Raw genomic sequence first — 115,343 nt, forward strand, 5'->3', positions numbered from 1 at the left:
GCGCGCCGCACCCTGGTCGCCACCTCGGCGTCGTCCCGGGTGGACACGACGGCGTCGAGCGCGTCCAGCTGCAGCACCAGGCCACCGAGTGTGTGCGCCAGCACGTCGTGCAGGTCGCGGGCGATGCGGGCGCGTTCACCCAGCACCGCCGCGTCGGCCCGGCGCCTCGCCAGCGCCTGCTCGGTGCGGCGCTCCAGCGTGCCGTTCCGGCTCAGGAACCCGATCACGGCCGCGATCGCCACGGTGAACAGCACCGCGAACGGGTCGCCGGTCCCGTGGAACGCGGGGATCGCCAGGCTGACGAAGTACGCCACGACGGCGACCGGCAGCACACCCGCGGTCAACGGCACCGCGACATCCACAGCGGACACGACAGCGAGCACTCCCGCCGACACCAGGATCGGACTCGACGTCACACCCGCGCCGACACACATCGCACCGATCGTCAGCACCAGCGCCCAGCCGAGCATCCGCCACGGCTGCGCCAGCCCGCGACCCAGGACGGCGAGCACGACCCAGACCGCCAGCGCGGCCACCACCAGAACGGACCCGGCCGCGGGCGTCCGGTGGTGCGGCAGCACGAACTCCAGCGACACGACCATCCCGATGCCGACAGCGTGCAGGCACAACCGCAACACCCGCTCACGCACTCCCATACCGTCCATCATCACCGCCCGCAGGCGCCGCGCCCAGCATCTCCACCCGAATCTCCACCCATCGGGCTGATCCACACGACGGCCGAGTCCCGCATCGTCGAAACCATGAACAACCCGGCTCCGCTCAACATCGCGATCACCGTGGTGGTCCTGGCCTTGCTGCTGGCCCGCCAGCTCACCGCCCGCCCGTTACGGGACAAACCGACGATCGGCGTCATCCTGGTCGTCTTCGGACTGGTGGAGTCCGCGCGGTTCTTCACGGACCACCACCCGAACGTGGGCGACGTCGCACTGATGGTGCTGAGCCTCGCCATCGGCTCCGCACTGGCCGCGGTGCGCGCCCTCTTCACGATCCGCATCTGGTCACAGAACGGCCGGCCCATGCGTCAGGGCAACGCACTGACGGCAGTGCTGTGGCTGGTGAGCCTCGGCCAGCACCTCCTGACCGACCAGTTCGTCATGGCGGGTGCGGGCACGGCGACGATCCTGTGCTACTTCGGCGTGGTGCTCATCGTGCAGCGCGCGGTCCTGCTCACCCGCGCCCGCAGGACCGGGTTGCGCCACGCTGACGTCACCACGTGACTGGCAGGGCGGCGAGTGCGCGAGCCGGGGTGCCTTCCCGCTAGCGCACGCCGGTGAGGAACGTCTCGAGGTGCGCCAGTGTGACGTTCATGGCCGCCTCGAGTGGTTCGACGTCGAGCACGGTCTGTGCGAGCAGCACGCCGCCCTGCAGTGCGGACAGCAGCGCGAACGCGAGTTGCTCGAGGTCGGCGTCGGTCCGGAGGTCGCCCCGGTCGCGCATGGCTCGCAGGCCGTTGAGGATCAGGTCCTTCCACTGCAGGAAGCCGGTGGCCAGGTCGCCTCGGGTCTCCTCGTCGCTGACGGCCAGCTCGCCTGCCAGTGAGCCGAGGCTGCATCCCCGGCAGCCGGTCTGTCGTTGCTGGTCGATCGCCGCGTCGGCCCAGGCACGCAGTGCGTCGAAGCTGTCCAGCGCGGAGATCCGCGGCCTGCCCGAATCGAGGAACGACTCGGCCTGACGGGTGATGACCGCCCTGATCAGGGCCTGCTTGCTGTCGAAGTAGTGGTAGAGCTGCGAACCGCTCACGTCCGCGGCCGCCCGCACGTCCTCGATGCTCGTCCCCGCGACGCCCTGTCTCGCGATGAGCGCGATCGCGGCTTCGAGGATGCGTTCCCTGGTGGCCCGCCCCTTCGGAGTCAGGCGACGCGGCTGTGTTGCTTCCACCACGACCCGAGCCTACCAAAAGTGGGTTGCACAATCCAGTTTGTGGTGTAGTTTTGGATTGATCAACCCAGAAAGTGAGGCTCGATGTCCACCCGAACTGCTCTGGTGACCGGCGCGACCGCCGGCATCGGCCGCGCGGTCGCGCTGCGGCTGGCGGCCGACGGTCTCCACGTGGTCGCGCACGGCCGCGACCCCGAACGCGGCGCCAAGCTGACGAAGGAGATCACCGCGAGTGGCGGCACCGCCCGCTTCCTGACCGCGGACCTCGCGAACGCCGACGAGGTCACCGCACTCGCGAGGGCGGCTGGCGAGGTGGACGTCCTGGTGAACAACGCCGGGATCTACGCGTTGACCAGCACGCCCGACACCACGGTCGAGAGCTTCGACCGGCACTTCGCCGTCAACACGCGGGCTCCGTTCCTGCTCGTCGGCGCGCTCGCCCCGGCCATGGCCGAACGCGGACACGGCGCCATCGTCAACATCACGGCCTCCTCGGCGACGTCACCGGCACCGGTCGGCGCCGCCTACGGCGCGTCGAAGGCCGCGATGGAACTGCTGACCCGCTCGTGGGCCGCCGAGTTCGGCGCGCGCGGGGTCCGCGTCAACGGGGTCTCCCCCGGCCCGGTCCGGACCGCGGGCACCAGCGCGTTGTTCGGCGAGGCCATCGAGGCGGTCGGCCAGGCCAACCTGCGCTCGCGGATCGGCGAACCCGAGGAGATCGCCGGGATCGTGCGGTTCCTGGTCGACGACGACAGCAGCTACGTCAACGGCACCGTCGTGCTCGCCAACGGCGGCGTACGCAGCGCCATGCCCGCCGCCTGACCCACGTTCACCGGAGGTAACCACCATGCCCGACACACTGCGCGAACACGACACCGCCTACGCCTGGCTCCCCGCGGGCTTCGAGGTCCACACCGCCACCACCAACGGAACCCGGCTCTCGGCGGCGGTGGGCGGCCACGGACCGACGATGGTGCTCCTGCACGGCTGGCCCCAGACCGGCCGCGCCTGGGCCAGGGTCATGCCCGCCCTCGCCGAGCACCACACGCTCGTCGTCCCCGACCTGCGTGGCACCGGCGCCAGCGACCGCCCGGCCGACGGCTACGCCAAACGCGACCAGGTCGAGGACGTGCGCGGCCTCCTCGCCGCCCTCGGCCGCACCGGTCCGGTCGTCGTGGTCGGCCACGACATCGGCAGCATGATCGCCTTCGCCTGGGCGGTGCACCGGCCCGAGGACCTCGCGGCCGTCGTGCTGCTCGACGCCTACCAGCCGGGTGTCGACCTGGAACAGTCGATGAACGTCGTCACCGGCGGCTCGTGGCACTTCGGGTTCTTCATGGCACCGGGCATCCCCGAGATGCTCTTCGCGGGCCACGAACAGGAGTTCGTCGAGACGACCTTCACCGCCCTGAGCGCGTCACCGACCTTCACCGAGGAGGAGCTGGCCTACTACGCCCACGCCTACTCGGGGCCCGATCGTCTGCGCGGCGGTTTCGGGCACTACCGCACGCTTCTCGACGACGGCCGCGAGAACCGGGCGGCACTGGAGTCCCACCGGATCACCGTGCCGATCCTGTCCGTCGGCGGCAGGAACTCCGTCGGGGACCAGACGACCGAGGCGCTCCGACCCCACGCCGACAACCTGACCGGACTGGTCGCGCCCACCGGGCACTTCGTCGCGGAGGAGGCCCCGGACTGGCTGGTGCGGACCGTGCGGACCTACCTCCACGACCTCGGCACCGTGGGGACCGCGTGAAGGTCCTGATCCTCGGCGCGACCGGCTTCGTGGGCAACGGCCTCGCCCGTCACCTCACCGCGCAAGGCCACCACGTCACCGGCCTGGCCCGCACCGCGGAGGCGGCAGAAGCCCTGGCGGCACAAGGCATCACGCCGCTGCTGGGCGACCTGACGACGAGCCGGGCCGCCGCCGCGGCGGCCGACACCGTCATCTACGCGGCCCAACCGGACCCGCGGACCGAGGAGGAGGTCGTGGCAGGCATCCTCGATGCGCTCGCGGGCAGTGGGAAGACCTTCGTGTTCACCTCCGGCACCGGCGTGCTCATGCAGCGCACGGCCGGCGCGTGGAGCGAGGACTGTTTCGCCGAGGACGACCCGTTCACCGTCGAACCACTGGCGGCAGGCCGGCTGGCCGTCGAGAACCTCGTCCGGGCCGCGAACACCGCCGGCCTGCGCACGATCGTCGTCCGGCCGGGCCTGATCTGGGGTCCCGGCGACCACGGGCACGTGTCGATGATCTACCGCGCCGCGGCGCGGACCGGCGCGGCCTGTTACGTCGGCGAGGGGTTGAACACCTACTCCCATGTCCACCTCGACGACGTCACCCGGCTGTTCACCCTCGCGATGGCGAACGGTACCGGCGGCGCGCTCTACCACGCGGTCGCGGGCGAGGTCCCGAACCGGTGGATAGCCGAAGCGGTCGCGCGGGACCTGGGCTGTCCCACCAGAAGCCTGACCCCGGACGAGGCGGCGACCGTCTGGGGCGAGTTCGACGCGCTCCTGCTCGGCGCGTCGAGCCGCAGCCGCGCACCACGTTCGCGTCAGGAACTCGGCTGGACGCCCCGCCACACCGACATGCTCACCATGATCGGCGAACCCCGGCTGCGACAAGGGGTTTAGGCGCGTCGTCGCTCACCCGGTTCGCAGCGCCACCGTCGCGTTCTGGGCGTACTGCACGCAGTCCGCGTTGACCCAGACCTGGCGGCCGCCGTCGCCGTCGAACCTCGACTGGTGGGAGCGGCCCGTGGTCGAGTCGATGAGGAACATCGTCGCGGCGGCGCCGATGCCCTGGATGCGGTCGGCCGGGTCCCTGGTCGTGTTGACCACGGTCACGTGGGCGAAGTCCTCGGCGAACCGGACCGCGACGAACTCGTCGACGTCGGCCTTCACCCTGGTCCAGTACCTGCGCGCGGCCGGCCTGCAGTAGAACCTGGTGAGCCGCAGGAACGCCTGGGGCCTGCCGTTGTCCGGCAGCGGCGCGTCGTTGAGGCCGCCGCCGTCTACCGGCATCCGCACGCCGCCGATGAAGGCCGTGATCCGGGCGGTCGGGCGGCCCTGGGTGATCGTGGCGGTGATGTGGTCGGCGTCGCGGCCCGACACGAAACGGATCACCGCCGGGCCCTGGCCCCCGGGGGTGCCCGGCACGGTCACGGTCACCGGCTCGTTGCCGGGGGTGCGCGACCAGGTGATGGTGACCTCGGTAGACGTGCCGTCGACGGCCGTGTTGTAGAGGAAGACGCCGTAGAGCTGCGCGTGGTCCAGTTCGCCCAGCTCCGCGGTGTCACCCGGGAGGAGCGTGACGACCTGTCCGTCGCACCAGTCGATAGCCATGTCTCTGCCTCTCCGGTTCGGGAAGAGGGAACACAGCCGAGGTTAGGAAGGCGCGGCGGGACCATCATCGGGGAAACCCCTACAAGGAACCCGCGTCTTTGAGGGTGCCGTCCGAGGCGGTCAGCTGAGTGGCCAGCTCGGTCCTCGACCGGACGCCGAGCTTGCGGAACACGCGACTCAGGTGGGCCTCGACGGTCTTCTCGCTGACGAACAGCCGCTCGGCGATCTCGCGGTTCGTCAGCGCCTCCCTGGCCAGCCGCGCCACCCGCCGCTCGGACGGCGTCAGCGCGGGCAGGCCCGCGACCCGCGGCCTCCTCGGCCGGCCACCGCCGCGGGCCTGCCCGGTCCGCAACCGCTCGGCCAGCCGCGGCGCGTGGCACTCGGCCGCGAGTTCCGCCGCCCGACCCGCGGTGGCCCGCGCCGTGCCCCGGTCGCCGTCCCGCAGCTGCAGCTCGCTCAGCTCCGCCAGCGTGTGGGCCAGGTCCAACCGACCCTGTCCGCGCTGCAACAGGTCGACCGCCTCGGTCAGCCACCGGTGCCGGTCCGTGCCGTCGGCCAGTCCCGCCAGTGCCCGCAGCGCGGTCGCGACGTGGCGGGGGACGGCGAGCTGTCGTGCCAGCCGCAGCTGTTGCTCGGCCAGGGCCACGGCCTCGGTGTGCCGGCCTGCCTCCCGGTGTGCTTCCGCGGCCAGCAGGCGCCACGGCACGTCCCAGACGCCCGAGACGCCCCACCGCTCGTGCGACTGTCCACCCAGGACGGCGTCGGCCAGTGCGTCGGCGTGCTCGCCGCGGGCGAGGCGCAGTCTCGTGCGTGCCTCCAGCAGCCACATGTGGACGGACGCCGTCGGTGCCCGGTCACCGGACAGCACGCCCTTGTCCAGCACGGCCTGGGCTTCCCGCAGCCGTCCCTGTTCGAGGTGGAGGTGCACGGCCGTGGACTCCAGCAGCGGCAGCCCGATGTTCGGCGCCGGCGCCGCGGCGGTGCCCAGCTCGACGTGCTCCTCGGCCTGCGCGAGGTCACCGCGCTGCAGTGCGATCCTGGCCAGGAAGCCGCGGACGATGCCGACGGGGAACAGCAGGCCGCGGTCCACCACGGTGTCGAGCGCCCGCAGCATCCGCCGCTCGGCCTCGTCGAGGTGGTCGAGCACCATCAGCGTGTTGACCGCCGCCCACAGACCGCACCGCTCCGGCGGGAGCGCGTCGCCCGCGAGGGCGGAACGCGCCATCGCCAGTGCCTCGTCGGCCGGGCGGCCCGCGAGCAACGCCTCCGCCGACCACTGCGACTCCAGGACCGCGTCCGGGCGCCCTTCCCTCGCCGCGAAGGAGTCCAGGTGCCGCAGCAGCACGTCCCTGCCCGCGAGGTCGGCCCTGGCCATGCCGATCAGCTCGCCCTCCACCTCCAGCAGCAGCGCGGGTTCGCCTGCCTCGGCAAGGTCGTCGAGGGCCGCCACGAGCAGCGGGATGGCTTCTCTCGGCGCACCGCAGGCGTTGCGGAACCGGGCGAGGCTGTAGGCGCACAACCCGCGCTGTCTGCTGTCCTGCGCCAGGGCGAGTGCCTCCCGCAGGTGGTTCTCGGCGTCGGCGGTGGCGAGGTGATGTGCCCGGCAGTTGCCGAGCTGCCTGCTGATCTCCGCACGCAGCGCGGAGTCGGGTGGTTCGACCCTGGCCCGGTCGAGGAACACGGCGGCGTTCTCCGGTGACCCGTGCTGGAAGGCCCGCAACGCGGCGGCGGTCAGCGACCCGACCCGGTCGGGGATGCCGGCCGGGGTCGTCCGCAGCAGGTGCGAGGCGACCTGGGTGACCGACGCGCCCGCCCGACGCAGCACCGCGGCGGCACGTTCGTGGTCGACCCCGCGCTCCCCCGCCGGGATCAGCGACCGCGCGACGTCGCCGACGACCGCGTGGACGAACGCGGGCGGGTCGGCGCTCTCGAAGATGCCCTGGCCGGTCAGGGTCTGTGCGGCCGACGCGGCCTCCGGCACGGTGAGGTCGGCCTGTTCCGCCACGACCGGGAGCGCCACCTCGTCCCCCAGCACGGCGACCGCCCGCACGACGGCCCGGACCGCGGGCGGCTGGCGGCGCACGCGGGCGGCGACGTGCCAGCGGATCGCGTCCGGCCCCGCCGCGACCACGGCCTCCGCGCGCTCGGCGTCCGGGCGCACGTCGTCCGCGGCCAGCTCCCGCAACAGTTCCCGGACGAACAGCGGGTTCCCGCCGGTGACGGCGTAGCAGGCGGCGCAGAAGTCGTCGTGTGCTTCGGATCCCAGCTCCCGCCGCACCAGCTCGGTGACCGCCGCCGCACTGAGGTTGCGCAGCCGCAGCAGGGTGGGGTCCGCGGCGAGGAGGTCGTCCACCAGCCCATGGTCGCCGTGTTCCGCGTGCCTGACCGTGGCCGCGACGAGCACCCTGAGGGACTCGAGCCTGCGCACCAGGAAACCCAGGAACTGCAACGACGGCAGGTCGGCCCACTGCGCGTCGTCGACCAGGACGACCACCGGGGTCCGCTCGGACAGGTTGACCAGCAGCCAGTAGAGCCCGTTCAGCAGCGGGTAGAGCGAGCCGGGGGTGCCGGGGTCCTCGGCGCCGAACAGGCTCCTCGTCGCGCCGGCCGCGCCTCGGAACAACTCGCCGTGGTCGAGGTCCTCCCGTGCCAGCACCGGTTCGAAGAGCTGCCGCACCACGCCGAACGCGAACTCCCGTTCCAGCTCGGCCCCGCGCGCGGACAGCACCACGAAGCCCCGGTCGGCCGCCGACTGCCGGAGGTTGCGCAGCAGAGCCGTCTTGCCAAGGCCAGGCCCGGCGTCCAGGACGGCGAGGCCGCCCTCCCCGCCCTGCGCCGAGACCAACAGCCGGGTGAGCGCACGCATCTCGGCGTCCCGCTCCACGAGCTCCGCCACCGACGTCCACTCCCGATCGTGCAGCACCCGACGTCACGAACACGGTCAAGCCGAACTACGTCTCCGATCGTAGTCGGCTGTGTGCTCGCCGTGCGGATGACCTACGCGACGCGGAGCAGTGCGGCCGACATCGGCGGCACCAGACCCCCTTCGTCGACGCGGCCGTGCAGGACCTTCGCGGTGGCCGGGACCACCAGAGCCGCCGGTGCGTCGGTCCAGTTCAACGCGAACACCAGGCCCGCGCCGTCGGCCGCCGTCGCCCGCCTCGTCAGCAGGCCGGGGCGCTGCTCCGCCCAGCGCACCTCGTGGACCGGTGGCGCCACCAGGGACGCCACGATCCGGCGGCTCGACGCGTCCGGTTCGCGCTGGTAGGCGATCGACGGGTAGGTGGCGACGAGGACCGCCGTGCCGGTGCCGACCCGGTTCTCGGTGATCGCCGGGTCACCCGCGGCGAACGTGCCGAGCACGTCGGCACCCGCGGGCGCCAGCAGTTCCTGCTGCCAGGCAGCACGCAGGTCCCCGGACGCGGTCGCGATCGTGGCGCCGGGCTCGGCCACCGTGGTCTCCCGTTCGCGCACGCCGAAGATCCCGTCGAACGCCTCGTCGGGGACGCGTGGCCTGCGGTGTCCGGTCGGCGCGTACTCCCCCGGCCCGGCCTCCGCCACCAGCCTGCCGCCCGCGCGGACGAACGAGGCCAGGGTGCGCATCACCGCCTCGTCGGCCACCGCGGGCATCGGCCAGTACAGCGTCTCGATCCCCGTGGGCACGCCAGTGGCCAGGTCGTCCTCGTGCACGACCCTGACCTCGACATCGGCGTCGAGCAGCAACCGGTAGGCCCCCAGCACCGCGTCCCGGTACAGGGCCATCGTGCGGTCGGTGGCGAACGTGTGCAGCGCGGACCGCCGGGAGACCACCAGGGCGACCGTGGGCTCGACCACGGACCGGCCAGCCAGTACCGGGTCGTCGGCAACCACCGCGAACTCGCGCACCGCCTCCGCGCGCTCGGTCAGGTCGCCGGACGGCGTGCACAGGCCGTACCCGGGGCTCTCCGGGCCGAGCAGCTCCGGGCGCCACTGCCAGAACACGATCCCGGTCGCGCCCGCGGCCAGCGCGTTCCACATCCACAGCGACACGACCTCGGGGCGTGGCTGCGCGGTGCTGCGGTCGCCGTCGCGCCTGCCCCTCCCGCCCTGCAGTTCCGCCTGCCAGTACGGGATCCCGCGTGCCGCCGCCCGCGCGGCGTCCAGGTTGAACAGGTGCTCGACGTGGTCGTCGGCCATCAGCCAGGTCGGGAAGCTCGACGTGCCGAACGCGTCCACGTGGTCGGTCAGGCGGAACTCGTCCAGCGTGTGCGTGGCGAGCTGGCCGGTGAACCCGCTCAGCGCGACGTGGGTCATGACCGTGGCGTCCGTCGCCTCGCGCACCACCTCGACCCTGCGCCGCAACCACTCCGCGAGGTTGTCGAACCAGAACTCGCGCCAGTCCAGCAGGTCCGGCACCGCCTCGAACACGCGTGGCGGCGCCACCTGCGCCCAGTCCGAGTAACGCCGCGACCATGCCTCGTTCAGTGCGTCCACAGTGGAGTACTTCCGGCGCAGCCACGACGTGAACCTGGCCAGTGAGGCCGGGCAGTAGCAGTACATGCGCTCCGGGAAGTAGGACGCCGGCTCCAGGTGGGGCTCGTTCCACACGTCCCACACCACGTCGTCGTAGCGCGACGCCACCGCCCGCAGGAACGCCGAGGCCGCCGACCACACCTCGTCGTTGTCGAAGCACAGCCCCGGCCAGCCGCCGCCCGGGGTGTTCATCGCCGCGGTCAGCCGGATCGCCCTGCCGCCCTCGTCGACGTAACGGGCGTGCGGGGCCCGGTGTTCCAGCCAGTAGGGCGCGTTCTCGATGATCGTGTTGACCACGACCCGCAGGCCGTTGCCGGACGCCAGTGAGACCAGCTCGTCGAGGTCGGCGAAGTCGTACTCGCCCTCGCGCCCGTCGATCCAGCTCCAGCACGCCCACAGCTTCACCGTGTTCATGCCCGCCGCCTTCATCCGCGCCAGGTCGCGGGCCCAGTCGCCGCGTGGCGGGTTCGGCGGGCGGTAGTACTGCGCACCGAGCACTGTCATCCCTTGACTCCTCCGAAGGTGAGGCCGCGAACCAGGAACCGTTGTGCGACGAGGCCGAGCACGAGGATCGGGAGGATGGCGACGATCGCGGCCGCCGAGCTGCCACCCCAGTCGATCGACACCGACCCGATGAACGACGACACCCCGACCGGCACCGTCTGGGTGTCCTTTCCGGACAGCACCAGCGCGAACAGGAACTCGTTCCAGGAGAAGATCACGCAGAGCACGGCCGTCGCGGCCATCCCGGGACTGCACAGCGGAAGGGCGACCCGCCAGAACGCGCCGAACCGGCTCGCGCCGTCGACCATCGCGGCCTCCTCCAGCTCCGGGGGCAGCTCCTCGAAGAAGGACCGCATCATCCAGATCACGATCGGCAGGTTGAACGAGGTGTGCGCGAGGATCAGCGCCCAGTAGCTGCCGACCAGGTCGAGCTGCCGGAAGATCACGAACATCGGCACGACCAGCGCCACCGCGGGCACCATCCGGCTGAACAGCACGAACCGCGCCCACCACTCCCGGCCGCGGATCGGCAGCCTGGCGAGCGCGTAGGCGAACGGCACGCCGAGCACCAGTGACAGTGCGGTGCTCCCGGCGCCGACCAGCAGGCTGTTGCCGAGGAACCGCGCGAAGTCCAGCTCCCCGAACACCTTGCCGTAGTTGTCCAGGGTGGGGCTGAACGCGAGCTTCGGCGTGGACGTGAAGATGTCGCCGGGCTTCTTGAACGAGTTGAGGGCGACCGTGAGGACCGGGACCAGCACCCACAGCAGGAAGACCGTGACCACGACGTAGCAGCCGATCACCCACCGGTCGCGGCGCGGGCGGCGTGCGTGCGGGCGGGGCCGGGTGGTCACGGGCGCGGCTTCGGTGCGGAACGTGGCGGTCATGCGAACACCGACCTCCTGCGCAGCAGCCGGATGTAGAAGCCGGAGATGATGGCGACGGTGACGAGGATGAACACGGACAGCGTCATCGCGTAACCCATGTCGAAGAAGGAGAAGCCGGTCCGGTAGGTGTAGAGGCCGATGGTCTCGGTCGCGCCGCCGGGGCCGCCCCTGGTGAGCACGAACACCGTGTCGAACACCCGGTAGGTGTCCATCGTGCGGAACAGCAGGATGAGCAGGATCTGCGGCACCAGCGCGGGCAGCACGATCGAACGCACGATCCGCAGCCGTCCGGCGCCGTCCACGTGCGCTGCCTCGAACTGCTCCTCGGCGATGCCGAGCATGCCCGCGTGCAGCACGAGGATCACGAACGGCGTCCACTGCCAGATGTCGACGACCATCAACGACGGCAGGGCGAGCGACGAGCTGCCGAGGAAGTCCACGCCGCCGTGGTGCCCGAACAGCGCCAGCACCTGGCTCACCAGACCGAACTGCGGGTCGAGCAGGTAGCGCCAGATCAACGCGGTGATCACCGGCGCGATGATCATCGGCAGGAGGATCAGGGTGTTGGCGAGCTTGCGGCCCTTGGTGATGTCGAACAGGGCCGTCGCGATCACGAACCCGAGCACCAGCTCGACCCCGACGCTGCCGACGACGTACAGCAGCGTGTTGCCGACCGCCTCGAGGACCTTCGGGTCGGTGAACAGCGTGGTGTAGTTGTCCAGGCCGACGAACGGCTTGGGCCGGTTCACCTGGGTGAGGCGCCACTTGTCCAGCGACAGCACCACCGAGTAGACGAGCGGCCCGAAGATCACCAGCGCCAGCACGGCCGCGGGCAGCACCATCAACAAGTTGCCGAGCCTACGGCCCTCCCGGTCGCGGGCTTTGCCGCGTTGCGAGGTGAACATCGGCGTTCTCCCGGTGTAGTCCTGCCCGGGAGAGAGCGGGTAGCTCTCCCGGGCAGGGGTCTCGTTCAGCTGGAGCCGAGCGCTTCGAGGGCTTCCTGGATGTCCTTGACCGCCTGGTCGTCGGACGTCTGCCCCTGCACGGCCTTCTGGATCGTCGTCTCGATCGTGTTCTGGATCGACGGCCAGCTGGCCACGCTCGGCTGCGGGTTGGAGTTCTCGAGTGCGCTGTTCACCGCGGGCAGGAACGGCAGCTTCGAGGTGACGTTCTCGTCCTGGTAGAAGTCCTTCGTGGCACCGAGGGTGCCTGCCGCGATCGCGACCTTCGCCTGCTGGGCGGTGTCGGTGTAGTACTGCAGGAACGAGTAGGCCGCCGACTTGTTCGACGAGTTCGCCGCGATGCACCAGTTCCAGTAGATCAGCTCACCGCCCGGCTTGCCGCTCCCGACGGTCAGCGGCACGTACGCCCACTTGCCCGCCGTGGTCGACTTCGCGCTGTCCTCCAGCGCCGACAGGGCCGGGGTCGTGTCCACCACGATCGCCGCCTTTCCCTGTGCCGCCACGGTCGCCGCGTCGTCCACCGCCATGTTCAGCAGTCCGGTCGGTGCCGACTTCGCGGCCTCGGTGTAGAAGTCCATCGCCTTGGTCGCGGCCTTGACGTCCATAGTGGACTTCTTGCCGTCCGGTCCGTACCACCAGTTGCCCTGCGCGGTGAGCAGCGACCCGAACACGTCCGCCACCGCGCCGGTCGCCTTGCCCGGCATCACGATCCCGGCCACACCGTCCTTGCCGTTGAGCTTCGCCGCGGCGGCCAGCACGTCGTCGGTGTTCTTCGGTGCCGGGATGCCCGCCTGGCTGAACAGGTCGGTGCGGTAGCCGACGACGACCGTGGAGACGAAGTCGGGTAAGCAGTACTGCTTGCCGTCGTACTTGCCCTGCGCGAGCACGTTCGACAGGTAGGAGTCGGCCGAGAAGCCGGGCGGGTTGCGCTTGGCGTCGGACAGGTAGTCGTCGATCGGTGCGAGATAGCCGGCCTCGGCGAACTCGCCGAACCAGCTCGGGTGCACGTAGACGATGTCGTAGTCGGCGGCGCCGCCGAGGGTGAGCGCCTGCTTGTCGTGCAGGTTCTCGTAGGGCACGGCGTCGAGGGACAGTGTGCCGCCGGTCTGTTTCGACCACTCGTCGGCCGCGGCCTTCTGCCCGGCCGTCCACGGGTCGCCCGCCCAGCGGGACAGGGTGAGGTCCTGGCCGGTGAACTTGCCGTAGGGGCCACCCTCGGCGGCGGGCTTCGCGTCGGGGGTGCCGTCGTTCGAGTCGCCGCCCTCGTCCGATGACGAGCACGCCGACAGGACCAGGACGCTCGCACTGAGCGCCGCGACAACCGCGTACCAGCCACGCTGGCGCTGTGTTGCGAACATTCTCTCTCCTTTGAGGCTGAATGCGGGTTGTGCTGCTCCCCCGGCGTTCGTGCCTAGCCGGCGACCTGGATCGCCGTTCCTCCCTTGGCGGCCGACTCGTAGCCGGCCGCGATCACTTCCAGGCAGGCCAGCCCGTCGTCGAGCGTCGGCCCGTACGGCCGCTCGTCACGGGCGACCCGGTCCAGGTAGGACGCGACCTCACGCTTGTAGTGGTGCACGTGCGGCGCCCACGACGAGTAGTCGTGCGGCTCGGCCTGTCCCGGTTCGATGACCGGCACCGTCCACCCGCGATAGAGCTCCTGCTCACCGCCGCGGTAGACCTCGACCCTCGGCACCGGGTCGGTGGCGTGCATGACCAGCGTCCCGTCCGTGCCGTAGATCTCCAGGATGTTGCGCATCCTGATGTCGATGTTCATGCTCCACGCCGTGGCGATCTCACCCAGGGCGCCGTTCTCGTAGCGGACCATGGCGAGGGCCACGTCCTCGGCCTCGATGCCGGGCTTGTCCCGGTTCGCGGTGAACGCGGAGATCTCGGTGATGTCGCCGACGAGCCAGCGCAGCAGGTCGATGCCGTGGCTGCCCTCGTCGATCCAGGCGCCGCCGCCGTTCTTCGTGCGGTCGGACATCCACTCCACCATGTCCGGCGGGCACCCGATCTCGGCGATGCCTGCCAGCCCGATCACGCTCCGGGTGAAAATCACCCGACCGAGTACACCACTGTCCACGATGGCCTTGGCACGGTCGGCCTCCTTGGCGAACCGGCTGACGAACGCGGCGGTGCCCTCGACACCCGCCTCACGCACCGCGTCCGCCATGGCGCGGGCGTCGTCCACCGTGGTCGCGATCGGCTTCTCACAGAAGACGTGCTTGCCCGCCCGAGCGGCGGCGACCACCGCGTCGACGTGGTCGGCGTTCTCCGAGTGCACCATCACGACGTCGATGTCATCGCGGTTGACCAGCTCGCGCCAGTCGGTGGTGACGTCGTCGACACCCCACCGCCGGGCGGCCGCCCGCCCTCGGGCCTCGTCGTCGTCCGCGATGGCGACGATCTCGGCACCGGGGACCTCGCTGATCGCGCGGGCACGGAACTCCGCGTGCACATGCGCCCAGCTGATCATGGCAATACGTACCGCCTCCCCGGAATTCACCGTGTCGGTCGCGTTGGCGAGGAGAGGTTCTGTTGGGTGACGTACTTGTGGCTGGTTTGCCTCACGTTCCCCTGAGGCGCGGTCGGGGAGCGCTCGGCCTGCTTTCGAACCCGTCATGCGGGTACTCCTTCCTGGTCGGCGGCGACCGTCTGGCGCTGCCCGGTTTCCGCCGCGGTGAGTGCGGCCTCGACGACCCGCAGCACGCCGAGGCCGAGTGACCCCTCCGAGCGCGACGGCGTGCCGGTGCGCCGGGCGTCGAGGAAGTGGGTGAGCATGTCGAGGTGGCCGTCGGCGACCAGGCCGGGGATGGGCAGCGGGAAGGTCCAGTCACCCGCGCCGCTGACCACCTGGAGTGGCTGGCGGTGCAGGTTGTCGATCATGATGCGGCCCTCGGTGCCGACGACCTCGAAGCGTGAGTCCATGGCGCCGGTGAGGCTCCAGCTGTCCTCGCACTGTCCGATGGCGCCGTTCGCGAACCGCAGCGTGAGCACGGCGGTGTCCTCCGCGGTGGTGCGGTCGCCCCAGACGAACGTGCCAAGCTCGGCGGTGACCGTCTCGACGGGACTGTCCGCGAAGAACCGGCAGAACTCGATGCTGTGCACGGCCATGTCGAGCACGGCGCCGCCGCCGCTGCGGGCGGGGTCGAAGAACCAGTCCGAGTGGGGCTCGCCGATCCCCTCGCAGGCCTTGACGCGGAACACGCGCCCGATGCGGCCGTCGTCGACCAGCTCCTTGGCCTCCCGGACGGCCGGGATGAACGGGACGTTCTCGGCGTAGAACAGCCGGGTGCCCGCCCGTTCGACCGCGTCGAGCATGCGCCGGGCCTCGGCGACGGTCCGACCGAGCGGCTTGATGCAGATCGCGTCCTTCCCGGCGGCCGCGGCCAGCTCGACGGCCTCGGCGTGCAGGAAGGGTGGGGCGACCACGTCCACCACGTCGATGTCCGCCTCGGCGACCGACGAGGCGAGGTCGGTGGACCACCGCGGCACACCGAACCGCTCGGCCGCCTGCCGGGCCGAGGCCTCGGTCGCGGCGACCACACACCGCACCTCGGCGTCCTCGATCATCGCGAACGCGGGCAGGTGCATGGACGTGGCCCAGAACCCCGCCCCGACCACGCAGATCCCGGCGGTCACAGCTCGACCGTCGCGTTCTCGTCGAGGGAGCGTTGTGCGGCCAGCATCAGCGCCAGTGCGTCGCGGGCCTCGGCGGCCGAGGCGGCGAGCGAGCCGTCCTCGCGGCCGAGGACTCGGTCCACGAAGTACTGCTGCTCCCCCGCGTAGCCGTAGTCCCACACCAGGTCCGGGTACTGCCAACCACCGTCGACCAGGTGCAGGTTCATCGCCTGCGCGTGGACCAGGTCGACGCTCGCGCTGCCCTCGTTGCCGTACACGTCCAGGGTGAAGTTGCCGCGCCCCGCCGTCCACGACACGTACATGCTGGACACCACGCCACTGGCGTGCCGGACGGTCACCACCGCGTTGTCCGGGCTGCCGAACTTCTTCGCGCCGTCGAGCTTGTACGCGCCGCCCTCGGTGGTGACCCGCTCCGCGGGTCCGAACAACCACAGCACCAGGTCGCCGAAGTGGACCAGTGTGTCCAGGATGACCCCGCCGCCGTTGCGCGGGTCGTAGAACCAGTCGTTGGACGGCTCCCACCCGAACACCGCCGCCTGCGCGGCGATCAGCGAACCGAGTTCACCACCACCGACCCGCGCCTTGAGCTGCGGCAGCGGCGGGGTGAACCGCAGCATGAAGCCGAACTGCACCACCCGGTCGCTCGCGGCCGCCGCCGCGACCACGCGGTCGGCGTCGGCGAGCGTCAATGCGATCGGCTTCTGGCAGAACACGTGCTTGCCCGCCTCCACCGCGCTGACCAGCTGGTCTGCGTGCAGGAAGTTCGGCGTGGCCAGGAGAACGGCGTCGACGGTGTCGTCGGCGAGCACGCTCGCGAGGTCCGGCGCGACGGTGTAACCGTGCTCCGCGGCCAGTTTCTCGGCGGCCTCGGCGAGTGGGTCGGTGACCGTGACGATCGAGCCTCTGGCGATCCGCTCGTACGCCGCCGCGTGCACCCTCGCGATCCGGCCCGCCCCGACCAGCCCGACCCGGATGGTGTCCGACATGCTCAGTGCTCCTTGGGGTCGAAGGGGAAGTCGATCCGCCTGCCGGTCCGGTGCGACTCGTACGCGGCCAGGATCATCTCCAGCGCCGCGCGTCCGTCGGCCGCGTCCGGCACCGGCCGGGTGTCCGTGCGGACGGCCCGCTCGAACTCGACCAGCAGGTCGCGGTAGCAGGCGTCGTAGCGCTCCTCGCCGACGAGGTCGACGTACCTGCGGCCGACCCACTCGCCCTCGGTGCCCTGGATCTCGTACTGGGGGCTCTTCTGGTAGTGCAGCTCGATCTCGCCCTTCGTGCCCGACAGCGACGCGTGGTCCGGACTGGACAGTGGGCCGAAGTAGTCCGGCGCGTGCCAGGTGCTCTCGACCGTCACGATCGCGCCGTTGTCCAGTGTGTACGTGGCGATGCCGTAGTCCTCGACGCCGAGGTCCTTGTACGTCAGCGAACCCATGTGCGCGGTGACCGTGCGCGGCTCGCTGCCGAAGAACCAGCGGAAGAAGTCGGTGAAGTGCACGCCGTGGTCGAGGAAGCCGCCGCCCCCGCCGCGCACCGGGTCGGCGTACCAGCCCTGGTCGGCGGCCCCCGGGGAGTCGAGGATGGCGCCGACCGGGAAGCGGATCGAGTAGAAACCGGACACGAGGTCCCCCACCGCGCCCGCGTCGACCGCCTCCTTCACCTGCCGGTAGGCCGGGAGGTAACGCAGCAGGTAGGCCAGCATGACCTTGACCCTGGTGCCTGCCTCGACGATGCGGTCCGCGTCGGCGAGCGTGGTCGCGATCGGCTTGTCGAGCAGCACGTCCTTGCCCGCCGCCGCGGCGTGCTCGACGTGGTCGGCGTGTGCCGAGGTGTAGGAGGTGACGATCACCGCGTCGACGTCCGGGCTGTCGATCAGCTCGTGGTAGTCGGTGGTCCAGCTGCCGCCGTAGGTCTCCGCGAAGGACTTCGCCAGCTCCGCGCGTTCGTCCGCGACACCGACCAGCTCCAGGCCCTCGATGCCCCGAATGAGCTCGGTGGCGAAGGGATAGGCGTGGTAGTGGTTGTGCAGACCGACGATGCCGATTCGTACGTTCGCCATCGATGCTCCGTTCCAGGCTCCGCTTTGCGCCCCCAGATTCACGCAACCGGTTTAGTAAACCGGTTGCGCTATCGTGACACGCACCGGCGGACTTACGCAACCGGTTTAGTAGAGTGACCTGTCAGCGGGGAGGAAGGCATGACGAGCCGAAAACCGGTGACGATCCGGGACATCGCGAGCCTGGCGGGCGTGTCGCCGGGCACGGTGTCGCGGGTGATGAACGGGAAGCCGGGAGTCGGCGCGGACACCCGCGCACGCATCGCCGAGCTGATCGCCGAGCACGGCTTCCGCGGTGACTCCAACGCCAGGCAGCTGTCGAAGGGCCGCAGCGACAGCATGGGGATCGTGTTCCCGCTGCAGGTGTCCGAGGTCGTGATCCACCCGGTCTACCCCGAACTGCTCGGCGCGATCAGCGACCCGGCCCAGCGCGCGGGCTACGACGTCAGCCTGTTCACCACCACCGCGGCGGAGCAGGTGGAGCACATCGCCGACGCGTTCAAGCGGCGCAGGGTCGACGGCCTGATCCTCCCGGCGGCCGGCGGCGACGACCCGCTGATCCAACGCGTCGTCGCGGAGGGCGTCCCGACCGTCCTGATCGGGCACCGGCAGCAGGGGCCGAGGATGTCCTGGGTGGACTGCTCCCACGACGACGCGATCTTCGAGGTGACGACCAGGCACCTGGCGCGGGGGGCGCGGCGGCTGGTGTTGCTGAACGGCCCGAAGCGGATCTCGGCCTACCAGCTCCGCTCGGACGGCTTCTGGCGGGCGGCGGGCAGCGCGTCGGCGGCGTTCGAGGAGCGCGAGCTGGAGATGAGCTACTCGTCGGGGCTGAAGGTGGGTGCGGAGCTGGTCGAGGAGGGCCTCCCGGACGCGGTGATCTGCTGCGCGGACAGCACCGCCGCCGGTGTGCTGGAGCAGCTGACGAAGGCGGGCGTGACGGTCCCCGACCGGGTCGAGGTCTCCGGTTTCGACGACACGGACTACGCGAGCCACTCGAGCCCGGCGCTGACCAGCGTGCGGATGCCGCTGCGGGAGACCGGCGAGGCGGCGGTGCGACTGCTGCTCGACATGATCGACGACCCGGCACTCGAGCCGGAGCCGAGGCTCTTCCCGACGACGGTGATGAGGCGGGCGTCGACCACCTGAGCCGTCAGCGCCCCTGGTGTGCGCCCAGGCCGTCGAGGATCAGGCCGAGCATGGGCTGTGAGCGGTCCCGCGGGCCGGACGCCGCTCGCCAGAGGGCGCCGGTGAGCTGGAGGTAGTCACCGGGATCCGCGTCGGCGCGGATCGTGCCGTCGCGTTGGCCCGCCTCGAGCAGCCGCGTGATGGCGCCGATCACCGGCCCGTAGCTCTGTTCGGTGATCGACTGGCGGACGCCGGGGCTGAGCGCGTCGCCGAGACCGTGCTTCTTGCGCATGGCACCCACCAGCTCCGTGGTCCAGACCCGCAGCGCCTCCAACGGCGGCAGCGTGGCCAGCAGCTCCGGCACCGAGTCGACCAGCTTCTCGACCTCGTGCTGGTAGACGGCCAGGACGAGCGCCTCACGTGTCGGGAAGTTGCGGTACAGGGTGCCGGGCCCGACGCCAGCGCGTTGCGCGATCTGGTTCATCGAGGTGGTGTCGTCCTCGAGGAAGGCCGCCCTGGCGACCTCCAGGATGCGCGCCCGGTTCTCACGGGCGTCCGAGCGGACCACGTAGGCCTCCTTGCTAACCGGAGAACTCTCCACTACCGTAGGTGGAGACCTCTCCGGAACAATAGAGGAGCACCATGCACTACCTCAAGCTCGGCAACACCGGCCTCGATGTCTCCCCGATCGCCGTCGGCGCGATGACCTACGGCGACCCCGACCGCGGCCACCCGGTCTGGTCGCTGGACGAGGAGGCCAGCCGCCCGCTCATCAGGCACGCGCTCGACCTGGGCGTCAACTTCTTCGACACCGCCAACATGTACTCCCACGGCTCCAGCGAGGAGATCCTCGGACGGGCGCTCAGGGACTTCGCGGACCGCGACGACGTCGTGATCGCGACCAAGCTGCGCCACCCGATGCGGCCGGGGCCCAACGGCAGGGGCCTGTCCCGCAAGGCGATCATGACCGAGGTCGACCACAGCCTGCGGCGGCTCGGCACCGACTACATCGACCTCTACCAGATCCACCGCAACGACCACTCGACCCCGCTGGAGGAGACCCTCGAAGCCCTGCACGACCTGGTCAAGGCGGGCAAGGTCCGCTACCTCGGCGCGTCGTCCACGCACGCCTGGGAGTTCGCCAAGGCCCTGCACCTGCAGAAGCAGCACGGCTGGGCGCGGTTCGTGTCGATGCAGAACCACTACAACCTGCTCGCCCGCGAGGAGGAGCGCGAGATGATCCCGCTGTGCCTCGACGAGGGCGTCGGCACGATCATCTGGAGCCCGCTCGCCCGAGGCAGGCTCGCCCGCGCCTGGGACGACGCGAAGTCGACCGCCCGCGCCGAGACCGACGGCGCCTACGCCGACCTGCTCTACACGCCCGCTGAGGAGGCCGCGAACCACGCGATCGTCGACGCGGTCGGCAGGATCGCCGACGACCGCGGCGTCACCAGGGCCCAGGTCGCCCTGGCCTGGCTGCGTGCCAAGCCGGTCGTCACCGCGCCGCTCGTCGGCGCCAACACCACCGCCCAGCTCGACGACGCGGTCGCCTCGCTCGAGATCGACCTCACCGGCGGGGAACTCGCGGCCCTCGAACGGCCGTACACGCCCCGGTACGACTTCCAGGGCATCTCCGACGAGGCCGAGGCGCAGAAGATCCGCGACATGATCCCGGGCTACGCCAACGTCTGACGCCTCATCCGCAGGCGCCCACGCGGGGACGCAACGACGTCGGCCCGTCGGCGGGGTCGTCGTCGGTCAGGGGCGGCGCCGACGCGTGGAACCCGGCGAGGGACTCCCCGTACAGGCAGGTCGCGGCCGGCAGGGTGAGCCCGGCGAGGCGGGCGATCGCCTCGGTCGGCAGCGTGCGTGCGCCGACGAGGACGACGTTGGCGTTCGAGTCGCCGGCCAGCAGGCCGGGCAGCACGAGCAGCACCACCGTGTCGAACACCGAGGTCATGGTGGCCGCCACGCGACGGGCGAACGACAGCCCCGGCACGTCGATCACGTTGACCAACGCGACACCGCGCGGGCGCAGCAGGCGGGCGACCTGGCGGGTGGCCTCGACGGTCACCGTGCCGCCGACACAGGAACTGCGCTCGTAGGCGTCCAGGACCACGAGGTCGGCCGATGCCGTCGCCCGCGTGTGGAGGTACTCCCGGCCGTCGCCGACCCGCAGTGCCAGACCGGGTACCTCGTCGACGGCGAACTCGGCACGCACCAGGTCCACCAGCTCGCCGTCCGCGTCGACCACCACCTGCGCCGACCCCGGCCTGGTCGCCGCGAGGTAGCGCGGGAACGTGCACGCGCCCCCGCCGATGTGCACCGCGGTCAACGGCACCCTCGGCCCTGCCACGCAGTGCAGGGCGACCGCCGTGTGCCGCTGGTAGGGAAACTCCAGGTGGAGGGGATCCTCGGTGTCCACATAGGACTGGGCGACGCCGCCGACGGTCAGCAGCCACCCGTTGCGCCGCCGGGGGTCCCGCGTCAGCTCGGCCATGCCGAACCGGACCTGACGGACACCCTCGGACGGTCGTTCGTCGGTAGCCACACGGTCAGCACAGCACACCCGCGACCGCCCGGCAGCCCAGGGCCCTTGCGGCGCGGACTCGGGCGCGGGCGAGGTTCGTCAGTCGTCCGCCTCGTCGGGTGGGGGCGCCAGCAGCAGCGGCAGGGCGTCCTCCTCCGGTTCGTCGATCGGGGTCGGGAACACCAGCGTCACGTCGGGCAGTTCGTCGAAGGTGGTCGTGCCCGTGACGTGCAGGACGACCACCGCGTCCCGGTCCATCGGGGAGCGGTCCGGGAACGCGCCCAGGTCGTAGCCCCAGTGTTCGAGGATCGCGTCGTAGATCAGCACGTCCACGGTCAGCGTGCCGTCCTCCAGGCTGGCGTCGGCCCACGCGTCGGTCTGGAGGACGTAGCACACGCCCGCGTCCTCGTCGACGACGCTGCGGTCACCCAGGTCCGCTACGGCCCGCTCACCGGGTGAGCCGTCCTCCCCGTCGATCACCACGGCGAGGACGACCTCGTCCGCGTCGTCCGGGTTGATCCCGTCCCGCAGCACAACCTCCGGCATGGGCGAAGACCCTGGCGCCGACGACTCGCTACGCGGGCACCCACAGCGTGACCCGTGTGCCGCGGCCAGGGCGTGACTCGATCGTCGCCGTGCCGCCGACCTCCGCCATCCGGCCCACGATCGACTCCCCGATGCCGAAGCCCGCGCGGCCGTCGTCCAGGTCGAACCCGGCGCCCGAGTCCCGTGCGGTCACCGCGACGCCGCCGTCCCTGGTCTCGACCGTCACCCGCGCGTCGCGCACGCCGCTGTGGCGGGCCGTGTTGTGCAGTGCCGCGCCGATCGCCTCGCGCAGGGCGCTGCGGCGCTCGGCGGGCAGGTCCGCGTCCACGCGTTCGTCCAGGCCGTCCAGCTCGAGGCGGGTGCGGATGCCGTGCCAGGACAGTTCGGCGACCACGCCCGCGAGGTCCTCGCTCAGCCTGCCCCTGCGCTTGCGGCCGAGGTTCCTGCGGAGCACCGCCGCGTACTCCCTGGCCACCTGCTTGGTCTGCGGGGTGCCCGCGAGCACGGCGATCGCGTCGAGGGCGGGCAGTGCGGTGTCCTGGATCCGCTGGTCGGCCCTGCTCTGCTCCATCGCCCGGCCGCGGCGCACCCCCTCGGTGAACGCGGCCCACACCCCGATCCCGAACAGCACCGTGACCATGCCGGCGAACAGGTACCCGGTCATGACCACCCCTGCGGGTCATGACTCGTCTGCACAAGGCTCACCGCGACCATGTGGAAACCCTACGAACTCCGGCGGGGTCGTGGTGACGGTCAATCACCCCTCAAAGTTCGTCGACCTGGACCAGACCGTCCTGGATCGCGCGGGCCACGAGTGCCGCCTTCGTCGGGGCCTCCCGGCCCACGCTCGCGTACTTGATCCGCACCCGGTCGAGGTAGGAGTTCACCGTGCGCGCCGACAGGTTCAGCTTCTGCGCGACCATTTCCTTCGACTCGCAGTGGAACCACTGCAGCAGCACGTCGACCTCGCGCGGCGCGAGCCTCGGCCGGTTCGAGCGGGTGTCGGTGCCGAGCGCGCCGGACAGCGCGGGTGGCGTGTACGGCGTGTGGCTTGCCGCGGCCTGGATCGCGCCGACGAGGTGGTGTTCGCCCTCCGCCTTCGTGAGGTAGGTGAAGGCGCCGATGTCCAGGCACGTCAACGCGGTCTCGCGGTCGTCGCGCATGGTGTAGACGACCACCTGGCGACCCGCGTCGACCAGCCGCTTCAGCTCCCCGTACGCCGGACCGGCGACGCCGAGCTGCAGGTCGAGCACCACCACGTCGGCGGAGTCACCGGGCGCGAGCCAGGCCGCGCCCGCATCCGTGCCGGAGGCCACGACGGAGATCGGGGGCGTCGCGGCGACACACCACGCCCGCACCCCGGCGGTGACCGCCGGATGATCGTCCACGACGACCACCGTGATCGGTGATCCGCTCCCCCTCACGCCTGCCTCCACGTTGCCTCCACCCAGATTCGGTCCTCGGTCACCACGGTCGACGTGGTGACCCCACCGCTGTCCACCTCGGGCACCGCGTCGGCCGGGGCGTCGGCGACGACGCTCACCGTCACGGTCCCGTCCAGCCCCACGACCGTCAGCCGTGCCGTGCTCTTCGCGGTCGCCAGCACCGCGACCGCCGGCTCGGTCAGCAGCCTGCGGGCCTCCTTCGGCATCGGCGGCCGGTCGCCGCGTTCGGCGAACTGCACGGCGACCCCGTTGCGCTCGGCCAGTTCGATGCAGGCGCGGAGTTCGTGCACGAGTGGGTCCGGCGCCGTCGGGTCCTCGGCGAACAGGCGCCGCATGCGGGCCGCCTCCACCGCGCACGCACGGCGCACCGCCTCGTCCGCCGGGTCGAGCACGCCGGACGCCAGCCCGCCGAGCAGCGGGGTGACGCTCTGCGCCAGCGACGCGTAGCGGTCCCTGCGGTCCGCGTGCAGTTGCGCGGCGACCGCTTCGGCCGTACGAAGCCGTTCTCGTTCCTTGGCCATCGCGACCGCGGTCGCGGCGACCCTGCGCAGCAACGCCGCGAACACCCCGACGGCCAGCTGGAAGCTCGCGGTCACCGCGGTGACGCTGACCGCGCCCGCGAACGTCGCGGCGGTGGCGCCGCCGAGCACGACCTGGACGACCGTGGCGCAGTAGTACACGCCGAGAAGGCTTGCCAGGACACCGATCCCGCCGCCGAGGGTCAGCAGCGCGAGGGGCCAGCCGACCGTGCCGTAGGACCAGTGCGCGACCCCGAACCGCTGCCTCGGCGCCAGGGCGGCGGTCGAGGCGACCGACGCGGCGAGCACGAGCGCGACGAGCGGCCACCGCCACCGGCCGAGGTCGCCGTGCCACGCGGTCTCCGCGGCGACGACCAGCGCCACCCCGGCGTACACCGCGATCACCAGCCACTGCACGGCGTAGGAGGTGTAGGCCTCCCGGTTGGCGAGCACGACGGGCACCTGCAGCCCGAAGACCACGGCCAGCGTGACGGCGACGGTCGCCCATCGCAGCCCGCGCAGGACGTTCGCGACGATGAGCTCGGCGTCGTCCTCAGGCACCGGACCACTCCATCCGCACCGCGGTGCCGCGCCCGGGCCGGCTGGTGATCCGTGTGCGGCCACCGGTTCTGGCCATCCGCGCGACGAGCGAGCGGGTCACGCCGTAGCGGTGATCGGACACCCGGTCGGGGTCGAAGCCCGCGCCCTTGTCGCAGACCTCGACGACGACGCCGCCCTCGTCGTCGCGGCGCACGGTCACGGTGGCCTCGTCGACCCCGGCGTGGCGCACGACGTTGGTCAGCGCCTCCCGCACGCCGTGGCACAGGGCGGCGGCGACCACCGCGGGCACGCGCGGCTCGTCCTCGGTCCGCCAGGTGACCCGCAGCGGCACGTGCGCGGCGGTGTCCCTGAGCAGGTTCACGAGGTCGACCGGTTGCTCGGACCGTTCCGGTGCGCTGCCGACGGCGTCGAGGTCGCGTGCGGCCTGGGCCCGCAGCCAGGGTTCGCCGCTGGTGACCACACCCGTGCCGACCATGAGGAGGGTCGCGGAGGCGGTGTCGTGCAGTGCCGCGAGGTACTCCTGCTCGTCGGCCCGCCGGGCGGCGACGACGGCCGCGTCACGGCGCGCCTGCTCCTCACGCGCGACCAGCTGGTCGGCGCGGCGCCCACTGCGCCTGACGAGGACGGAAACCCCGCGTGAGAGCACGGCTTCCGCCACCAGCCACAGGCCGAGCGGCAGGGCGTTGGTCCAGGTGTCGGGCGCGGTGATGGCGGCCCCGGCAAGGTAGGCGACGACCACGACGACCGACGCGACCGCCCCGACCACCGGGCCGACGTGCCACTGGTAGGCCACGACGATGATCGACACGGTGGCCAGCAGCCACGTCGTGCCGTCGAAAGCGGGCTCCGGCACGGAAGTCCACACCTGCGCGAGGCAGATACCGGAGAGCAGCACGACATCCACCGGCACGAGCCAGCGCGGCGCCCCCCGGCGGACGGCGGCGGCGTACCAGACCGACCAGCCGCAGAACGCGACCACCGCCAACCAGGTGACCAGGGGTTCACGCGCAGGCTCGGACACGACCGAGGTCAGACTGGTCAGACAGACGACGAGGGTGCGGACGAGCACGGAGAACCGAAGCACCAACCGGACGAGCTCACGCTCGGCGGAGCCGGGGGTGTTGGCGTGGTCTGCCACCTCAGCCCCCGACCGCGGGTCTTGCTGGGCTCATACCCGTCAACCCCCAGGAGCTTCGCGTGGTTCAGGCAGGGGAATCCTAGCGTCAGCCGGGGGAAGTGATGAGAGTGCTCTGACAGGAACGGGCCAACACGGCGGATGCGAACCGTCGTTCACTGTCCACAGTGGATTGTCATTGGTCGGCTCCCGGCCGTTCCAGTGGGTTCGCCGCCATCCTGGTCGCCAGGTCCCTGCGCATGGCGGCTCCCGCCGCGCTGTCCGGCTTGCGCTCGGCCTGGTCGGCGAAACAGCGGAGGAACTCCTCGACCAGCGTCGACCGCGGGTACCGCGCGAGCACCTCCGCCCGGAACTCGCCGGGGAGGTCGTCGACGCCGTGCCCCGTGATGTCGATCGCCGTGGCCCGCGACAGCAGGTGGCCCTCAGGGTCCTCGACCGGGTCCACCTCGGCCCACATGTGCCGCACGATCACCTCGGACAACCGCGCCCGCCGGTCCACCGGCCACCCGGCACCCGCCGCGAACACCCACGCGACGCTGCCGCCCGCGTTCTCGAACGGCACGGTGTGGCTGTCGAACACGTCGACGAGCCCGACGTCGTGCAACAGTGCCGCGACGAACAGCAGCTCGCGATCGAACTCGAAGCCGACTCCGAGCGCCGCGGCCCACACGTAGGCGCGAATCGAGTGGTTCACCAACGCGGGCGAGCTGAAGGCCGTCGCCACCTCGACCGCGTTCGCACACGCCGGGCTGTCGGGGAACGTCAGGTCGTCGAGGCGCATGCCGCTCATCGTAGGAGGCGCGGACCCGCGCCGGGGCTCAGTCGAGGAGCGCCTGGTAGACCAGCTGACGCAGCTGCTGGCGGATCGGGTGGGTGCTCGAGGGCAGCAGCTGGGTGTAGAACGCCGCCGTGAGGCCCTTGGCGGGGTCCACCCAGAACGCGGTGGAGGCGGCGCCGCCCCAGGCGTACTCGCCGGGCGTGGCCAGGGTCTTGGCCTTGACCTGGTCCTCCAGCACAGAGAACCCGAGCCCGAAACCGTAGCCGTCGAACGGCATCTCGGCGAACAGCGGCCTGCCGTAGGCCTCGAGGTCCACACGCCCGGGCAGGTGGTTGCTCGCCATCAGCGCGACCGTGCGCGGGCCGAGGATCCGCACCCCGTCCAGCTCGCCGCCACGCAACAGCATCTGGGTGAAGCGGTGGTAGTCGGCCGCGGTGGAGACCAGGCCGCCGCCGCCGGAGAAGCAGTCGGGCGCGGCGGTGCCCAGCGCGCCGAACGCCTCGTTGCGCACGATCTTCCTCGTGCCGGGGGTCGGCAGGTACAGGGCGGCGAGCCGGTCGGTGTCGTCGGTCCAGAACCCGGTGTCGACCATGCCGAGCGGCCCGAGGATCCGCTCGGCGAACACCTCGTCGAGCGGCTTGCCCGCGAGCACCTCGACGAGCCTGCCCAGGACGTCGGTGGCGACCGAGTAGTTCCATTCGCTGCCGGGCTGGAAGACCAGCGGCAGCTCCGCCCACGCGCGGGTGCACGCGGCGAGGTCGAGGCCGGGCGGCGTGCCCCACTCGTGGCCCGCCGCGCGGTAGGCCGCGTCGACCGGGTGCGTGTGGTGGAAGCCGTAGGTGAGCCCCGAGGTGTGCGACAGCAGGTGCCACAGCCGGATCGGCTCGGTCGCGGGCACGGTGACCGGCGCCTGCGCCGAGCCCTTGGTGTAGACCCTCGGCGCCGCGAACTCCGGCAGCCACCGCGAGATCGGGTCGGTGAGGTCGATCAGGCCCTCTTCGACGAACGTCATCGCGGCAACCGAGGTGATCGGCTTGGTCATCGAGAAGATGCGCCAGATCGTGTCGGGCTCGACCGGGGCGCCCGCCTCGACGTCACGGTTGCCGTGGGACGCGACGTGCGCGATCCGGCCGTGCCTGCTGACCACCGCGAGGTAGCCGGGCAGCAGTCCGTCCTCGACATACCGGGCGAAACGACGGTCGATGCGCCGCAGCCGCTCCTCGTCGAACCCGACCTCGGCCGGGTCGACGTCCACTTTCACCTCAGTCGCCACGCGTCGAGACTACGTCAAACCCGCTCCCCCGGCCGTGCCGTCGAGAGCGCGCCCCGGCCGTCAGTCGTGGCGGCGGTTCCAGGGGCCGGTGACGGCGAAGGTGATGCCGGGGTCGTAGACGTTGAAGAACATCGTCCTCCCGTCGGTGGAGAAGCCCACGCCGGCCAGCTCGCCGTACGAGGGCTCCTCCGGGGTGCCGTTGTTCACGCGGTTGCGGGCGAAGTGGAAGACCTCGCCGTCGCGGGTGGTGCCGAGCATGTACGCGTCGCCGACGCCGTCCTCGCACATCATCAGGCCGCCGTAGGGTGACATGCAGATGTTGTCCGGCGCGTCGAACTCGGGGTTCTCCGGCGCGGGCGTCGGACGGGTGAAGATCACCTCGAGCCGCAGGGTTCGGCGGCGCGGGTCGTACTTCCAGACCTGGCCGTCGTGGTTCATCGCGGGCCCCAGCTCGGTGCGGGCGAACGACGACACGAAGTACACGCACCGGTCCCGCTCACCCCACCAGATGCCCTCGATCTTGTAGCCGCCCGTGATCGGCTTGCGGTAGTCCTGCGCCCGGACCGACTCGGTCGTGGCCAGCGGGTCGGGCACGGTCATCCACTCGGCGCCGCCGAACACCTCGCCTGCCTCCTGCACCACGGACAGGTCGGGCAGGCCCGGCACGTGCAACGCCTGCAGCTCGCCCCCCGCCCGCAGGCTCCCCCATCCGCCGCGGGGGCGTTCGGGCAGGAAGCGGTAGAGACTGCCCAGTGGCGCGACGAACGCGTCCTCGGTCTCGTAGACGATGCCGGTGTGCGGGTCGACCGCCACGGCCTCGTGCTGGAACCGCCCCATCGCCGTCAGCGGTGTGGGGTCGACGTTGCGCCGGTCGTCGTAGGGGTCGACCTCGAAGATGAAGCCGTGGTCCCTGGTGTAGCCGTTGGTGCCCGCCTTGTCCTCGGTCTCCTCGCAGGTCATCCAGGTGTGCCACGGCGTGCGTCCGCCGGAGCAGTTGATGGCGGTGCCGCCGAGGCTGACGTGCTCGGACGCGGGGTCGCCGTGCCGGTCGATCACCAGCGTGCTCGTGCCACCGGCGCCCGCCGGGTCGTAGGTCCGCTCCGGTGGTGCCGCCACCCTGATCCGCGAGGTCGGTGAGCACTCGTGGTTGCGGACGAGCCGGGCACCCTCACGACGGCCGGGGAACGCGCCCATTCCGTCGAACCGGCTCGGCACCCGCAGCCCGTCGGGCCGGACGGTCCCCTCGCGCGAGAGGATCGTGTACCGGAAACCCCGTGGCAGGTCCAGGATCCCGGCGGGGTCCGGGAGCAGTGGACCATACCCGGCAGGCGGCCCGGAGGTCCCCGCCGCGGGCTGCGCCGCGAACAGCGCCTCGACGGATCCGGCGACGACAACAGCGGCTCCGGCACGGCTCAGGAACTGGCGGCGCGACGATGTCAAGACGTCTCCTCAGGCGGTCGACGGAACATGAACGCACAGTGAACAGAAGTTAACAGCATGACGCCATGCGGCCACCACCACAACCGGCCTCCCGCACTGAAGGACGCCTTCAGTGCGCCCAGCGTTACCAAGGCGTCCTTCAGTGCGCTGGCGTGACCAGCCGTGCCCCAACCCCTTGACGGCGTAACATCCTGTCTGTTTTCCCCGAGAACGTCGGTGAAGCGGCGAACGAGCGATGGTGCGAGTGGATGCAGAGGGAGGCGACCGTCCGGGTGCCCGAACGGTCGCGATCGGACCCGTCGGGGTGGGGCCGGTCGGCAGCAGGAACCGTGAGACCGGGTCGTTGCTCGCGCGGGGTGCCGAGGCGTTGTTCGGCGACGGCGACCTCGCCACCAGCCGCGAGCTGTTCGAGGCAGCCTACGCGGAGGCGGAGCGGACGGGTGACATCAACGGGATCGCCGTCGCCACCCTCGGCCTCGGTGGCCTGTGGGTCCACGAGCACCGCACCCTCGCGGGCGGCGGACAGCTGCGGGCGAGGCTGCGCCACGCCCTGTCGCTCGTCGAGCCGGCCAGCTCACTCGCCCTGCAGCTGCGTGTCCGGCTCGCCGCGGAGACCGACTACCGGGCCGGGGACCACCAGGCGATCTTCGCGAGCCTCGAGGAGGCACGCCGTTCGGTCGACCCGGTCGTGCGGGCCGAGGCGCTGAGCGTCGCCCACCACTGTGTGCTCGGTCCCGACCACGGCGCGCGACGCGCGGCCCTCGCGGCCGAGCTGACCGAGGAGAGCTTCCGCACCGGCCGCCGCAGCGACCTGCTGATGGGCCAGCTGTGGCAGACCGTCGACCTCTTCCTCGGGGCCGACCCGCAGGCCAGGCGCAGGCTGGCGGAACTGCGGGACATGCTGGCGCAGCGGGACAACCTCGCGGTCGCCTTCGTGGTCGGCGCGATCGAGGTGATGCTCGCGATCCGCGCGGGCCGCTTCGCCGAGGCCGAGGAGATGGCGGGCCGGTGCGCCGAGCGGGGCGCCGCGGCGGGCGACGTCGACTGGACCGGCTGGTACGGCGGGCAACTGTTCGCGATCCGCTGGTACCAGGGCAGGCTTGGCGAGCTCGTGCCGATGCTGTCGGAGCTGGTGCACTCTCCGACGCTCAGCGTGGTCGACAACTCCTACTTCGCCGCGTTCGCCGTGGCCGCGGCGCAGGCGGGCGACCGGCTGACCGCGAGCGCCACCCTCGCCACGCTGTGCCAGGGCGGCCTCGACGCACTGCCCAGGTCGAGCACCTGGCTGGTGACGATGAGCGGCATCGCCGAGGCCGCGTTCCTGCTGGGCGACGCGGACGTGGCCGCCGACGTGTACGACCTGCTGCTGCCCTTCGCGCACCTGCCCGCGATGGCGAGCCTGGGCATCGCGTGCTTCGGCTCGGTCCACAACTCGCTCGGCATCTCCGCGATGATCACCGGCGACCTGGACAGGGCCGTCGACCACCTGCGGGCCGCGGTGCGGGCCAACCTGGCGCTGGCGCACTGGCCCGCCGTGGCGATGTCCCGCCGACGGTACGCGCGGGCACTGGCCCTGGCGGGACGGTCCTCGGAGGCCGCCCGGGAGCGGGCGGGCGCCGAGGAGGAGGCGCGGGCACTGGGCGTGACCGTGCACGAACCAGCCGCCACACCGTCGGGTAGGCCGCTGGTATGCGTGCGCACCGGGGACAGCTGGCGGCTCGAGTGGGACGAGCGGGTGGCGCTCGTCCCCAGCAGCGTCGGCATGCGCCACCTGGCCGTGCTGCTCGCCAACCCCGGCACCGAGGTGGCCGCCGTCGACCTCGTCAGCGGCACCGACGCCGCCTCGGCACGCATGTCGGGGCAGCCGGTGCTGGACGAGACCGCGATGGCCGAGTACCGGGAACGTCTGGGCAGGCTCAACGCCGACATCGCCGAGCACGAGGCCCGCGACGACGAGGAGGGCGCGAAGCGGTGCCGCGTGGAACGGGAATGGGTGCTGACGGAACTGACCGGGGCCACCGGGCTCGCGGGCCGCGCCCGGCGCTTCCCCGACGAGGCCGAACGCGCGCGGATCTCGGTGGGCAAGGCGATCCGCCGCGTGCTGGTCAGGGTGGCGCAGGCCGACCCCGCGCTGGGCGGCCACCTGCGGGACACCGTGCGCATGGGGATGTTCTGTTCCTACGAGCCCTGACGGCCCGTTCCATCCGATGGAACGGGGACGGAACGCCCACTGGGTGACACCGGCGTATCGCCGTGTTGTGATCATCAGAGGGGTAGACCGGCAATGAGCCACAGGAAGATCGTCATCGTCGCGTGCGCGGCAGTGCTCGCCCTGGCGGGGTGCGGGAGCGAGCAGGAGGAGACGGCGGCGCCGGGCACGTCGGTGCCACAGACGCCCGTCGCGGCGAGCAGTTCCCCGTCGAAGGAGGCCCCGCCCTCGGGCGACGGCGAGCTCACGCCGACCGGCACCAAGCTAGCGGTCGGCGAGACCGCGACGGTGATGTACGAGACGAAGAGCCTCAGCAAGGACGGCACGAAGCTCGCCGTGACGACGGAGTCGGTGAAGGCGGGCTCGATCGGGGACCTCGCGGACTTCGACCTGGACGCCCAGGCCAAGGTGAGCGACCCGTTCTACGTGACGGTGAGCTTCACGAACGTCGGCCCGCTGCCGATGGAACCGGGTGGGATCTTCGGCGTCATCGCCGCCCACAACACCTCCGGTGACGAACTGAACCGCCTGAGCCTGATCGGCGACTTCGCGCCGTGCCAGGGTGACGTGCCGGACAACCTGGCGGTCGGCGAGTCCTACACCGACTGCGGCGTGTACCTCGCACCGACGGGACAGAAGATCAAGGACGTGACACTGGCCTTCTACTTCGGCGACGCGGACCGCACCGAGATCACCTGGACCGCCTGACGCCACAGCCCGTCCGGCGGCGATCCCGAACAGCGTGCGACGGTTTCGCCCGCACACCCCGGGATCGCCGCCTTCTCGCCGATGCTCGCGTTGTCACCGTCATTCCCCCGGACCACGAAAGCTCGACCTCCCGCATCCGCGCCACGCACGCGCCGGACGGCACCGATTCCCCCGCCCGCCGGACGCCGGGTCAGCCGCGGAGGTCCTGGTAGGCCGTCGCGGCGCCGGGATGCAATGGCACGTCCCCGGTGACGACCAGGGAGCGTTGGTCCAGGTACTGGGTGCCCAGTGCCTGGCCGGGCACCAGGTGCGGAGCGCCGCGGACGAGCACGGTCGCCACCGCGGCGGCGATGTCGGCCGGTAGGTCGGGAGTCGTGACGAGCAGGTTGGGTACGCCGATCGTGGCGATGGCGCCGGGGTGGCCGTAGCCGCCGTCCGGGACGGTCACCTCCTCGTACACCGGGCCGTGTGCGGCCTGTAGTAACGGTAGTTCGGCGGCGAGGTCGAGCAGGCGCACCGGGCGGATCGCGTCCAGGTCGCGTAGTGCCGGGGTGGGTACGCCGCCCGACCACAGCAGCGCGTCGATCGCGCCCGTGGCCAGTTCGGCGGTCGCCACGGTCAGGGGGTGGTGGTCCGCCCTCACCGCAACGCCCGTGGCCGCCAGCAGCCGGTCACCGAACACCGCTGCGCCGGAACCGTTGGCGCCCAGGGAGACATGGGCGTCGGCCAGGTCTCGCACTGTCCTCACCGGACCGTCCACCGGCACCACCAGCTGCGCGTAGTTCTCGTACACCCGGCCGATCGCCCGCAGCGGTACCGCACGGTGGAACGGCGCCGAGCCCGCGTTCGCCGACGTGGCGACGTCTGCGAGGGTGAGGCCGAGGTCGGCCCGGCCCGTCTCGACCAGGTCGAGGTTGGCCACGCTGCCGCCCGTGGCCACCACTTCCACGCCCAGGGCGGGTTCCGCCGCCGTCAGCTGCCTCGCCAGCAGCCGGGCGAACTCGATGTAGAAGCCGCCCGGCTCGCCCGCCGCGATCCGCACACCGCGTGGCGGGCCGCCGTACTCCCCCGTCGCGCACCCCGTCACCGCGGCCGCCGTCAGGCCGAGGCCCAGTCGCAGCGTGGCGCGTCTCGTGATCATCATTCCTCCGTCGTCGGCAGCATGACGCTGACCGCCAAGCCACCCCGGTCGCCGTTGTCCACGCCGAACGTGCCGCCCCTGGCCGTCACCAGGCGTTCCGCTATCGCGAGGCCCAGGCCCGAACCCGGTTCGTCGCGGTGTCGGCCGGAGCGCCAGAACCGCTCGGTCAGGCGGTCCAGCTCGCCCGCCGGTACCCCTGGTCCGTCGTCCGCTATCGTCAGGAGGACTCGACCTGCTTCGTCCACACAGGACCAGCGGGCCGTCGCACCGTTGCCCGCGTACTTGATGGCGTTGTCCAGCAACACATCCACGACCTGGGCCAGCTCCGACTCCGCGCACGCGACCACGATTCCGTGCGGTACCCGCGTCGGTCCCGCCAGCCGCACCCCCTTGGCGACCGCCGCCTCGTGCCACGCCTCCGCGCGCTCGGCCAGCACGGCCACCGCGTCGCAGTGGTCTTCCTCGGCCAGGTCCGCGGCCAGGTCGGTGGCCTTGGAGTCCGCCGCCGCGAGCGTGAGCATGCCGTCCAACAGTGCTTCCAGACGCTCGATCTCGGTCACCATCGGGCCGTGCGTCGCGTCGCGTGCCGCCAGCGTGTCGATCCGCAACCGCAGTGCCGCCATCGGGTTGCGCAGCTGGTGTGAGGCGTCCGCCACCAGTCTGCGTTGCCGTTGTGCCGACTCGGCCAGGGCGTCGGACATCTCGTTGAACTCCTCGGCCAGTCCTCGCAGCTCCGGCGGCCCGGCCACGATGTCCACATGCGCCCGTTCGCGTCCCGCCGCCACCGCGTGCACCCCGTCGGCCAGCTGCCGCACCGGGCCCAGTACCCAGTGCGCGAGCCGCAGCACCACGACCACGCACACGGTCAGCGCCGCGAGAGCGCCGAGCAGGATCATCGACCAGCTCGTCGTGATGTCCTCGACCGCGGGGTCCACGGTGGAACGCAGCACCACCGCGCCGCTCACCCGGGTGCCCGTGCCGACCGGGCGGGCCAGCAGGACGTCCCCGGTGGACCACGGGCGCAGCGTCTGCGGTGTGGCGGCCGGCTGGTTGCGCAGTGCCGCGTCTATCGCCGCGGACACCCTCGGTTCCGTGGCACGCAACCCTTCCTCGACGATCACCCGGCGGCGCGCGTCGACCACCACGACGCCGTCGCCGAACACGCGGGTGTGTCCACGAACCTCGCCCGTGAGCCGGGTGCGGTCGCTGCCCGACGTGACCTCCTGCGCGAGCGTGGCGAACCGGTTCAGGTCTCCCGTGCGGGACAGCACGTACTCCTGGGTGCGCCTCGCCGCCGTGCTTTCCAGCAGTGGCACGGCGAACCCGGCGACCGCGAGCACCGAGAACACGAGCAGCACGAGCAGCAGCCGCCTGCGCATCAGCACTCCAGCCGGAAGCCGAACCCGCGGATCGTGGTCACCAGCCCCGGCCGGGCGAGCTTGGCACGCAACGTGGTCAGGTGTACGTCCAGTGACCGCGACACGGCGAGGTAGGCGTCGCCCCACACGGCGTCCAGCAGCTGCTCGCGGCTCACCGCCGCGCCGGGGTCACGGGCGAGCACCGCCAGGATGTCGAACTCCTTGGCCGTCAGCTCTATCTGCGTCCGCCTACCCGGTCCGTCCACAGTGACGCGACGCGCGTCCAGGTCTATCTCCAGGTCGCGGGCCCGGACCACGCTCGTCCGAGTCGCCGCCGCGGGTGATCTCCTTGCCACCGCGTCGATCCGTGCGAGGAGCTCGGCGAGGCGCACCGGCTTCACGAGGTAGTCGTCGGCGCCCAGGCGCAGCCCGCGCACCACCGAACGCTCGTCGCCCCTGGCGGTCAGGACGATCACCGGGTGGTCGGACACCACACGCAGCTTGCGAAGCACGTCGAGCCCGTCCATGTCGGGCAGGCCGAGGTCCAGCAACACCAGGTCGGCGACGCGGTGCCGGACCAGCGCGTCCTCGCCCCGGGTCACCCGTTCGGTCGCGTGGCCGTGCGCGGCGAGCGCGCCGGTCACCGCGTCCGCCACTCCCCCGTCGTCCTCGACGAGCAGCACCCGCATGACCCTCATCTCCCCTAAGCGACTGTTAAGTCTCGCCACGAGCCATCCACGCCGGCCCGGTTCGCTGGTTACGGTCCCACCATGTCGAGTGAAGCAGAACACACCGCGGTGGGTCAGGCACCGTCACACTGGCGGGAGCGGGTACGGCAGATCGGCCCCGGGGTCATGGCGGCGGCGACCGGCGTCGGGGCGGGCGACCTGGTCGCGACCATGGTGGCCGGCTCGAAGTACGGCTACACGCTGCTCTGGGCCGTGATCGTCGGGACGGTGTTCAAGCTGGCGCTCGGCGAGGCCGTCGGCCGCTGGCACCTGACGTCCGGCGAGACGATCCTGTCCGGCTGGCGCACGCTCGGCCGGTGGGCGTTGTGGTACTTCGGGGTCTACGCGGTCGTCTGGGGTTTCATCTACGGCGCCACCGCGATGTCCGCCTCCGGCCTGCCGCTCAACGCCCTGTTCCCCGGGCTTTCCGTGCGGTACTGGGCGATGCTGTGCGGGCTCGCGGGGTTCCTGCTCGTCTGGTTCGGGCGCTACGCCGTGCTCGAGAAGGTGATGACCGCGTTCGTCGGCATCATGTTCGTGACCGTCGTCGGCACCGCCGTCCTCGTCACGCCGCACCTCGGCGACCTGTTCGCCGGTGTCGCACCGCGCCTGCCGGACGGCTCGATGGTGTACGTGCTTGGCCTCATCGGCGGCGTCGGCGGCACGATCACCCTTGCCGCGTACGGCTACTGGACCCTCGCGAAGGGCTGGCGCGGGCCGCGCTGGCTCCCGATGATGCGCACCGACAACGCCACCGGATACGTCATGACCGGCATCTTCGTCGTCGCGATGCTGGTCGTCGGCGCGGAGCTGTTACAGGGACACGAGATCGTCTCCGGTGACAAGGGGCTGCTCACCCTCGGGGACACACTCGCCGCCGACTACGGGCACTGGGCCAGGATCCCCTTCCTGATCGGGTTCTTCGCGGTGTCGTTCACGTCGGTGATCGGGGTGTGGCACGGGGTGAGCCTGTTGTTCGCCGACTGGTGGCGGACGCTGCGTGGCACGACCGCACCCATCGAGGGCAGCAACGCCTACCGGGCCTACGTCCTGTGGCTGACCTTCCCGCCGATGGTCCTGCTGTTCCTCGACGAGCCGTTCGGGCTGACCGTGGCCTACGGCGCGCTCGGCGCCCTGTTCATGCCGTTCCTCGCCGGCACCCTGTTGGTACTGCTGAACTCCCGCGGGCTGGACAGTGCGGGCCGCTCGGGCCGGCTGTCCAACACTCTGCTGGTGGCGTGTCTCGCGTTGTTCGTCTACCTCGCCTACGACCAGGTCACCGGTCTGTTCGAGTAGGACCGGGCGTGTCGAAGCGCAGTGGGAGCGGTTCCGGGCCGTGGATCCCGATGGGTGGGCGCCAGCCGAGAGGGCCCGCGACGACCGGTGGGCCGAGCCTGCCGGTCAGCACGGGGAGGACCTCGGCGACCTCGGTCCTGGCCAGTGCGGACCCGAGGCAGTGGTGCGGGCCGCCGCCGAACTGGAGTGCGGGTGCCTCGCGGGTGACGCTGATGTCGAACGTGGCTCCGTCGCGGAACACGCGGGGGTCGCGCTGCGCGATGCCGACGCACATCATGAAGAACGTCTCCCTGGGGAAGTGCACGCCCCGGAACTCGAGGTCCTCCGCGGCGAACCGGTACACCGACCTCGACGACGGGACCCAGCGGATCACCTCGTCGGCGGACCGGGCGGCCAGCTCGGGCCTGCCGGCGAGCAACCGCCACTGGTCGGGGTGCGCGGCGAAGGCCACCATCGCGTTGCCGAGCTGGTGGCGGGTCGTGTCGTGAGCGGCGAACACCAGCGTGACGATGAGGTTGCGCAGCTCCGCCACGCTGACCAGGCCGTCGTCGTCCCGCCGCGCGGTGACCAGGGCCGAGATGAGGTCGCCGGTGGGCGACGCCGCCTTGTCGGCCATGATGGCGTCGACGTAGCCGTTGAGCCCGACGAGCGCGTTCTCGACCCGCCGGGGGATGTCGCCGCCGTGTGCGAGGCTGAACACGAGGCCGACGTCCGCAGTCCACACGCGGAACGTGTCGTAGTCCTCGGTCGGCACGCCGAGCAGCTCGCACATGACGGCGAGCGGTAGCGGGTTGCCGAAATCCTCGACGAACTCGCAGACCTCGACCGACGCCAACTGATCCGTGAGTTCTTCTGCCTTCGCGCGGATGAACGGGCGCAAACCGCTGATCATTCGCGGCGTGAATGCCTTGTTCACCAGGCCGCGCAGGCGTCGGTGACTCTCCCCGTCGCGATTGACGATCATCGGGACGAACCAGTCGTGGATGGGGCCGTCGACGATGCCGTTCATCTCGAGGTACCGCTTGCCGTTGTGGTCGAGACGCGGGTCGCGTAACAGGTCCCGCACCTCGGCGTAGCGCAGTACGAGGGTGCCGAGCGGGCTGTCCGCGTACCAGCTCCGCTCCTGCGCCTCGACCGCCTCCCGACCTTCGAAGTCGAATTCCTGGTCCATGATATCGAGGTACGGGATATCTCGTGATGTTGACGCAGCTGTCATGTGCCGCCTCCGCTCGGGCGCGTCCCATCACACCATCCCGCACGCCGCCGAATACCGGAATACTGCGACAGGCTGAACCTGCGCCGTAATTGGGCGGCTTTTCGTGCGGGGGGATTGTGTGAAAGGCGTCCTTCGGTGCGGTGTCAGGCGGCGGTGGCGACCTTGGGCTTCTCCCTGGCGGCCAGGCGGCGTTCGCGTTCCTGTGCGCCGACCAGGTCGTCCGGGAGCGAGTCCGCCACCTCGGTGTCGAAGCGGCGCAGCAGCCGGACGGAGAACCCGGCGACCGTCACCACGACCAGAGCGAGGCCGAACACCACGTAGCCGAGGCCGATGCCGCGGCCATCGCCGGTGCCGAGCAACGCGCCGACCGTGTTCGCCAGGGCACCGTCGCGCGCCATCAGCGGCTCGAACAACGCGGTCGCGCCGGGGGCCAGGACCGCGAAGCCGATCGGCAGCGTGGACCACGTGATCGTCTGGTTCAGCGCGAACACCCGGCCGTGGTAGCGCTGCGGCACCTTCACCTGCACGAGCGTGGCGTAGATGCCCTGCGCCGTGGCCATCGAGCCCGCCATCAGGAACATGCCGCAGAACACCACCGGCACCGACGCGTCCAGACCGATGACCACGCAGCCGACCGCCGTGCCCAGGTTGCCGACCAGCACCCCCAGCATGCGCCGCTTCGTGGGACCACCCCACACCGACATCAGGATGCCGCCCGCGATCGCGCCCGCCGCCTCGGCGATCGCCACCTGCGCGACCTCGGTCGTGGAGGCGAACGACAGCACCAGCGGCGTCACCAGCACCAGCGCTGGGGCGAGGAACATGTTGCCCACGGCGAAGTACGCCAGCATCGTGCGGAAACCCCTGTGGTTCCACGAGTACCGCAGACCGCCCGCTATCGCGACCAGCAGCGGCTCACGCGGGCGCCACGCCATCAGGTCGGGGAACCGCACGACCAGCAGCGCGCCGATGGCGAACACGTAGCTCGCCACGTCGACCAGCAGGATGCCCTTCAGGTCGATCGCCGCGTACAGGCCCGCGGCCAGCACCGGCATCAACAGCTGCGCGGTGCCCGTGGACAGCGCCACCATGCCCATGGCGTGGCCCAGGAACCGTTTCGGCACCAGCTGCGGCACCGCGGACTGGAACGCGATGCGTTGGAACGACCCGCCGACCTGCGACAGCGACACCAGCAGGTAGACGTGCCACAGCTCCAGCGAGTCGGTGAACAGCAGGGTGGCGAGTCCCAACTGGATGGTGCCGGACATCCCGCTCGCCAGCATCATCACCCTGCGCCGGTCGGACCGGTCGACGATCGCGCCCGCGATCGGCAGTGTCAGCACGCCGAACACGAGCGCGAGCGCCCACAGCACGCCGAGGTCGGTGACCGAGCCGGTGCGGGTGAACAGCCAGATCGGCAGTGCGAACGAGGTCAGCAGTGATCCGGTCGTGGACACGAGCTGCCCGAACGTGACGCTGACGAACCGCGCCATGCTCGGGCGCACGCCGGTCCGCGCCGGGTCGCCGATCCGCTGCCAGTCGCGGAGGTCCCACGGCGCGTCGACGCCGCGTGCCGGGCGTGCCAGCGGCTCGGTCTCGGCGCGTTCGATGGCCGGGTGCGTGGTGGTGATGATCTCGGCCAGCTCGTCGGCCCGGTACTTCAGGAAGAAGTGGCCGGCCTGGTCCAGCACGACGAGGCCGAGGGTGTCGGACAGGAACTGCCACTCCGCGTACCGCTCGGTGAAGTAGTCGGTGACGGGGTCCTCCGAGCCGACCACCGACACGACGGGTGCCCGTAGCTTCGGGGCGCCCCGGTCGAGCAGGCCGGTGAAGTAGTCCTCCGACGCACGTGAGTCCGCTCGCATGTTGGAGATGATCCGGTCCGCCTGCTCGGGGTCCAGCTCGTCGGTGTCCACGCCCATGGACTTCAGCCAGGCGCCGTAGTGCCGGTTGCTCTTGAGGCGCTCCAACCTGTTGCGCAGTGCGGCGAACGCACCCTTGGGCCGGGCGAACGGGAACATCGCGCCGATGTAGACGACCTCAAGCTCCCGGCCCGCGTCCTCCAGCTTGCGGGCCACCTCCGCGGTGATCGCGGAGCCGACGCCGCAGTGGCCGTACAGCGCGAGCGGGCCGTCGATCCGTTCGAGGACCTCGTCGGCGAGGCGCGTGGTCAGCTCGTCGAAGGGCAGGCCCTGCTCCTCCAGGCCGATGTCGTGGCCCGGGATCGCGACCGAGTAGAGCGCGTGGCCGTCCGGCAGCGCGTCGGCGAGCGGCTGGTAGACGATCGCGCTGCCGCCGCCGTAGGGCACGCACACGTACGTGAGCTTCTTCCTGCCGCGCTGTGGTTTCGTCAGCTCGTACAGCAGCCTGCGCGGGCCGTCGTCGGTCACGTCGCCCGCCATGAACTCGGCGAGGTCGCGGATCGTGCGGTGGGTGAACAGGTCCATGACGCCGACCGCGCGGGTGTCGGCACTGTCCTTGCGGATCCGCGCGACCACTTGGGTGGCGAGCATGGAGTGCCCGCCGAGGTCGAAGAAGTCGTCGTCGATGCCGAGGGTCCCGACGCCGAGTGCCTCCGACCAGATCGTCGCGAGCAGGCGCTCGGTGTCGGTGCGCGGGGCGACCAGCTCGGTGCTCGCGTCCCGGGACACGACCGGCGCGGGCAGGGCCTTGCGGTCGAGCTTTCCGTTGGGGTTCAACGGCAGCTCGGTCAGCTCCACGAACGCGGCGGGCACCATGTACTCGGGCAGCCGGTCCTTGAGCGCGGCCTTCAGGTCCGATGTGGACGCTGCGGCGACGACGTACGCGACGAGACGCTTGTCGCCGGGGTTGTCCTCGCGGACGATCACCGCGGCCTCGGTGACGCCGTCCTGCTCGCGCAGTGCCGCCTCGATCTCACCCGGCTCGATGCGCAGGCCGCGCAGCTTCACCTGGTGGTCGATGCGGCCGAGGAAGTCGATCGTGCCGTCGGTGCGCCAGCGGGCGAGGTCGCCCGTGCGGTACAGACGGGCGCCCGGCGTGAACGGGTCGGGCACGAACTTCTCGGCGGTCAACGCGGGGCGCTGGTGGTAGCCGCGGGCGAGGCCGACGCCACCGAGGTGCAGCTCGCCCGCCACCCCGACGGGTGCCGGGTTGCCGCACCCGTCCAGCACGTACAGCCGCAGGTTCGCGATGGGGGCGCCGATCGGCACGCTCGTGACGTCGGCGAGGGCGGCGGGGTCGCAGTGCCACGCGCTGACGTCGATGGCCGCCTCGGTCGGTCCGTAGAGGTTGTGCAGCTCGCAGCCGGGGAAGCGGGTGGTGAACTCGACCGCGGCGGCGTGTGGCAGCTCCTCGCCGGAGCAGATCACCCTGCGCAGCGACGTGGCCGCCTCGATGCCGTCCTCGCCGAGGAACACGGTGAGCATCGACGGCACGAAGTGCGTGGTCGTGATCCCTTCCGCGACCAGCAGGTCACGCAGGTAGGCGGCGTCCTTGTGGCCGCCGGGTCTCGCGAGCACGAGCCGCGCGCCGACGCGCAGGGGCCAGAAGAACTCCCACACCGACACGTCGAAGCTCGCCGGGGTCTTCTGCAGCACCGCGTCGGCCGCGGTGAGCCCGTAGCGCTTCTGCATCCAGTCGAGGCGGTTCACGATGCCCCGGTGCGTGTTGGGCACGCCCTTGGGGCGGCCGGTCGAGCCGGACGTGTAGATGACGTACGCCAGGTGGTCGGCCCACACCTGCGGCGGGTCGTGTGACGGCCTGCCTGCCCACTGCGCCTCGTCGTCGAGTGCGAGGACGGTCGCACCGGTGTCCGGCAGCACGTCCCGAAGGTGGCTCTGCACCAGCACGACCGGCGCGGCGGCGTCGGCAAGCATGAACGCCAGCCGGTCCGCCGGGTACTCGGGGTCCAGCGGCACGTACGCCGCACCTGCCTTGAGCACGCCGAGCAGGCCCGCGACCAGCTCGACGGACCGTTCCGCGCACACACCGACGAGGGTTTCCGCGCCCACGCCCGCTTCGAGGAGCCGGTGGGCGATGCGGTTCGCCTTGGCGTTGAGCTGGGCGTAGGTGGTGTTCTCGCCCTCGAGGGTGACGGCGACGGCCTCCGGGTCGGTGGCCGCGCGCTGCTCGACGAGCCCGTGCAGGGTCGTGTCGTGCGGGAAGTCGGCGGCGGTGTCGTTCCACATGTCGACCACGAGAGCGGTCTCGGTGGCGGGCATGATCGCCAGCTCGGACACGCGGGTGTCGGGTGCCGAGGCCACGGCGCGGAGCAGGACACCGAGGCGGTCCGCCATGCGCTCCACTGTGGACCGGTCGAACAGGTCGGTGTTGTAGACGAGCTTGCCCCACAGGCCAGTCGGGATCTCGACGAGGTGCAGCTCGAAGTCGAACCGGGTGGCCCGCAGTTCCATGGGCGTCCACCGGAACTCGGTGTCCGAACCGGTCGCGGCACCGGCGAACCGGCCCATCTCGTAGTTCTGCAGCACGAACATCGCCTGGAACACCGGCGAGCGGGACACGTCACGCGGCAGCCCCAACTCCTGCACGACCTTCGCGAACGGCACGTCCGCGTGCTCGAACGCGTCCAGGACGTCGCGCCGGGTCGCCGTGAGCAGCTCGGTGAACGTGGGGTCGGCGGAGAGGTCCGTCCGCAGCGCCAGCATGGTGACGAACATGCCGACCACGTTCTCCAGCTCGGGCGCGGAGCGGCCTGCGGCCGACGCGCCGACCGCGAAGTCGTCCTGCCGCGCGTGCCGGGACAGGAACACCTGGTACGCGGCGAGCAGCGTCATGAAGAGCGTGCCACCGTCCTGTCTGGACAGTGCGGTGAGCGCTTCCGTGGTGTCGCGGTCGACGGTCAGCTCGACGTAGTCGCCGTGGTAGGTCTGTGTCGCGGGACGGGCGCGGTCGGTGGGCAGTTCGAGGGGTTCGAGGCCTGCCAGGCGGTTCTTCCAGTACTCGAGATGCCGCCGGGTCTCGTCGCCGTCGAGCTGTCCGGCCTCCCACACCGCGAAGTCGCCGTACTGGATCGGCAGGTCGGGTGGGGTTTCGCCGCGGTAGAGGGCGATGACGTCCCGCAGCAGCACGTCGACCGACCAGCCGTCGCCGACGATGTGGTGCTGGGACAGGAAGAGCACGTGGTCGTCGGCGGCCAGCTCGACGAGCAGTGCCCGCAGGAGCGGTCCGGCGGCGAGGTCGAACGGCTCGACGGACGCCTCGTCGACCAGCCGCTGGGCCTCGGTCTCGTCGGCGGCCACCGCGATCGTCAGCGGCACGTCGAGGTGTTCCTCCACCACGACGGTCGGGCGACCGTCGGCGTCGGCCGGGAACCGGGTGCGCAGCGACTCGTGCCGCGCGACCAGTCCCGCCAGCGCCGACCGGAGGGCCGTCACCGACAGCGCGCCGCGGACCCGCACCGGCACCGCGATGTGGTACGCCGCCTCTCCCGGCGCGAGCTGGTCCATGAACCAGACGCGTTCCTGCGCGTAGGACAGGGGCACCACGGCGCCATCGGGGCGTGGCGGGATGCGGTGGGCCCGTTTCGTGTCGGCACGTTCGCGGAGTCGCTTGGCCAGCAGCGCTTTCCTGGCCGCACCGCGGTCCGTGGCCTCCGGCAGGGCGGTCATGTCTGGTCGTTCTCCTTCGCCAGCAGGGCGGCGATCTCGTCGTCGGTCATCTCGGCCAGCTCCGCGTCGAGCAGGCGTTCGATCTCGGCCGCCAGGTCGGCGACCACCGGGAAGCTGAACAGCGCACGCATCGGCACGTCGACGTCGATCCTGGCGCGGATCAGCGCCATGGCACGCATGCCGCGCAGTGAGTTGCCGCCGAGGTCGTGGAAGTCGTCGAGGGCGCCGACCTTCTCGACACCGAGGATCTCCGCGAACACCTCGGCCACCAGGGTTTCCGCGTCAGTGCGTGGCGCGAGGTAGGCCGCGCCCTGGTGCGCCGCAGGTTCCGGGAGCGCGTCCCGGTCGAGCTTTCCGTTGGGTGTCAACGGAATGCTGTCCAGCACGACGAAGGCGGACGGCACCATGTGCTCGGGCAGTGCGGCGGCCAGCTCGGTCGCGAGTGCTCCGGTGTCGGGGCTGCCGACGACGTAGCCGACGAGTGTCCCCGCACGCAGTACCGCCACGGCCTCGCGGACGTCCTGGTCGGCGAGCATCGCCGAGGAGATCTCCTCCAGCTCGACCCGCATGCCGCGGATCTTCACCTGGTGGTCGGTGCGGCCCAGGTAGTCGAGCGTGTCGTCGGCGCGCCACCTGGCCAGGTCGCCGGTCCGGTACATGCGCTCGCCGGCCGCGAAGGGGTCGGGCAGGAACCGTTGCGCCGTCAGGCCGGGGCGGTTCAGGTAGCCGAGTGCCACCTGGGGACCGGCCACGTACAGCTCGCCGACCACGCCGGTCGGGACCGGGCGCAGCCGCCGGTCCAGCACGTAGGTCCTGGCACCGGGGACGGGCCGGCCGATGGCGACCGGGCCGGGTGGCAGCTCCTCCCCTGGTGCCACGCGTGCCGCGACGCAGCCGACGGTGGCCTCGGTCGGGCCGTACTCGTTGACCACGGTCACGCCCGGGTTGGCGGCACGCCAGTCCCGCAGCGCCTCGGCGGTCAGTGCCTCGCCGCCGAGCACGAGTTCGCCGGTCGGGGACAGCTCGGCGTCCAGCAGCGGCAGCTGGCCCGGGGTGGCCTTCACCAACGTCGGCCGACCGCCTGCTCGGGCGGCCGGGTCGTCGAGTGCCGCGAGGCGGATCGTGCCGCCCGCGGTCAGCGTGCCGAGCAGCGTGGTGACCGTCAGGTCGAACGACACCGGCGAGTGCATGAGCACCGTGCCGGTGAGGCTCGGGTACGCGGTCCGCGCGTGGGCAAGGTAGGTGTTGACCGAGTCGTGTGAGACCACGACGCCCTTGGGGTGTCCGGTGGAGCCGGACGTGTAGAGGACGTACGCGGGGTGTGCGCCCCGCAGCGGCGAGCGCCGGTCGGCGTCCGTGAGGTCGGTGTCCGTGCCGCCGGTCGTGGTGGGAAGGACCAGGGTGGGCACCGTGCCGGGGATCTCGCGGTCCGCCAGCACGAGCGTCGGGGCGGCGTCCGCGAGCATGAACGCGATCCGCTCGGCCGGGTACGCCGTGTCGACGGGCACGTAGGCCGCGCCGGACTTCGACACCGCGAGGATCGCCACGACGAGGTCGGCGCCGCGCGGCAGCGCCAGTGCCACCAGCGACTCCGGCCCGGCACCGCGCTCGACGAGGGTGCGGGCCAGCCGGTTCGCCTCGGCGTTCAGCTCGGCGTAGGTCATGGTGACGTCACCGACGACCAGCGCGGTCCGCGACGGCGACGCGGCGGCCTGGCGTTCCACCAGCTCCGGGACGGTCGCGGCCGGGACGTCCAGGTCCACGCCGGCGGCGGTGGCCCTGGTCAGCTCCGCGTCGGTCAGGAGCGGCAGGTCGGCGACCGGGGTGTCCGGGTGGGACACGGCCGCGTCGAGGACACGCAGGTACCGGTCCACTGTGGACTCGGCGGTGGTCCGGTCGAACAGTGCCGTGCGGTAGACCACGCGGCTGCGGCCCTCGGTCACGTCGAACGCGAGGTCGTCCTTCGTGGTGCCGAGCCTGATCTCGTCGATGCCGGAGTCGGGGATGAAGTTGAACGCGACCTGGAACACCGGCTGCACCGAAGGGTCACGCCGCGGCGCGACCGCCTCGACGATCTTCTGGAACGGCGTGTGCCAGTGCTCCATGGCATCCAGGAGCGCGCCCCGCACCCGGTCGAGCAGTACGGCGAACGTGGGGTCGCCGCTCACGTCCACCCGCAGCGCCACCTGGTTGACGAACATGCCGACGAGCGGCACCAGCTCGGGCCGGTCGCGGCCGGTCGCGGCGAGGCCGAGCACCACGTCCTCGGTGCCGGAGAGCCGGGACAGCAACGCGGCATAGGCGCTCAGCAGCACCATCTGCGGGGTCGCCGACGCCTGCCTGCCCACCTCGCCGACGCGGTCCAGCAGCCCGGCCGGCATGTCGAACCACACCTCGTCGCCCTCGAAGCCGAGCCGGGTCGGACGTGGCCGGTCGGTGGGCAGTGCGATCACCGGAGGTGCGCCGGCCAGCCGGTCACGCCAGAAGGCGAGCCCGTCGGCGTCGGACTGGTCGCGCTGCCACCCCGAGTAGTCCGCGTACTGGATCTCCAGCGCCGGGAGGGCCGGCTCCCGCCCCTCGACCGTCGCCCGGCACAGCTCCCCGATCTCCTGGCGCAGCACCAGGATCGAGTGGCTGTCGAACACCGCGTGGTGCGCGACGAACAGGAGGGCGAGGCGGTCACCGGACAGCCGCGCGAGCCGGGCCCGCCACAGCGGTGGTGCGTCGAGGGGGATCGGTGTGCGGGACTGCTCCCCCGCGAGCCCGAACAGCCGGTCCTTCTCGTCGGTGCGGTCCACATCGGACAGGTCGACCACGTCGAGCGTGAACGGCTCTGCCGCACGCACGACCTGCACCAGCTCGTCGCCGTCGGCACGCAGGTAGGTACGCAGCGCCTCGTGCCGCTCCACCACCCGACCCACGGCCTCGGTGGCCTGTTCGACGGTCAGCCCGGCGGGTAACACGACCGGCAGGGACACGTTGTAGACCGGCGATTCGGGGTCGAGCTGGTTCGCCAGCCACACCCGTTCCTGGGCGTAGGAGGCGGGGAACGCCCATTCCCGGGTCATGAGGACACCTCTCGGGCGGACTTCGGCCGCATGTCCGTCCACACCTCGTCGACGTGCGCCAGGCACTCGTCCCTGGTGCCCGCGAAACCCGCGTCGTGCCAACCCGCCGGCAGCTCGCGGCCGTCGGGCCAGATCGAGTACTGCTCCTCGTCGTTGCGCACCACGAGAAAGCGTTCCTCACTCATCGGGTCACCTCCGGCTTGTGGGCCTCCGCCATGGCGACGGCGATCCTGCGGGCGCCGGTGAACGGCTCGCGGGCGTGTGCCGCGGTCATGTTGTCGACCACGAGGATGTCGTCGCGCTGGTAGTCGAAACGTGTGCTTGCCGCGCGGTAGGTGGTTCGCAGGTGGTCCATCACGTCGGCGGGGATCGGTTCACCGTCGCCGTAGAAGGTGTTGGCTGGCAGCTCGTCCTCGCCGAACATCGCCAGCAGGCCCTCGCGCAGGTCCTTCGGCAGTGTGGTCACGTGGAAGAACGTGGCGTGGTTGAACCAGCGAGGCACGTCGCTGCCCGGCCGCAGGTGCACGGCCCTGCGCACCGCGGTGGTCCGCAGCCCGTCGCGGCCACGCCACTCGACGTCGATCCCGTTGGCCGCGCAGTACTCGGCGACCTCGTCGCGGTCCTCGGTGGTGAACACGTCCTGCCACCTCGTGCCGAAGTCCGGGTGGAAGTTGCGCACGAGCCGCCAGCCCCGGCGCTCGAACTCCCCGCGCACCACCGGGTCCAGCTCCCGGTACACCGTGCGGATGTCCGCGAGCGGGGTCGCGCCGAGGGTTTCCGGCGGGGTGACGCAGTAGAAGAACAGCGTCAGCGGCCAGCCCGCCTGGTAGGAGTTCTCGTTGTGGAGGAAGATCTCCTCCTCCGGCGGGTAGTCGGTCGAGGTGTAGACCCTGCCCTTGATCGCGTGCCGCGGCGAGGACCGTTCGGTGTAGGTGAGCGGCTCGCCCGCGAGCGCGCGGACGACCTGGTCGAAGCCGTCGACGCCGCCGATGTCGAACCCGCGCAGCAGCAGCGCGCCCTGCGACACCAGTTGAGCGCGTAGTTCCTCGCGCCGTTCCGCGACCACGTCCAGGACGGCCGTCCCGTCGCTCTCCACGACGTGGGCGAGCGTCGTGCTCGTCGGGGTAGTCATGTTCTTCGTCTCCTTCGGACGGTCAGGCTCGGGGCAGCCGGGGGATGGTCGTCCTCGGCGCTTCTCGTTCGGGGGCGGCCGCTTCCTCCGCCTGGACCTCCTCGACGCGGGCGGCGAGCCCGGCGACGGTCGGGGTCTCGAAGAGGCTGCGCATCGGCAGCCGCACGCCGACCGCCTTGCGCAGCGCGGCGATCAGCTGGACGGCGACGAGCGAGTTGCCGCCGAGGCCGAAGAAGTCGTCGTCGACACCGACCACGTCGATGCCGAGTGCCTCCCGCCACACGCCCGCGACGATCCGTTCCAGCTCGGTGCGTGGCGGGGCCGTCGCCGTGCCGTCGTCGGACGGCGTCTCGGCGGCCAGGTCCAGGTCGGTGGCGATGGAGTCGGTCGTGACCTCCCTTGCCCGGACCAGGATGTCGGCGACGGGGTGGGTGGTGATCACGACCTGGCGGCCGAGGTCCACGGACAGGCTGCGGTGGAACGCCTCCGCGCCGTCGGCGGGCGCGATGTCGCTCGTCGTCGCCGATGCCGTCGCGACCGCGGCCGGCGCGGTCGTCAGGCCGCCGGTGACCGCGTCCTGGTCCACCCTGCGCAGCACGAACTCGGTGATGGCGACCAGTTCCCGGCCGCTCGTGTCGACCAGCCGCAGATCGGCGGCGACCACGTCCGCGGTGTCGGCGCCGCCCCGGTGGGTGAGGTAGGAGTAGAACTCCGCGGGCAGCGGCGCACGCACGACGATCCGGCCGTAGGACAGCGGGAGGTAGGTGCCCTCGCCCCGGCCCCGCCCGAACGCGGTGGCCACGTCCAGCAGCGCGGGGTCCAGGCCCCAGCCGGGTTCGGCACCGGCGGGTGCCTCGATCCTCGCCAACTCCTCGCCGTCGCCGAGGTGGTGTTCCCGCAACGCGTTCCAGCGCGGGCCGAAGGTCAGCATGCTGGTGCGGCCCCGGCCGAACGACGCGTCGTCGTCGACCCTGCGGCACCGGGCGATGATCCCGTTGACGTCCAGGTCCGCGGCGGGCTCGTCGGTGGTCCAGCCCGCCGACCCGCGTGCGTGGGTGCGGGTGACACCGGCCGCGACGCTCTGGATCTCCAGCTCCAGCTCCTCGTCCACGGTGGACGCCACCACCTGGTACTGCGCCAACCCGCCCTCGGGCACCGCGAACGGCTCCAGGAACGCCATGTCCCGCAGCTCCAGCGCGGCACCGACCGGTCCCGGCATGATCGCCGCGGTCGCCGCACGCGCGCACTCGAGGTGCCCGGTGCCCGGCACGACCGGCACGCCGCCGATCCGGTGCTCGTCGAGCAGCCAGTGCGTCGAGGCCGACACCAGTCCCCTGGCCACGGTGTGCGCCGCGCCCTCGACGACCGCGGTCAGCACGGGGTGGTCGAGTGCGCGGGCCGCACCCTCCTGGGTGAGCGCGCGGAAACCGGCGGGTGCCGCGGTCTCGGCGGCCATGCCGATCTCCGCCCAGCCGCCCCAGTTCTGGCTGACGACCGGCGCCCGCCAGCCGCACCCGCCCCGGGCGTGGGCGTCGAGGAAGTTGTTCGCCGCGCAGTAGTCGACCTGGCCGAACCCGCCCGCCACCGACGTGATCGACGAGCACAGCACCACGAAGTCCAGCTCGTCGTCGCCGAACACCTCGGCGAGCGCGAGGGTGCCCGCGAGCTTCGGCGCGAGGACCTTCTCCGCCTCGGCGCGTTCCTTGACCTCGGCCATGCCGCCGCCCGCCACGCCTGCCGCGTGCACGATGCCGTCCAGCCCGCCGAACTCCTCGTGCGCGACCGCGCGGAGCCGCCGCACGTCGTCGGGGTCGGTCACGTCCGCGGCGACCACCACGACCCGGGCGCCTGCCGCCTCCATGCGCCGGATGGCGGCGATGCCGCGGCCGACCCGGTCGGTCGGGGAGCTGCCGTGCACCGCGAGGTAGGTGTGCCACTCCTCGCGGGGCGGCAGCCCGGCGCGGGAGGTCAGCAGCAGCTTCGCCCGTGCCCGCACGGCGAAGTCCTCGGCGAGGGTGATGCCGACGCCGCCGAGCCCGCCGGTGACCAGGTAGCGGCCGCCGTCACGGACCGGGCTCCCGGTGGTGGCGGGCAGTGAGACCTGCTCGTAGCCGCCGACCCAGGCGCGGCCGGACCGCAGCGCGATCTCCGCGCGGTCCGCCACGACCGGCCGCCGCAGCTCGGCGGCCAGGGCGCGCACGTCGGTGGTCGCCGGGTCCGCGTCGATCCGCCGCACGGTCAGGCCGGGGATCTCCACCGGCAGCACCCTGGCGAGGCCCGCGAGGGTGGCCTGCTCCGGGCGGGTGAGGTCGGTGCCGGTGACGTCGGCGGTGCCCGAGGAGACCAGGTCCAGGTGCGCCCCTTCGGCGAGTCCCGCGCCGGCGAGTGCCTGGACGAAGTGCAGGACGCTGAAGAACCCGCGGTCCTGCGCGGCCCACGCGGCGGCGATGTCGGTACCTGCCGGCTCGCCGTCGAGCGCGAACGCGTGCACGATCCGCGACGGCACCTCGCCGAGGGCGGCCACGAGCGCGTCGTAGTCCTCGCGGACGCCGGGGCGGACGGTGTGGTCGCCGGTCGCGCCGACCAGGACGACCTCGGCGCCCGCCGAGGCGAGCGCGGTGCCCAGTGCTGCGCCGCGGGGGCCGTCCGCGAACACCAGTGTTCGTCCACACGGGACGGTTCGGGGGTCGGTGGCGACCTGTCGCCAGGCCGGCACCGCGAACCAGTCGGACAGCGGCAGCGGGCCGCCGCGTTCCGGTTTGGCCGCGGTGGACGTGACCGGGTCGGGTGAGATCCAGTGCCGCTTGCGTTCGAACGGGTAGACCGGAAGCGGGATGCGGAGCGCGTCGGGCTCGGAGGGCACCCGCACCGGGATGCCGGTCAGCCACAGGGCCGCCGAGGTGGCGGCCACGACGGTGAGGTCGTCGCCCGGTTCGCCGGGCAGGCTCGTGAGCGGCACGAGCGCGCGTTGGTCGGCCGTGGGTGCCTTCGCGACCTGCATGCGGGCGAGGCCCGCGAGCTGCCTGCCGGGGCCGCACTCCAGGAGCGACCACCGGCCGCCCTCCCCGAGGAGCGTGGCGACGCAGTCACCGAACCGTACCGGCCTGCGCAGGTGCGCGGCCCAGTACTCGGGGTCGGTGGCCTGCTCGTCGGTGATCCAGTCACCGGACACGTTGGACAGGAACCGGATCCTGGGCGCCGCGAGCGCGACGCCCCGCACCACGTCGGTGAACTCGGCGAGGACCGGGTCCATCATGGACGAGTGGAAGGCGTGCGAGGTGCGCAGCTCCTTGGCCTTCACCCCCGCAGCCTTGAGAGTGTCCGCGTAGGCGGCCACGGCTTCCACCGGCCCGGCCACCACACACGTGCCCGGTCCGTTGACCGTCGCCACGGCGAGCCCGTCCGGCAGCTCCACCGTGGACTCGTCCTGTTGCACCGCGAGCATCGCGCCCGCGGGCACCGACTGCATGAGCCTGCCGCGAGCGGCGACCACCCGCAACGCGTCGGGCAGGCTGAACACACCTGCCACGGTCGCGGCGACGTACTCGCCGATCGAGTGGCCGACCATCGCCGAGGGCCGCACGCCCATCTCCTGCCACAGCACGGCGAGCGCGTACTCCACGACGAACAACGCGGGCTGGGTGTAGCGGGTCTCGCGCAGCGTCGCCTCGGCGTCCTGGTCGTGCCCGAGGAGCAGGTCGCGGAGATCGAGCCCCAGCTCGGGGACGAGCAGCTCCGCGCACTCGTCGACCGCGGCGGCGAACGCCGGGCGGGTGGCGTACAGCTGAGCGCCCATGCCCGCGTACTGGGCACCCTGGCCGGAGAACAGGAACGCCACCTTCGGCGGCAGCCCGTCGGCCACGCCCCGCTGACGACGCCTGGACCGCAGCGCGGCCACCGCGTCCGGCAGGTCGGTCGCCACGACGGCGGTCCGGTGGGTGTACTCCGGCCGCCCGACCCGCAGCGTGTGCGCCACGTCCGCGAGGTACTCCTCCCCCGCCGGCGTGCCCTCCAGGTGCTCGGCCAGGCGGGTGACCGCGGTGTCCAGAGCGGACTCGGTGCGCGCGGACAGCGCCAGCACCTGCGGCCCCGGCTTCTCGCGACGGTCGGCGAGCGCGGGCGGCTCCTGGAGGACGACGTGGGCGTTGGTGCCGCCGATGCCGAACGAGCTGACGCCCGCGGTGCGCGGCACACCGTCCGGGTCCCACTTGGTGAGCGAGGAGGCCACGTAGAACGGCGTGTCCGCGAAGTCGATCGCGGGGTTCGGCCGCTCGAAGTTGATCGAGGGCGGGATCAGGCCGTGCTCGATCGCCAGCACGGTCTTGATCACGCTGATGATGCCCGCCGACTGGCTGAGGTGGCCGATGTTGCCCTTCACCGAGCCGATCCCGCACCACTCGCGGGCGGCGGTGTCCTGGGCGTACACAGTGGACAGTGCGGTGACCTCGATCGGGTCGCCCATCGCGGTGCCGGTGCCGTGGGCCTCGACGTAGGTGATCGTGCGGGGGTCGATGCCCGCCATGCCGACGGCCTGCGCGACGGCCTCGGCCTGGCCGTCCACGCTCGGCGCGGTGAAGCCGACCTTGTTGCCGCCGTCGTTGTTGATCGCGTTGCCCAGCACGACGGCACGGACGGTGTCGCCGTCGGCCACCGCGTCGGACAGCCGCTTCACGAGGACGGTGCCGACGCCGCTGCCCCACACGGTGCCGTTGGCGTCCGCGTCGAAGGGCCGCACGTGCGCGTCCGGCGAGGTGAAGCCCTCCATGCCGAGATAGCCGATGCCCTGCGGGTGCTCGATGTTCACCCCACCCGCGATCGCCATGTCGCACTCGCCGTTGCGCAGCGCCTCACACGCGAGGTGCAGCGCGACAAGGGACGTCGAGCACGCGGTGGCGACGGTCATGCTCGGCCCACGCAGGTCCAGCCGGTAGGACGGGCTGGTCGCCACGTAGTTCGGCTGGTTGCCGGTGGCCAGCGAGACGCCGTTGTGCGGTGAGCCGCTCGCCGCGGCGTTCTTCCTGATGTTCTCCCAGAAGTAGGCGTTGCCGCCGGTGCCCGCGTACACCCCGATCGCGCCGTGGTAGCGGGCCGGGTCGTAGCCCGCGTCCTGCAGGACGGTGTAGCAGCTCTCGAGGAACAGGCGGTGCTGCGGGCTCGTCAGCGCCGCCTCGCGGTCGGTCATGCCGAACAGCCCGGCGTCGAACAGGTCGAAGCCGTCCACGACCGGCGCCGCGGACACCCAGCCCGGGTCGTCGACCTCGACCTCGAGCGCGCCCCTGGCGAGCTGTTCCTCCCTGGTGAACGTGGTGACGGACTCGACGCCGTCCACCAGGTTGCGCCAGAACTGGTGCACGTCGTTCGCACCGGGCACCCGTGCCGCGATGCCGACGACGGCGATCGGCTCGCACCCCTGCGGGTCGATCTCGTTCGGCTGGTCCATCTCTGGTCGTTCCCCTCTGCTGCTCACTGCGCTGTGCCGTTCGGGCGGCGCGGTGTGGTGCGTCTGGCCCGGTTTCCGGACCGTTGCCTGCGGGCCGCGGCACGCAGGGCGGCCGCGGCCAGCTCCGGTTTGGCGGCGGTGCCGTCCAGGTGCGCGGCCAGCGCGCGGATGTTCGGGTACCGGAACAGGTCCAGCAACCGGATCTGCCTGCCGGTGGCGGCGGTCAACCGGCCGTGCACGGCGGCGACGGCCAGTGAGTGGCCGCCGATGTCGAAGAAGTTGTCGGCCAGGCCGACGGACTCGCGGGCGAGCACCTCGCGCCAGATGCCCGCGAGGAGCCGCTCGGTCGCGGTGGCCTCCCCCGTGCCCACCGGCAGCTCGGGAACCTCCTGCGCGGTCACGGTCATCGCGCCGGGTGCCGGCGTCGACACCTCGGGACCCGGCAGGCCCGGCGCGACCTCGGCGGGCGAGGTGTCCGGCGCCTCGGCCAGCGCGCCGGCCAGCTCACCGAGGTCGGCGAGCAGTGCCACGACCCGGACGGTGTCGAACAGGTCCGGGTTGTACACGGTGTCGAACACGAACCGGCCGTCGCGCTCGGCCACGTACACGGTGAGGTCGAACGGCGAACCCGGCTTGGGCACCGCGACCGGTTCGGCGTCCACCTCGGACAGTCGCAGTCGCGGCTCCGCGAAGTTCAGCACGTTGAACAGCACCTGCACCAGGGGTGCGCGGGCGGTGTCGCGGCGCAGGCCGAGCGCGTCGACGATCCGTTCGAGCGGGGCGCCCGGGTGCGCGGTGACCTCACGCAGCTCCGTCGCGTTCGCGAGGACGGTGTCGGCGAAGGTGTCGGTGTTCGCACGCAGCCGCACGGGCACGATGTCGACGAAGAACCCGACCACGTCGTCGAACTCCTCGGGGCCCCGGTCGGCGACGACCGCGCCGAGCACGTGGTCGGCGCTTCCGGTGACACGGCGCAACAGCTCGGCGAGCGCGGCCAGCAACACGCTCGCGGTCGTGGTGCCGAGCTTCGCGGCCAGCTCCCGCACCGCGGTGTCCGCGTCGGACGGGAGGGGGACGCTCGCCTCGGCACCCGTGTAGGTCTGCACGGCGGGGCGGGGACGGTCACGCGGCAGGTCGAGCACGGTGGGGGCGCCCGCGAGGTGGTCGGTCCACCAGGCGAGGTCCGCCGCGCCGGTCTCGCGGTCGCGGACGCCCCGCCACACGGCGTAGTCGGCGTAGGACGCGGCGAGCGGTGGCAGTGTCGGCACCGCGCCCGTGACCGCCTGTCGGTAGGCGTCGGCGAGGTCGGCGTAGAGCGGCGCCTGCGACCAGCCGTCGAACACCGCGTGGTGCAGGGTGATCGCGAGGACGTGCTCGGCCGGCGAGAGCCGGTACAGCGTGGCGAGCCAGGAGGGGCCGGTGTCCAGGTCGAACACGTGCCGGGCGCCTGCCGCGAGCAGCCGGGCCAGGTCCTGCTCGGCGGCCACGTCGACGACGGTGAGCGGCACGTCGGCGGGCGGCGCGCAGTCGGCGAAGGGCTCGCCCGCGGTCTGCCTGATCCGCCAGCGCAGGATGTCGTGGCGGTCCGCCACGGCCCGCAACGCCCGGCGCAGCGCCGGCACGTCCAGCGGGCCGGTCAACCGGTTGGCCAGCGCGATGTTGTAGGGCGCGTCGTCCGGGGCGAGCTGGTCGGTGAACCACAGCCGGGTCTGGGGCGGCGCGAGCGTCGGCGGGTTGCCGGTGGTCGGTGCCCGGTCGGGCAGGACCGCGGCGCGTGCCAGCAGTGCGGCGAGACCCGGCACGGTCGGCGCGGCGAACAGGTCGGCGACGCTCAGCTGCCTGCGCAGCCCGTCCCGCAGGCCCGCGACCAGCCGCATGGCGGCGATCGAGTTGCCGCCGTGCGTGAAGAAGTCCGTGTCCCGGGCCGGGGTCCGGCCGAGCACCCTGGTCCACACGCGGGCGATCGCGCGCTCGGTGTCGGAGCCCGCGAACTCCGTGGCGGCGCCCGCCAGCGCGTGCTCGGCGAGTGCGCGCACGGCGTCGCGGTCGAGCTTGCCGGAGCGCGGGTCGCTCGGCAGGTGGTCGAGCCGCACGACGATGGCGGGCCGCATGGCGTCGGTCAACCGGTCCCGGGTGGCCGCGGTGAGCGCGTCGTCGGTGGGTGCGGTGGCCGGGGTGAGGATCGCGACCAGCCTGGCGCCGCCGGGTCCTGGCACGGCCTCGACCACGGCCTGCGCCACGCCGGGCTGGTCGGTCAGCACGGCCTCGATCTCGCCCAGCTCGATGCGCTGCCCTCGGACCTTGACCTGGCGGTCGATGCGGTCGACGTACACGTACTCGCCGTCGGCGTTCTCGTAGACGCGGTCGCCGGTGCGGTACAGCCGTTCGCCGGGGCGGGTGCCGAACGGGTCCGGCACGAAGCGTGCCGCGGTGCGGCCGGGCCGGCGCAGGTAGCCGTTCGCGAGGCCGGGGCCGCCGACGAGCAGCTCGCCGACCTCGCCGCGGGCCACCTCGTTCCCGTCCTCGTCCACGACGTGGACCCGGTGGCCGGGCATCGGCCTGCCGATCGGCACCGGGTCGCGGCCGTCGAGGTCGCCGCTCAACACGACGACGGTCGTCTCGGTCGGGCCGTAGACGTTGGTGAGGCGACGGCCGGGGGCCCAGCGCGCGGCGAGGTCGGAGGGCACCGCCTCGGCGCCGCAGTGCAGGAGCCGCCAGCCGGGGTGGTCCGCCGGGTCCAGCACGGACAGCATGGTCGGGGTCATGAAGCCGCGTTCCACCTCGTGCGCCACGAGGAACCGGCGCAGCAGCTCCGGGTCGGCGCGGTCCTCGGCGGAGGGCAGCTGGACCTGTCCGCCCGCGGTGAGCGGCACGAAGAGGTCGACCACGGCCGCGTCGAACCCGAGCGAGGAGATGGCGAGCGTCCGCTCCCCCGGCGTGACCGGGTACCGCTCCTGCCAGCCCGCGACGAACGCCGCCAGGTTGCCGTGGGTGGTGAGCACGCCCTTCGGCCGGCCGGTGGACCCGGAGGTGTAGATGACGTAGCAGATGTCGTGCGCCGCGGCCGGGCACGGCCTCGGCTCGGCGGGCGGCGCCGCCGGGAGCACCCGGATGCCCGGCACGGCACCGAACTCGGCCGCCGCGGCGTCACCGACGACGACGGTCACGCCCGCGTCCGAGGCGATGTCCAGCAGTCGCCTGCGGGGGCCGCCCGGCTCCAGCACCACGTAGCCGCCGCCGGACAGCAGCACGCCGAGCACCGTGGGGACGTAGTCGATGCCTCGGGTGGCGCACAGCCCCACCCGGGTCGCCGGCCCGACCCCCAGCTCACGCAACGCCTGGGCCACGCCGGCCGCCCGCCCGACCAGCTCCCGGTAGGTCAGCCGGTCGTCCCACTGCCGCACGGCCACCGCGTCGGGGGTGCGGCGTGCCTGGGCGAGGACCCGGTCCGGGATGGTGAAAGCTGTCATGATCGGTCTCCCGTCGCGTCCACGATGTGCAGGCGCAGCTCGCTGACATACCGGTGTCCCGCCGCGTCGGGCACCCACGCCTGGTCGGGTCCCGGCAGCAGTTCGGTCAGTACCACCGGCACGTCCGGGCCGCCGTCGACGACGGCCGTGCGCAGCGCGGCGCAGAGCAGCGACGCGTACGCCGGGCTGGTCAGGTCCGCGTAGAACGGCTTGGTCTCGGTGCCGAGCTTGACGAACACCGCGTCCGGCAGGCCGAGCGCGAGCCGCAGGCGGCGCACCGCGAGATAGCGGTCGCGTTCCCCCTTCGCACGCGTGAGGCCCGTCGCGTCCGCCGTGGTCCGCCACGTCTCGCGGCCGACCACCAGCCGGTCCACGGTGATCCTCGGGGTGTGCCGTGCCGGCGAGGTCAGCTTGAACGCGTCCACGGCGTGGATCGCGACCAGCTGGGAGAACACCTCGACCAGCGGCCAGCGCCTGCCCGCCGGGTCGACCGCGACCAGCTCACCATCCACTTCGGACACCACCAGTGCGGTGGTGGCGAGGGTGCGGTCCAGCCCGGCGCCCGGCGCGTCGGCGAACGCCAGGCGCACGTCCGTGGGCCCCGCGAGGCTTTCGGCGACCCGGCTCGTGCGGCGTGGCCAGTCGATCGGGAACAGCGGGCGGACCCGGCCGGTGCCGAGGTCGTCGGCGAGGGCGGAGCGCAGCCGGTCGGGGTCGGGGTGTGCTGGGGTGAACACGTCGCAGTCGAACGACGCCCACGCGGTGTGCAGCTCCCCGAGCACGACCTGGAAGTCCCCGCGTGCCAACGCTTCCGGGCCGTCGGCGCAGAGCTGGAGGTCGGGGCTGTGCAGCCGGGCGGCCGACCAGGCCGGGACGCGGTCGGGGAAGGCGGCGGCCACCCGGTCGGCGAGGGCGGCGGAGGTCGTCTCGACCGGGCCGGTCGCGTCCGCGAGGTCGAACAGCTCCGCCCAGCGACGCGCGAACTCCCCGCCCACGACGTCCACCGGACGCTCGCCTTCCGCGCCCCAGAACAGCCCCTGCGCGACGTACCACAGCTCCGACAGCCGCACGGGCGCGTCGCCTGCGTCCTCCCGCAGTTCGGCGTAGAGGTCGCGGAACGCGGCGGTGTAGGCGGTGGCGAGCTCGTCGGACAGCCAGCGGGCGGCCCGCAGCAGCAGGTCCAGCGGCGCGGCGACGGCGTCGAGCAGCGGTCGGCCGAACGTCACGTCCAGGTCCCGCGCGGTGTCCTCGTAGCAGAGGGTGCGGCCTGCGTAGACCTGACCGGCCCTGCGGTGCGGGGCGGCGCCGGTGAGCGTGGTGAACACCTCGTCCAGCCCGGCGAGCGCGACCCGCAGGGCGTCCGCGTCGCCCGCGCTGTCGGCCACGGCGTCCCGGGCGGCGCACAGGCGGTCGAGTCCCTCTACGGCACGCGCGCGTGCCGTATCGTCGCCGATCGCGGCGATGCTCCTGCGCAGCACGGCTTCCGCGGCCGAGGTGTTCGGCAGCCCCGCGTCCCACGTGACCAGACCGCGTTCCGCGAGGTGGGTGAGCATCGTGTAGCCGTCGTCCTCGCGGCGCAGGCCGGCGGCGGGGTCGGCGACGACCGCCGCGGCCGGCTGCTTGCCGTCACACGCGGACAGCAGCGCGGCCTCCGCGGAGGACAGCGTGACGGGTGGACGGCCGGGGCTGTGCACCTGGCGTCCCTCGCGGGTGAGGTGCGCGGCGAGCATCGGCGGCCACCAGCGGCGCACGGCGAGGTCGGCGCCGATCGCGTCGGCGTAGGCGTGCAGTGCCCACGCCTCGAACACCACCCAGCGGCGGCGCGTCAGGCCGGGGCCCGGGGTGATCCGCGCGGCGGCGGCCTGCTCGTCGTCGATCCGCACCCAGCAGCTCGGACCGAAGAACCCGATGGTCTCGTTCTTGCCGCTGTAGCGCTGCCAGTACTTGACGACGGCCCGTTCGCGGTCGCGGCGGCGGACGTTGCGTGGTGCGCCGGGCGCCCCGGCGGCGAGGCCCTCGAACGCGTACAGCGCGGTGGTGTTCTGCCACGTGACCGCCTCACGCATGAGCGGGTTCGCCGCGGCCGCCCCGATCCGCTCGGCGTTGGCGAGGACCGCGGCGGCGAAGTCCGCCTCGAACGTGTTGTCCCGGCCGCCCAGCAGGGCGTCCGCGCTCGCGGCGGCGGCCGGGCTGGACAGCGCGGTCAGGCCGTCGGCGGGGAATCCGGCCGAGCGGAGCAACGCGTCCCGCCACACCGACCAGCCCGTGTCGCCGAGTGGCACCCGGTGCGCACTCGGCCGTGCCGGCAGCGCCGCGCGGAGGTCGGCGGCGAGCCGTTCCGTGAGGCGGCTGGCGGGGTCGGTCAGGAAGAAGTGGCCGCCGTCGACCTCGACGACGGTCAGCCCGGCGCCCGCGTGCTGGTCCCAGGCGCGCACGTCGGCGAGCGGCACCGCCGTGTCGGCGCGCCCGGCGAACGCGACGACCGGCACCGGCAGCGGGTCACCCGCGACGAACTCGTACTCGTCGAGCGCCCGGAAGTCGGCCCGCAGCACGGGGAGCAGCAACTCGACCAGCTCCGGCTCCGCGAGGATCTCCTCGGCGAGCCCACCTCCGTCGGCCAGTCGCCGGAGCAGCTCGTCGTCGGCCAGGGTGGACAACCCGTCGAACGGGCCGGACGCGCGGACGTGCGGCGCGCGGCAGCCGCCGACGTAGAGCCGCAGCGGAAGCCCGCGGCCCGTGCGGTGCAGGTGCCGCACGACCTCGAAGGCGTGTCTGCCGCCCAGCGAGTGCCCGTACAGCGCGTAGGGGCGGTCGGCCTCCGCCGCGACGGCCTCGGCCAGCTCCGTGACGTCGAGTCGTGGGTCCTCGCCGATGCGGCTCTCGCGGCCGGGTGGCGCGACGGCGAGCAGTTCGACGTCCGGCCCGAACGCGTCCGGCCAGCCCCGGAACACGCTCGCGCCGCCGCCCGCGTAGGGCAGGCAGAACAGCCGCACCGCCGCGGCGGGACGCGGCCGGGACACCACGAACCAGTTCACCGGGCGCCTCCTCTGGCGGGCTCGATCCAGAACCTGCCGCGCTGGAAGGGATACGTGGGCAGCGGCACGCGCCGCCCGCCGGCCGAGGGCAGCCCGTCGCCGCGTGCCACCCACGCCCGCGCCACCGGCAGGAGCGGCCCGGCGCCGCACACCGCCCCTGGCGCGACGGTCTCCAGTGCGGCCACGGCCTCCTCGACCGTCGCGGCCACCACCGCGGCGCGGCGGTCGAACACCCGGCGCCCGGTGGCGAGCGTGTGTGCCACGTCGGCGAGGGCGGGCCGCCGTGTCGCCAGGTGTTCCCGCAGCCGCAGAGCGACCGCCCGCAGCGCGGTGTCGTCCCGCGCGGACAGCGGCAGCACGACCGGTCCGGCCGGGCCTTCCGCGCGTGCGTCCGGTGCCTCGGCCACGAGGACGTGCACGTTGGTGCCGCCCATGCCGAACGAGCTGACCCCGGCGACCCTGCGGTCGGTGCCCGGCCAGTCGTGCGCCTTGGTCGGCACGTACAGCGGGCCCGCGGCCAGGTCCACCTCCGGGTGGGGCCGGGTGAAGTGCAGGTTCGGCGGGATCGTCCCGGTGCGTACCGCCAGGACGGCCTTGACGAGCCCCGCGATCCCCGCGGCGGCGTCGAGGTGGCCGATGTTGGTCTTCACCGAGCCGAGCGCCACCGACTCCGGCGCACCGGTGAGCACCTCGTTGATGGCGGCGACCTCGATCGCGTCGCCGAGCGGGGTGCCGCTGCCGTGTGCCTCGACGAACCGGACGTCCTCGGGGCCCAGCTCGGCGGCGGCCAGCGCGTCGGCGAGCGCGGCGGCCTGCCCGGCAGGGCTCGGCACCGCGAACCCGGCGCGGTCGGCGCCGTCGTTGGTCATGCCCCAGCCGGGCAGGACCGCGTGGACGTGGTCGCCGTCGGCGAGCGCGTCGGCGAGCCTGCGCAGCACCACGACCCCCGCGCCGGAACCGAACCCGCAGCCCGCGGCGGCCTCGTCGAACGCGCGGCAGCGCCCGTCCGGCGAGGCCATCCCGTCGGGGGTGTGCCGGTGCCGTGGCCAGGTGACGCTGACCCCGCCCGCGAGCGCGATGTCGCAGCGGTAGTCGGCGAGGCTCTGCGCGGCGAGGCACACCGCGGCGAGCGAGCTGGAACAGGCGCTCTGGACCGCGAGTGCCGGACCGGTCAACCCGAGGCGGTAGGCGACCTGGCCGGGCAGGTGGTCGGCGAACTGCCTCGCCAGCAGCATCGCCTCCCAGTCGTCCGGGTCGGCGCCGGTCACCTCCGGGTTGCCGAGGAGGTGGAACAGGAAGTACCGGTTGACCGAGGCGGAGGCGAACACGCCGACCGACAGCTCCGGGTCGGGCACGTGGCCCGCGTTCTCCATTGCCTCCCAGGCGGTCTCGAGGAACAGCCGGTGCTGTGGGTCGGTGACGGCCGCCTCGTCCGCGGCGAAGCCGAAGAAGTCCGCGTCGAAGTCGCCGATCCCGTCGAGCCTGCCGTCCGCGCGGACGTGCCGGGGGTCGCCGCGCAGCCCGGGGCCCACGCCGAGAGCGGCCAGCTCGTCGTCGGTGTAGTCGTGGATGGCGTCCACGCCGGCGCACAGGTTCCACCAGAACGTCTCGAGGTCGGGCGCGCCGGGCAGCCGGGCGGCCATGCCGACGACCGCGATCTCGTCGCCGGTGTACTCGGGCCGTTCGCGCGGGGCCGCCGGGCGCCTGCCCGGCGTGCCGTCGAGCAGGCGGGCCTGCGCGGCGACCGTCGGGTGCTCGAAGAGTCCGGTCAGCGCCACGGTGACGCCGAACTCGGCCGCGAGACGTTGCTGCACCTGTCCGAGCAGCAGGGAGTGCCCGCCCGCGTCGAAGAAGTTGGTGGCGGGTGCCACGCGGTCCAGGCGCAGTACCGCGCACCAGATGTCGTGCACCCGGCGTTCGGTCGGGGTCAGGTCGTGGTCGGGGGCCTCGGTTCGCGGTGGGTCGGGGAGGGCGCGTTCGTCGAGCTTGCCGGTCACGGTGAGCGGGAAGTCGTCGAGGGCCACGACCGCGCGGGGCACGGCGTAGCCCGGCAGCTCGCCGGACAGTGCCGTGCGCAGTGTGCGTGGGTCGAGGCCGTGTCCCGTGACGTAGCCGAGCAGCTCGTCCCCACGGACGATCACCCGTGCCGCGGTGACACCGGGCCTGGCGAGCAGTGCCGCCTCGACCTCCGCGGGCTCGACCCGGAACCCGCGTACCTTGACCTGGCGGTCCAGCCTGCCGAGGCACACGAACGTGCCGTCGGGCAGTCGCTCCCCGAGGTCGCCGGTGCGGTAGGTGTTCGCCCCGAACGCGGCACTGTCCACGTTGGCGTATCCGCCGACGAGGAAGTCGCCGCGTACGACGATCTCGCCGTCGTCCAGGACGAGGTCGTAGCCGGGGAGCGCCGTCCCGATCGGCAGCGGGCCCGCGGCGGTCTGGTCCACCTCGGACAGCCGGAGCCGGTGGTGCGCGGCGAAGGTGATCTCGGTGGCGCCGTAGCCGTTCACGAACACGGTGTTCTGTGAGAAGATTTCACGTCCGAGGCGCACGTCCGCGTGGGTGGCCTGTTCGCCACCGAGCAGAACCGTGCGCACGCGGTGAACCCGTTGTCCCTCCAGCACGTGCAGGAGGTGACGGTAGACCGTGGGTGTCGAGTGGAGGATGGTGACGCCGTGCCGGACCACCGCGGCGGCCGCGTGGGCGAGGCCGTGGGTGCGGACGTCCACCGGCACGACCGTCGCGCCGGTGAGCAGCGCCGGGTAGAGGTCGGGGACGGCGGCGTCGAAGCTGAACGAGGCGAGCAGGCTCAGCCGGTCGTCCTCGGTGACACCGAGGCTCGCGATCTGGTTGTCCACCACGTGAAGCAGGTTCCGGTGCGTCTGCGCGACCGCCTTGGGTCGCCCCGTCGAGCCGGACGTGAACAGCACGTACGCGACGTCCTCGGGTGCGATGTCGACGGGCACCAGTGGCGCGCCGCGATCGTCGGCGACCACGACGGTCCCCGCGCCGAGGCCGCCCGCGAGTTCGGCGTGTGCCGGATCGGCCAGGATCGCGGCGACCCCCGCCTCGGCGACCATCCGGGCCAGCCGAGCGGGCGGGAAGCTCGGATCCAGTGGTACGTAGGCACATCCGGCCGCGAGCGTGCCGAGAATCCCCGCGACGGCGGGTGCGCCGTGCGCGGCGACGAGGCCGACCCGGTCACCCGGGCGCACTCCCGCGGCAGTGAGCGCACGCGCTCGACCGCCCGCCTGCTCGGCCAGCTCCGAGTACGTCAGGTCTCCGTCGCCGGTCACCACGGCCGGTCGCCGGGAATGCGATTCGGTGATCTCGATGAAGCGGTGGATGGTGGTCGCGGACATCAACACACCCCGGGTACGGGGCTGAAACGGCAGGGCAACGTGCTCCTCGGGACTGTCTCCTCGTGGGGATACGACAGGTTAGAGCGGAGAACGCGACCGCGTGACCGGAGAACTCCCAGTTAGCCCAAATGATCTTTCGGTCGCTTCTGTTCGGCGCAGGCATGTCCACCGAACAGCTCTCCGGTGCCAGGACATCGTTAACGGTGGAGATCCGAGCTGGCACAGTCCGTCATTCCTCACCCATCCCGACGGCCTGACCACGTGCCGTGACAAGCGACAAAGAAACCACAGTGGACACCGCCCCCTCCGCCGCGAACCCGAAACTCCTTGCGAGCACGTGAGATTGCGTGCGCAACGATGCCGCCGCCAACTCCCGGTGATCGGGTGGCGCGACGTTCAGTCCACTAAGGACGCTGGTCTCGCCCGCGTGCCGTAGTGTGGGTCGGGGTCGACCTACGGGGAGAGCGACGTGCGATTTCGGGCGAAGGTGGAACTGGGCGGAAAGTCGGCGACCGGGATCGAGGTGCCCGCCGAGGTGGTGGCGGCGCTGGAATCCGGTAACAGGCCGAAGGTCACCGTGACCATCGGCGGCCACACCTACCGCAGCACGGTGGCGACCAGGGACGGTCGGTTCATGCTGCCGTTGTCGGCGCAGAACCGGGAACGCGCGAAGGTCTCGGCGGGCGACGAGGTGGAGGTCACCGTCGAGCCGGACAACGCGGTGCGAGAGGTCGACGTGCCCGCCGACCTGGGTGCGGCGCTGGACGCGGACCCGGCGGCGAGGGCGTTCTTCGACCGGCTCTCCTACAGCGCCAAGCGCTGGCACGTGCTCAACGTCGAAGGGGCGAGGACACCCGGGACGCGGGCGCGGCGGATCGAGAAGTCCGTCGCCATGCTGCGTGCGAGCCGGGCCCGCTAGCGTCGAGCGCCGCCTGCCCACGGTGTCCGGACAGGACACCCCTGCCGAACCACGTCTCGGGCTGGGATATGTCCGGGAAAGGTCGGTGATAGCGGCGGTGCGAAGACTTGGTGGCGGAGGCGCACCTCGACCCGTGACTGGCCACGGTGGAGGACGCGTTCTCCACCCCCGAACGGAGTTGCCATGACCGACACTGTTTTGACCGGCCGGATCGCGGGCGCCCCCGGCGACGTCGTGCGCACCGACGTGCTGGAGCCGCAGTTCCGCTACGAGGCCGAGCACCTGCTCGCCCACTACGTACAGGTGGAGCTGGTCCTGCTGGCCGAGTACGAGCGGATGGCGCTGATCTCCCCCGCGCGGGTGCGTGAGATCGCGGGCGTGCTCGCCGGGATCCCGGCCGACGGGCTGGTCGCCGACGGCGGCGGCAACATGTCCGACATCGCCCTCGCGGTGGAACGCCGGGTGACCGAGCGGCTGACCGTGCCGGTCTGGCACGTCGACCGCAGCCGCAACGACCTGCAGGCCTGCACGCAGCTCATGTTCGGCCGCGAACGGACGCTGGCGGTGCTCGGCGACCTGCTGGCGGCGGGCACCGCGGCCAGGCGGCTCGCCGCCCGGTACACCGACGACGTCATGCCCGGCTACACCCACCTCCAGGCGGCGCAGGTCATCACCCCGGGCTTCTTCGTGAGCGCCCTGTCGGCCCACCTGCTGCGTTCGGCGGAGCGGCTGCTCGCGACCTACGACGGGCTGAACCGCTGCCCGCTCGGGTCCGGCGCGCTCGCCGGACAGGAGCTGGCGTGGGACCGCGACCGGATGGCGGACCTGCTCGGGTTCGCCGGGCCCGAGCCGCACGCGCTGGTCGGGGTGGCGTCGCGGGCGTGGCTGCTGGAGCTGGCCTGCGAGTGCTCCACCTTCGCCGTGGGGCTCTCCCGGCTCATGACCGACCTGATGACGTGGGCGGGCAGCGAACACGGGCTCGTCGAGCTGCCCGACGAGCTGGCCGGGATCTCCTCGGCCATGCCGCAGAAGAAGAACTACCCGGTGCTGGAGCGGATCCGCGGCCGCACGGCCCACCTCACGTCCTGGTACGTCGACGTGGCGATGGCCCAGCGCAACACCCCGTTCAGCAACACGGTCGAGGTGTCGAAGGAGGGCTCGGCCCAGCTCGCGGGTGCGACGGCCACGATGAGCTCCGCGTTGCGGCTGCTCACCGAGGTGCTCGACAGGCTGGAGTTCCGCACCGAACGCGCCAGGGACCGCTGCACACGGGAGTACCTCGGCGGGTTCTCGCTCGCGAACCGGCTGACGCTGGCGGCGAAGGTGCCGTGGCGGGTCGCGCAGGTGATCGCCGGGCAGTACGTGGTGGCCGCACTGGCGCGGGGGCACGACGCGGCCACGGCGGATGGCGAGTTGCTCCGCGTGGTCGCGCTGCGACACGGGCACGCCGTCACGGACACCGACGCGCTGCTGCGGGAGGCGTTCCACCCGGAGTCCGAGCTCGACCGCAGGCGCTCGGCCGGGTCGGCGCACCCGGCGGAGGTCACCCGCCTGCTCGCGGCACAGGAAGGGCGGCACGACGCGCTGGCCGCCGAGGTCGCGGCCCGACACGCCACGCTCGACGCGGCGCGGGCCCGCGTCCACGACGTGGTCGGCACAGACCAGCACGAGCGAGAGGGCGGCGACCAGTGAGCACGTTACGTCAGTCGGTGCTGTACCGGCCGAGGAGAACGGCTGCCGCCGGCGGTGTCGCGGCGTTCGGGACCTTCGGCGAGCTGCTCCAGGGTGCGCTGCCCGACGGAAACGACTTCCTGGTCACCATGCCGATCGCGCGGTGGAGCACCGCCACCTTCCGGCTCGACCCCGACGCCGACACCGTGACGGTCCTGCCGGCGCACAAGACCAAGTCGCTGCGTCTGGTCAGGATGATGCTCGACCGCTACGGCGTGCGTGGCGGCGGCACCCTCCTGCTGGAGAGCGACCTGCCCGAGGGCAAGGGCCTGGCCAGTTCGTCGGCCGACCTCGTCGCGACCGCGCGGGCGGTCGGGCGGGCCGTCGGCGTCGTGCCGGGGCCCGCCGAGATCGAGACGCTGCTGCGCGGGATCGAGCCGACCGACGGCGTGATGTACCCGGGTGTGGTGGCCTTCCACCACCGCGCGGTCCGGTTGCGCACGCGCCTCGGCCACCTGCCGAGGATGACGATCGTGGGCATCGACGAGGGCGGCTCGGTGTCGACCGTGCGGTTCAACAAGTGCCACAAGGTGTTCTCCCCCGCCGTCCGGGACACCTACGCGCGGCTGCTGGACACGTTGTCGGCGGCGATCCGGTCCGGCGACACGGCCGCCATCGGCCGGGTCGCCACCGAGAGCGCGCGGCTGAACCAGCGGTTCTGCCCGAAGGGGACACTCGACCGGATGATCGCGATCTGCCGGGAGGTCGGTGGTCTCGGCGTGGTCACCACCCACAGCGGTACCGCGCTCGGCGTGCTGCTCGACGACGCGCGGCCCGCGCACCCCGAGCGTCTCGAGTGGACGAAGCAGGCGTGCGGCGAGATCACCGGCTCCGTGTGGGTCGACCGGACCCTGCCGGACGACGGCAGGCGACGCCTGCCAGAGGAGAACACCCGCGCGGCGTGACGGAAGTCCTGTCGGGAGCCGCGGCGCGGGACCTGGTCGGCGCCGCGTCGTCGAAGGCGAGCGACACCGAGGCCGAGTTCCAGGGAGATGCCCGTGTCCGAGTACGTGGTGGTCGTCAACGACGAGGAGCAGTACTCGCTCTGGCCCGCGGCGCGGGAGATCCCGGCGGGCTGGACCGCGGCGGGGGTCCGGGGCACCGAGGACGAGTGCGTCGGGCACGTCGAGCGCGTGTGGGTGGACATGCGCCCCCGCGCCCTGCGTGGCGGTGACGACGGGATCGGGCCACTCCCCGTGGGCCACGCGCCGGTCTCGGAGTCCGCCTGCGTCGACGATGCCGGACCGTCCCGGCCGGCCGCGCCCCGCACCGAGGCGGAGCGGGTCATGGTCGAGGTGTTGGCGGCGGTGCTCGGCCGCGACACGGTCGGCGTGCACGACGACTTCTTCGCCCTCGGCGGCGACTCCGTGCTGGCGATCCACGTGGTCGCCCGCGCCAGGGAGGCCGGGTGGGCGATCAACCCCCGGCAGGTGCTCACCTGCCGGGGGCCCGCCGAGCTGGCCGCGGTGGCCGTACCAGTGGCGCAGGCCGGCACGGCCGAGCCCGACGTGGAAGCCGACGGCGACCCGTGGCAGGTCGTCGACACCTACCCGCTCTCGCCCGCGCAGGCGGGCATGGTGTTCCACACGCTGTTCGACCCGGACGGCACCGAGCACGTGGTGCAGTTCGTGTACGCCGTCGACGGCGACCTCGACACGGGTCTGCTGCGGCGCGCGTGGGAGCACGTCGTCGACCGGCACCCGATCCTGCGCACGACGTTCGCCTGGGACGGGCTGCCCGAGCCGGTGCAGCGGGTGCACCGGCACGCCCCCGTCGAGCTGCGTGAGCTGGACTGGCGGGACGTCCCGCCGTCCCGGCTGCCCGCGCGGCTCGACGAGCACCTGGCCGCCGAGCGTGCCGGCGGCGTCGACCTCGAACACCGGCCACCGCACCGGTTGGACCTGGTCAGCGTCGCGGGCGGCGGGCACCGGATGATCTGGCACGGGCACCACGTGCTGCTCGACGGCTGGAGCGCGCGGCTCGTCGTCGAGGAGGTGCGGGCCACCTACCGGAGCCTGGCCGACGGCACCCGCCCGGCCCTGCCGGAGCCCGTGCCGTTCCGCCGGCACGTGGACGCGCTGCGCGACCACGACCGGCGTGCGGCGGCGGCGTACTGGCGCAAGGTACTGGACGGTGTCCGCACCCCCACCCAGCTGTCGCTCCCCCGGCCGGAGCGTGCGGCCGGGCCGGAGGTCGAGACGTTGTTCGGCCGGCTCTCCACCGGGGACACCGGGAACCTGCGGGCTCTGGCGCGGCGGCACCGGTTGACGGTCGCCTCGGTCGTGCACGCGGCCTGGGGGCTGCTGCTGAGCAGGCATGGCGGCGGCCGGGACGTCGTGTTCGGCACGACGGTGACCGGCCGCTCCGGCGGGCTGCCCGGCGTAGAGCGGATCGTCGGGCTGCTCGTCACCACGCTCCCCGTCCGGGTGCGGGTGCCCCTCGACGCGAAGGTCGGCGACTGGCTGCGTGGGGTGCACGAGCAGCTGGTCGACCTCCGCGCCCACGAGCACTGCGCACTGGTCGACGTGCGCCGCCAGAGCGAGGTGCCTGCCGGGCAGCGGCTGTTCGACACGGTCGTCGTGTTCGAGCCGACGCACCGGAACCTCGCCGGGGAGGGCGGCGTGACGTTCACGCCGCTGCGCACCGAGGAGCGGACCGGTTACCAGCTGGTGCTGAACGTGGTGCCGGGTGACGAGCTGGCCTACCGGCTCGACTTCCGGCCCGGCCGGATCGCGCCGGACGCCGCCAGGCGGCTCACGGCGCACTTCGCGATGCTGCTCACCGAGCTGGCCGCGCCGGACGCGAGGATCGGCGACCTCGCGCCGCTGCCGGAGGCCGAGCGTGCGCTGGTGGTGGAGCGGTTCAACGACACGGCGGCGGAGTTCCCCGCGCACCTGTGCCTGCACGAGCTGTTCGAGCGGCAGGCCGACCGCTGCCCCGACGCCGTGGCCGTGCGCACCGGCACCGGGTCGGTCTCCTACGCCGAGCTGGACGTGCGGGCGAACCGGCTGGCCCACCACCTTGTCGACCTCGGTGTCGGGCCGGAGTCGCTCGTGGGCATCTGCGTCGAGCGCGACCTGGACATGGTGGTCGGTCTGCTGGCGGTGCTGAAGGCAGGCGCGGCGTACGTACCGCTCGACCCCGGGCACCCCGCCGAACGGCTGGCGCGCGTGCTGGCCGACACCGCCGCGCCGGTGGTGCTCACCCAGGAACGGTTGCTGGGCCGGGTGCCCAGGCACGGCGGCCGGGTGATCTGCCTGGACGGCGCCGAGGACGCCGCACGCGTCGCGACCCGCCCCGGCGGCCGGGTGGCGCGCACGGTGTCGCCGGAGAACCTCGCGTACGTGACCTACACGTCCGGCTCGACCGGCATGCCGAAGGGCACCCTCATCCGCCACCGCGGCATCGTCAACTACGTCTGGTGGATGGCGAACCGCTTCCCGCTCACCGGCGGGGACACGGTGCCACAGCTCGCGGGGCTGTCGTTCGACGTGTCCGCGTACGAGCTGTTCTGGCCGTGGGCGCGTGGCGCGGCCGTGCTGCTGACCAGGCCGGACGGCCACCGCGACCCGAGGTACCTCGTGGACACGATGGTCGGCGAGAACGTGACCGCCGCCCACGTGGTGCCCTCCATGCTGCGTGCTGTGCTGCCGTTGCTCGGCGAGCGGCGGCTGCCGCTGCGCTGGCTGCTCGCGAGCGCGGAGGCACTCACCATGGACGTGCTCGAGGAATGGGAGAAACGCTGCCCCGACACGGAGCTGCTGAACCTCTACGGCGTGACCGAGGTGTCGGTGGACTCGACGGTGTGGTCGTGCCACTCCTCGGCCGGCCTGGTGTCGGTGGGCTCGCCGATCGCCAACACGCGGGTGTACGTCCTGGACGCGGCGGGCGCGCCCGCCCCGGTCGGTGTGGTGGGCGAGGCCCACCTCGCCGGCGCGGGCGTCGGCCGCGGCTACCACGGCAGGCCGGGGTTGACCGCCAGCCGGTTCGTGCCGGACCCGTTCGGGCCGCCGGGCGAGCGGATGTACCGCACCGGCGACCTGGTGCGCTGGCTGCCCGGCGGCACGCTGGAGTTCCTCGGGCGGCTGGACCACGAGGTGAAGATCCGCGGGTTCCGGGTGGACCTCGGCGAGGTCGAGGCGGCGGTCCTGACCCACCCCGGCCTGGCGCACGCGGTGGTCGTCGCCCGCGCCGACGCACGCGGGTCGAGGCGCCTCGTGGCGTACGTGGTCGCGAACCGGGCACCCGCGCCCACGACGGCGGAGCTGCGTGCCCACCTGCACGACCGGCTGCCGGACTACATGGTGCCCGCCGCGTTCGTCGTGCTGGACACGATCCCGTTGAACCCCAACGGGAAGGTGGACCGCGCCGCGCTGCCGGAGGTCGGCGGCGCCGGGCAGGAGCCCTCGTTCGTCGCCCCGCGCACCTCAGTGGAGCACATCCTCGCGGGGGTGTGGCGCGAGGTGCTCGGGGTGCCGGAGGTCGGCGTGCACGACAACTTCTTCGACCTCGGCGGCGACTCCGTCCTCTCGATCCGGGTGATGGCGGCCGCGCGGCGGGCCGGGCTGGCGCTGACGCCGAGGCAGATGTTCGCCGACCCCACGATCGCCGACCTCGCTGTCCACGCCCGGGCGGAGGACGGCGGCGAACACCGGTAGCGCGACAGCGAAAAGGGGGAGACACCGTCGAGGTGTCTCCCCCTGTCACGTCAGGCGCTTTGTTCCTCCGCGACGGAGACCCGGACCGCGGCCAGTGCGTGGTCCAGGGTCTCGCCCACCGCTTCCGGGGTGGGGCCGCAGGCGATCACGTGCCCCAGCCTGCCGTAGGCGTCCCGTGCCGGCGCCACCCTGGCCCCTGGCACCGCCGACACCAGCACGTCACGTACCCCGGGCAGGGTCCGCGCGGTGTCCACACCGGACACCGCGGTCACCGTGCCGGACCGGTCGGCCATGACGAACCGGATACCCGCCCGGCTGTCCTGTCCGGACCTCGCGGTCAGGTCGACCGGCAGCCCCGCCGCCGACCGGACCAGCTGCTCGATGAGGTCGATCCCGTCCACGATGCGGACCAGCGCCGGGATCATCCCGCCCGCCAGCCGCACGTTGATCTCCACGACCGCCACCCGGTCGCCCGCGAGCTTCACCTCGGTGTGCGTCGGGCCCTCGCGCACACCGACCGCGGCGAGCGCGGAGCGCACCGTGTCGACGATCCGCGCGGAGGTCCCGGCGTCGAGCGGTGCCGGGTAGAGGTGGCCCGACTCGACGAAGTACGGGTCGCCGGTCACCTCCTTCGCCGTGATGCCGACACAGGTCGCCACGCCCGCCGAGGAGAACATCTCCACGCTGTACTCCGGCGCGTCCAGGTACTCCTCGACCAGCGCGACCCCGGCGGCGGGCTGGTCGCGGGCGTTGACCCTGGCCGCCAGGATCCGCCCGAGCTGTGCGCGCACCTGTGGCCACGACCGGCACAGCAGCACGTTCTGCGACCCGGACTCGTCCACCGGCTTGACCACGCACGGCAGGCCGATCGCCGCGACGTCCGCTCCCGCGTCGGTCACGGCGGCGAACCGCGGCTGGCCGATCCCGGCCTCGGCCAGCCGCTCCCGCAGGCGTGCCTTGTCGCGGCAGCGCCAGATGGCCGCCGGCGGGTTGCCGGGCAGCCCGAGCCGCTCGGCGAGGCGGGCGGCGGCGAGCAGGTAGAACTCGCTCGTCGTGGTGACCCCGGCGACGGGACCGGAGACGGCCCCGGCCAGCGCCGAGAAGTCGTTGGTGTCACAGGGAACCACCTCTGCGCCGGTGTCCGCCAGGCCCCGGTACCTGCCCGGGTCGCCCGTCAGCAGCACCGGCTCGAAGCCCAGCCGCGCGGCCGTGGTCAGCGCCAGCATGCCGGTGCCGGTGGTGTTGGACTCGACGAAGATCAGGCGACGCGCCACGCCAGGTCCTTTCGCGACTCGGTGAGGTAGCTGCAGGACCAGCTGCGCACGCGCACGCCGTAGGGCACCCGCACGGGCTCGGTCCGGTCCGGCAACTCGTGCAGGCGGTGGGTGTCCCAGTGGCCGTCGTCGTAGACCGTGTCGGCGTACCGGTCGCCCCGGTCGGGGAAGATCCCCACCGCCCTGGCGCCCTCGGGCAGCCCGGCCACGACGTGGCGGAGCACCCGGTACACCGAGCCGGCGGTGTTGCCCCCGAAGACCTGCTGTTCGCGGGCGAGCGCGCGGGCGGCCGTGAACGCCTCCCGGTCGTTGAGCCAGTGCACCTCGTCGATCTGCGCATGGTCGAGGTTCGGCGGGTGCATGCTGTTGCCCAGCCCGCTCTGCAGCCGCTTCGGCTCGTCCGGCTGTCCGAACAGGACACTGCCGACGCAGTCGACGCCGACCACCCACAGGTCCGGCAGGTACTCGCGCAACGCGCGTGCGCTGCCGCACAGCGATCCCCCGCTGCCGACCGCGCCGACGAGCACGTCGACGTGACCGAGGTCGGCGAGCAGCTCCTCGGCCAGGGTCCGGTACGCCGCCGGGTTCTGCGGGTTGCTGTACTGGCGGGGCCAGAACGCCCCGTCCAGCTCGGCGCGGAGCTGCTCGAGCCGTTCGAGCCGCGCGCTCTGCCAGCCGTGCGCCGACATCTTCGGCACCACCTCGACCACGCAGCCGAGCGACCGCAGCTTCGCGAGCGTCATGGGGTCGATCCTCGGGTCGGTCACGATGTACACGGGGTGGCCGAGCGCGGTGCCGACGAGCGCGACCCCGAGCGCCATCGTGCCCGACGAGCTCTCGATGATCGGCGCGCCGGGGCGCAGTTCGCCGGACTCCCGCGCGCTCAGGATGATCTGCCTCGCCACCCGGTCCTTCATGGCGAACATGTTCTGCAGCTCCAGCTTCGCGTACGCCGTGGCGCGGGGTCCCGGCAGGTCGAGGCGGAGCAGTGGGGTGTGGCCTATCGCGTCGATCATGTTCTCGTGCAGCATCCGGGTCCTTCCGTTGGCGGGCGGGGCAACCGGCGGGGAGAGCGGGCCCGGTCCCATGATCTTGCGTGCGTCCATCACGCGGCCTTCGTGGACATATCCCCGGCGGTTCCCGCCGGCGCGGGAGGCGTGGAGAGCGCACTGAGAGACAACAGCGGCGAATGTCCACTGGCTACCATCGGTTGACGAACGCCGCACCGCTTGGGGAACAGTCATGACCTCGGCGACCGATCCCGACGAGCGCAACGAGCCCGTGCGCTTCGAGCTGCTCGGCCCGGTGGCCGTGGTGTGCGGCGACCGGCGCGTGCAGCTGCGTGCGCACCGCCACCGGGTCATCCTCTCGACGCTGCTGCTCGAGGCGAACCGGGTGGTCAGCGGCGACACCCTGGTCGACTCGATCTGGGAGGCGCAGCCGCCGGTCACCGCACGCAGCCAGATCCACATCTGCGTGTCGGCGATCCGCCGCCGCCTGCGGGAGTTCGGCGCGGACCACCTGATCTCCACCGAGCCCAACGGCTACCTCATCCGCGTCGAGGACGACCAGCTCGACCACCGCCGCTTCGCCAGGCTCACCGCCACCGCGACCCAGCTCGCCAGGCAGGGCAACACGGCCGACGCCGCGACGACCCTGCGCCAGGCGCTCGCGCTGTGGCGGGGGCGTGCCCTTGCCGACGTGAACAGCGGCCCCCTGAGTCCCAGGGCGGCCAGGCTGGACGAGGACCACCTGGTGGCGCTGGAGAGCTGCGCGGAGCTGGAACTGCGCCTCGGCAGGCACCGCGAGCTGATCAGCGAGCTGGCCGAGCGCGTCGCGTCGTTCCCGCTGCGTGAGCGCAGCCGGGCGCAGCTGATGCTGGCGCTGCACAGGTCCGGCAGGCAGGCGGAGGCCCTTGAGGTCTACCGGGAGGGCCGCCGCGAGCTCGTCGAGCAGCTGGGTCTGGAGCCGGGCGAGGAGCTGCGCAGGACCGAGGCGCTGGTCCTGTCCGACGAGGCGGGCCTCCCTGCGCCGGAGCAGGAACCCGCCCCGCCGCCCCCGGCCCGTCAGCTGCCCGCCGACATCGGGGACTTCGTCGGCCACGACGCCCTCGTCGAGCGGCTCACCGGGCTGCTGGTGCGCGCACCGGGCGAGTCACGCAGGCCCGCGGTGCCGGTCGTGGTGGTCACGGGCACCGGCGGCGTCGGCAAGAGCACGCTGGCCGTGCACGTCGCGCACCTGCTCGCCGGTGAGCAGTTCCCGGACGGCCAGCTGTACGCGAACCTCGGCGGCAACCAGCCGCGCCCCCGCCAGCCCGGTGAGGTCCTGAGCAGGTTCCTCCGCGCGCTCGGCGTGTTCCACTCGGCGATCCCCGACGACGTCGACGAGCGGGCGGAGCTGTACCGCAGCCTGCTCGCCGAGCGGCAGGTGCTGGTGCTGCTCGACGGCGCGGTCGCCGAGTCCCAGGTGCGGTCGCTGCTGCCGGGGAGCGCCACGTGCGGCGTGCTCGTCACCAGCCGCACCCCGCTGACCGGGCTGGCCGGGGCCGCGCAGGTCGACGTGCGCACGTTCGACGACGACCAGGCGGCCGCCCTGCTCGGCAGGATCGCCGGGGTGCGGCGCGTCGAGGCCGAGCGTGCCGAGGTGACCGAGCTGAGCAGGCTCGTCGGCGGCCTGCCCCTCGGTCTGCGCATCATCGGCTCGCGCCTCGCCGCGCGTCCACACTGGACACTGGGGACGATGTCGCGGCGGCTCGCCGACCGGCGCAACCGGCTCGACGAGCTGGCACACGGCGATCTCGGTGTCCGCTCGACGATCTCGTTCAGCTACGAGTCGGTGCCGGGGCGGGCTCGGCTGCTCCTGCGGCTGCTGAGCGAGGTCGACACGGACGGCGTGCCCGACTGGCTGCCCTCTGCCGTGCTCGACACCGACCGCGCCGACGCGGACGAGCAGGTCGAGACCCTGGTGGACGCCCAGCTCGTCGAGCTCGTGAGCGACGGTGCCCGCGTCAGGTACCGGATCCACGAGCTGGTCAGGGTCTTCGCGAGGGAGCAGTCCGCGACGGACTCCCCCGAGGCGCGCACGGCCATGCTCACCAGGGTGTGCGGCGGCTGGCTGCTCCTGGCCGAACAGGCGCACCAACGGCTCTACGGCGGCCAGTTCACGATCCTGCACGGCTCCGCGCAGCGGTGGGGGGCCGGGGAGCTGACGGTGCGCGGCGACCCGCTGCACTGGCTGGAGACCGAGCGGGTCAACCTGTGCGCGGCGGTGCGCCTGGCCGGGGCCGCCGGTCTCGACGAGCTGGCGTGGGACCTCGCGATGACGCTGGTGACGCTGTTCGAGGCACACGGTCACGTCGACGAGTGGGTGGAGACCCACGAGGCGGCGCTGGAGGCGGTGCGCCGCACCGGGAACCGGCGTGGCGAGGCCGCGATCCTCTGCTCGCTCGGCTCGCTGTACGTCGGTCGCGGGCAGACCGGTCACGCCCGGTCCATCCTGATCCCGGCGCTGCGCACGTTCATGGCCCTGGGCGACCCGTGTGGCCGCGCGCTGGCCGCGCGCAACATCGCCGCGGCACACTTCGCCGACGGCGACCTGCGGCAGTCGAGCGTCCGCTACCAGCAGGCGCTCGCCGAGTTCCGCAGGCTCGGCGACCAGGTCGGCGAGGCGCACGTGCTCATCAGCCTGGCCAGGATCGACCTGGCCGGCGGCGACGCCGACACCGCGCTCGCGCAGCTGGAGGAGGCACTGCGGCTGGCGGAGCTGACCGGCCACGACCGCACACAGGCGCAGGCCCTGCACCGGATGGGTGAGGCGGCGCTCGCGCGGGGGCGGCCGAAGGAGGCGCGGCAGCGGCTGCGGCAGGCGCTGGTGCTGGTGTGCGCCAGGAACGACCGGATCGGGCAGATGCACGTCCTGCACGCACTGGGTCGCACGCATCTGGCGCTGCGGCAGCACAAGAGCGCCGAACGCAGGCTGCGGGACGCGTTGACGATCGCCGGTGAGGTGGCCGATCCGGTGACGGGCGAACAGCTCCGGTCGGCACTGGGCCACTTCGGCGACCGCCTCGACGACGCGGCGAGCGCGTGAGCCGGGTCAGCGTGCCGACGACGTGTCGTCGCGCCTGATGTGCCACGGGGTGTCGAGCTGGGCCATGGTGGTGCTCCGTTCCTTTTACGTACGAACGACTTGCGCACCATGAAAGTAGTGAACGCGGCTATCTCGGACCTATCTCGCCGCCGAGACCGTCGCCCTGTGCGGCAGCGGGGGGCGAGGCAGGAAATGCCCGGCCCCCGCTGCCGCCTCCCCCAGTGGCCGACGGGCGACCCCCCCGGTCGTGTGCAAAGCCCGTCGTGCGCTGGTTACCAGCATGGCGCCGTCACGGGACCCGGAACAGCGGGTGACCGTCGCCAGGTGTGTTGGCGACGGGCGACGCCTGGGAAAGGAGGACGCGGCGCACCAGACTGGCTGACATGCCAGGACGCTCGAGAATTCGGTCGCCGATGTCCCGTCGCGGCTCCGGGGGCCGACACGGTGGCTAGGCTGGCATCGTTGGTCACCAGTCGACGGCGCCGGGGGTGCTCATGACTGAACAGCCGGACCCTTTCGGCGCGGAACTGCGGCGGCGCAGGGTGGCCGCGGGGTGGTCGCTGTCGATGCTCGCCAAGCGGGTGCACTACAGCAAGGGCCACCTCGGCAAGGTCGAGACGGGGTCCAAGCTGCCCGGCATCGACCTCGCCCGCCGGTGTGACGCGGTCCTCGACGCGGGCGGCCAACTCGCCGCCCTGGCAGGCAAGACCCAGCCCGACAGCCCTCCGACGGTTGCCGAGGCCGAGCACGGTGGCGAACTGTGGGTGATGAGCATGGCGCCGGACGGATCGAGCTGGCTGGTACCCATGCCCCGGCGCGAGGCACTCGCGACCGGCGCCGTGTCGTTGTTCGGGTTGAGCCTGCGCCCACAGGGCTTCTCGGCAGCCGCCGACCAGGAGGCCACGCTCACGGCCTTCCGTTCGCTGTTCGAGCAGGTTCGGCTGCTGGGGCAGACCACGAGTCCCAGCGTCGTGCTGCCGACCGTGATCGCCCAGACCCACACGCTGCGCGGGATCGCCAGCGCGGCTTCCCCACCGCTGCGGGAGAAGCTGCTGCGGCTGGCCGCACGCTACGCGGAGTACGCGGGCTGGATGGCCCAGGAGGCCGGCGACGAACGGGGCGCGTTGTGGTGGACCCGTGTCGCGGTGGAGATGGGTGAGGCGGCCGGTGACACCGAACTGGCCACCTACGCCCTGATCCGCCAGGCTCTGATCACGCTCTACCGCGACGACGCCGTCGGCACCATCGAGCTGGCGCGGCAGGCCCGGGCCGCCCCCGGGACGTCCCGGCGCGTGCGTGGGCTCGCCGCGTTGCGTGAGGCCCAGGGACACGCGCTCGCCTGCGACTACGACCGGTGCCGGCAGGCACTCGACATCGCGGTGGCGCTGCTGGACGACACCGAGCACGACTCGCCGTCCGGCCCGGTGATCGGTTCGGCGTCGGTCGCGGGCGCGAGCCTGAGCGAGCTCGTGGCCGGCTGGTGCCTGCACGACCTCGGCAGGCCCCAGGAGGCGGTGGACGTCCTCGACCGGCAACTGCTCATCCTCCCCGAGACCGCCCGCCGCTCCTACGCGCGTTTCGGTGCGCGGCGGGCACTCGCCTGTCTCGCCTCGGGCGAGGTCGACCACGCCGGCGCGCTCACCGAGCAGGTCCTCGACGCCGCCGCCGTGGTCGACTCGGCCACCATCCGCCACGACCTGCGCCGCCTGGCACAGGCCCTCGCCCGCTGGCGCACCCGGCAGTCGGTGCGCGACGTGTACCCGCGACTGAGCGCGGCGCTGCGCACACCGACGCTCTGACCGCACCGACCGACCCGACCGACCCCTTGCCATCCCACGGGAACACTGCGAGCCTCGACACGTTGAGCGACGGTCCATCACGCGACGGTGTCCGCGGGAGAGCACGTGGGTGGGGTATTCATCAACTACCGCACCGGAGACGGCGAGTTCGCGGCCACACTGATCACCAGGGTGCTGTCCTCGCGCTTCGGCGCGGAACACGTCTTCCTGGCCAGCAGGTCGATCCGTCCCGGCGAGGACTTCGCCAGGAAGATCCTGGAACGCCTCGAGCAGTCGGACGTGCTGCTGGCGATCATCGGCGCGCGCTGGCAGACCATCACCGAACGGCAGCGCAGGAGGGAGACCGAGGCGCCGGACGACTGGGTGCACCGTGAGATCGCCGAGGCGTTCCGCCACGGCCTTCGGGTCATCCCGGTGTTCCTCGACCACGCCGTCGCGCTGGCCGAGGTCGACCTCCCCGCCGACATCGCGCCGCTCGCGCGCTGCCAGTTCCTGCGGCTGAGCCACCGCAACGACACCAGGGATCTCGCCAGGCTGATGGAGGAGCTCGGCGACCTGGTGCCCGACCTCCTGCTGGACCGGGTCTTCGCCGCCTCGCCGCCACCGAACCGGGCGCTCGAACCCGTCGCGTGGCTGCGCCCCGGCTACCGCATCGTGCCCTTCGCCGGGCGCGACGGCGAGCTGGCCGTCCTGTCCCGCTGGCTCGCGGGCCCCAGACAGGTGTCCGCGCAGCTGGTCACCGGCCCGGCCGGGCTGGGCAAGACACGGCTCGCCCAGCAGCTGTGCCAGGACGTCGCGGGGCAGGGCTGGGTCACCGGGCTGGTCCACGACAACGCCACCATCGCCGACCTGACCAACCTCGGCGCGATCGACAAACCCCTGCTGGTGGTCGTCGACGACGCCGAGACCAGGTTCGAGGAGGTCCACGCCCTGGCCGCCGCGCTGAGCGCGCGGGCGGCCACCGCGCCTCCCGCGCGGCTTCTGTTGCTCGGCAGGGAAGGCGGGGACTGGCTGACCCGGCTGCGCACCCACACCAACGACCGGGTCAGCAGCCTGTTCCGCGCACTGCACGACCTCGCGCTCGGTCCTGCCGAGCTCGACCGTGGCGCCGAGTTCCACCGCGCGGCGAGCGCCTACGCCGACTTCCTCGACCTGCCCGCGACGACGCTCCGGCCGCCGGCGGACCTCGCGCACCACCGGTACGCGGCCGCGCGGACCGTCCACGCCACCGCGCTCATCGCGCTGCTCGACGCGCACCCGGGGTCCGCGCCGGCACCGGACCCGGAGCTGCACCGCACGGCACGACCGGAGTCTCCCTACCGGGGGCTGCGGCCGTTCCAGGAACGGGACGCCCGGTTCTTCCGGGGCCGCGACCCGCAGATCCGGCAGCTGGAGACACTGCTGGAGCAGCACCGGCTCGTCATGGTCACCGGGGCGTCGGGCAGCGGCAAGTCCTCGCTCGTGCGTGCCGGTCTCCTTCCGTCGCTGCGTGAGCGGGACATCTCGGTGACGGTGCTGCGGCCGACCGCCGACACCACACCGGCCGAGCTGCTGGCGAACGCCGTGACGCCCCTCGTCGGACACGAGCGGGCCCGTGGGGACCTCGCGCCGCTCGCCGACGCGATCGTCGAGGCCGTCGGGCACTGGGTGCTGTTCGTGGACCAGTTCGAGGAGCTGGTGGCGGCGAGTCCGGACTCGGCGACGGAGCTGGCCGAGCTGGTGGCGGGGCTCGTGCGCGCGGCGCAGGCCCGACCGGCCGGGACCCCGCCACTGCGTGCGGTGTTCACGGGCCTGGCCGCCGACGAGCGCTCGCACCCCCTGCCCCTGCCGAGGATGGGGCCTGCCGAGCTGCGTGCCGCCATCGTGGGGCCCGCCGACCTCGTGTCGTTCGAACCCGGCCTGGTGGACCGGATCATCGCCGACACGACCGACGCCCCCGGCCGGCTCCCGGTGGTGGAGCTGACCCTGACGCGCCTGTGGGAGTCCGCGCAGGGCGGCACTCTCACCCACCGCGCCTACGACGAGCAGGGCGGCGTGGCCGGAGCCCTGGCCGCGCACGCGGACCGGCTCTGCACGCGGCAGCTCGCGCCCGATGAGCTGGCGGTCGCCGAGCGGTTGCTGGTTCAGCTCGCCAGACCCGGTGAGCACGGCACCTTCATCGACACCCCGGTCCGGCTCGACCAGCTCGACCCGGACGCACGCGACATGGCCAGAACCCTCGCCGAGCACCACCTCGTGGTGCTCGGGATCGAACCCGGCGGGCCGGAGACCGTCGCGCTGGCACACGAGGCACTCGTCCAGCGGTGGCGGCAGCTCCGTGAGTGGCTCGTCGCGGCACAGGACTTCCGGTCATGGCAGGAACAGCTGCGCACCACGCTCGGGCAGTGGCGGCAGTCCGGCCGCGATCCCAGCACGCTGCTGCGTGGCGTCCCCCTCGCCACGGCCGAGAACTGGCTGGCCCACCACCCCCGCGGCCTCACCGGCGAGGAACGGGACTACGTCCTCGCCAGCCGCGTCCGCCAGCGCCGGGGCGTGCTCGGCTGGCGGATCGTCACCGCGGTGATCAGCGCGCTGGCCCTGACGGCGACCGCGCTCGCCGTGCTGGCCGCCAACCGCAATCAGCAGCTCGCCGAGCAGCTGCGTCACGCGGTGGCGGTCTCCCTCGGGCAGGAGGCGGAGCGCAGATCGGACACCGATCCGTTCGCGGCACTGCAGTTCGCCCAGGCCGCGTGGCGCCACGACCCGACGAGACCCGAGGCCTACGCGGCGTTGCTGCGCCAGTACCTCGGGTTCGCGGCGGTGGACGAGATCCGGTCGGGGCTCTGGTCCGGCGCCGTCACCGCCGCCGTCAGCACCGAGGACGGCCGGGTGAGCGCCATCGCCGAGGAGGACGGCAGGATCACGGTGTGGACCGGTCTGTTCGGACCCACTCCGCACAGCTGGTTCGTGGCCACCATCCCGGGGCAGCGCGGACTGCTGCTGAGCCCGGACGGCCGCTGGCTCGCGGTCGCGACCGACCACGGTGGGGTCACGCTCTGGGACGTCGACCAGGGCCTCGGCCCGCTTCCGCTGCGCCTGGACGAAACCCGCGTCTTCGAGGCGTACTCCGTGCGCAGCGCGCGGTTCTCGCCGGACGGCGGGGTGCTCGTCGTGACCCTGCTGCGCAACGCGTACGCGACGACCCCGGGTGCGCCCTACCTCGTCGAGGTGTGGGACGTGCCCCTGCGGCAGCAGATCACGAGCGGCGTCGGCGCCGCGCCCGGGGTGACGGACGTGCACGTGCGGCGGACCGAACCCGGCGGTGGCCGCGCGTGGTTCGGTGAGGACCACGCCGACGGCACGCGGCACGAGGTACTGCGTGACCTGTCGACGGGCGCCGCGCTCGGCGAGACAGCCGCGGACTTCGTCACCCCGGACGGCGTGTTCGCCGACTGCGGGCCCCAGCTCGCGGTCCTGGATCCCGCCACCGGGGCGCCGAAGCGCACCACCCGTGTGCTCGACTGCCCGTCGGACGACGGCGGGCTCACCGACCTGAGCGGCAGGTACGCGTTGTCGGGCAGCCCCTCGGCGCAGGAGTCGTTCGCCCGGCGCGGCCTCGTCGACCTTGGGACGGGCCGGTCCTACCTCGTGGACGCCCCGCCCGAGGGGCACGAGTACCCGGTGAACAACCTGACCGGCCACCGCACGGAGACGACTGTCGCGATCCCCGACGCGGGCACCGGTCCCCCGACGGTCTTCGTGCTGTCGACCGGGATGCTGCTGCGGCTGGCGCCACCCCGGTCGGTCGACGACGCCACCGTGGCGGCCCTGTCCCAGGACCTCGCCGCGACCGCGCTCAGCCCGGACGGCCGGGTGCTGGTGGCGCTGACCGGCGCGGGGCCGGACTTCGGCATCCTCGCCGTCGACGTGCGGACGGGACGGCGAGTCGAGGGCACCGCCGACAACCTGCCGACTCTGGGCGCGAACCCGAGGATCGCCTTCAGCCTCGACGGGAAGAGGCTGTTCGTGGCGGGCAACGCGGGCGAGCTGACAACTCTGCTGGCCGCCGACCTGACCGTGGTGCGCACGGTCTACGCAGGCGCGCCGACCCTTCCCGACACGCACGCCTCGATCGTCCCCCTGCCCGGCGACAAGGTGGCGGTGCTGTACGCCGGCGACGTCACGACCTGGCGGATCAGCACCGGCGAGCACGTCGGCGAGATGACCTCCCTGGCCGACGGCATCAGCGTCGAGGACGATCCCCGCGCCGAACGGCATCCGGTGGCGGTCCGCTGGCCGATCCGGCCCGCCCGGCTGCTGGTCGCCACGACCGCGGGCGTGGAGCTGTGGGACCTGGACGACCACCGGGTCGTGTGGGAGTCCCTGGGAGGTTCCGGCGTCGCCGCACCGGACATCCTCGCCGATCCGGCCAGGTCGCGGGTCGCCGTGCACTACCTCACCCCAGGGCGGCTCGAGCTGTGGGACCCCGACGGCGAAGGCACCCGGCCCCGCCTCGCGTCGTTGCCGGGCACGCACTCGATGGTGACGTTCACCCGTGACGGCAAGCTGGTCACGACCTCGGACGCCGGCCTGCTGCACGTGTGGGACTCGGAGGTCCTCGGCCGGATCGCGAGCTTCCGCGTGCCGGGCGTGCCCACCACGTGGTCGACGCACGACGACACGCTGACCACGTTGACCCGGCAGGGACCGCTGACGGTCGACCTGGAGCCCCGGCACTGGATCGAGCACCTGTGCCACCTCAACGACCGCGACTACACGCCGGGAGAACGCGCCGCCCTGCCCGGCGGGGCCGATCCGGTCCCGCCGTGCTCGGCCACCCGGTGACGGCCGGTCAGCCGGGCGCGCAGACGACGCCGAGGCAGTTCTCCGGCCCGCCGGAGCTCGTGTTCCCGCCACCGTCGGTGACGGCCCCCGGGTCCGCGTTGATGCCGTAGCGGAAGTTGTTCCTCGCGTGGTTGCGGGCCACCGTGATGTCACTGCCGGGACCGGCGCTCTCGACCCTGAGACCGTCGAACCCCGCCCCCTCGTCCCCGCCGAAGCCGTTGCCCTCGAACACGTTGTCGACGATCTCCAGCGGACCGAGCGGCTCGTCACCGGGAATGGGACTCACCAGCAGCCCGTACCCGCCGTTCCCCGCGAACCTGTTCCCCGACACCACTCCGTCACCGGAGAAGATGATAATTCCCCTCGTCTCCGAACCACTGAAGGAATTGCCGGTGACCTCGAACGAGTTCCACAGTCCGAGTGCTTCTCTGCCGATCATGGTATTTCCGGTCAGGTAGGTCTGTCTCGCACTCGCGTCGGCCAGGAGGGTGACCCGTTCGTTGTCCCGCACGGTGACCGAATCGCAGTAGGGACCCAGGTAGGCGATGCTCAGGTCGTCGCTGCCCGTGATGCTCACGGACGAGCTGAACCCGTCGAGATCGCCGCTGTAGCAGCCAAGGCCGTACAGGCGGATGGCGCCGCCCTCGATCGAGCACGAACTGCCGTACCCGCAGTTCGCCACACCTCGCCCGGTGTCCCCCGAGATGATCGACCCGGTGATGACGACCTTCGAGCCGTGGTCGAACGTGAACGGGTTGTAGGCACGCACACTGACACCGCGAAGCCGTACCTCCTCGGCGTGCTCGCCCACGACGGCCGGTGGGGTCGCGTCGGCCGTGCCTGCCGACACCGTGACGGTCTCGACGGTCACGTCCTGCACGTCGGTCATCTCGATACCGGTCGGATAGCGGCTGACCGTTCCGTTGCGCACGGTGATGTTCCTGATCGTCCGCCCGGCCCCGATCACGATCCCCTTTCGGTCGTCGCGGGGCTGGTCGGTGGAGATGGTGTGGCCGCCGAGGTCCAGTACGACGTCACCCGCGGCGATCGTGAGCGCGACGCCGGGGCAGACCAGGTCCCTGGTGACGACGGCGTCGGTGGCGATCGTGTCCCCGCAGTTCACCTCACGCGACGCGGGCACCACCGTGAACCGCTTGGACTGTGCGTCGGAGGCGGCCCCGGCACCCACCTCGAGCGTGACGGTGTAGGTCCCCGGCGTGTCGAAGACGTGCTCGAACCGCGGCTCGTGCGACGTCGTCTCCGTGCCCCGGTCGCCGGTCACCGTCCACTCCGTACGCTGCGGGGGTCTGCCGGTCAGGTCGGCGCTGAACCGCACCGGCCGGCCGACCTGCGGGGTGTCGGGTGCCACGTCGACCCGCACGATGTGCGGTGGCGCGTTCGGGTTCTCGACGACGACCCGGGTCGCCGCCGTGACGACCTCCCCGTCACGCAGCAGCGCCGAGAGGTTCACGGTGTAGGTCCCCGGCCGATCCCACCGGTGCCGCACCGTGAGGCCGGTGGCTCGGGTCCGGTCGCCGAAGGTCCAGTGAGCGCTGGTGACACCGGAGTCGCCGCCGGCGACGGCCGTGAACTCGAACTCGTCGCCGACCGCCCCGTGGTCCCTGGGACGGACCGCGATGGACACCGTGTTCTCGGACCGGGGGTCGGGACCGGCGTCCAGGGGCGGCTCGTCGTCGGGTTCGCCGACGACGTCCGTGCCGGGTGCCTTCGGGTTCAGCTCCCCACGCCGGTACTTGCTGATGGGCCGGCCCCGGCCGTCGGGGTCGATGACGCCGGCCTGGTCGCTGTCCGGGTCGTTGTAGAAGACCACCCCGTCCCGCGTCAGCAGGTCGAACCGCACGGGGCGGTCGAAGAGCCGTGGCCGCGCGACCACCCGCGAGGTCGCGAGGTCGACGACGGAGACCCCGCCGGTCGCGTAGTCGGGCACGAAGGCGCGGTCGCCGACCTCGACCGCCCGACCGAGTTCCATGGGCCCGTCGCCGAGCGCGACCGGCGGGGAGCACGAGCCGGAGTCGAGGTCACAGCTCAGGAACCGCCCGCGCGAGCCGACCGAGATCAGCAGCCGGCGTCGTTCCGGGGACCCGCTGACCGCGACGTCGTCGTCGGCCCGAACGTCGACCTTGACGGACTTCGTGACCGCTCCGGTCGCCGGGTCGAGCAGCTGGATCCTGCGGCGAGCCGGGTCCAGCAACGCGGGCCTGCCGTCGGTGACGGCGAGCCGGCTCGCACCGGGGGTGGCCGCGCGGGCTCGTGAGTGGCGGCGGCCGTCGGCGAACCAGACCAGGTCGCCGGTGCGGTTGTCCAGCATCCAGAGGCGGCCGGCGGGGTCCGTCACCACGTCCTCGGGTGACGTCTCGACGTCGAGGGGATGCGGCCGGCCCCGGGGTTCCAGGGTGGTGGGGTCGGCCGTGGCGAGCAGCCCGCGCCGGGTGTCCAGGATGAGGAAGGCGTGGGGAGTCGGGAAGACGGCGAGCCCGTCGTGGCCGGTCGCCACCGGTGACCTCTTCCGGGCGAAGGTGAGGGTCGCGCCGTCGATCCGGAAGACGAGGCCCCGCCCCGAGTCCAGCGCGTACCCGGTCCCGCCGCGCTGGGCGGTGTGGAGGGCACCACCGGACCGGCCGAGCGGAACCCCGGCGGCCACCTCCGCGGACGCCCCGTCCAGCAGGGTCAACTGCCCGATCGCGTTGGACGCCACCCAGGCCGCGCCCGCATGCAGACGCACGCCGGGCACAGGATCCCAGGGCGAGTCCCAACTCACGACGATCCCGAACACCATCGCGACCGCGACGATCCCTGCCGTCGCCCGGCGCAGCCGCGGGCCGACGCGGAACGAAAACCTCATGTCATCCCCCTGTCTCCCAGTCAGGTCACCGGCTCGGACGCGAGCAGGCCGGTGGGGAGCGATCGAGGATCGAGCCCGTCGACAGCCGCCCGATCCCACCGGACACCACCCAGGCCGCCCCGCCACGCGGACGCACACCCAACGCCCCGACGCATGACACCCCGGCGGTCACCCGCCGCGGTCCGGGGCCGGCGCGGAACCGAATCCTCATGTCATCCCCTGTCTCCCGGTCACGTCACCGGCTCGGGTGCGTGGGTGGACGCGCGCAGGCCGGCGAGGAGCGGTCGAGGATCGAGTCTGGCGATCAGCCCGCGTGGGGACAGCCGCCCCGGGTAGAGGCCGCGGCGCAGTGCCGACTCGTGCCGCCAGGCCTCCTCGACCGCGTGGTCGTCCGGCTCGACCGGTGCGTAGACCGCGGCCGTGGCGATCGATGCCAGTGGCACCAACGGTTCCGCAACCGCGCCCAGCACCCGCACCGCCCGCTCGGCCACCTCGTGGGCCGTCAGGGACGCCGGCACCGCGATGCCGCGTTCGACCAACCTGTCGACGGCTTCCAGCCACGCGCCCGTGACACGTGCCGCGTTGCCCGGTGCGAGCCGGCGGACTCGGCGCCTGCGTGTCTTCGCCGCGAGGACCGCCGCCGCACCAAGGAGAACCACGGCCGCCAGCACCCCCGCCGCGAGCACGGCGGCCCGCGTGGCGCCGTCCTGGTCGCCGTCCGGGCGGGCTCGTGTGCTCGGCCGGTCCGCCACGGGCGGCGGGGTGTCCAGCGGCGGGTTCGGTGACTGCCGCGGCGCCGCGGCGGGGCTCTCCGGCCGCTCACGCGTGTCGCCCGGCAGGTCGGTGGGTTCGAACGCGACCCAGCCGTAGCCGTCGAAGTGCACCTCCGCCCACGCGTGCGCGTCCTGGGTGGTCACCTCGTGGGTGCCTGCCGAGCTGTCGTCCAGCCGGTAGCCGACGGCGACCCGCGCCGGGAAGCCCAGAACCCTGGCGAGCACCGCGAAGGCCGACGCGTGTTGCTCCGCATAGCCTTCGCCGCTCGCGGTCAGCATCCTGACCAGCGCGGCGTAGGAGTGTCCCGGCGGCACGTCGAGCCGGTAGGGCAGGCCGCGCAGGTACTCCTCGATCGCGACCAGCTTGCCGTAGGGCCTGGTCTCGCCTGCCGTGAGCCGCTGCGCCCACGTCTCCAGCAGTGGTGGCATGTCCGAGGGCAGGGCGGTGTACCCGGGGGCGCCACTTGGTGAGGTCCGCACGAGGCCGCCGTCGCGGTCGGCGGTCTGTCCCACGACGGTGTAGGTGGTCCCGCGCGGTGTCCGCCGGGTGCCGACGAGGACGCCCGAGGAGGTGCTGAAGCCGGCGGTGTCGCCGAGGTCGAGCTGGACGGGCCAGCCGACCACGGGCAGGTACGGCCCGGCGAGGCCCTCGATCGTGACCCGTGCGGACACCGGCCGGCCCCTGGTCATCGCGGGGTCCGCGGCAAGTTGGTTGCCGGCCACCAGGAACCGGTCCCGTGACGTCCACGTCACGCCGTCGAAGGCGTCGAGGGCCGCGACCCTGATCCGGTCGACCTCGGCGCCGCCTGCGATCCCGACGGTGAACAGCGTGCGGGGTGGCTGCTCCCGCAGCTGGGCCTTGAGCCCGGCGAGCGGGGTGAGCGCTTCGGTGACGCGCACGGGCGGCGGCACCAGCGTTCGGGGATCGAAGCGTTGCTCACCGGAGGCCAGCGGCAGCACCACACCGCCCAGCACCCCGAGCACCGCCACCACGACGACGACCGGGCCGCCGAAGGCGAGGCGGCCTGCCGCGACAGGACTCGAGTCCCCGGCTCGCAGCAACACCAGCGAGAACACGGCGACCAGGAACACCGCGGTGGCGAGGACCTGGATGCCCGGCTGGCGGCCGACCAGCACCAGCGCGGCGGCGAACGCCACGACCGCGGGCACCACCGGAGCGAACACCGCACGGGTGCGCAGGGCGAGCACGGTGGCCGCGAACGCCGCGGTCCAGGTGATCAGCACCGGCGTGACCAGCAGCTCACCGGTCGGCTCGGCGGGTGGCGCGACGGCGAGCATGCGTACCCAGCCACCGACCACACCCTGCCGCAGCGCCTCGGCCGTCGCCCGGGTGGGCAGGCCGTACTCGACGGTGTCGCGGAAGACGCCGTAGACGGCCAGGAGGACGAACCCGCCCACCGCCGCCGCCGACGTTCGGTACGGTCCCCACCGCCGCGGCCCGGCGACCGAGGCGATCGCGGCGCCCGTCACCGCCGCGGCGCACACCGAGGGCAGATATCCCGCGCCGCCGAAGAAACGGCCGTACAGCAGGGCGGTCGCGATCGTCGCCACCACGCACAGGACGACCTCGGTGAGCCGGACCGGCGTCACCGCTCTCGGTCGCTTCCCGCTCACCGTGGGAACAACTGGTTCCATCTGACCGCGAACTCCGTGCTGGTGCGGGCATCGACGGTGAGAACGCCGGACAAGACCGAGGACCCGGTCGTCGCGCCGAGGCGGACGACGCTGACGGTGGGAAAGTCCGCCCGCATCGCCGCGAGCGGTTCCAGGTGCCTCGGCTCGGCCCTGCCGGTGACGACGGTGAGCGCGGCGCCCTCCCCCGCCGCGACCACGTCGCGCACGAGGTCGGCGAGGGCGGGCAGGCCGGGGTCGCCGGGGGTACGCACCGCGCCGGACAGGAGGTCCAGTGCCGGGGAAACCCGGCTGTCCCACGGTGATCCCGTCTCGTCCGGCACGTCCCCGGTGGTGCGGCAGGCGACCGGGTGGCCTGCGTGGCCTGCCGCGACGCACATCGACGCGGCCACCTGGACGGCCTCCTCGAAGGTGTCGTCGTCGTAGGGCGCCACACTGGTGTCGAGGACGACGAGGTGGCGTGGCTCGTCGGGGACGACGTTGTTCCGGACCATGAGGGTGCCGGTCCGCGCGGTGGACTTCCAGTGGATGCGCCTGCAGTCGTCACCCGGCAGGTAGTCGCGCAGGCTGTGGAAGGCGACGCCGCCCTGGGGCGAGCTGACCGACGTGGGCCCCTCCAGGTCACGCGGTCCGCCGAGCGGCATCGACGCGATCGGGTGCACCGCGGGATGCACGTACAGCACCGACTCGCCACCCTGGCGACGCTCGACGGTGAACAACCGCAACGGATCGGCGTGACCGACCGCGGGCGGGGGGATCACGTACCGGCCGCGACGGTCCGCGGGCAGCGGGTACACGGTCCCGAACCCGGCACCGGCGGCGAGGCTGGGCAGGGGCACGGCGAGGCGGCGCCCGGCGACGGCTTCGACCACCAGCGAGGGAGGACTGCGCCGTCGCCCGGTGTTCGTCACGGTCAGGACGCCGTAGGCGGAGGTCCCGGCCGCCACCCGGTTCGGGCTGATCTCCCGCGTCGCGGCCAGACTCGGCCGGGCGAGCAGCCACACCACCCCGACCAGCAGGGCCGCGACACAGGCGAGGCCGAGCATGACCAGTTCGGGGTAGTCGGCCCACATCCCGGCGGGCAGCAGCACCGCGGCCGCCCCGACGACCCCGGCACCGGCGCGCGTGATCACGGCCCCTCCGCCGCACGCGGCACCGGGACGCCCGCGAGGATCTCCGTCACGATCGCCTCCGGTGCGCGCCGCTGGAACCTGGCGTCGGAGGTCAGCAGCAGCCGGTGGCTCAACACGGGCACGGCGACGGCCTTCACGTCGTCGGCGGTGACGAACTCCCGCCCCATCGAGGCGGCGTAGGCCTGCGCGGCGGTGGCCAGCGCGATGCTGCCCCGGGGGCTGACGCCGAGGCGCACGTCGGGGTGCCTGCGGGTGGCCCTGGTGATGGTGGCGACATAGGCCTGCAGTTTCGGTGAGACGTGGAGGTTGCGCAGGTCGCTGATCGTCTTGCGCAGCTCGGCCAGCTCGATCACCGGCTTCAGCTCCTCGGGCCTGCGCCTGGCGAGCCCGTCCGCGACGATCGACACCTCGTCGGCGAGCTCCTCCGGGTAGCCGATCGTGATCCGCATCAGGAACCGGTCGAGCTGGGCCTCCGGCAGCGCGTAGGTGCCCTGGTGCTCGACGGGGTTCTGGGTCGCGATGCACAGGAACGGGTGCGGCACGGGGTGGGCGACGCCGTCCACCGTCACCTGGTGTTCGGCCATCACCTCCAGCAGGGCGGACTGCGTCTTCGGCGACGCGCGGTTGATCTCGTCGCCGAGCAGGATGTTGGCGAACACGGGGCCCTGCCGGAACTCGAAGCGCCCGCTGGCCTGGTCGTAGACCTGCACACCCGTCACGTCGCTGGGCAGGAGGTCGGGCGTGAACTGGATCCGCCGCACCTGCGCACCCGCGACGGACCGCGCGATCGCCTTGGCCAGCGAGGTTTTCGCGACGCCGGGCACGTCCTCGATCAGGAGGTGGCCCTCGGCGAGCAGGCAGACCAGGGCGAGCCGGACCACCTCCGGCTTGCCTCGGATGAAGTCATCGATATTCCCGGACAGCTCGCGAAAACGCCGGTGGGATGTCGCTGCTCCTGGCACGTGCTTCGCTCCAGACCCTCGCTGCGGCAAGGTGTGCGTCAGGCTCACGCAGGGACCTCCGATCCTAGGGGCAGGGCCACGCGACATATCACCAGCCTGGCGAAAAACTCACCGAAATCCAGTCGTCGCCCGCCGCCGGGTCCCGAGGCCCGGGGAGACGGTCGGGAGCCGGAAACCAGGTCGAGGCTCCGGACCCGCGTTCTCCGGCGCCACCCTCACCCTGTTGGTCCACGTTGGACAGTTCCTGGACAACCCGCACCGTCCCCTTCCGACCGAGGCTCCGGCCTGATTACGGTGCGGGCATCGCCGGAAATCAGGGGGAGGGCGTGGGTAAATCCGACCAGCCGAGGGACAGTCAGGGCAGATGGGCATCCCGCGGTTCGGGGGTGGTGGTCGCGGGCGCGGCGTTCGCGTTGGCGGCGAACGGCCTCGGCGTCGGTGGGACCGCAGGCACCGCGAGTGAGGTCGGCGGGGTGTCGGCGAGCCGAGTCACGCAGAGCAAGCAGGCCGCGCGGAAGGGCCGTACCGACGACGCGTGGCGACAGCTCAACCTGCGCACCGTGCGGAAGATCGCCGAGCCCGCGTTGAGCTGCGCCGTCAACTCCTACGGCCAGGTGCGGGACTTCTTCCTCCGCAACCCGTGCCGGTCGTTGGACCGCACCCTGTTCACGCTGGCGGATCCGGGCGGCAACACGTTCGTGGTCTCGGTGTCGTGGGTTCGGATGCGGCAGCGGAGCGACGTAGGCCGTCTCAAGGACCTCATCGACGTCGACGGCACCGGCAGCGTGACCCAGCTCGGCGCCGAGCTGCTGCGCGAGCAGGGGGTGCGGTTCACCGGCACGCCCTTCCGGTCCCGGCCGCGGCGGGACCAGCTCGTGGTGGCGGAAGGGGCCGTCGTCTCGGGTCGGCCGGACCCGGAGCTGTTCAGGACGGCGGTGGAGGTCGCGGCGGAGTTGCCCGGTTGATGTGTGAAATGGTGCCTCCACCGTCGAAGGGGTGGTTTGTCGCCAACAAAGCACGTAGCTTTCTGTGTGTGTCCATCTCCGGAGAGTCCCCGCTGGTCGGTCGTCGCGTCGTGTTGGGCGTCGGGGCCGGTGTGGCCGCCGGGCTGGCGCTGCCCGGTGTCGCGGCCGCCGACAGGGGCCGTGTTGGCTTCGCCCTCGACGCGGTGACGCTCGACGGTGGTGAGCAGGTCGTCTCGGTCACCCTCGACACGTCCCGGTTCGGGCCGATCGACCCGGCGAGCCTGACGACCGGCACGTTCGGCGTGCACGCCACCGCCACCAGCCCGATCGACACCGGCGGCCAGGCCGTCGGGTACGACCTCGACCGGCCCGTGACCGCCGCCCGGCTCGACCGGCACGGCAGGATCGTGCTGTCGCTGCTGTCGGGTGAGGGCAGGCCCGGTGCGGGCACGCTCGGCTACCTCGGCAGCAGGGGCCGCAACGTCCAGCTCGACCTCGTCTACACGATCACGCAGAACGCCCCGGTCCTCCTGCGCCGCGGCAGGCCGGTCACCTTCGCGGGCTTCGAGCAGGGCAGGCTGGTCAACCCCGAGGTCGACGCCTTCGGGTACCACGTCTCCGGGTCCGGCATGAAGTACCGGCTGTACTCCCCCGCCCGGCACGGCAGGCGTCCGCTGGTCGTCTGGCTGCACGGCGGCGGCGAGGGCGCGTCCCTGCCCGACGGCTACTACGACAACGAGACCACGCTGCGCGCCAACCGAGGCGCGCTCGGCTTCGCCACCCCGCGGGCACAGCGGGTCTTCGGCGGCGCCCACGTGGTCGCACCGCAGAGCACCTCCGCCTGGATGCAGGACGGCCCCGGTTTCGCCCCGCTGATCCACGAGATCATCCGCGAGGTCGTGCGGCGGCGGTCCGTGGACACCGGCCGGGTGTACGTGGTGGGCTGCAGCAACGGCGGCTACATGAGCCTGAAGATGACCACGGTCTATCCGACGGCGTTCGCCGCGTCGGTGCCGATCTGCGGAGTCGTCGAAGGCAACCCGCCGCGGGTTCCCGACGCCGAGCTGGCGGCCATCAGCACCCCGACCTGGCTGGTCGCCTCGCGCGACGACACCACCGTGAACCCGCAGGCCAACACCGTCCACGCGCACGACCTCGTCCCCGGCGCGCAGCTGTCGCTGTACGACCACGTCGTGTGGGACGGCTACCAGTTCCCCGGCCACTGGTCGTGGATCTACGTGGCACGCAACGACCCGAGCGTCGGGGGGACCCACATCTGGCAGTGGATGGCACACCAGCGACGCTGACGGCCGGATAGTGTTCGCCGCATGGCTGAGGTGGCGCTGCGTGACGGACTCGACCCGAAGCACCCCGAACGAGTGGTCCTCGCGGTGGCGATCGACCCGGAGGGTTCGGCGGGCGAGCGAGCCGTGGCCGTCATGGGCGACTACTGCTTCCCGGACGAGGAGCAGGGCCTCGGCCACATCCTGGCGACGGACGGGTTCACGGAGTGTCACCTCGACGACGGCGTGGTGACCGTCGACATCATGCTCTACCCGTCACCCGCACGCGCCGACCCGCGAATCGACGAGGCCGACTTCCCGGACCGCTCGACCCGCGAACCACTGGCGATCAGGGTCCTCCGCGTGACCGGCACGACCACCCGGCACGAGCTACCCGAAGAGACCCTCGTGTACCTGACCCCCCTCACCAACCTGACCGAGGACGACGAGCCACTGGTGTTCGCACCCGCGCCCGAGCACTGACCTCAGTCAGTACACCCGGAATTCTCCACCAGTGGACAAATACGTGACAATTCCGCGGGCTTCTCCCTGTCCGCCAGAACGATCATTTCAGTTTCGCCCACGCTGTGGGTACTGTCGGATTCCGTTGCCGTAGCGACTTCGGCAGCTATCGGACCACGGCGGCATGGAAACGAGACCACCGGGGAGAATCGCATGCGGGTTGTGGCGATCATGAACTACAAGGGCGGAGTTGGCAAAACCACCCTCACCGCGAATCTCGGTGCGGTCGCCGCCCGCCGCGGCCTGCGCGTGTTACTCCTCGACCTGGACCCGCAGACAAATCTGACCTTCTCCTTCTTCTCGATCGACGACTGGCATGATCGCCTGAAGGACGAGCGCACGATCAGGCGGTGGTACGACGCCGACATGCCCGGGCGTGACGTCTCGCTCGCCGATCTCGTGGTCACGCCGGAGCGCGTCAACCAGGCACTCGGCAAATCCACGGGACAACTCGACCTGATCCCCTCACACCTGGGTCTCATCGACATAGACCTCGAGCTCGCCGCCCGGCTCGGCGGTACCACCACGCTCGACGGGTCGAAGCGGAGGTTCCTCGACCTGCACGGTTGTCTGCGAAGCGCGCTGCAGGACAGCCGCTTCAGCGACTACGACCTGGTGCTCATCGACTGTGCGCCCAACTTCGGCCTCGTCACCAAGACGGCGATCGTGGCCAGCGAGCACATCCTCGTGCCCGCGAAGGCGGACTACCTGTCCACGTTGGGACTGGACTACCTGGTGGGCAACTGCGCGGGACTCGTGGAGCAGTTCAACGACTACGTCAACCACAAGCGTGGTTCCGGCGATCACGGTCCGATAGACCCAGCTTTTCTCGGGGTGGTCTTCACCATGGTGCAGATCTATTCACAACAGCCGGTCCTCGCCCAACACGCCTATATCGAGGAAGTCAACCTGAACTCACGCGTTCCCGTGTTGAAGAGCACAGTACGCAACAGTACCAACCACTTCGGCAACGCCGGCGAGAGTGGGATACCAGGAATTCTGCGTGCGTCCACCAAGACCAACGACGATGTGGTCAAGGAGTTCGACCAGCTTGCCGACGAGGTTCTCGGCGCCCTGGAGTTGTCGGGTGATCACCGATGAACGGTCTGAAGAGTTTCGTCACCCTGCAAGCACGGTTGTACGAGTTCCTGGAACAACAGGACGAAACCACGCTGCAGCAGCTTGCCAGCGGAACGGCACAGCTGGTCGTCGTTGGACGCGATGTTCCCCGCCCGGCGCCGGCCACGCACACCACGACGCCTTCCGATGATCCGTACCAGGCGGCACAGGACCTGCCGAGGCTGGCATCGGCGCACGACCGGCGGGTCTATCTGACTGCGAGCGGGATGACAACGGAAAAGCTGAAAAGAGTGGCGAAGCTGCTCGGGTTGACGGGCTACAGCAACAAACGCAAGGCCGAACTCACAGACCTGCTGGCCGGTCGGAGCTCGGACCAGGCCGAGAAGCCCGCAGGTGAGCCGAGCAGATCGGCACCCCCTGTCCCCGAGGCCGTCGACGACAGCACGCAGGCTGAGGAGCAGTCCTCCGCGACAGCTGCGCGTCCCATGCCCGACACCGCGCGGCCACATGTCGACGCGGCGGCCATCGCCTCACGTCTGCGGGAGATCGAGACCGAGGAGGAAGGCGCCGCGTACCTCCGCACGCAGGCCCTGGACCGGCAGGGACTGCTGGCTGTGGCCGCTGAGCTGCGGCTCACGCGGGTGGATCGCCTGAAGGCGGCCGAACTCGAGAAGCGAATGCTCAAGCAGGCGATCGGTGCTCGCCGCAAGTTCGCCGGGTTGCGAAAGTGGTGAATGCGGTGGAGAACGACGACGAGGCCGGCCGCTCGATGCACCTGATCGGCGGTCGACGTGTCTCGGTGTCCGACCTGGTCGACGCCGGTCTCGTACCGGCCGGGGCGAAGCTCAGGTTCACGCGCAAGCGGATCGGCAGGACCTACGAAGCGTCGGTGACCGACAGGGGGCGGATCCGGCTCGAGCCCGGCGGCGAGGAGTTCCGCACGCCATCGCGGGCGGCCGCGGTGGCAGCCGGCATGCGGGCGGTCGACGGTTGGCTGGCCTGGGTGGTGGTCGATCAGGACCGGCTGTTGGACGCCGCGCGCCAGGAGCTGCTCGACCAGGAAATCGCGAAGGTGACGGCCGCGGTCGACCGCCAGGCGAAGGACGCGACCCAGCAGCGCGTCCACGAGCGCCTCAGGCAGGCACGCAGACGGGCCGACCAGCAGGACCCCGAGCGCATCACTGTCCGCGACCTGTTGGCGTTCTGGGGTGCGACGGATCGTGGCGACCAGGTCAGCCTGATCGAGGCGGATCTGGCCAACCACGGACTGGTGACCTCGCCGAGCTTCCGCGCGGTGACACTCGACACGACGGTCTCACTCACCACGCCACCCGACGAGACGGACGAGACCACCACGGTGGAGTCGGCCGTGCAGGCCGACCCGGCCGCAGAGGACGACGAGGGTGGAGGCGACCTGGACGTCGGTCTGAAGGTGGGCAACCTGTCTCCACTCCGTGGTGTGATGTCTGTCGATCCCAACAGCAGCATCGGCGAGGCGATCACCAAGATGCTCATCGACGACTACTCGCAGCTCGCGGTTCTCAGCGGCCCTCGCAACCTGCGCGGCGCGGTGACGTGGCGTTCGATCGCCCAGGCGGTGCAACTGAGTCCCGACGCGAGCGTCGCCGAGGCCATCGAACCCCATGTGGATGTGGTTCCGTACGAACGCGACCTCTTCGAGGTTCTCCCCGCGTTGCAACAGCGCGGGTTCGTGTTCGTACAGAACGAGAGCAAGGAGATCGCGGGCATAGTCACGATGGCGGACGTGGCACAGCACTACGGCGACATGGCCACACCCTTCCTCCAGCTTGGCGAGCTGGATCAGACGCTTCGGTGGATTCTGGGCCGCACCTTCGACATCAAGGCCGTCCAGCAGCTCTGCAACAAGACGACGATCACGAGCTTCGACGATCTCGCTTTCGGTGACTACCAACGTGTCCTGGAGAACAAGGACGCCTGGGACACGCTGGGCTGGCCGGTGGACCGGGCCACCTTCATCTCACGGCTCGAGGCGATCCGGCTCATCCGCAACAAGGTCATGCACTTCCATCCCGATCCGGTGCCCGAGGACGCGGTGGACCAGCTACGGAGGTTCAACGCTCTGTTGCACAAGTATCGTAACCCAGCGTAGTCGCGCATATGTCCTCTGGAAATTTCCTCGGTCGGTGTCGGATGGGGGCGGATGCGTTCGTCGCCATGGTGAGAGGCCGGTAACGGACCGGTCCCCACTCACCGGAGGCTCACGATGTCCGTCACCAGGACCGCCGCGGAGACCGTCAGCGCTACCCTGGCCCTCGCCGCTCCCGTGACCAGGGTGTTCGCCGTGCTGGCGGATCCGACGACCCATGCCGCGATCGATGGGACGGGCTGGGTTCAGGAGGCCGTGGACCGGGCGCCGTTGGCCGGGATCGGACAGACCTTCCGCATGGACATGCATCACGGCGACCACCCGGACGGTGACTACCAGGTGGTCAACAAGGTCGTGGTGCTCGAACCGCCATGTGCGATCGGGTGGCTGACGGGGTACCGGAAGGACGACGGTGACCTGGAGTTCGGCGGCTGGGTCTGGCGTTACGACCTGGCCCCGGCCGACCAGTCCGGCACCGAGGTCACGCTCAGTTACGACTGGTCGGCCGTGCCGCGGTTCGTCCGCGAGCGTGGCATCCAGTTTCCGCCGTTCGGGCCCAAGCACCTCGTCAACTCGCTGCACCACCTCGCCGGGCTCGTGGTCGGCGGGCAGGCCTCCGCGTGAACGCCGCGTTCGGCACACCCTCGCCCCGAGGAGAAACACCATGACCGCCACCTACACCTTCGACGTCTTCACCACCCTCGACGGCTTCGGCGCCCACCGCGGTGACTGGGGCGGATCGTCGCCCGGCTCAAGGAGGAGTCCTCGGTGCCGTTGCGCTCGCACGGGAGTCTGTCGCTGAACCGGACACTGATGGCCGCAGGCCTGGTCGACCACGTCCAGGTGACGCTCTTCCCGGTGATCACCGGTCGCACCGGGACCGACCCGGTCTTCGAGGGCGGAGGCGACTTCGACCTCGAGCTGGTCGAGAGCCGGACGTTCGACGGGCACACCCAGGAACTCCTCTACCGGCCCACGCCGCACGGCTGAGGCCCGTTCGACAGTTCGGTCACTGAACTCATCATGCTACACTCGATCTGGTTCAGTGACTGAACTACCAAGGAGGGTTCACCCATGTACCAGTTCCTCGTCTCGTTCACCGTCCAGTCCGGACACCGCGACCACTTCGTCCGCGCCGCAAGGAAAACGGCCCGCGACTCGCCGGCGAACGAGCCCGGCGCCCAGCGGTTCGAGGTCATCGCGGACGAGGAGAACCCGGATCTCTTCTACCTCAACGAGGTCTACACCGACCTCGACGCGTTCAACGCGCACGCCGCGGGCCCCCACTTCGGTGCGTTCTTCGCGGAAGCGAGCACCTACACCGAAGGGCCGACGTGGCTCATGAAGGGAACCGTCGTCGGCGACCGGACCACCACGGCATAACCCCTATCCACGGGAATTCCCCTTGTTTCGTTGAAGTTCCACGCCTCCCCGGCTAGTCTGACAAATGTATGGGAGCGCTCCCATATTGATCACCAAATCAGCTCAGTCGGCGAAATGGAGGCCTCATCCATGCGTATCCGCATAACCTCCGGAAACGTCGCCAGACCGCGCGCCGTCATGGCAGTGGTCATCGGCGCGCTGGCCTGCCTGTTCATCTGGGCGCCGACGGCCTCGGCCCACGGCACTATCGTCGATCCCGCCTCGCGCGCCTACCAGTGTTGGCGCACGTGGGGAAGCGACCACATGAACCCGGCCATGCAGCAACAGGATCCCATGTGCTGGCAGGCCTTCCAGGCCAACGCCGACACGATGTGGAACTGGATGAGCGCGCTGCGGGACGGTCTCGGCGGGAACTTCCAGGCACGCACGCCGGACGGGCAACTGTGCAGCAACGCCCTGACGCGCAACGACTCCCTGAACAACCCCGGGCAGTGGAAGACCACCAACCTCGGCGCCAACTTCACGATGCACCTGTACGACCAGGCGAGCCATGGCGCCGACTACTTCCGGGTCTACGTCAGCAAGAACGGGTACGACCCGACCACCCAGCGCCTCGGTTGGGGAAACCTCGACTTCATCACGCAGACCGGCAGGTACGCGCCTGCCAACGACATCACGTTCAACGTCCAGACCTCTGGCTACAGAGGACGCCATGTCATCTTCACGATCTGGCAGGCATCACACCAGGACCAGACGTACATGTGGTGCAGTGACGTGAACTTCGGCTAGTGCCGCGTCCAGGTGGGGAGGGTCGTTTATCCGTGGATCCAGGTGGTCGCTGGCAAGGCGCCGGGAAGCCGCTCGTACCGGGTTGTACTCGGGCTTTCCGGCAACGCCGCCAGCGGCCGCCTGGGCCGCGGAGAAACGTGCCCTCCTCGCCTGGACGCGGCACTAGTCCGGCGAACACCCCGGCACGGCGGCGACGCCGTGCCGGGGTGTTTCACGAACCGAGGCGGCTTCGCAGGCTCAGCGGACGCATGTCGGTCCACACCTCGTCGATGTGGGCCAGGCACTCGGTCTTCGTCCCGCTGGTGCCCTCGGCGTACCAGCCGGCCGGTACCTCCCGGTCGGCAGGCCAGACCGAGTACTGCTCCTCGTCGTTCAGGACCACCAGATAGGTGCGTGTGTCGTCCTGGTCCTCGCTCATGTCCACTCCGTCGTCTCGTTCCGGGGCCGCTGCCGGGACCGGCAACGGCCGGGCGACCAGTCGGGTGGTTCCCTCACACCGCCCCGGAAACCAGTGCCATCGCTGCGCGGCGCAGCTGTCCGCCGGTGCCGAAGCGGATTCCGTCGACGACGGCGCGCCGGTAGAACCGCTGCGCGTCACACGCCGTCGTCATGCCGTAGGAGCCGTGCAGCTGGATCGCCTCCGCGCCGACGTCGGTGGCCAGCTCGCCCGCCAGCAGCACCGCGTGGCAGGCCGCCAGCTCGACGGGTTCACCCGCGTCGGCGTCCGCACATGCCTGGTGCGCCAACGTCCGCACCGCCTCGGTCCTCGCCGCCAGCTCGGCGAGCCGGAACGCCGGACCCTGCAGCTTTCCCAGTGCCTGCCCGAAGACCTGTCTCTTCCTGGCGTAGCCGACGGTCAGCTCCAGCGCCCCCTGGCACAGGCCCACCAGGTAACACGCGTGGCGCAGCCTGGCCCGTGCCAGGACCGCCTCCCACCCGCCCGGCAGCCGCAGCTCGAGGTCCACCGGCACCGAGTCCAGGGTGACCGCGTACAGGTCGCCGCGACCGATGTCGTCGTGCCTGCGGGTCAGCACACCCGGCCGGTCGGCCGACACCAGCGCCGCCACGGGTTCGGCGTGCCCGCCGACGACGAGCAGGTAGTCGACGTCCGGCGCGAACGCCACGAACCGCCGCCGCCCGCTGAGATGCCCGCGCGGGTCGACGTCGAGCGGCGCCGACGCGCTCAGGTCGTCGTGGGCCGCCACCGCCACCGTCAGCTCACCGGCGGCGATCGGGTCGAGCAGCCCGTGTCCGTCGGCGGGGGCGCTCACGGCGAGCGCGTCCATGGCGGTCAGCGTGTCGAAGTACGGGCTCTGGTACAGCGCCCGGCCGATCATCTCGGCGACCGGCGCGACGGGACGCAGCCGTGGCAGCGCACCGACGGTCTCCGGTATGCCCAGCTCCAGCGCGCCGGAACCGACGAGACCCAGCCACACTGCCTCACCGGTGCCGGAGTCGTGCTCGTCGATCGGGTCGGCCACGCCTCGGCGCCGCTCCCCCAGCTGCCGGATGGCGGGCAGGTAGTCGCCGTGGAACAGCTCGGCGAGGTCCACCCGGTCGACGTCCACGGGTTGCGAGGTCACAGCAGCTCCAATGCCGACGACGCGATGATGTACAGCATGATCTCCGAGGTGCCGGACCCGAGCCGGTGCGTCGGCGCGTACCGGGCGGCCGCCTCGACCAGGCCGTTGTCGACCGGGTCGGCGTCCCAGGTGGACAGCACGCCGGACATGCCCCTGACCTCCAGGCAGAAGCGGATCACCGCGCGGGCCTGTTCGGTGACGTACCACTTGGCCATCGCGGCCGTCGCCGGGTCCGCCTCGCCCCTGGCCAGCTCCGCGACCACTCGCCAGGCCAGTGCGTGGCCGGCACGCAACCTCGCGTCCAGCTCGACGAACCGCGCCTCCAGGTCGAGGTCACCCGACCCGCGCACCTCCGCCGCGACGCTGTCCAGCCAGCGGCGGATCTTGGCGTGGAAGTCGATGCCGGTCCGCTCCAGCAGGAGCATGTCGTTCATCAGGGCCCAGCCGTCGCCGACCGTGCCGACGACGTCGTCGGTGGTGAGCCGCACGCCGTCGACGACGACCTCGTGGAAGCGGTCGTTGGTGATGTTCTCCACCGGGCGGATCACGATGCCCGGCGACCGCAGCGGGAGCAGGAACAACGTGATCCCGTCGAACGGGACGGGGCTCTCGGACGTGCGGGCCGCGCACAGCGCGACGTCGGCGAACTGGGTCTTCTGGTTGTAGATCTTCGTCCCGTACAGGCGCCAGCCGTCCCCGTCCGGTGCCGCCCGGGTGGTGAGGCGCGCCAGGTCCGACCCGCACGCGGGCTCGGTGAACAGCACCGCCGCGAGTGACTCGCCCCTGGCCAGGCGCCGCAGCCAGCGTGCCCGCTGCGCGTCCGTGCCCACCTGGAGCAGGAAGTTGCCGACGATGTCGATGCCGAGCACGTGCGCGTCGTCCGGCACCCCCGCCAGGCACATCTCCTCGGTGACGATCGCCGACTCGGCGAGCCCCCTGCCGAGGCCGCCGTAGCGCTCCGGCCAGCTCGGGGCGAGCCACCCGCGTTCGCCGAGCCACCGGTAGACGTCGAGCAGGCCCGGTTCGTCCTCGGGTGGTGCGGTCCTGACGCGGGTCACCGCCTCACGCACCCTCGGCGAGGCGAAGAACTCGCGGACCCGCGCCCGGAACTCGTGCTGTCCCTCGACGTCCGCGCGGACGGAGACCTCCGTGCGCCGCATGCGTACTCCCTCCGCGTCTCAGGACAACCGGCCGTCGAGTGCCTCGGCGAGGCCCGCGACAGTCGGGGTGGTGAACAGCGTCCGCAGCTCCAGCGAGACGTCGAAGGCCTCCCTGATCCGCGCGGCGATCTGCACGAACCGCATGGAGTTGCCGCCGACGGCGAAGAAGTCGTCGTCGACGCTCACCTCGTCGACGCCCAGCGTCTCCCGCCACAGGTCCACGAGGCGTCGCTCCGTCTCGGTGCGCGGGGCGACGTGACCGGGGGCGCCGCCCTCCCCGGTCTCCTGCGGGGCGGGCAGGCGGGCGCGGTCGATCTTGCCGTGTGCGTTCTTCGGGAACGCGGGGACGACGACGAACGCCGTCGGCACCATGAACAGCGGCAGCCTGTCGACGAGCCGCCCACGCACCTCCGCGGGCGTCGGTTTCGCCCCCGCGACCGGCAGCAGGTAGGCGACCAGCCGGGCCGCGCCCTTGTCGGTCACGGCCACCACGACGGCCTGGTGGACGTCCGGGTGGTCGAGCAGCGCGGCCTCGATCTCGGCGGGTTCGATCCGCATGCCGCGGATCTTGATCTGGCTGTCGGCGCGGCCCTGGAAGACCAGGATGCCGTTCTCGTCCCGGCGGGCCAGGTCGCCGGTGCGGTAGAGGCGCGTGCCGGGCGGGCCGTGCGGCGCCGGGACGAACCGGTCCGCGGTCAGGCCCGGGCGGCCGAGGTACCCGCGCGCGACACCGGCACCGCCGACGTACAGCTCGCCACTCACGCCCGGCGGGGCCACCTGCCCGAACTCGTCGAGCACGTAGGCGGTGTTGTTGGCCATCGGCAGGCCGATGGGCGGCACCCCGGCGAGCACGCCGTCCGGGCACAGGTAGTCGATGCAGGCGACGGTCGCCTCCGTCGGGCCGTAGCCGTTGTGGAACTCGCGGCCGGAGCCGTTCCAGTTGTTGACCAGTTCGGCCGGGAACGGCTCCATGCCGACGAACAGCGCCCGCAGGTCCGGGAGCCGGTCGGGGTCCAGCATGGCCAGCACGGTCGGCGGGAGGTCGGTGACGGTCACCCCCTCGTTGCGCATCAGGTTCTCCAGCGCGCCCGGGTGGTGGAGGGTTCCCGTCGGGGCCTGGATCATGGTGGCGCCGGAGGCGAGCGCGCCGTAGAAGTCGAACGCGGCGGTGTCGAACGCCGGGTTCGCGAACTGGAGCACCCGGTCGCCCTGCTTCAGCCGGAACATGTCGATCACGGCCAGCGTGAAGTTGACGATCTGGCGGTGCTCGACCACCACGCCCTTCGGGCGGCCGGTCGACCCCGAGGTGTAGATGACGTAGGCGGCACTGCCCGTGGTGGCGACCGTCGGCAGGTCGTCGGCGGGCAGGTCGACCATCGCCCGCATCGTGTCCGGGTGGTCGAGCGAGACGACCGGCACGTCGTCGGACAGTAGGCCCGCGAGCCTGCCCGTGGTCAGGACGGTCACGCAGCCCGCGTCCCGCACGGCGTACTCGACGCGTTCGGGTGGGAAGGTCGGGTCGATGGGCAGGTAGGCGCCACCCGCCTTCAGGGTCGCGAGCAGTGCCACCGTCAGCGCGGGACCGCGGTCGAGCAGCACGCCGACCACGGACTCCGCGCCCAGCCCCGGGTACCGGTCCCGCAGGACCCGCGCGAGCCGGTTCGCGCGGGCGTTCAGCTCGCCGTAGCTCGTGGTGATGCCGAGGTAGCGGCACGCGGGGGCATCGGGGGTCGCCTCGGCCTGTTCCTGGACCAGCTCGTGCAGGCAGCGGTCCGCGCGGTCGAACGAGACCGGTGCCCGCGCGTGGCCGAGTGCCGCCGCGTGCTCCTCCGGGCCGAGCAGGGACAGCTCGCCGACCCGGACGTCCGGGTTCGCCACGACCTGGTCGAGCACCCGCGCGAACTGTGCGGCGAGCCGCCGGATCCTGGCCTCCTCGAACAGCTCCGTGGAGAACTCCATCCACAGCTGCAGGCCCTGCCCGACCAGCTCGGTGATGTGCACGGCGAGGTCGAACCGGGAGGTGCCGACCTGGACCGCCTCCTGCGTGACGGTCAGGCCGCCGACCGACCCGCGCCCGGCCATCGCGTCCTGGAGGGTGAAGCAGACCTGGAACAGCGGGTTGCGGCTGGGGTCGCGGTCCGGGCTGATCTCCGCCACGAGCCGGTCGAAGTCGACCTCCTGGTTCAGGTGCGCGCCGAGCACCGTCTCCCTGGCCCTGGTCAACAGCTCCCGGAAGGTCGGGTCGCCTGCCGTGGACGTGCGCAGCACGAGCGTGTTCGCGAAGAACCCGAGCAGCGGGTCGATCGCGGGCATCGTGCGGCCGGAGAACAGCGACCCGACGACGATGTCGTGCTGGCTGGTGTGCCGCGTGAGCAGCGCGGTGAACGCGGCGAGGAGCACGCTGAGCAGCGTGGCCTGTTCGCGGCGCGCCAGGTCGGTCAGCTCGACGCGCAGGCGGTCGGGCAGGTCGGTGGTGAACGTCGTGCCCCGAAACGACAGCTCGGGCGGGCGGGGGTGGTCGGTGGGCAGGTTGAGGACGGGGAGGTCGGCGAGGCGGGCACGCCAGTAGTCGATCTGCCGGTCGAGGACGTCGCCGGCGAACCGCTCGCGCTGCCACACCGCGTAGTCCGCGTACTGCACCGGCAGGTCGGGCAGCCCGGGACCGGTCCCGCCGCACCTGGCGTCGTAGCCCGCGAGCAGCTCCTGGATCATGACGCCGTTCGACCAGCCGTCGGTCGCGATGTGGTGCACGCAGAGGCCGAACAGGTGGTCGTCGGCGGCGATCCGGACCAGGCGGGCGCACAGCACCGGGCCGCGCTCCAGGTCGAACGTCGTGCGTGCGAGCCGGGTCAGCTCCTCGCGTGCCGCGTCCTCGGTGGCCACCTCGACGACCGGCAGGTCCACCTGCTCCGGCGGCGGGTCGATGACCTGGTGGGGCACGCCGCGCTCGGTCGGGTACCTGGTCCGCAGGACCTCGTGGCGCCGGACCACCGAGGTGAGCGCGTCACGCAGGGCGGCGGGGTCGAGCGGGCCGCGCACCCGCAGGATCGTCGGCGCGTTGTAGACCGGCTGGCCGTGCATCAGCTGGTCGAGGAACCACAGCCGCTGCTGCGCGGAGGACAGCGGCAGCATGCGGTCGCGCGGGACCGGCACGATGTCGGTCCGGTCGATCTCGGCGCGGCGGGCACGGAGGTCGAGCAGGGCACGCCTGGCGCGTGCCACGTCCGCCGACCCGGACCTGGCAGCCCTGGGCCGGACGGGGATCGGCTGGCTGGTGTCTGGTGACGGCATGGCTCTTCTCCAGTCGGGGGCGGCGAGCTACCGGCCTGCCACGGCACGGTCGATCAGGTCCAGCGCGCGTTCGTGGTCGGCCACCAACGCCCGGCCGCGGGCACGCACCGACGCCTCGGCCCTCGGTGGGTCCGTCCGCGCGGTGGCCACCGCGATGCGGAAGGCGGTCCAGTGGTGTGCCACGCGGTCCACGGCACGCGCCGCCTCGAGCAACCGCGTGTTGTCCAACAGGCGGCCCGCGCGGCGCAGCCACTCGGCGTGCAGCGCCGTCGCCGCCAGGGTCGGGCCCGCCACCACGAAGCCGTCGTCGGCCGCCGACTCGTCGCCGGCGGCCAGCGTGTCCGCGATCGAGGACAGGAACCGTGCCTCGCCGTCGAGCCCGGCGTGCACCGGCGGCGCCGCGTCGGTCTTCGTGAACCCGTCCCGGTTGCCGGTGAGGACGTGCTCGACGAACTCGCGGTCGAAGTCCGGGACGCCGGGGCCGACCTCGATCTCGAGCCACCGGTTGCCGATCGGGTTGCCGGTGAAGAACAGGTCGCGGTCGCCCGCGACCGGGTTGCCGGAGTCCCGCGCGGCGGTGAGCACCCCGACCGGGATCGGCCCGGTGAACCGGGGCGGGACGGGGTCGGTGACGAGCGCCTCGCCTGCCTCGTCGTCGAAGCCGAACACGACGATCAGGTGGTTGGTGTGCACGTCCTGGTACGCGGGCCGGAACGGCAGCTCGTAGTTGTCGGCGGCGACGGCGACGGGACGACCGGCGGCGACCGCCGCGCGGGCCTCCCGCCAGCCCGCCTCGGCGTCCACCGGCGAGTGCCAGCGGGACGACACCGGGTGGTACGGGGCCAGCCCGGACAGCAGCGACTCGTGCGGTGTGGGGAAGAAGTACTCCTCGCGGCGCAGGTCCCGCGGGTCGCAGTAGAAGCCCCAGCCCGCGCCGAGCACCTCCAGCGGGTCGAGGCCGCGGTGACCGAGCAGCACGGCCATCGCGATGTGCAGGCAGCCGGTCAGGTCGTGTCGCCAGTGGACGATGTCACGCAGCGCCACCCTCATCGCGACACCGTGTCCCCGTGGACGGCGGTCATGGCGAAGACGTGGACGGCCGGGTTGTCGGGCAGGGTCACGGCCACGACCCCGTCGCGGACGGCCACGGGCACCCGCTGGTGCCAGATCACGGGCGGCATGCGTGAGTCGACGTGGTTGGGGTAGAGCATCGCCGAGGTGCGGAAGGCAGGCAGCTCGCCGAAACGCGACGGGGTCTCCGGCCAGAAGTCCGACACCCGCAGCCACTGCGGCCGGGTGGTGCCGTCCGCGTAGTGGACGGTGACCACGTCCTCGGTGCGCCGCTCGGCCGCCGCCAGCAGGTGGAGCCAGTCCACCCGGGACGAGGGCAGCTCGATCCGCTGGCCCCGGCAGCGGAGGTTGTCCGGGCGCGTGCCGTCGGCGGCCGGGAACCGGAACGACACGCCGCCGACGACCGTGATCGACCCGGGCCGGGGCAGCTCCTCGATCGGGAACGTGTTGTGCCAGATGTTGAACGCGCCCCTGCCGGGACGCTCCTTCGGCTCGATGCCGACGCAGTTCAGGTGCGCGGACAGGTCGACCGGCACGGCGTTGCCGCTCGTGTCGTCGCTCGGCCACGGGACGAGGGTCACGGAGTGCACGCGGAGGTCCGTGCTCTCCGGCAGCCGCACGGCCGTGAGCGGCTCGGGCCGCGACACCGGGACGCGGACGACCGTCGGCACGTGGTCCGGTCCGCCGGGGTGCAGCCACTCCGGCTCGACCGCGTCCACGTGGTGCAGCCAGACCTCGAGCGATCCCTCGTCGCGGGCCGGCCCGGAGACCAGGAGGTGGATCCACGCGTAGGTGCCGAGCGCCACGTCCAGCAGCTGCCCCTGGCATGGCAGACCCGGCTGGGATGACAGGCCCTCGACCAAACCGGCACTGTGCACACGTTCTCCTATGGGCAGTCCAGTGGTGGCCTCACCTTGCCCAGCGGTGCCGAAGGGCAGGCAGTCGGGAGAACACCCGACGCCGGTTCGGCCCTGCCCGGCCCTACTGTCGGCGCAGGCGTGGAAGACCCCCACCGAGGGAAAAGGGAATGCCTGTGCCACACTCGGAACCGCTGCTCACGGGCGCGACCGGTTTCTTCGGCGCGTTCCTGCTGACCGAGCTCCTCGCCACCACGGGCACGCGGGTGAACTGCCTCGTGCGGGCGAAGGACGAACCGCATGCGCGGCAACGGATCCGCCAGAACCTGCTGCGCTACCACCGGTGGGACCCCGCGCTCGCCGACCGTCTCGCCGTGACCGTCGGCAACCTGGCCGAGCCGCGGCTGGGGCTCGACGACGACGCGTTCACCGGCCTCGCGGAACGGACCGGCGTGATCTACCACAACGGGGCCACGGTCAACCACCTGCTGCCGCTCAGCCACGTGGAGGCGTCGAACGTGGGCGGCACGGAGACGTTGCTCGAGCTTGCCGACGCGACCGCGACGAGGACGTTGCACTACCTGTCGGCCAACGCCGTCGCCGACGGCCACGACACCGGCTACGTGGAGAGCAAACGCCTGTCCGAGAAGAAGGTGCTCGCGGCGGCGGCAGGCGGGACGGCCGCGTCGGTCTACCGTCTCCCCCGCGTCGCACCGGACACCTGGACCGGCATCCCCAACGAGAACGACATCACCGTCCGCATGATCAACATGATCCTGCAGGTGGGATCGGCACCGGACATCACGTTCACCGAGATCTGGGTGGCAGCCGACGTCGCGGCCTCGACCATCGTCGGTGCCGCGGGCCTGGCACGCGGTGGTGAGACGTTCTCGTTGTGGTCAAGGGAGAAGGTGTCCATGCCCTACCTCCTGGCGATCGCCGAGGAGGCCGGGTTCACGATTCCCCTGCTGCCGCTGGAGGAATGGCTCGAACGGGTGCACGCGATCAACGCGTCGGAGCACGAGGTCACCCTCGGCGTGCTGGGCCTGGACGCACTGGCCGACGCCCAGTCCGACGACGGGCCGGGCGACGAGCGGTACGGCGAGCTGGTGGAGGCGCCGATGATCGCCCGTTCCGCACTGGTCCGGTACTTCCAGCGCTGCCGCGCCGGGTTCTGATCCCGTGACCGACGAGCCGACCGACGACGACGTCTACGTCCTCCCCGCCTCCTTCGGGCAGGAACGCCTGTGGACGCTCGACCTGCTCGGTGCCGGGCCCGCGTACAACCTCAACGGCGCCGTCCGGCTGCGTGGGCCGCTGGACCCCGCCCGGCTGCACGCGGCGCTCGCGACGGTCGTGGCACGGCACGAGGCGCTGCGGACCACGTTCGAGTTCGCGTTGGACGGCGGGCTCGTCCAGGTGATCCACCCCCGGATCGACCTGCCCGTGACCGACCACGACGTGCGGGCCTGGCCCGCCGACGAGCGGGTCCCGGCCGCGGTGAAGCTGGTCGAGGAGTCGGTCACCACGGTGTTCGACCTGACCGAGGGGCCGCTGCTGCGGGTGGTCGTGGTGCGGCTGGGCGACGCGGACCGGGTGCTCGGGCTGACCGTGCACCACACCGTCGCGGACGGGTGGTCGATCGGCATCATCCTGGACGAGGTGGCCGGGTGCCTGCGGGCCGATCTCGCGGGGGTGGCGCCCGAGCTGCCCGAACTGCCCGTGCAGTTCGGTGACTGGGCGGCATGGCAACGCGAACAGCCCGTCCCCCAGGCCGACCTGGACTACTGGGCGGAGCAGCTGCGCGGCGCCCAGCCGGTGATGCTGCCGGTGCGGGCGGAGGGGTCGGACTGGGCCGCGGGTGGTGTGCCGGTGGTCGTGCCCGCCGGGCCGTGGGCGGACCTCACGGCCCTGGCCACGCGGCAGCGCGCCACCCCGTTCATGGTGCTGCTGGCGGCTTTCGCGGTCGCGACGGCCCGCTGGTGCGACCAGGAGGACCTCGTCATCGGGACACCGGTGGCCGGGCGCAACCGGGCCGAGCTGCAGGGCCTGATCGGGTTCTTCCTGAACACGCTGCCACTGCGGGTGATCGTGCGAGGTGAGCTGTCCTTCCGGGAGCTGCTGGCGCGGGTGCGGCAGACGTGCCTGGACGCCTACTCGCACCAGGACCTGCCGTTCGAGCGGATCGCCGAGAAGGCGGCCTCGGGCGGGCCGCTGGCGCGGGTGATGTTCGGGCTGCAGCCCAGTGCCCTGCCCGGCTGGCAGGTGCCGGGCCTGTCCGTCGAGCAGTTTCCCGTGCCGGAGCGCTATTCCCAGGTGGACCTGGCGCTGACCCTGTTCGCGGACGCGGACGGCGGTGTGACCGGCCGGGCGGTGTACGCGACCGGGCAGTGCACGGCGGCCGACGTCACCGACGTGCTCGACATCTGGCAGCGGGTGCTGGCGTGGGTGGCCGAGCACCCGGACGTGCCCGTGGGCCGGTTCGACCCGCTGTCGCGTGCCGAGCGGGCGGCGTTGCTGGCCGACCTGGACGCCACCGACGCGGAGCTGCCGTGGGCGGGCGGGGTGGTGGCCTCGGTCGAGGCGGCGGTCGACGCGACACCGGAGGCGGTCGCGGTCGTGGCCGACGACGGGTGCCTGACCTACGCGGAACTCGAGGAGCGCGCCAACAGCCTGGCCTGGTTCCTGCGCGCGAACGGGGTCGGCCCGGACGAGCTGGTCGGGGTGTGCCTGCCGCGGTCCGCGTCCCTGGTGGTGGCGCTGCTCGCGGTCCTCAAGGCGGGCGGCGCCTATCTCCCGCTGGAGAGCGGCTATCCGAGGGCGCGGCTGGCGTTCATGATCGCGGACGCACGGCCCCGGGTGCTCGTCGCCGACGCGACGACGGTCGAGGCGCTGCCCGCGGACCCGCCGGGGGGCTGCCGGGTCGTCCGGGTCGACCGGCCGGAGCACGAGACCGTCGCGACACGGCCGGAACCGTTGGCAGACCGGGACAACCTCGCCTACGTGATCTACACGTCCGGCTCGACGGGCACCCCCAAGGGCGCCATGAACACGCACGCCGCGGTGGCGAACCAGCTCGGCTGGATGCGGGAGGCCTACGGTCTGGCACCGGGCGAGGGCGTCCTGCACAAGACCCCGATCGGCTTCGACACCGCGGGCTGGGAGTGGCTGTGGCCACTGACCGCGGCGGCGCGGCTGGTGGTCGCCAGGCCGGACGGTCACCACGATCCCGGCTACCTGGCGGCACTCGTCCGCGAGCACGGCGTCACGACCTGCAACTTCGTGCCCTCGATGCTGCACCACTTCCTCGCCGATCCCGCGGCGGCCACGTGCGCGCCGACGCTGCGGCGGGTGCTGTGCATCGGCGAGGAGCTGCCGTCGGCACTGGCCGCCCGGTTCTTCGCGGTGCTGCCCGGTGCGGAGCTGCACAACCTCTACGGCCCGACCGAGGCCGCCATCGCGGTCACCGCACGCCATGTCGTGCCCGGCGACGAGCACGAGCCCAGGGTGTCGATCGGCCGTCCGATCGCGGGCACCCTCCTGCGGGTGCTCGACGGCGACGACCGGGTCGTGCGGACCGGCCTGCCCGGTGAGCTGTGCCTCGGCGGCGTCCAGCTGGCACGCGGGTACGCGCGGCGGCCGGGGCTGACCGCCGACCGCTTCACGCCGGACCCGTTCGGCTCCGGCGCCCGGCTCTACCGCACCGGGGACCGCGTGCGGGTGCTGCCGTCCGGCGACCTCGAGTTCCTCGGCCGGATCGACGACCAGGTCAAGCTCCGGGGGCACCGCGTCGAGCTGGGTGAGATCGAGTCCGCGCTCGTCGCCCACCCCCTGGTCGACCAGGCGGCCGCGGACGTGGTCGGGGACGGCGCCGAACGCGGGCTCGTGGCCTACCTGGTGTGTGGCGAGCCCGCGCCGGGAGTCGACGAGCTGCGGGCCGACCTGCGGACCCGCCTGCCCGCCGCGCTGATCCCCGAGAGCTTCGTGACGGTGCCGGCACTGCCGTTGACCCCCAACGGAAAGCTGGACCGGGCCGCGCTGCGTGCTTCGGCGGGACGGACGCTGCGGACGGCACGGCCGTACGTGGCACCGAGTGGTCCCGCCGAGCAGATGCTGGTGCGGATCTGGTCGGAGGTCCTCGGGGTCGACGACATCGGGACGAACGACGACTTCTACGAGCTGGGCGGGAACTCGCTGCGGGCCGTGACCGCCTACCGGGTGGCACAGCAGCACGGCCTGCTGCTCCCGCTGCCGATGATGCTGGGCGACCACACGATCCGGGACCTGAGCGGGGCGCTGGGCGACGACGCGGCCCGGGCACTGCTGGGGTTCGGCCCGCCAGCCCACGAGGCGTGACGCACGCGAGCCTATTGACAAAAAGTTCTTGTACGTAAAGACTGCTTTTCGCCATGAGAGACGTCGTCTACCTCGACCAGATCGAGCAGGCAGAGGCCCTGCTCAAGCCGCAGCGGATCGAAGTGCTGCGGCAGCTCGCCGAGCCCCGGTCGTGTACCGAGGTCGCGGCCGAGCTGGACCAGACCCCGCAGCGGGTGTACTACCACGTGAAACGCCTGGTGGAGGCCGACCTGGTCCGTCAGGTGGCCGAGCGCAGGGTGCGCGGGATCACCGAGGGGATCTACCAGGCGGCCGGCCGGTCCTACTGGCTGTCCCCGCGCCTGGTCGGCCAGATCGGGCTGCGTCAGACCCGTGACCGGCTCAGCCTCGGCTACCTGGTCGACCTGATGGAGGACGTGCAGGCGGACATCGCCGCGCTCGACCTGCGCAGGCCGGACCTGCCCTCGATCGGCGTGTCCGGGGACATCCGGGTGCGCCCCGAGCAGCGCAAGGCGTTTCTCGACGAGCTGCAGCAGACGCTGCAGGACCTGTTCACCCGCTACGGCGGTGCCGAAGGCGACGCGTTCCGACTGGCCGTCGCCTGCTACCCGAAGGGACAACCCGATGACCGACCCTGACCTGCGCCTGCGTGCGGTCGTGCCCGCCTCGCCGAAGGCCACCTACGAGGCGCTGACCGACCCGGCCGCGCTGCGTGTCTGGCTCGCCGAGTACGCCGACGTCGACCTGCCCGGCAAGTACGAGTTCTGGGGCCGCTTCACCCCGGACGGCGCGCGCCCGAACCAGCGCGTGCTGCACGTGGACGAGCGCACGATCCGGTTCGCCTGGACCGTGGACGGCGTGGAGACCACGTCGCAGTTCGAGGTGGACGAGGACGAGGACGGCACGCTGGTCACACTGAGCCAGACGGATCTGCCCAGCTTCGAGGACATCATCGCCGACAAGGCAGGCGCCCGTGGCGCGCTGCAGACGTTCTGGTCGCTCGCGATCGCCAACCTGGCCGACTACCTCGCGGGCCGTGCGCCGACCCCGAGGGTCGACTTCACGTCGAGCGAGCTGCGTGCTTCGGTCGTCATCGACGCGGCACCGGAGCAGGTCTTCGACTCGATGATCCAGCCCGAGGTGTTCCGCACGTGGTTCGGCGCCAACGTGGACATCGAGCCCTATGTGGGCGGCCGGTTCGCGATGGGCGGGTTCGACGTGAACCCCGACCCGGCCAGGTTCGTCGAGTTCGAGCCCGGCCGCAGGGCGAGCCTGCGCTTCGCCGACAACGAGACCACCACGTGGGAGCTGGCGGGCTCGGCGGGCGAGACCCGGTTCACCATCGTGCACAGCGGCTTCGACACCACCAACCCGCCCTACGCGGGCTGGGCGGGCTGGCTGGGCGGCATCGCCGCGCTGCGGCGTTACCACGAGCTGCCGGGGTCGCGGTCGATCTGGCGCCAGGTCGAGATCGCCGGTGTCCCGGAGGGCATGCTGTCGAACGACCAGTGAGGCGGGCACCCGGCCTCAGTCCGGGGTGTGGGGGTTCGTCATGGCCACGGCGATCCTGCGGGCGCCGGTGAACGGCTCACGGCCGTGGCACGCCAGCATGTTGTCCACCACCAGGACGTCGCCCGCCTGCCAGTCGAAGCGCACGCGGTGCTTGTCGTAGCAGTCCCTCAGGTGCGCGACCGTCTCGTCCGGGATGACGCCGCCGTCACCGAAGTAGGTGTTGGTGGGCAGGTCCTCGACCGCGAAGATCGCCTGGATGCCCTCCCGGACCTCCTCGGGCAGGGTGGTGTGGTGGAAGAACACGATGTGGTTGAACCACACGCGCTCGCCGGTGTCCGGGTGCGTGTGGACGGCCGTCCGGACCGCCGTGGTCCGCAGCCGTCCCTTACCCGTCCAGGTGTGGTCGAGTCGGTGGTCCCGGCAGTAGTCCGCGACCACCGACTCGTCGTCCGTGCCGAACGCGTACTCCCACGAGGCGCCGAACCCCGGGTGGAAGTTGCGCACGACCGACCAGCCCCTGCGCTCGAACTCCTCGCGGACGTCGGGGTGGATCGAGTCGTGGATCCGGCGGATGTCGGCGAGCGGGGTGGCACCCTCGGTCTCGGGTGGCTGTACACAGTGGAAGTACAGCAGCCTCGGCCACGAGGACTGGTAGGAGTTCTCGTTGTGCAGGAAGATCGTCTGGTCCGGTGGGTAGTCGGTCGACGTGTACACCGCGCCGGACAGGGAGGTGCGCGGGGACGACCGTTCCGAGTACTCGATCAGCGGACTCCCCGAGAAGGTGGTGGCGAAGCGACCGAAACCGTCCACTCCGGACACCCGGTAGCCGCGCAGGAGCACGGCGCCGTGACGGGAAAGGCGTTCGCGCAGCAGGGAACGGCCTGTCTCCGCGACTTCGGTGACCGGCTCGTCGAATGAGCCGGCCGTCATGACGTACGGGAGTTCGGGTGCGACGTCGGTCATCGTGCTCCCGCCCCCGTCCGGTCCTCTGGTGTTGTTCCGTTGCACCATTCCAGTACGGCCATCGCGCTGTGCATCTTGTTCTCGGCCTGTTCGAACACGATGCTCCTGTCGCCGTCGAGAACCTCCGCCGTGACCTCGTCCCCCCGGTGGGCGGGCAGGTCGTGCATGAAGATCGCGTTCGGGCTGTACCGCCAGAGCGCCTCGGTCACCCGGAACGGCGCGAAGACCGCACGCCAGTCCGCGCGGTCCTTGGTCGTTCCCGTTGTCTGCCACCGGGTGGTGTAGATGACGTCGAAGTCCGGCGGCAGGTCCGACAGGTGGTGGTGCTCGACCACCGGGGCGCCAGCGCGCCCGGCCCGGGCGCGGACGGTGTCGGAGAGCCCGTAGCCGGGCGGGGTGCGGAACTCGACGTGCACGCCCTCGTAGCGGCTGAGTGCGAGTGCGAGCGCGGCGGCCGTGTTGTTGCCCTCCCCGACGTAGAGCACCCGCAGTCCGGCTATGCGGCCGAACCGGCGCCACAACGTGGTGAGATCGGCGAGGGCCTGCGTGGGGTGCTCGTCGCGGGTCATCGCGTTGACCACCGCCATGCGGTCCTGCGCGGCCCAGTCCCGCAGTTCCGCCTCGTCGTCCGCGGTTCTCGCCACGACCGTGTCCAGCATCCTCGAGAACACCCGGCCGGTGTCGTGTGACGTCTCGCCGGTGTTGGTCTGCAGGTCGTCGGGGCCGAAGGTGACGACGTCGGCACCGAGGCGCAGCGCGCCAGAGGAGAACGCGGTCCTGGTACGGGTGGAGGTCCTGCGGAAGTAGATGCCGACGACCCGGTCCGCCAGTGAACGCCGCCGCTCGGTCCGCCCGGCCGACAGCTCGGCCCCCCTGACCACAATGGACCGGAGGTCCGCGTCCGTGAGGTCGCTGATCGAGATCAGGTGCCGCACGCGGTTGTCGTTCCCCGCGGCGCCCGGTGGCCGGTCGGTCATGCGGACAGTCTTTTGGGCCAGGTCACGGGCTGTCAATGCCGTGCCTGTAGGGGGATCTCCGGTCTGGTTCGCGTCGGCCTCGGCGTTACCGTTGGGTGTCACGTGGTGCCTCCAGTGCAAGCAAGCCGGCGAGACGGAGAGGTACATGGCGGTTTCCCATCGGTCCACCGGTTCTGTCGCGGGTGGCATCCTGTCGGCGGTGGGAAACACTCCCCTGGTCGACCTGGCGAGCCTGGCGCCCGTCCCCGGCGCGCGGGTCCTCGCGAAGCTGGAGATGCTCAATCCCGGTGGCAGCGCGAAGGACCGGGCCGCGCTGAACATGCTGCTCGACAAGATCCGCCGAGGCGAGCTGCGACCGGGGGTCTCGGTCGTGGTCGAGTCCAGCTCCGGCAACCTCGCCATCGGGCTCGCCCAGGTGTGCAGGTACTTCGGACTGCGGTTCGTCTGTGTCGTCGACGCCAGGACGACCGAGCACAACGTGGCCATCCTCCGCGCCTACCGGGCCTCCATCGAGATCGTGACCGAGAAGGACCCGGAGACCGGGGCGTACCTGCCCGCCCGGCTTCGCCGGGTCCGCGAGCTGGTGGAGAACACGCCGAACGCCTACTGGCCCAACCAGTACGCGAACCCGTTGAACGCGCAGGCCCAGGAACAGACGATGCGCGAGATCAGCACGGCCCTCGACGGCCGCGTCGACTACCTGTTCTGCGCCACCAGTTCCTGCGGGACGGTACGGGGTTGCTCGGACTACGTGCGCAGGCACGGGTTGCCGACGGTCGTGGTCGCCGTGGACGCCGCGGGCAGCCAGATCTTCGGACAGGACAGGAAAGCCGGGAACCGGCTCATACCCGGCTACGGCTCCGCCTTCCGGCCGCCGCTGCTGGAACAGGACACGGTCGACGAGGTGGTACACGTGTCGGACCTCGACTGCGTCGTGGCGTGCCGTCGCCTGATGGAACAGGAGGCGATGCTGGTCGGCGGGTCGTCCGGGGCGACCGTCGCCGCGATGGCGGCCATGCGTGACCGGATCGCGCCGGGAGCGACGTGCGTCGCGATCTTCCCCGACGGCGGCGACCGCTACCTCGACACGATCTACTCCGACAGCTGGGTGGCCGAGCACTTCGGCGACGTCGCGTCGTTGTGGACCGACCCACGCACCGCACTGGAGATGGTCTAGCGGATGGACGAGAGGACCGCGCGCTGATGAGGATCGGACCGCTTTCCGCTGACCAGCACAGGTTGCTGGGGCACCTGCTGGGAGAGTCCGACGACGGGCGGCCGTCCCGCATCCCCGCGTCGGAGGCGGACCGGGGCCACCTTCCGCTGTCCGCGGCCCAGCGACGGCTGTGGTTCCTTGACCAGGTCCAGCCGGGCTCGCCGCTGTACAACGTGGTCGGCGCCGCCCACCTGCACGGCAGCCTGGACCGTGCGGCCCTCCAGCGCTCGCTCGACGAGATCGTCCGCAGGCACGAGATCCTCCGGACCACGTTCCACCAGGACGAGGACGAGCCGTGGGCGCGGGTCCGGCCCGCCGGCCCGGTTCCGCTGCCCTACCACGACTTCTCGGCGCGGCCCGGACGTGACGCCGCCGTCGCCACGCGGACCGCGCGGGAGGCACGCCGTCCGTTCGACCTGACCACCGACCTCATGCTGCGGACCGTGCTGCTGAGGACCGGGCCCGACGACCACGTGCTCGTCGTGTGCCTGCACCACATCGCGGCCGACGGCTGGTCGCTCACACTGCTGGTGCGTGAGCTGGCCGTCCTCTACGGCGCTTTGCGCACCGGCCGGGCCGCGGCACTGCCGGAACCGGGGTTGCAGTACGCCGACTTCGCCGTC

The 115,343-nt window shown here is 72.0% G+C and carries 80 protein-coding genes (2 of these 80 cut by a window edge); 32 read left to right on the forward strand and 48 right to left on the reverse strand.

Annotation, left to right across the window (positions count from 1 at the left end; all coding sequences use genetic code 11):
• Window positions 1-656: the 5' portion of a sensor histidine kinase gene (locus CLV71_RS34105; protein ID WP_166664379.1), read on the reverse strand. The gene continues 436 nt to the left of window position 1, outside the view; 656 of the gene's 1,092 nt are visible here — the first part of the coding sequence; the start codon lies at window positions 654-656; its stop codon lies off the left edge, out of view.
• A gap of 105 nt (window positions 657-761) precedes the next feature.
• On the opposite strand from CLV71_RS34105, the gene CLV71_RS34110 reads away from it, so the two are divergent.
• A complete protein-coding gene (locus tag CLV71_RS34110; protein WP_133907022.1) occupies window positions 762-1,238 on the forward strand; it encodes a hypothetical protein in 477 nt (158 codons plus the stop codon).
• Window positions 1,239-1,278: 40 nt separating this feature from the next.
• Here the strand turns inward: CLV71_RS34110 and CLV71_RS34115 are convergent, their stop codons facing one another.
• The gene (locus CLV71_RS34115) at window positions 1,279-1,902 is read right to left on the reverse strand and encodes a TetR/AcrR family transcriptional regulator (protein WP_133907023.1); all 624 of its coding nucleotides are present in this window, start codon (window positions 1,900-1,902) and stop codon (window positions 1,279-1,281) included.
• 81 nt (window positions 1,903-1,983) lie between these two features.
• On the opposite strand from CLV71_RS34115, the gene CLV71_RS34120 reads away from it, so the two are divergent.
• The 3 genes from CLV71_RS34120 to CLV71_RS34130 are packed head-to-tail and all read left to right on the forward strand — an operon-like array spanning window position 1,984 to window position 4,536.
• Window positions 1,984-2,721 (forward strand): SDR family NAD(P)-dependent oxidoreductase, encoded by a 738-nt coding sequence (locus CLV71_RS34120; RefSeq protein WP_133907024.1) that lies wholly within the window; start codon window positions 1,984-1,986, stop codon window positions 2,719-2,721.
• A 25-nt stretch (window positions 2,722-2,746) separates the two neighbouring features.
• Window positions 2,747-3,655 carry an alpha/beta fold hydrolase gene (locus tag CLV71_RS34125; RefSeq protein WP_133907025.1) on the forward strand — a complete coding sequence of 303 codons (909 nt, stop codon included), beginning with the start codon at window positions 2,747-2,749 and terminating at the stop codon, window positions 3,653-3,655.
• A complete protein-coding gene (locus CLV71_RS34130; protein ID WP_208297886.1) occupies window positions 3,652-4,536 on the forward strand; it encodes an NAD-dependent epimerase/dehydratase family protein in 885 nt (294 codons plus the stop codon). Before CLV71_RS34125 ends, CLV71_RS34130 begins: the two co-directional genes overlap by 4 nt.
• A gap of 12 nt (window positions 4,537-4,548) precedes the next feature.
• On the opposite strand, the gene CLV71_RS34135 is transcribed toward CLV71_RS34130, so the two are convergent.
• From CLV71_RS34135 to CLV71_RS34180, 10 genes are all read right to left on the reverse strand, one after another.
• On the reverse strand, window positions 4,549-5,247 hold the full coding sequence (locus tag CLV71_RS34135; RefSeq protein WP_133907026.1) for a hypothetical protein: 699 nt from the start codon (window positions 5,245-5,247) through the stop codon (window positions 4,549-4,551).
• Between the two features lie 79 nt (window positions 5,248-5,326).
• Entirely contained in the window at window positions 5,327-8,143 is a 2,817-nt protein-coding gene (locus tag CLV71_RS50225; protein WP_133907027.1) for an ATP-binding protein, read from the reverse strand.
• A 101-nt stretch (window positions 8,144-8,244) separates the two neighbouring features.
• Window positions 8,245-10,263: a beta-galactosidase gene (locus CLV71_RS34145; protein ID WP_133907028.1), complete on the reverse strand. Its 2,019-nt coding sequence runs from the start codon at window positions 10,261-10,263 to the stop codon at window positions 8,245-8,247.
• Window positions 10,260-11,147, reverse strand: coding sequence for a carbohydrate ABC transporter permease (locus CLV71_RS34150; RefSeq protein ID WP_133907029.1), 888 nt, complete (start codon window positions 11,145-11,147; stop codon window positions 10,260-10,262). Before CLV71_RS34150 ends, CLV71_RS34145 begins: the two co-directional genes overlap by 4 nt.
• Window positions 11,144-12,052 carry a carbohydrate ABC transporter permease gene (locus CLV71_RS34155; protein ID WP_133907030.1) on the reverse strand — a complete coding sequence of 303 codons (909 nt, stop codon included), beginning with the start codon at window positions 12,050-12,052 and terminating at the stop codon, window positions 11,144-11,146. Before CLV71_RS34155 ends, CLV71_RS34150 begins: the two co-directional genes overlap by 4 nt.
• A 65-nt stretch (window positions 12,053-12,117) precedes the next feature.
• Window positions 12,118-13,467, reverse strand: coding sequence for an extracellular solute-binding protein (locus tag CLV71_RS34160; RefSeq protein WP_133907031.1), 1,350 nt, complete (start codon window positions 13,465-13,467; stop codon window positions 12,118-12,120).
• 53 nt (window positions 13,468-13,520) lie between these two features.
• The gene (locus CLV71_RS34165) at window positions 13,521-14,585 is read right to left on the reverse strand and encodes a Gfo/Idh/MocA family protein (RefSeq protein ID WP_166664380.1); all 1,065 of its coding nucleotides are present in this window, start codon (window positions 14,583-14,585) and stop codon (window positions 13,521-13,523) included.
• A gap of 143 nt (window positions 14,586-14,728) precedes the next feature.
• Complete coding sequence (locus CLV71_RS34170; protein WP_133907033.1) at window positions 14,729-15,751, reverse strand: Gfo/Idh/MocA family protein; 1,023 nt, start codon at window positions 15,749-15,751, stop codon at window positions 14,729-14,731.
• A complete protein-coding gene (locus tag CLV71_RS34175; RefSeq protein WP_133907034.1) occupies window positions 15,748-16,737 on the reverse strand; it encodes a Gfo/Idh/MocA family protein in 990 nt (329 codons plus the stop codon). Before CLV71_RS34175 ends, CLV71_RS34170 begins: the two co-directional genes overlap by 4 nt.
• A gap of 2 nt (window positions 16,738-16,739) precedes the next feature.
• The gene (locus tag CLV71_RS34180; protein WP_133907035.1) at window positions 16,740-17,807 is read right to left on the reverse strand and encodes a Gfo/Idh/MocA family protein; all 1,068 of its coding nucleotides are present in this window, start codon (window positions 17,805-17,807) and stop codon (window positions 16,740-16,742) included.
• Window positions 17,808-17,945: 138 nt separating this feature from the next.
• On the opposite strand from CLV71_RS34180, the gene CLV71_RS34185 reads away from it, so the two are divergent.
• Window positions 17,946-18,953: a LacI family DNA-binding transcriptional regulator gene (locus CLV71_RS34185; RefSeq protein ID WP_133907036.1), complete on the forward strand. Its 1,008-nt coding sequence runs from the start codon at window positions 17,946-17,948 to the stop codon at window positions 18,951-18,953.
• A 4-nt stretch (window positions 18,954-18,957) separates the two neighbouring features.
• Here CLV71_RS34185 and CLV71_RS34190 read toward each other — a convergent pair whose 3' ends face one another.
• The gene (locus CLV71_RS34190; protein WP_133907037.1) at window positions 18,958-19,500 is read right to left on the reverse strand and encodes a TetR/AcrR family transcriptional regulator; all 543 of its coding nucleotides are present in this window, start codon (window positions 19,498-19,500) and stop codon (window positions 18,958-18,960) included.
• 74 nt (window positions 19,501-19,574) lie between these two features.
• On the opposite strand from CLV71_RS34190, the gene CLV71_RS34195 reads away from it, so the two are divergent.
• Window positions 19,575-20,624 (forward strand): aldo/keto reductase, encoded by a 1,050-nt coding sequence (locus tag CLV71_RS34195; protein WP_133907038.1) that lies wholly within the window; start codon window positions 19,575-19,577, stop codon window positions 20,622-20,624.
• A 4-nt stretch (window positions 20,625-20,628) separates the two neighbouring features.
• Here CLV71_RS34195 and CLV71_RS34200 read toward each other — a convergent pair whose 3' ends face one another.
• The 9 genes from CLV71_RS34200 to CLV71_RS34240 all read right to left on the reverse strand — a co-directional run bounded on the left by CLV71_RS34200 (window position 20,629) and on the right by CLV71_RS34240 (window position 29,158).
• Window positions 20,629-21,483: a spermidine synthase gene (locus tag CLV71_RS34200; protein ID WP_133907039.1), complete on the reverse strand. Its 855-nt coding sequence runs from the start codon at window positions 21,481-21,483 to the stop codon at window positions 20,629-20,631.
• Between the two features lie 78 nt (window positions 21,484-21,561).
• Complete coding sequence (locus tag CLV71_RS34205) at window positions 21,562-22,008, reverse strand: hypothetical protein (protein ID WP_133907040.1); 447 nt, start codon at window positions 22,006-22,008, stop codon at window positions 21,562-21,564.
• A 28-nt stretch (window positions 22,009-22,036) separates the two neighbouring features.
• Complete coding sequence (locus CLV71_RS34210; protein ID WP_133907041.1) at window positions 22,037-22,672, reverse strand: sensor histidine kinase; 636 nt, start codon at window positions 22,670-22,672, stop codon at window positions 22,037-22,039.
• Window positions 22,673-22,772: 100 nt separating this feature from the next.
• The gene (locus CLV71_RS49660; protein ID WP_243866967.1) at window positions 22,773-23,396 is read right to left on the reverse strand and encodes a response regulator transcription factor; all 624 of its coding nucleotides are present in this window, start codon (window positions 23,394-23,396) and stop codon (window positions 22,773-22,775) included.
• A 32-nt stretch (window positions 23,397-23,428) separates the two neighbouring features.
• The gene (locus CLV71_RS49665; RefSeq protein ID WP_133907042.1) at window positions 23,429-24,532 is read right to left on the reverse strand and encodes a hypothetical protein; all 1,104 of its coding nucleotides are present in this window, start codon (window positions 24,530-24,532) and stop codon (window positions 23,429-23,431) included.
• Window positions 24,525-25,670, reverse strand: coding sequence for a sensor histidine kinase (locus tag CLV71_RS34225; protein ID WP_133907043.1), 1,146 nt, complete (start codon window positions 25,668-25,670; stop codon window positions 24,525-24,527). The genes CLV71_RS49665 and CLV71_RS34225 overlap by 8 nt, the downstream gene beginning before the upstream one ends.
• A 172-nt stretch (window positions 25,671-25,842) precedes the next feature.
• Window positions 25,843-26,448, reverse strand: coding sequence for an HD domain-containing protein (locus CLV71_RS34230; RefSeq protein WP_133907044.1), 606 nt, complete (start codon window positions 26,446-26,448; stop codon window positions 25,843-25,845).
• Window positions 26,449-26,485: 37 nt separating this feature from the next.
• Window positions 26,486-27,718: a serine hydrolase domain-containing protein gene (locus CLV71_RS34235; RefSeq protein WP_133907045.1), complete on the reverse strand. Its 1,233-nt coding sequence runs from the start codon at window positions 27,716-27,718 to the stop codon at window positions 26,486-26,488.
• 60 nt (window positions 27,719-27,778) lie between these two features.
• Complete coding sequence (locus tag CLV71_RS34240; protein ID WP_133907046.1) at window positions 27,779-29,158, reverse strand: alkaline phosphatase PhoX; 1,380 nt, start codon at window positions 29,156-29,158, stop codon at window positions 27,779-27,781.
• Window positions 29,159-29,402: 244 nt separating this feature from the next.
• On the opposite strand from CLV71_RS34240, the gene CLV71_RS34245 reads away from it, so the two are divergent.
• Both CLV71_RS34245 and CLV71_RS34250 read left to right on the forward strand, forming a co-directional pair.
• Window positions 29,403-31,349 (forward strand): ATP-binding protein, encoded by a 1,947-nt coding sequence (locus CLV71_RS34245; RefSeq protein ID WP_243866969.1) that lies wholly within the window; start codon window positions 29,403-29,405, stop codon window positions 31,347-31,349.
• A 93-nt stretch (window positions 31,350-31,442) separates the two neighbouring features.
• On the forward strand, window positions 31,443-32,075 hold the full coding sequence (locus CLV71_RS34250) for a hypothetical protein (RefSeq protein ID WP_133907047.1): 633 nt from the start codon (window positions 31,443-31,445) through the stop codon (window positions 32,073-32,075).
• Window positions 32,076-32,265: 190 nt separating this feature from the next.
• Here CLV71_RS34250 and CLV71_RS34255 read toward each other — a convergent pair whose 3' ends face one another.
• Genes CLV71_RS34255 through CLV71_RS34265 form a run of 3 tightly spaced genes read right to left on the reverse strand, consistent with a single transcriptional unit; the run spans window position 32,266 to window position 35,263 of the window.
• Window positions 32,266-33,219 (reverse strand): TAXI family TRAP transporter solute-binding subunit, encoded by a 954-nt coding sequence (locus CLV71_RS34255; protein ID WP_133907048.1) that lies wholly within the window; start codon window positions 33,217-33,219, stop codon window positions 32,266-32,268.
• Window positions 33,216-34,595 carry a HAMP domain-containing sensor histidine kinase gene (locus tag CLV71_RS34260; protein ID WP_133907049.1) on the reverse strand — a complete coding sequence of 460 codons (1,380 nt, stop codon included), beginning with the start codon at window positions 34,593-34,595 and terminating at the stop codon, window positions 33,216-33,218. The genes CLV71_RS34255 and CLV71_RS34260 overlap by 4 nt, the downstream gene beginning before the upstream one ends.
• The gene (locus CLV71_RS34265; protein WP_133907133.1) at window positions 34,595-35,263 is read right to left on the reverse strand and encodes a response regulator transcription factor; all 669 of its coding nucleotides are present in this window, start codon (window positions 35,261-35,263) and stop codon (window positions 34,595-34,597) included. Before CLV71_RS34265 ends, CLV71_RS34260 begins: the two co-directional genes overlap by 1 nt.
• Window positions 35,264-35,344: 81 nt before the next feature.
• On the opposite strand from CLV71_RS34265, the gene CLV71_RS34270 reads away from it, so the two are divergent.
• Window positions 35,345-36,598 carry an Nramp family divalent metal transporter gene (locus tag CLV71_RS34270; protein WP_133907050.1) on the forward strand — a complete coding sequence of 418 codons (1,254 nt, stop codon included), beginning with the start codon at window positions 35,345-35,347 and terminating at the stop codon, window positions 36,596-36,598.
• On the opposite strand, the gene CLV71_RS34275 is transcribed toward CLV71_RS34270, so the two are convergent.
• From CLV71_RS34275 to CLV71_RS34315, 9 genes are all read right to left on the reverse strand, one after another.
• A complete protein-coding gene (locus CLV71_RS34275) occupies window positions 36,579-37,769 on the reverse strand; it encodes a cytochrome P450 (RefSeq protein ID WP_243866972.1) in 1,191 nt (396 codons plus the stop codon). The genes CLV71_RS34270 and CLV71_RS34275 overlap by 20 nt on opposite strands.
• 188 nt (window positions 37,770-37,957) lie before the next feature.
• Window positions 37,958-43,423 (reverse strand): non-ribosomal peptide synthetase/MFS transporter, encoded by a 5,466-nt coding sequence (locus CLV71_RS34280; RefSeq protein ID WP_133907052.1) that lies wholly within the window; start codon window positions 43,421-43,423, stop codon window positions 37,958-37,960.
• On the reverse strand, window positions 43,420-46,491 hold the full coding sequence (locus CLV71_RS34285; RefSeq protein ID WP_133907053.1) for a non-ribosomal peptide synthetase: 3,072 nt from the start codon (window positions 46,489-46,491) through the stop codon (window positions 43,420-43,422). The genes CLV71_RS34280 and CLV71_RS34285 overlap by 4 nt, the downstream gene beginning before the upstream one ends.
• Complete coding sequence (locus CLV71_RS34290) at window positions 46,488-46,676, reverse strand: MbtH family protein (protein WP_133907054.1); 189 nt, start codon at window positions 46,674-46,676, stop codon at window positions 46,488-46,490. Before CLV71_RS34290 ends, CLV71_RS34285 begins: the two co-directional genes overlap by 4 nt.
• Entirely contained in the window at window positions 46,673-47,623 is a 951-nt protein-coding gene (locus tag CLV71_RS34295; RefSeq protein WP_133907055.1) for a TauD/TfdA family dioxygenase, read from the reverse strand. Before CLV71_RS34295 ends, CLV71_RS34290 begins: the two co-directional genes overlap by 4 nt.
• Window positions 47,624-47,645: 22 nt before the next feature.
• Window positions 47,646-53,063 carry a type I polyketide synthase gene (locus tag CLV71_RS34300; RefSeq protein ID WP_133907056.1) on the reverse strand — a complete coding sequence of 1,806 codons (5,418 nt, stop codon included), beginning with the start codon at window positions 53,061-53,063 and terminating at the stop codon, window positions 47,646-47,648.
• Between the two features lie 23 nt (window positions 53,064-53,086).
• Window positions 53,087-56,533, reverse strand: a complete 3,447-nt coding sequence (locus tag CLV71_RS34305) for a non-ribosomal peptide synthetase (protein ID WP_133907057.1) — start codon at window positions 56,531-56,533, stop codon at window positions 53,087-53,089.
• Window positions 56,530-59,568 carry a thioesterase domain-containing protein gene (locus tag CLV71_RS34310; RefSeq protein ID WP_133907058.1) on the reverse strand — a complete coding sequence of 1,013 codons (3,039 nt, stop codon included), beginning with the start codon at window positions 59,566-59,568 and terminating at the stop codon, window positions 56,530-56,532. The genes CLV71_RS34305 and CLV71_RS34310 overlap by 4 nt, the downstream gene beginning before the upstream one ends.
• Window positions 59,565-62,927 carry an AMP-binding protein gene (locus CLV71_RS34315; RefSeq protein WP_133907059.1) on the reverse strand — a complete coding sequence of 1,121 codons (3,363 nt, stop codon included), beginning with the start codon at window positions 62,925-62,927 and terminating at the stop codon, window positions 59,565-59,567. The genes CLV71_RS34310 and CLV71_RS34315 overlap by 4 nt, the downstream gene beginning before the upstream one ends.
• A gap of 469 nt (window positions 62,928-63,396) precedes the next feature.
• Here CLV71_RS34315 and CLV71_RS34320 point away from each other — a divergent pair, with 469 nt between their 5' ends.
• The 4 genes from CLV71_RS34320 (at window position 63,397) to CLV71_RS34335 (ending at window position 70,235) form a co-directional block, all read left to right on the forward strand.
• The gene (locus CLV71_RS34320) at window positions 63,397-63,846 is read left to right on the forward strand and encodes a YdeI/OmpD-associated family protein (protein WP_133907060.1); all 450 of its coding nucleotides are present in this window, start codon (window positions 63,397-63,399) and stop codon (window positions 63,844-63,846) included.
• 183 nt (window positions 63,847-64,029) lie between these two features.
• The gene (locus CLV71_RS34325; protein ID WP_133907061.1) at window positions 64,030-65,538 is read left to right on the forward strand and encodes an argininosuccinate lyase; all 1,509 of its coding nucleotides are present in this window, start codon (window positions 64,030-64,032) and stop codon (window positions 65,536-65,538) included.
• Window positions 65,535-66,482, forward strand: coding sequence for a GHMP family kinase ATP-binding protein (locus CLV71_RS34330; RefSeq protein ID WP_208297887.1), 948 nt, complete (start codon window positions 65,535-65,537; stop codon window positions 66,480-66,482). Before CLV71_RS34325 ends, CLV71_RS34330 begins: the two co-directional genes overlap by 4 nt.
• Before the next feature lie 93 nt (window positions 66,483-66,575).
• Window positions 66,576-70,235 carry a non-ribosomal peptide synthetase gene (locus tag CLV71_RS34335; protein ID WP_166664381.1) on the forward strand — a complete coding sequence of 1,220 codons (3,660 nt, stop codon included), beginning with the start codon at window positions 66,576-66,578 and terminating at the stop codon, window positions 70,233-70,235.
• A gap of 50 nt (window positions 70,236-70,285) precedes the next feature.
• Here CLV71_RS34335 and CLV71_RS34340 read toward each other — a convergent pair whose 3' ends face one another.
• Together CLV71_RS34340 and CLV71_RS48830 are read right to left on the reverse strand one after the other, a co-directional pair.
• Window positions 70,286-71,509, reverse strand: a complete 1,224-nt coding sequence (locus tag CLV71_RS34340) for an ATP-grasp domain-containing protein (RefSeq protein WP_208297888.1) — start codon at window positions 71,507-71,509, stop codon at window positions 70,286-70,288.
• Window positions 71,494-72,615: a PLP-dependent cysteine synthase family protein gene (locus tag CLV71_RS48830; protein WP_208297889.1), complete on the reverse strand. Its 1,122-nt coding sequence runs from the start codon at window positions 72,613-72,615 to the stop codon at window positions 71,494-71,496. The genes CLV71_RS34340 and CLV71_RS48830 overlap by 16 nt, the downstream gene beginning before the upstream one ends.
• Window positions 72,616-72,751: 136 nt before the next feature.
• Here CLV71_RS48830 and CLV71_RS34345 point away from each other — a divergent pair, with 136 nt between their 5' ends.
• The 3 genes from CLV71_RS34345 to CLV71_RS34355 all read left to right on the forward strand — a co-directional run bounded on the left by CLV71_RS34345 (window position 72,752) and on the right by CLV71_RS34355 (window position 82,221).
• On the forward strand, window positions 72,752-75,598 hold the full coding sequence (locus CLV71_RS34345; RefSeq protein WP_133907063.1) for an AfsR/SARP family transcriptional regulator: 2,847 nt from the start codon (window positions 72,752-72,754) through the stop codon (window positions 75,596-75,598).
• 494 nt (window positions 75,599-76,092) lie between these two features.
• Window positions 76,093-77,397, forward strand: coding sequence for a helix-turn-helix domain-containing protein (locus CLV71_RS34350; RefSeq protein WP_133907064.1), 1,305 nt, complete (start codon window positions 76,093-76,095; stop codon window positions 77,395-77,397).
• Window positions 77,398-77,502: 105 nt separating this feature from the next.
• Window positions 77,503-82,221: an nSTAND1 domain-containing NTPase gene (locus CLV71_RS34355; protein WP_166664382.1), complete on the forward strand. Its 4,719-nt coding sequence runs from the start codon at window positions 77,503-77,505 to the stop codon at window positions 82,219-82,221.
• Between the two features lie 7 nt (window positions 82,222-82,228).
• On the opposite strand, the gene CLV71_RS34360 is transcribed toward CLV71_RS34355, so the two are convergent.
• The 4 genes from CLV71_RS34360 to CLV71_RS34375 all read right to left on the reverse strand — a co-directional run bounded on the left by CLV71_RS34360 (window position 82,229) and on the right by CLV71_RS34375 (window position 89,605).
• Window positions 82,229-85,084 (reverse strand): PKD domain-containing protein, encoded by a 2,856-nt coding sequence (locus CLV71_RS34360; RefSeq protein ID WP_133907066.1) that lies wholly within the window; start codon window positions 85,082-85,084, stop codon window positions 82,229-82,231.
• Window positions 85,085-85,314: 230 nt separating this feature from the next.
• Window positions 85,315-87,492, reverse strand: coding sequence for a transglutaminase TgpA family protein (locus CLV71_RS34365; protein WP_166664383.1), 2,178 nt, complete (start codon window positions 87,490-87,492; stop codon window positions 85,315-85,317).
• Window positions 87,489-88,643 (reverse strand): DUF58 domain-containing protein, encoded by a 1,155-nt coding sequence (locus CLV71_RS34370; RefSeq protein WP_208297890.1) that lies wholly within the window; start codon window positions 88,641-88,643, stop codon window positions 87,489-87,491. Before CLV71_RS34370 ends, CLV71_RS34365 begins: the two co-directional genes overlap by 4 nt.
• Window positions 88,640-89,605 (reverse strand): AAA family ATPase, encoded by a 966-nt coding sequence (locus CLV71_RS34375; RefSeq protein ID WP_243866974.1) that lies wholly within the window; start codon window positions 89,603-89,605, stop codon window positions 88,640-88,642. Before CLV71_RS34375 ends, CLV71_RS34370 begins: the two co-directional genes overlap by 4 nt.
• 326 nt (window positions 89,606-89,931) lie before the next feature.
• On the opposite strand from CLV71_RS34375, the gene CLV71_RS34380 reads away from it, so the two are divergent.
• The 10 genes from CLV71_RS34380 to CLV71_RS34425 all read left to right on the forward strand — a co-directional run bounded on the left by CLV71_RS34380 (window position 89,932) and on the right by CLV71_RS34425 (window position 97,755).
• Window positions 89,932-90,570 (forward strand): hypothetical protein, encoded by a 639-nt coding sequence (locus CLV71_RS34380; RefSeq protein ID WP_133907069.1) that lies wholly within the window; start codon window positions 89,932-89,934, stop codon window positions 90,568-90,570.
• A 68-nt stretch (window positions 90,571-90,638) separates the two neighbouring features.
• Window positions 90,639-91,877: a prolyl oligopeptidase family serine peptidase gene (locus tag CLV71_RS34385; protein WP_243866976.1), complete on the forward strand. Its 1,239-nt coding sequence runs from the start codon at window positions 90,639-90,641 to the stop codon at window positions 91,875-91,877.
• A gap of 21 nt (window positions 91,878-91,898) precedes the next feature.
• The gene (locus CLV71_RS34390; RefSeq protein WP_133907071.1) at window positions 91,899-92,336 is read left to right on the forward strand and encodes a hypothetical protein; all 438 of its coding nucleotides are present in this window, start codon (window positions 91,899-91,901) and stop codon (window positions 92,334-92,336) included.
• Window positions 92,337-92,528: 192 nt separating this feature from the next.
• Window positions 92,529-93,476 (forward strand): ParA family protein, encoded by a 948-nt coding sequence (locus tag CLV71_RS34395; protein WP_133907072.1) that lies wholly within the window; start codon window positions 92,529-92,531, stop codon window positions 93,474-93,476.
• Entirely contained in the window at window positions 93,473-94,189 is a 717-nt protein-coding gene (locus CLV71_RS34400) for a hypothetical protein (RefSeq protein ID WP_133907073.1), read from the forward strand. Before CLV71_RS34395 ends, CLV71_RS34400 begins: the two co-directional genes overlap by 4 nt.
• A gap of 5 nt (window positions 94,190-94,194) precedes the next feature.
• Window positions 94,195-95,586: a restriction system modified-DNA reader domain-containing protein gene (locus CLV71_RS34405; RefSeq protein WP_243866978.1), complete on the forward strand. Its 1,392-nt coding sequence runs from the start codon at window positions 94,195-94,197 to the stop codon at window positions 95,584-95,586.
• A gap of 114 nt (window positions 95,587-95,700) precedes the next feature.
• Window positions 95,701-96,207, forward strand: a complete 507-nt coding sequence (locus CLV71_RS34410; protein ID WP_133907074.1) for an SRPBCC family protein — start codon at window positions 95,701-95,703, stop codon at window positions 96,205-96,207.
• Window positions 96,208-96,351: 144 nt separating this feature from the next.
• Complete coding sequence (locus tag CLV71_RS34415) at window positions 96,352-96,573, forward strand: dihydrofolate reductase family protein (protein WP_424923931.1); 222 nt, start codon at window positions 96,352-96,354, stop codon at window positions 96,571-96,573.
• A gap of 84 nt (window positions 96,574-96,657) precedes the next feature.
• On the forward strand, window positions 96,658-96,966 hold the full coding sequence (locus tag CLV71_RS34420; protein WP_133907075.1) for a putative quinol monooxygenase: 309 nt from the start codon (window positions 96,658-96,660) through the stop codon (window positions 96,964-96,966).
• Window positions 96,967-97,095: 129 nt separating this feature from the next.
• Window positions 97,096-97,755, forward strand: a complete 660-nt coding sequence (locus CLV71_RS34425; RefSeq protein WP_133907076.1) for a lytic polysaccharide monooxygenase auxiliary activity family 9 protein — start codon at window positions 97,096-97,098, stop codon at window positions 97,753-97,755.
• 211 nt (window positions 97,756-97,966) lie between these two features.
• Here CLV71_RS34425 and CLV71_RS34430 read toward each other — a convergent pair whose 3' ends face one another.
• The 6 genes from CLV71_RS34430 to CLV71_RS34455 form a co-directional block, all read right to left on the reverse strand.
• On the reverse strand, window positions 97,967-98,173 hold the full coding sequence (locus CLV71_RS34430; RefSeq protein ID WP_133907077.1) for an MbtH family protein: 207 nt from the start codon (window positions 98,171-98,173) through the stop codon (window positions 97,967-97,969).
• Window positions 98,174-98,246: 73 nt separating this feature from the next.
• The gene (locus CLV71_RS34435) at window positions 98,247-99,338 is read right to left on the reverse strand and encodes an acyl-CoA dehydrogenase family protein (protein ID WP_133907078.1); all 1,092 of its coding nucleotides are present in this window, start codon (window positions 99,336-99,338) and stop codon (window positions 98,247-98,249) included.
• Window positions 99,335-100,498, reverse strand: coding sequence for an acyl-CoA dehydrogenase family protein (locus CLV71_RS34440; protein ID WP_133907079.1), 1,164 nt, complete (start codon window positions 100,496-100,498; stop codon window positions 99,335-99,337). Before CLV71_RS34440 ends, CLV71_RS34435 begins: the two co-directional genes overlap by 4 nt.
• A gap of 18 nt (window positions 100,499-100,516) precedes the next feature.
• On the reverse strand, window positions 100,517-103,789 hold the full coding sequence (locus CLV71_RS34445; RefSeq protein WP_133907080.1) for a non-ribosomal peptide synthetase: 3,273 nt from the start codon (window positions 103,787-103,789) through the stop codon (window positions 100,517-100,519).
• Between the two features lie 27 nt (window positions 103,790-103,816).
• Window positions 103,817-104,839 (reverse strand): BtrH N-terminal domain-containing protein, encoded by a 1,023-nt coding sequence (locus CLV71_RS34450; RefSeq protein ID WP_133907081.1) that lies wholly within the window; start codon window positions 104,837-104,839, stop codon window positions 103,817-103,819.
• Entirely contained in the window at window positions 104,836-105,738 is a 903-nt protein-coding gene (locus CLV71_RS34455; RefSeq protein WP_208297891.1) for a hypothetical protein, read from the reverse strand. Before CLV71_RS34455 ends, CLV71_RS34450 begins: the two co-directional genes overlap by 4 nt.
• Before the next feature lie 149 nt (window positions 105,739-105,887).
• Here CLV71_RS34455 and CLV71_RS34460 point away from each other — a divergent pair, with 149 nt between their 5' ends.
• From CLV71_RS34460 to CLV71_RS34475, 4 genes are read left to right on the forward strand one after another with little or no spacing between them, the layout of a single operon-like run.
• Complete coding sequence (locus tag CLV71_RS34460; RefSeq protein WP_166664384.1) at window positions 105,888-106,895, forward strand: SDR family oxidoreductase; 1,008 nt, start codon at window positions 105,888-105,890, stop codon at window positions 106,893-106,895.
• Window positions 106,896-106,899: 4 nt separating this feature from the next.
• On the forward strand, window positions 106,900-110,073 hold the full coding sequence (locus tag CLV71_RS34465; RefSeq protein WP_133907083.1) for a non-ribosomal peptide synthetase: 3,174 nt from the start codon (window positions 106,900-106,902) through the stop codon (window positions 110,071-110,073).
• 53 nt (window positions 110,074-110,126) lie between these two features.
• Window positions 110,127-110,690 (forward strand): helix-turn-helix domain-containing protein, encoded by a 564-nt coding sequence (locus CLV71_RS34470; protein WP_133907084.1) that lies wholly within the window; start codon window positions 110,127-110,129, stop codon window positions 110,688-110,690.
• The gene (locus CLV71_RS34475) at window positions 110,677-111,564 is read left to right on the forward strand and encodes an SRPBCC family protein (protein WP_133907085.1); all 888 of its coding nucleotides are present in this window, start codon (window positions 110,677-110,679) and stop codon (window positions 111,562-111,564) included. The genes CLV71_RS34470 and CLV71_RS34475 overlap by 14 nt, the downstream gene beginning before the upstream one ends.
• Before the next feature lie 15 nt (window positions 111,565-111,579).
• On the opposite strand, the gene CLV71_RS34480 is transcribed toward CLV71_RS34475, so the two are convergent.
• Window positions 111,580-112,527 carry a TauD/TfdA family dioxygenase gene (locus tag CLV71_RS34480; protein WP_133907086.1) on the reverse strand — a complete coding sequence of 316 codons (948 nt, stop codon included), beginning with the start codon at window positions 112,525-112,527 and terminating at the stop codon, window positions 111,580-111,582.
• Window positions 112,524-113,504, reverse strand: a complete 981-nt coding sequence (locus CLV71_RS34485) for an ornithine carbamoyltransferase (protein ID WP_133907087.1) — start codon at window positions 113,502-113,504, stop codon at window positions 112,524-112,526. Before CLV71_RS34485 ends, CLV71_RS34480 begins: the two co-directional genes overlap by 4 nt.
• Before the next feature lie 199 nt (window positions 113,505-113,703).
• On the opposite strand from CLV71_RS34485, the gene sbnA reads away from it, so the two are divergent.
• Complete coding sequence (sbnA, locus tag CLV71_RS34490; protein ID WP_243866980.1) at window positions 113,704-114,681, forward strand: 2,3-diaminopropionate biosynthesis protein SbnA; 978 nt, start codon at window positions 113,704-113,706, stop codon at window positions 114,679-114,681.
• Window positions 114,682-114,707: 26 nt separating this feature from the next.
• Window positions 114,708-115,343: the 5' portion of a non-ribosomal peptide synthetase gene (locus tag CLV71_RS34495; RefSeq protein ID WP_133907089.1), read on the forward strand. The gene runs 2,655 nt beyond the window's last position; 636 of the gene's 3,291 nt are visible here — the first part of the coding sequence; it begins with the start codon at window positions 114,708-114,710; its stop codon lies beyond the right edge, outside the window.

This window comes from Actinophytocola oryzae, assembly GCF_004364325.1.
Classification (GTDB): domain Bacteria; phylum Actinomycetota; class Actinomycetes; order Mycobacteriales; family Pseudonocardiaceae; genus Actinophytocola; species Actinophytocola oryzae.

Coding starts and splice junctions, on each gene's coding strand:
- CLV71_RS34175 (WP_133907034.1), bottom strand. CDS start 16,737: ATGTCGGACACCATCCGGGTCGGGCTGGTCGGGGCGGGCCGGATCGCG.
- CLV71_RS34460 (WP_166664384.1), top strand. CDS start 105,888: ATGCCTGTGCCACACTCGGAACCGCTGCTCACGGGCGCGACCGGTTTC.
- CLV71_RS34255 (WP_133907048.1), bottom strand. CDS start 33,219: ATGATGATCACGAGACGCGCCACGCTGCGACTGGGCCTCGGCCTGACG.
- CLV71_RS34445 (WP_133907080.1), bottom strand. CDS start 103,789: ATGCCGTCACCAGACACCAGCCAGCCGATCCCCGTCCGGCCCAGGGCT.
- CLV71_RS34470 (WP_133907084.1), top strand. CDS start 110,127: ATGAGAGACGTCGTCTACCTCGACCAGATCGAGCAGGCAGAGGCCCTG.
- CLV71_RS34410 (WP_133907074.1), top strand. CDS start 95,701: ATGTCCGTCACCAGGACCGCCGCGGAGACCGTCAGCGCTACCCTGGCC.
- CLV71_RS34315 (WP_133907059.1), bottom strand. CDS start 62,927: ATGTCCGCGACCACCATCCACCGCTTCATCGAGATCACCGAATCGCAT.
- CLV71_RS34290 (WP_133907054.1), bottom strand. CDS start 46,676: ATGAGTGAGGAACGCTTTCTCGTGGTGCGCAACGACGAGGAGCAGTAC.
- CLV71_RS34300 (WP_133907056.1), bottom strand. CDS start 53,063: ATGGACCAGCCGAACGAGATCGACCCGCAGGGGTGCGAGCCGATCGCC.
- CLV71_RS34135 (WP_133907026.1), bottom strand. CDS start 5,247: ATGGCTATCGACTGGTGCGACGGACAGGTCGTCACGCTCCTCCCGGGT.
- CLV71_RS34360 (WP_133907066.1), bottom strand. CDS start 85,084: ATGAGGTTTTCGTTCCGCGTCGGCCCGCGGCTGCGCCGGGCGACGGCA.
- CLV71_RS34270 (WP_133907050.1), top strand. CDS start 35,345: ATGTCGAGTGAAGCAGAACACACCGCGGTGGGTCAGGCACCGTCACAC.
- CLV71_RS34275 (WP_243866972.1), bottom strand. CDS start 37,769: ATGGACCAGGAATTCGACTTCGAAGGTCGGGAGGCGGTCGAGGCGCAG.
- CLV71_RS34205 (WP_133907040.1), bottom strand. CDS start 22,008: ATGCCGGAGGTTGTGCTGCGGGACGGGATCAACCCGGACGACGCGGAC.
- CLV71_RS34110 (WP_133907022.1), top strand. CDS start 762: ATGAACAACCCGGCTCCGCTCAACATCGCGATCACCGTGGTGGTCCTG.
- CLV71_RS34425 (WP_133907076.1), top strand. CDS start 97,096: ATGCGTATCCGCATAACCTCCGGAAACGTCGCCAGACCGCGCGCCGTC.
- CLV71_RS34265 (WP_133907133.1), bottom strand. CDS start 35,263: ATGCGGGTGCTGCTCGTCGAGGACGACGGGGGAGTGGCGGACGCGGTG.
- CLV71_RS34440 (WP_133907079.1), bottom strand. CDS start 100,498: ATGCGGCGCACGGAGGTCTCCGTCCGCGCGGACGTCGAGGGACAGCAC.
- CLV71_RS34125 (WP_133907025.1), top strand. CDS start 2,747: ATGCCCGACACACTGCGCGAACACGACACCGCCTACGCCTGGCTCCCC.
- CLV71_RS34165 (WP_166664380.1), bottom strand. CDS start 14,585: ATGATCAGCTGGGCGCATGTGCACGCGGAGTTCCGTGCCCGCGCGATC.
- CLV71_RS34305 (WP_133907057.1), bottom strand. CDS start 56,533: ATGACAGCTTTCACCATCCCGGACCGGGTCCTCGCCCAGGCACGCCGC.
- CLV71_RS34280 (WP_133907052.1), bottom strand. CDS start 43,423: ATGACCGCCCTGCCGGAGGCCACGGACCGCGGTGCGGCCAGGAAAGCG.
- CLV71_RS34230 (WP_133907044.1), bottom strand. CDS start 26,448: ATGCGCCTCGACGACCTGACGTTCCCCGACAGCCCGGCGTGTGCGAAC.
- CLV71_RS34180 (WP_133907035.1), bottom strand. CDS start 17,807: ATGGCGAACGTACGAATCGGCATCGTCGGTCTGCACAACCACTACCAC.
- CLV71_RS34400 (WP_133907073.1), top strand. CDS start 93,473: ATGAACGGTCTGAAGAGTTTCGTCACCCTGCAAGCACGGTTGTACGAG.
- CLV71_RS34395 (WP_133907072.1), top strand. CDS start 92,529: ATGCGGGTTGTGGCGATCATGAACTACAAGGGCGGAGTTGGCAAAACC.
- CLV71_RS34390 (WP_133907071.1), top strand. CDS start 91,899: ATGGCTGAGGTGGCGCTGCGTGACGGACTCGACCCGAAGCACCCCGAA.
- CLV71_RS34250 (WP_133907047.1), top strand. CDS start 31,443: ATGAGCCACAGGAAGATCGTCATCGTCGCGTGCGCGGCAGTGCTCGCC.
- CLV71_RS48830 (WP_208297889.1), bottom strand. CDS start 72,615: ATGGACGCACGCAAGATCATGGGACCGGGCCCGCTCTCCCCGCCGGTT.
- CLV71_RS34155 (WP_133907030.1), bottom strand. CDS start 12,052: ATGTTCACCTCGCAACGCGGCAAAGCCCGCGACCGGGAGGGCCGTAGG.
- CLV71_RS34480 (WP_133907086.1), bottom strand. CDS start 112,527: ATGACCGACGTCGCACCCGAACTCCCGTACGTCATGACGGCCGGCTCA.
- CLV71_RS34210 (WP_133907041.1), bottom strand. CDS start 22,672: ATGACCGGGTACCTGTTCGCCGGCATGGTCACGGTGCTGTTCGGGATC.
- CLV71_RS34450 (WP_133907081.1), bottom strand. CDS start 104,839: ATGAGGGTGGCGCTGCGTGACATCGTCCACTGGCGACACGACCTGACC.
- CLV71_RS34285 (WP_133907053.1), bottom strand. CDS start 46,491: ATGACCCGGGAATGGGCGTTCCCCGCCTCCTACGCCCAGGAACGGGTG.
- CLV71_RS34195 (WP_133907038.1), top strand. CDS start 19,575: ATGCACTACCTCAAGCTCGGCAACACCGGCCTCGATGTCTCCCCGATC.
- CLV71_RS34145 (WP_133907028.1), bottom strand. CDS start 10,263: ATGACAGTGCTCGGTGCGCAGTACTACCGCCCGCCGAACCCGCCACGC.
- CLV71_RS34420 (WP_133907075.1), top strand. CDS start 96,658: ATGTACCAGTTCCTCGTCTCGTTCACCGTCCAGTCCGGACACCGCGAC.
- CLV71_RS34485 (WP_133907087.1), bottom strand. CDS start 113,504: ATGACCGACCGGCCACCGGGCGCCGCGGGGAACGACAACCGCGTGCGG.
- CLV71_RS34150 (WP_133907029.1), bottom strand. CDS start 11,147: ATGACCGCCACGTTCCGCACCGAAGCCGCGCCCGTGACCACCCGGCCC.
- CLV71_RS34325 (WP_133907061.1), top strand. CDS start 64,030: ATGACCGACACTGTTTTGACCGGCCGGATCGCGGGCGCCCCCGGCGAC.
- CLV71_RS34295 (WP_133907055.1), bottom strand. CDS start 47,623: ATGACTACCCCGACGAGCACGACGCTCGCCCACGTCGTGGAGAGCGAC.
- CLV71_RS34185 (WP_133907036.1), top strand. CDS start 17,946: ATGACGAGCCGAAAACCGGTGACGATCCGGGACATCGCGAGCCTGGCG.
- CLV71_RS34430 (WP_133907077.1), bottom strand. CDS start 98,173: ATGAGCGAGGACCAGGACGACACACGCACCTATCTGGTGGTCCTGAAC.
- CLV71_RS34345 (WP_133907063.1), top strand. CDS start 72,752: ATGACCTCGGCGACCGATCCCGACGAGCGCAACGAGCCCGTGCGCTTC.
- CLV71_RS34120 (WP_133907024.1), top strand. CDS start 1,984: ATGTCCACCCGAACTGCTCTGGTGACCGGCGCGACCGCCGGCATCGGC.
- CLV71_RS34260 (WP_133907049.1), bottom strand. CDS start 34,595: ATGCGCAGGCGGCTGCTGCTCGTGCTGCTCGTGTTCTCGGTGCTCGCG.
- CLV71_RS34475 (WP_133907085.1), top strand. CDS start 110,677: ATGACCGACCCTGACCTGCGCCTGCGTGCGGTCGTGCCCGCCTCGCCG.
- CLV71_RS34160 (WP_133907031.1), bottom strand. CDS start 13,467: ATGTTCGCAACACAGCGCCAGCGTGGCTGGTACGCGGTTGTCGCGGCG.
- CLV71_RS34350 (WP_133907064.1), top strand. CDS start 76,093: ATGACTGAACAGCCGGACCCTTTCGGCGCGGAACTGCGGCGGCGCAGG.